The sequence below is a fragment of the Kitasatospora sp. NPDC088346 genome, assembly GCF_044740765.1.
Classification (GTDB): Bacteria; Actinomycetota; Actinomycetes; order Streptomycetales; family Streptomycetaceae; genus Kitasatospora.
In genome coordinates this window covers 1-113,668 of the sequence record NZ_JBIURH010000021.1, presented here as the reverse complement: position 1 = coordinate 113,668, position 113,668 = coordinate 1, and the positions used below count along the sequence as shown (strand labels likewise).

Annotated in this window: 102 protein-coding genes, 1 tRNA gene and 5 pseudogenes (1 of these 108 cut by a window edge); 52 read left to right on the top strand and 56 right to left on the bottom strand. The window is 71.9% G+C overall.

Going from position 1 to position 113,668, the window contains the following annotated elements:
* On the top strand, positions 1-324 hold the 3' portion of the coding sequence (locus tag ACIOFR_RS25055; RefSeq protein WP_401000981.1) for a hypothetical protein. The gene continues 291 nt to the left of window position 1, outside the view; 324 of the gene's 615 nt are visible here — the last part of the coding sequence; the start codon falls outside the window, past its left edge; the stop codon is at positions 322-324.
* Between the two features lie 21 nt (positions 325-345).
* On the opposite strand, the pseudogene ACIOFR_RS25050 reads toward ACIOFR_RS25055, so the two are convergent.
* From ACIOFR_RS25050 to ACIOFR_RS25035, 4 genes and pseudogenes are all read right to left on the bottom strand, one after another.
* Positions 346-645 (bottom strand): annotated as a pseudogene (locus ACIOFR_RS25050) (CBS domain-containing protein); the annotation flags it as partial.
* Positions 645-914 (bottom strand): CBS domain-containing protein, encoded by a 270-nt coding sequence (locus ACIOFR_RS25045; protein WP_401000963.1) that lies wholly within the window; start codon positions 912-914, stop codon positions 645-647. The pseudogene ACIOFR_RS25050 and the gene ACIOFR_RS25045, both read right to left, overlap by 1 nt.
* A 111-nt stretch (positions 915-1,025) precedes the next feature.
* Positions 1,026-1,430, bottom strand: coding sequence for a universal stress protein (locus tag ACIOFR_RS25040; RefSeq protein ID WP_401000960.1), 405 nt, complete (start codon positions 1,428-1,430; stop codon positions 1,026-1,028).
* Between the two features lie 95 nt (positions 1,431-1,525).
* Positions 1,526-1,972: an avidin/streptavidin family protein gene (locus ACIOFR_RS25035; RefSeq protein WP_401000958.1), complete on the bottom strand. Its 447-nt coding sequence runs from the start codon at positions 1,970-1,972 to the stop codon at positions 1,526-1,528.
* Positions 1,973-2,287: 315 nt separating this feature from the next.
* Here ACIOFR_RS25035 and ACIOFR_RS25030 point away from each other — a divergent pair, with 315 nt between their 5' ends.
* Positions 2,288-2,572, top strand: a complete 285-nt coding sequence (locus tag ACIOFR_RS25030; RefSeq protein ID WP_401000979.1) for a CBS domain-containing protein — start codon at positions 2,288-2,290, stop codon at positions 2,570-2,572.
* A 485-nt stretch (positions 2,573-3,057) separates the two neighbouring features.
* Here ACIOFR_RS25030 and ACIOFR_RS25025 read toward each other — a convergent pair whose 3' ends face one another.
* Complete coding sequence (locus ACIOFR_RS25025; protein ID WP_401000956.1) at positions 3,058-3,495, bottom strand: universal stress protein; 438 nt, start codon at positions 3,493-3,495, stop codon at positions 3,058-3,060.
* 223 nt (positions 3,496-3,718) lie between these two features.
* On the opposite strand from ACIOFR_RS25025, the gene ACIOFR_RS25020 reads away from it, so the two are divergent.
* Both ACIOFR_RS25020 and ACIOFR_RS25015 read left to right on the top strand, forming a co-directional pair.
* Positions 3,719-4,597, top strand: coding sequence for a universal stress protein (locus tag ACIOFR_RS25020; protein WP_401000954.1), 879 nt, complete (start codon positions 3,719-3,721; stop codon positions 4,595-4,597).
* Positions 4,594-7,593, top strand: a complete 3,000-nt coding sequence (locus ACIOFR_RS25015) for a cation-translocating P-type ATPase (RefSeq protein ID WP_401000951.1) — start codon at positions 4,594-4,596, stop codon at positions 7,591-7,593. Before ACIOFR_RS25020 ends, ACIOFR_RS25015 begins: the two co-directional genes overlap by 4 nt.
* Here ACIOFR_RS25015 and ACIOFR_RS25010 read toward each other — a convergent pair.
* Both ACIOFR_RS25010 and ACIOFR_RS25005 read right to left on the bottom strand, forming a co-directional pair.
* Positions 7,573-7,791 carry a hypothetical protein gene (locus ACIOFR_RS25010; protein ID WP_401000948.1) on the bottom strand — a complete coding sequence of 73 codons (219 nt, stop codon included), beginning with the start codon at positions 7,789-7,791 and terminating at the stop codon, positions 7,573-7,575. The genes ACIOFR_RS25015 and ACIOFR_RS25010 overlap by 21 nt on opposite strands.
* A gap of 124 nt (positions 7,792-7,915) precedes the next feature.
* Positions 7,916-8,842, bottom strand: a pseudogene (locus ACIOFR_RS25005) (4Fe-4S dicluster domain-containing protein); the annotation flags it as partial.
* Between the two features lie 420 nt (positions 8,843-9,262).
* On the opposite strand from ACIOFR_RS25005, the gene ACIOFR_RS25000 reads away from it, so the two are divergent.
* The 9 genes from ACIOFR_RS25000 to ACIOFR_RS24960 all read left to right on the top strand — a co-directional run bounded on the left by ACIOFR_RS25000 (position 9,263) and on the right by ACIOFR_RS24960 (position 14,553).
* Positions 9,263-9,490 (top strand): hypothetical protein, encoded by a 228-nt coding sequence (locus ACIOFR_RS25000; protein WP_401000946.1) that lies wholly within the window; start codon positions 9,263-9,265, stop codon positions 9,488-9,490.
* A gap of 111 nt (positions 9,491-9,601) precedes the next feature.
* Positions 9,602-10,312 carry a CBS domain-containing protein gene (locus ACIOFR_RS24995; RefSeq protein ID WP_401000944.1) on the top strand — a complete coding sequence of 237 codons (711 nt, stop codon included), beginning with the start codon at positions 9,602-9,604 and terminating at the stop codon, positions 10,310-10,312.
* Positions 10,313-10,394: 82 nt separating this feature from the next.
* A complete protein-coding gene (locus ACIOFR_RS24990) occupies positions 10,395-10,838 on the top strand; it encodes a universal stress protein (RefSeq protein WP_401000941.1) in 444 nt (147 codons plus the stop codon).
* A 224-nt stretch (positions 10,839-11,062) separates the two neighbouring features.
* The gene (locus ACIOFR_RS24985) at positions 11,063-11,344 is read left to right on the top strand and encodes a DUF1876 domain-containing protein (protein ID WP_401000938.1); all 282 of its coding nucleotides are present in this window, start codon (positions 11,063-11,065) and stop codon (positions 11,342-11,344) included.
* Between the two features lie 56 nt (positions 11,345-11,400).
* Entirely contained in the window at positions 11,401-12,417 is a 1,017-nt protein-coding gene (locus ACIOFR_RS24980) for an Acg family FMN-binding oxidoreductase (protein WP_401000936.1), read from the top strand.
* A complete protein-coding gene (locus ACIOFR_RS24975; RefSeq protein ID WP_401000933.1) occupies positions 12,411-12,602 on the top strand; it encodes a hypothetical protein in 192 nt (63 codons plus the stop codon). Before ACIOFR_RS24980 ends, ACIOFR_RS24975 begins: the two co-directional genes overlap by 7 nt.
* The gene (locus tag ACIOFR_RS24970) at positions 12,586-13,032 is read left to right on the top strand and encodes a universal stress protein (RefSeq protein ID WP_401000931.1); all 447 of its coding nucleotides are present in this window, start codon (positions 12,586-12,588) and stop codon (positions 13,030-13,032) included. Before ACIOFR_RS24975 ends, ACIOFR_RS24970 begins: the two co-directional genes overlap by 17 nt.
* Positions 13,033-13,045: 13 nt before the next feature.
* Positions 13,046-13,951, top strand: a complete 906-nt coding sequence (locus ACIOFR_RS24965) for a universal stress protein (RefSeq protein WP_401000929.1) — start codon at positions 13,046-13,048, stop codon at positions 13,949-13,951.
* Positions 13,952-14,019: 68 nt separating this feature from the next.
* The gene (locus tag ACIOFR_RS24960) at positions 14,020-14,553 is read left to right on the top strand and encodes a flavodoxin family protein (RefSeq protein ID WP_401000927.1); all 534 of its coding nucleotides are present in this window, start codon (positions 14,020-14,022) and stop codon (positions 14,551-14,553) included.
* Between the two features lie 59 nt (positions 14,554-14,612).
* Here the strand turns inward: ACIOFR_RS24960 and ACIOFR_RS24955 are convergent, their stop codons facing one another.
* The 5 genes from ACIOFR_RS24955 to ACIOFR_RS24935 form a co-directional block, all read right to left on the bottom strand.
* Positions 14,613-15,290 (bottom strand): CBS domain-containing protein, encoded by a 678-nt coding sequence (locus ACIOFR_RS24955; RefSeq protein WP_401000925.1) that lies wholly within the window; start codon positions 15,288-15,290, stop codon positions 14,613-14,615.
* Between the two features lie 526 nt (positions 15,291-15,816).
* A complete protein-coding gene (gene adhE, locus ACIOFR_RS24950) occupies positions 15,817-18,495 on the bottom strand; it encodes a bifunctional acetaldehyde-CoA/alcohol dehydrogenase (RefSeq protein WP_401000923.1) in 2,679 nt (892 codons plus the stop codon).
* 166 nt (positions 18,496-18,661) lie between these two features.
* The gene (locus ACIOFR_RS24945) at positions 18,662-19,513 is read right to left on the bottom strand and encodes a universal stress protein (protein WP_401000920.1); all 852 of its coding nucleotides are present in this window, start codon (positions 19,511-19,513) and stop codon (positions 18,662-18,664) included.
* Between the two features lie 133 nt (positions 19,514-19,646).
* On the bottom strand, positions 19,647-20,465 hold the full coding sequence (locus ACIOFR_RS24940) for a universal stress protein (protein ID WP_401000918.1): 819 nt from the start codon (positions 20,463-20,465) through the stop codon (positions 19,647-19,649).
* Between the two features lie 35 nt (positions 20,466-20,500).
* Complete coding sequence (locus ACIOFR_RS24935; RefSeq protein ID WP_401000916.1) at positions 20,501-22,885, bottom strand: phosphoketolase; 2,385 nt, start codon at positions 22,883-22,885, stop codon at positions 20,501-20,503.
* Positions 22,886-23,122: 237 nt separating this feature from the next.
* On the opposite strand from ACIOFR_RS24935, the gene ACIOFR_RS24930 reads away from it, so the two are divergent.
* A complete protein-coding gene (locus tag ACIOFR_RS24930; RefSeq protein ID WP_401000914.1) occupies positions 23,123-24,712 on the top strand; it encodes an oleate hydratase in 1,590 nt (529 codons plus the stop codon).
* A 108-nt stretch (positions 24,713-24,820) separates the two neighbouring features.
* On the top strand, positions 24,821-25,696 hold the full coding sequence (locus ACIOFR_RS24925) for a universal stress protein (protein ID WP_401000911.1): 876 nt from the start codon (positions 24,821-24,823) through the stop codon (positions 25,694-25,696).
* A 279-nt stretch (positions 25,697-25,975) separates the two neighbouring features.
* Here ACIOFR_RS24925 and pflA read toward each other — a convergent pair whose 3' ends face one another.
* From pflA to ACIOFR_RS24880, 9 genes are all read right to left on the bottom strand, one after another.
* Entirely contained in the window at positions 25,976-26,773 is a 798-nt protein-coding gene (gene pflA / locus ACIOFR_RS24920) for a pyruvate formate-lyase-activating protein (protein WP_401000908.1), read from the bottom strand.
* A gap of 74 nt (positions 26,774-26,847) precedes the next feature.
* On the bottom strand, positions 26,848-29,115 hold the full coding sequence (gene pflB, locus ACIOFR_RS24915; RefSeq protein WP_401000905.1) for a formate C-acetyltransferase: 2,268 nt from the start codon (positions 29,113-29,115) through the stop codon (positions 26,848-26,850).
* A gap of 98 nt (positions 29,116-29,213) precedes the next feature.
* Positions 29,214-30,026, bottom strand: coding sequence for an ABC transporter permease subunit (locus tag ACIOFR_RS24910; protein WP_401000902.1), 813 nt, complete (start codon positions 30,024-30,026; stop codon positions 29,214-29,216).
* The gene (locus tag ACIOFR_RS24905) at positions 30,023-30,970 is read right to left on the bottom strand and encodes an ABC transporter ATP-binding protein (RefSeq protein WP_401000899.1); all 948 of its coding nucleotides are present in this window, start codon (positions 30,968-30,970) and stop codon (positions 30,023-30,025) included. The genes ACIOFR_RS24910 and ACIOFR_RS24905 overlap by 4 nt, the downstream gene beginning before the upstream one ends.
* 624 nt (positions 30,971-31,594) lie before the next feature.
* Positions 31,595-32,380 carry an HPF/RaiA family ribosome-associated protein gene (locus ACIOFR_RS24900; RefSeq protein WP_401000896.1) on the bottom strand — a complete coding sequence of 262 codons (786 nt, stop codon included), beginning with the start codon at positions 32,378-32,380 and terminating at the stop codon, positions 31,595-31,597.
* 23 nt (positions 32,381-32,403) lie between these two features.
* Positions 32,404-33,399 (bottom strand): carbamate kinase, encoded by a 996-nt coding sequence (locus ACIOFR_RS24895; protein ID WP_401000893.1) that lies wholly within the window; start codon positions 33,397-33,399, stop codon positions 32,404-32,406.
* 2 nt (positions 33,400-33,401) lie between these two features.
* On the bottom strand, positions 33,402-34,406 hold the full coding sequence (gene argF / locus ACIOFR_RS24890; RefSeq protein ID WP_401000890.1) for an ornithine carbamoyltransferase: 1,005 nt from the start codon (positions 34,404-34,406) through the stop codon (positions 33,402-33,404).
* Positions 34,407-34,431: 25 nt separating this feature from the next.
* Positions 34,432-35,655: an arginine deiminase gene (locus ACIOFR_RS24885; protein ID WP_401000887.1), complete on the bottom strand. Its 1,224-nt coding sequence runs from the start codon at positions 35,653-35,655 to the stop codon at positions 34,432-34,434.
* Between the two features lie 21 nt (positions 35,656-35,676).
* Entirely contained in the window at positions 35,677-37,077 is a 1,401-nt protein-coding gene (locus ACIOFR_RS24880; protein ID WP_401000977.1) for an amino acid permease, read from the bottom strand.
* Between the two features lie 439 nt (positions 37,078-37,516).
* Here ACIOFR_RS24880 and ACIOFR_RS24875 point away from each other — a divergent pair, with 439 nt between their 5' ends.
* The 5 genes from ACIOFR_RS24875 (at position 37,517) to ACIOFR_RS24855 (ending at position 41,431) form a co-directional block, all read left to right on the top strand.
* The gene (locus tag ACIOFR_RS24875) at positions 37,517-38,401 is read left to right on the top strand and encodes a universal stress protein (RefSeq protein WP_401000884.1); all 885 of its coding nucleotides are present in this window, start codon (positions 37,517-37,519) and stop codon (positions 38,399-38,401) included.
* 53 nt (positions 38,402-38,454) lie between these two features.
* Positions 38,455-39,105 carry a hypothetical protein gene (locus ACIOFR_RS24870; protein ID WP_401000881.1) on the top strand — a complete coding sequence of 217 codons (651 nt, stop codon included), beginning with the start codon at positions 38,455-38,457 and terminating at the stop codon, positions 39,103-39,105.
* Between the two features lie 167 nt (positions 39,106-39,272).
* Entirely contained in the window at positions 39,273-39,899 is a 627-nt protein-coding gene (locus ACIOFR_RS24865; RefSeq protein ID WP_401000878.1) for a hypothetical protein, read from the top strand.
* Between the two features lie 296 nt (positions 39,900-40,195).
* A complete protein-coding gene (locus ACIOFR_RS24860; RefSeq protein WP_401000875.1) occupies positions 40,196-40,897 on the top strand; it encodes a response regulator in 702 nt (233 codons plus the stop codon).
* A 117-nt stretch (positions 40,898-41,014) separates the two neighbouring features.
* Positions 41,015-41,431 (top strand): pyridoxamine 5'-phosphate oxidase family protein, encoded by a 417-nt coding sequence (locus tag ACIOFR_RS24855; protein WP_401000872.1) that lies wholly within the window; start codon positions 41,015-41,017, stop codon positions 41,429-41,431.
* Between the two features lie 35 nt (positions 41,432-41,466).
* Here ACIOFR_RS24855 and ACIOFR_RS24850 read toward each other — a convergent pair whose 3' ends face one another.
* Positions 41,467-43,182 carry a GAF domain-containing protein gene (locus ACIOFR_RS24850; protein WP_401000869.1) on the bottom strand — a complete coding sequence of 572 codons (1,716 nt, stop codon included), beginning with the start codon at positions 43,180-43,182 and terminating at the stop codon, positions 41,467-41,469.
* Positions 43,183-43,874: 692 nt separating this feature from the next.
* Positions 43,875-44,873, bottom strand: a complete 999-nt coding sequence (locus ACIOFR_RS24845; protein ID WP_401000866.1) for an NADP-dependent oxidoreductase — start codon at positions 44,871-44,873, stop codon at positions 43,875-43,877.
* A 122-nt stretch (positions 44,874-44,995) separates the two neighbouring features.
* Between ACIOFR_RS24845 and ACIOFR_RS24840 the strand changes: the two genes are divergently transcribed.
* Positions 44,996-45,871 (top strand): LysR family transcriptional regulator, encoded by an 876-nt coding sequence (locus tag ACIOFR_RS24840; RefSeq protein ID WP_401000863.1) that lies wholly within the window; start codon positions 44,996-44,998, stop codon positions 45,869-45,871.
* A gap of 119 nt (positions 45,872-45,990) precedes the next feature.
* Here ACIOFR_RS24840 and ACIOFR_RS24835 read toward each other — a convergent pair whose 3' ends face one another.
* The 3 genes from ACIOFR_RS24835 to ACIOFR_RS24825 all read right to left on the bottom strand — a co-directional run bounded on the left by ACIOFR_RS24835 (position 45,991) and on the right by ACIOFR_RS24825 (position 49,944).
* The gene (locus ACIOFR_RS24835; RefSeq protein WP_401000860.1) at positions 45,991-48,339 is read right to left on the bottom strand and encodes an NACHT domain-containing protein; all 2,349 of its coding nucleotides are present in this window, start codon (positions 48,337-48,339) and stop codon (positions 45,991-45,993) included.
* A complete protein-coding gene (locus ACIOFR_RS24830; protein WP_401000857.1) occupies positions 48,336-48,782 on the bottom strand; it encodes a hypothetical protein in 447 nt (148 codons plus the stop codon). Before ACIOFR_RS24830 ends, ACIOFR_RS24835 begins: the two co-directional genes overlap by 4 nt.
* Before the next feature lie 532 nt (positions 48,783-49,314).
* Positions 49,315-49,944, bottom strand: coding sequence for an ISAs1 family transposase (locus tag ACIOFR_RS24825; RefSeq protein WP_401000976.1), 630 nt, complete (start codon positions 49,942-49,944; stop codon positions 49,315-49,317).
* Between the two features lie 420 nt (positions 49,945-50,364).
* On the opposite strand from ACIOFR_RS24825, the gene ACIOFR_RS24820 reads away from it, so the two are divergent.
* Complete coding sequence (locus ACIOFR_RS24820; protein ID WP_401000854.1) at positions 50,365-50,652, top strand: hypothetical protein; 288 nt, start codon at positions 50,365-50,367, stop codon at positions 50,650-50,652.
* 937 nt (positions 50,653-51,589) lie between these two features.
* The gene (locus ACIOFR_RS24815; RefSeq protein ID WP_401000851.1) at positions 51,590-52,720 is read left to right on the top strand and encodes a mechanosensitive ion channel family protein; all 1,131 of its coding nucleotides are present in this window, start codon (positions 51,590-51,592) and stop codon (positions 52,718-52,720) included.
* A gap of 175 nt (positions 52,721-52,895) precedes the next feature.
* On the opposite strand, the pseudogene ACIOFR_RS24810 reads toward ACIOFR_RS24815, so the two are convergent.
* From ACIOFR_RS24810 to ACIOFR_RS24800, 3 genes and pseudogenes are all read right to left on the bottom strand, one after another.
* Positions 52,896-53,105 (bottom strand): annotated as a pseudogene (locus ACIOFR_RS24810) (IS5/IS1182 family transposase); the annotation flags it as partial.
* Positions 53,106-53,316: 211 nt separating this feature from the next.
* Complete coding sequence (locus ACIOFR_RS24805) at positions 53,317-53,856, bottom strand: GNAT family N-acetyltransferase (protein WP_401000848.1); 540 nt, start codon at positions 53,854-53,856, stop codon at positions 53,317-53,319.
* 309 nt (positions 53,857-54,165) lie between these two features.
* On the bottom strand, positions 54,166-54,789 hold the full coding sequence (locus ACIOFR_RS24800) for a histidine phosphatase family protein (RefSeq protein ID WP_401000845.1): 624 nt from the start codon (positions 54,787-54,789) through the stop codon (positions 54,166-54,168).
* Positions 54,790-55,152: 363 nt separating this feature from the next.
* Between ACIOFR_RS24800 and ACIOFR_RS24795 the strand changes: the two genes are divergently transcribed.
* Positions 55,153-55,467: a hypothetical protein gene (locus ACIOFR_RS24795; RefSeq protein WP_401000842.1), complete on the top strand. Its 315-nt coding sequence runs from the start codon at positions 55,153-55,155 to the stop codon at positions 55,465-55,467.
* A 40-nt stretch (positions 55,468-55,507) separates the two neighbouring features.
* Here the strand turns inward: ACIOFR_RS24795 and ACIOFR_RS24790 are convergent, their stop codons facing one another.
* The 3 genes from ACIOFR_RS24790 to ACIOFR_RS24780 all read right to left on the bottom strand — a co-directional run bounded on the left by ACIOFR_RS24790 (position 55,508) and on the right by ACIOFR_RS24780 (position 56,651).
* On the bottom strand, positions 55,508-55,846 hold the full coding sequence (locus ACIOFR_RS24790; protein WP_401000839.1) for a transposase: 339 nt from the start codon (positions 55,844-55,846) through the stop codon (positions 55,508-55,510).
* Entirely contained in the window at positions 55,843-56,025 is a 183-nt protein-coding gene (locus tag ACIOFR_RS24785; RefSeq protein WP_401000836.1) for a transposase family protein, read from the bottom strand. The genes ACIOFR_RS24790 and ACIOFR_RS24785 overlap by 4 nt, the downstream gene beginning before the upstream one ends.
* A 113-nt stretch (positions 56,026-56,138) precedes the next feature.
* Positions 56,139-56,651 carry an NUDIX hydrolase gene (locus ACIOFR_RS24780; RefSeq protein ID WP_401000833.1) on the bottom strand — a complete coding sequence of 171 codons (513 nt, stop codon included), beginning with the start codon at positions 56,649-56,651 and terminating at the stop codon, positions 56,139-56,141.
* Positions 56,652-56,870: 219 nt separating this feature from the next.
* Here ACIOFR_RS24780 and ACIOFR_RS24775 point away from each other — a divergent pair.
* Positions 56,871-57,577 (top strand): annotated as a pseudogene (locus ACIOFR_RS24775) (transposase).
* Between the two features lie 29 nt (positions 57,578-57,606).
* On the opposite strand, the gene ACIOFR_RS24770 reads toward ACIOFR_RS24775, so the two are convergent.
* Positions 57,607-58,185 (bottom strand): 1,4-alpha-glucan branching protein, encoded by a 579-nt coding sequence (locus ACIOFR_RS24770; protein ID WP_401000830.1) that lies wholly within the window; start codon positions 58,183-58,185, stop codon positions 57,607-57,609.
* Between the two features lie 399 nt (positions 58,186-58,584).
* On the opposite strand from ACIOFR_RS24770, the gene ACIOFR_RS24765 reads away from it, so the two are divergent.
* Positions 58,585-58,932 carry a nuclear transport factor 2 family protein gene (locus tag ACIOFR_RS24765; protein WP_401000973.1) on the top strand — a complete coding sequence of 116 codons (348 nt, stop codon included), beginning with the start codon at positions 58,585-58,587 and terminating at the stop codon, positions 58,930-58,932.
* Positions 58,933-59,360: 428 nt separating this feature from the next.
* Positions 59,361-59,457 (top strand) — tRNA-Cys (locus ACIOFR_RS24760).
* Between the two features lie 333 nt (positions 59,458-59,790).
* On the opposite strand, the gene ACIOFR_RS24755 is transcribed toward ACIOFR_RS24760, so the two are convergent.
* Positions 59,791-60,168, bottom strand: a complete 378-nt coding sequence (locus tag ACIOFR_RS24755; RefSeq protein WP_401000827.1) for a winged helix-turn-helix transcriptional regulator — start codon at positions 60,166-60,168, stop codon at positions 59,791-59,793.
* A 141-nt stretch (positions 60,169-60,309) separates the two neighbouring features.
* Between ACIOFR_RS24755 and ACIOFR_RS24750 the strand changes: the two genes are divergently transcribed.
* The 3 genes from ACIOFR_RS24750 to ACIOFR_RS24740 all read left to right on the top strand — a co-directional run bounded on the left by ACIOFR_RS24750 (position 60,310) and on the right by ACIOFR_RS24740 (position 62,138).
* On the top strand, positions 60,310-61,278 hold the full coding sequence (locus ACIOFR_RS24750; RefSeq protein ID WP_401000824.1) for an NADP-dependent oxidoreductase: 969 nt from the start codon (positions 60,310-60,312) through the stop codon (positions 61,276-61,278).
* A gap of 90 nt (positions 61,279-61,368) precedes the next feature.
* The gene (locus tag ACIOFR_RS24745) at positions 61,369-61,626 is read left to right on the top strand and encodes an NIPSNAP family containing protein (RefSeq protein WP_401000970.1); all 258 of its coding nucleotides are present in this window, start codon (positions 61,369-61,371) and stop codon (positions 61,624-61,626) included.
* Positions 61,627-61,691: 65 nt separating this feature from the next.
* Entirely contained in the window at positions 61,692-62,138 is a 447-nt protein-coding gene (locus tag ACIOFR_RS24740) for a heme-binding protein (RefSeq protein ID WP_401000821.1), read from the top strand.
* A gap of 452 nt (positions 62,139-62,590) precedes the next feature.
* Here the strand turns inward: ACIOFR_RS24740 and ACIOFR_RS24735 are convergent, their stop codons facing one another.
* Positions 62,591-62,935 (bottom strand): alpha/beta fold hydrolase, encoded by a 345-nt coding sequence (locus tag ACIOFR_RS24735; RefSeq protein ID WP_401000818.1) that lies wholly within the window; start codon positions 62,933-62,935, stop codon positions 62,591-62,593.
* Positions 62,936-62,955: 20 nt separating this feature from the next.
* On the opposite strand from ACIOFR_RS24735, the gene ACIOFR_RS24730 reads away from it, so the two are divergent.
* Complete coding sequence (locus ACIOFR_RS24730; protein WP_401000815.1) at positions 62,956-63,450, top strand: hypothetical protein; 495 nt, start codon at positions 62,956-62,958, stop codon at positions 63,448-63,450.
* 278 nt (positions 63,451-63,728) lie between these two features.
* On the opposite strand, the gene ACIOFR_RS24725 is transcribed toward ACIOFR_RS24730, so the two are convergent.
* Entirely contained in the window at positions 63,729-64,475 is a 747-nt protein-coding gene (locus ACIOFR_RS24725) for a TetR/AcrR family transcriptional regulator (protein ID WP_401000812.1), read from the bottom strand.
* 98 nt (positions 64,476-64,573) lie between these two features.
* Between ACIOFR_RS24725 and ACIOFR_RS24720 the strand changes: the two genes are divergently transcribed.
* Complete coding sequence (locus ACIOFR_RS24720) at positions 64,574-65,437, top strand: NAD(P)H-binding protein (RefSeq protein WP_401000809.1); 864 nt, start codon at positions 64,574-64,576, stop codon at positions 65,435-65,437.
* Between the two features lie 224 nt (positions 65,438-65,661).
* Entirely contained in the window at positions 65,662-65,970 is a 309-nt protein-coding gene (locus ACIOFR_RS24715) for a hypothetical protein (RefSeq protein WP_401000806.1), read from the top strand.
* Positions 65,971-66,128: 158 nt separating this feature from the next.
* Here the strand turns inward: ACIOFR_RS24715 and ACIOFR_RS24710 are convergent, their stop codons facing one another.
* Positions 66,129-66,998 carry a helix-turn-helix transcriptional regulator gene (locus tag ACIOFR_RS24710; protein ID WP_401000803.1) on the bottom strand — a complete coding sequence of 290 codons (870 nt, stop codon included), beginning with the start codon at positions 66,996-66,998 and terminating at the stop codon, positions 66,129-66,131.
* Between the two features lie 185 nt (positions 66,999-67,183).
* Between ACIOFR_RS24710 and ACIOFR_RS24705 the strand changes: the two genes are divergently transcribed.
* Positions 67,184-68,041, top strand: coding sequence for an SDR family NAD(P)-dependent oxidoreductase (locus ACIOFR_RS24705; protein ID WP_401000800.1), 858 nt, complete (start codon positions 67,184-67,186; stop codon positions 68,039-68,041).
* 65 nt (positions 68,042-68,106) lie between these two features.
* On the opposite strand, the gene ACIOFR_RS24700 is transcribed toward ACIOFR_RS24705, so the two are convergent.
* A complete protein-coding gene (locus ACIOFR_RS24700) occupies positions 68,107-69,105 on the bottom strand; it encodes a helix-turn-helix transcriptional regulator (RefSeq protein ID WP_401000797.1) in 999 nt (332 codons plus the stop codon).
* Positions 69,106-69,270: 165 nt separating this feature from the next.
* Here ACIOFR_RS24700 and ACIOFR_RS24695 point away from each other — a divergent pair, with 165 nt between their 5' ends.
* Positions 69,271-69,693 carry a VOC family protein gene (locus tag ACIOFR_RS24695; RefSeq protein ID WP_401000795.1) on the top strand — a complete coding sequence of 141 codons (423 nt, stop codon included), beginning with the start codon at positions 69,271-69,273 and terminating at the stop codon, positions 69,691-69,693.
* A gap of 247 nt (positions 69,694-69,940) precedes the next feature.
* Positions 69,941-71,035 (top strand): winged helix DNA-binding domain-containing protein, encoded by a 1,095-nt coding sequence (locus ACIOFR_RS24690; protein ID WP_401000793.1) that lies wholly within the window; start codon positions 69,941-69,943, stop codon positions 71,033-71,035.
* 512 nt (positions 71,036-71,547) lie between these two features.
* Here the strand turns inward: ACIOFR_RS24690 and ACIOFR_RS24685 are convergent.
* Positions 71,548-72,108, bottom strand: a complete 561-nt coding sequence (locus ACIOFR_RS24685) for an FAD-binding oxidoreductase (RefSeq protein WP_401000792.1) — start codon at positions 72,106-72,108, stop codon at positions 71,548-71,550.
* An 81-nt stretch (positions 72,109-72,189) separates the two neighbouring features.
* Here ACIOFR_RS24685 and ACIOFR_RS24680 point away from each other — a divergent pair.
* A pseudogene (locus tag ACIOFR_RS24680) lies at positions 72,190-72,489 on the top strand (IS5/IS1182 family transposase); the annotation flags it as partial.
* A gap of 246 nt (positions 72,490-72,735) precedes the next feature.
* Here ACIOFR_RS24680 and ACIOFR_RS24675 read toward each other — a convergent pair.
* The 13 genes from ACIOFR_RS24675 to ACIOFR_RS24615 all read right to left on the bottom strand — a co-directional run bounded on the left by ACIOFR_RS24675 (position 72,736) and on the right by ACIOFR_RS24615 (position 90,175).
* The gene (locus ACIOFR_RS24675; RefSeq protein WP_401000791.1) at positions 72,736-74,193 is read right to left on the bottom strand and encodes a hypothetical protein; all 1,458 of its coding nucleotides are present in this window, start codon (positions 74,191-74,193) and stop codon (positions 72,736-72,738) included.
* 353 nt (positions 74,194-74,546) lie between these two features.
* Positions 74,547-75,221 (bottom strand): response regulator, encoded by a 675-nt coding sequence (locus tag ACIOFR_RS24670; protein ID WP_401000790.1) that lies wholly within the window; start codon positions 75,219-75,221, stop codon positions 74,547-74,549.
* Positions 75,218-77,809, bottom strand: coding sequence for an ATP-binding protein (locus tag ACIOFR_RS24665; RefSeq protein ID WP_401000789.1), 2,592 nt, complete (start codon positions 77,807-77,809; stop codon positions 75,218-75,220). Before ACIOFR_RS24665 ends, ACIOFR_RS24670 begins: the two co-directional genes overlap by 4 nt.
* Positions 77,810-77,933: 124 nt before the next feature.
* Complete coding sequence (gene kdpC, locus ACIOFR_RS24660) at positions 77,934-78,587, bottom strand: K(+)-transporting ATPase subunit C (RefSeq protein ID WP_401000788.1); 654 nt, start codon at positions 78,585-78,587, stop codon at positions 77,934-77,936.
* A 19-nt stretch (positions 78,588-78,606) separates the two neighbouring features.
* The gene (gene kdpB, locus ACIOFR_RS24655; protein ID WP_401000787.1) at positions 78,607-80,715 is read right to left on the bottom strand and encodes a potassium-transporting ATPase subunit KdpB; all 2,109 of its coding nucleotides are present in this window, start codon (positions 80,713-80,715) and stop codon (positions 78,607-78,609) included.
* Positions 80,715-82,376 carry a potassium-transporting ATPase subunit KdpA gene (kdpA, locus tag ACIOFR_RS24650; RefSeq protein WP_401000785.1) on the bottom strand — a complete coding sequence of 554 codons (1,662 nt, stop codon included), beginning with the start codon at positions 82,374-82,376 and terminating at the stop codon, positions 80,715-80,717. Before kdpA ends, kdpB begins: the two co-directional genes overlap by 1 nt.
* Position 82,377: 1 nt before the next feature.
* Positions 82,378-82,467: a K(+)-transporting ATPase subunit F gene (gene kdpF, locus ACIOFR_RS24645; protein WP_033822604.1), complete on the bottom strand. Its 90-nt coding sequence runs from the start codon at positions 82,465-82,467 to the stop codon at positions 82,378-82,380.
* A gap of 336 nt (positions 82,468-82,803) precedes the next feature.
* Positions 82,804-84,837, bottom strand: coding sequence for an APC family permease (locus tag ACIOFR_RS24640; RefSeq protein WP_401000783.1), 2,034 nt, complete (start codon positions 84,835-84,837; stop codon positions 82,804-82,806).
* Positions 84,838-85,056: 219 nt separating this feature from the next.
* The gene (locus ACIOFR_RS24635) at positions 85,057-86,922 is read right to left on the bottom strand and encodes an APC family permease (RefSeq protein WP_401000781.1); all 1,866 of its coding nucleotides are present in this window, start codon (positions 86,920-86,922) and stop codon (positions 85,057-85,059) included.
* Positions 86,923-87,287: 365 nt separating this feature from the next.
* The gene (locus ACIOFR_RS24630) at positions 87,288-88,031 is read right to left on the bottom strand and encodes an SDR family NAD(P)-dependent oxidoreductase (RefSeq protein ID WP_401000779.1); all 744 of its coding nucleotides are present in this window, start codon (positions 88,029-88,031) and stop codon (positions 87,288-87,290) included.
* Positions 88,032-88,112: 81 nt separating this feature from the next.
* Complete coding sequence (locus tag ACIOFR_RS24625) at positions 88,113-88,535, bottom strand: hypothetical protein (protein ID WP_401000777.1); 423 nt, start codon at positions 88,533-88,535, stop codon at positions 88,113-88,115.
* A 205-nt stretch (positions 88,536-88,740) separates the two neighbouring features.
* A complete protein-coding gene (locus ACIOFR_RS24620) occupies positions 88,741-88,962 on the bottom strand; it encodes a hypothetical protein (protein WP_401000775.1) in 222 nt (73 codons plus the stop codon).
* A gap of 283 nt (positions 88,963-89,245) precedes the next feature.
* Entirely contained in the window at positions 89,246-90,175 is a 930-nt protein-coding gene (locus ACIOFR_RS24615) for an alpha/beta hydrolase (protein WP_401000773.1), read from the bottom strand.
* A 109-nt stretch (positions 90,176-90,284) separates the two neighbouring features.
* Here ACIOFR_RS24615 and ACIOFR_RS24610 point away from each other — a divergent pair, with 109 nt between their 5' ends.
* Both ACIOFR_RS24610 and ACIOFR_RS24605 read left to right on the top strand, forming a co-directional pair.
* Positions 90,285-90,731 carry a MarR family winged helix-turn-helix transcriptional regulator gene (locus tag ACIOFR_RS24610; protein ID WP_401000771.1) on the top strand — a complete coding sequence of 149 codons (447 nt, stop codon included), beginning with the start codon at positions 90,285-90,287 and terminating at the stop codon, positions 90,729-90,731.
* 478 nt (positions 90,732-91,209) lie between these two features.
* On the top strand, positions 91,210-91,299 hold the full coding sequence (locus ACIOFR_RS24605) for a K(+)-transporting ATPase subunit F (RefSeq protein WP_401000769.1): 90 nt from the start codon (positions 91,210-91,212) through the stop codon (positions 91,297-91,299).
* Between the two features lie 147 nt (positions 91,300-91,446).
* On the opposite strand, the gene ACIOFR_RS24600 is transcribed toward ACIOFR_RS24605, so the two are convergent.
* Positions 91,447-91,950 (bottom strand): universal stress protein, encoded by a 504-nt coding sequence (locus ACIOFR_RS24600; protein WP_401000767.1) that lies wholly within the window; start codon positions 91,948-91,950, stop codon positions 91,447-91,449.
* A 574-nt stretch (positions 91,951-92,524) separates the two neighbouring features.
* Between ACIOFR_RS24600 and ACIOFR_RS24595 the strand changes: the two genes are divergently transcribed.
* The 4 genes from ACIOFR_RS24595 to ACIOFR_RS24580 all read left to right on the top strand — a co-directional run bounded on the left by ACIOFR_RS24595 (position 92,525) and on the right by ACIOFR_RS24580 (position 94,309).
* Entirely contained in the window at positions 92,525-92,704 is a 180-nt protein-coding gene (locus tag ACIOFR_RS24595) for a hypothetical protein (RefSeq protein WP_401000765.1), read from the top strand.
* 120 nt (positions 92,705-92,824) lie between these two features.
* Positions 92,825-93,097 carry a hypothetical protein gene (locus ACIOFR_RS24590; protein WP_401000763.1) on the top strand — a complete coding sequence of 91 codons (273 nt, stop codon included), beginning with the start codon at positions 92,825-92,827 and terminating at the stop codon, positions 93,095-93,097.
* Between the two features lie 86 nt (positions 93,098-93,183).
* Complete coding sequence (locus ACIOFR_RS24585; protein ID WP_401000761.1) at positions 93,184-93,603, top strand: winged helix-turn-helix domain-containing protein; 420 nt, start codon at positions 93,184-93,186, stop codon at positions 93,601-93,603.
* Positions 93,604-93,787: 184 nt separating this feature from the next.
* Complete coding sequence (locus tag ACIOFR_RS24580; protein WP_401000759.1) at positions 93,788-94,309, top strand: universal stress protein; 522 nt, start codon at positions 93,788-93,790, stop codon at positions 94,307-94,309.
* A gap of 174 nt (positions 94,310-94,483) precedes the next feature.
* Here ACIOFR_RS24580 and ACIOFR_RS24575 read toward each other — a convergent pair whose 3' ends face one another.
* Positions 94,484-96,451, bottom strand: a complete 1,968-nt coding sequence (locus ACIOFR_RS24575) for an amino acid transporter (protein WP_401000757.1) — start codon at positions 96,449-96,451, stop codon at positions 94,484-94,486.
* 267 nt (positions 96,452-96,718) lie between these two features.
* On the opposite strand from ACIOFR_RS24575, the gene dnaE reads away from it, so the two are divergent.
* The 4 genes from dnaE to ACIOFR_RS24555 all read left to right on the top strand — a co-directional run bounded on the left by dnaE (position 96,719) and on the right by ACIOFR_RS24555 (position 103,963).
* Complete coding sequence (gene dnaE / locus ACIOFR_RS24570; protein ID WP_401000755.1) at positions 96,719-100,270, top strand: DNA polymerase III subunit alpha; 3,552 nt, start codon at positions 96,719-96,721, stop codon at positions 100,268-100,270.
* A 278-nt stretch (positions 100,271-100,548) separates the two neighbouring features.
* Positions 100,549-101,949 (top strand): glucose-6-phosphate dehydrogenase, encoded by a 1,401-nt coding sequence (locus tag ACIOFR_RS24565; protein WP_401000753.1) that lies wholly within the window; start codon positions 100,549-100,551, stop codon positions 101,947-101,949.
* Entirely contained in the window at positions 101,936-102,970 is a 1,035-nt protein-coding gene (gnd, locus tag ACIOFR_RS24560; RefSeq protein WP_401000751.1) for a phosphogluconate dehydrogenase (NAD(+)-dependent, decarboxylating), read from the top strand. The genes ACIOFR_RS24565 and gnd overlap by 14 nt, the downstream gene beginning before the upstream one ends.
* Positions 102,971-103,231: 261 nt before the next feature.
* Complete coding sequence (locus ACIOFR_RS24555; RefSeq protein WP_401000749.1) at positions 103,232-103,963, top strand: alpha/beta hydrolase; 732 nt, start codon at positions 103,232-103,234, stop codon at positions 103,961-103,963.
* Positions 103,964-104,054: 91 nt separating this feature from the next.
* On the opposite strand, the gene ACIOFR_RS24550 is transcribed toward ACIOFR_RS24555, so the two are convergent.
* Positions 104,055-104,462, bottom strand: a complete 408-nt coding sequence (locus ACIOFR_RS24550; protein WP_401000968.1) for a winged helix-turn-helix transcriptional regulator — start codon at positions 104,460-104,462, stop codon at positions 104,055-104,057.
* Between the two features lie 93 nt (positions 104,463-104,555).
* On the opposite strand from ACIOFR_RS24550, the gene ACIOFR_RS24545 reads away from it, so the two are divergent.
* The 5 genes from ACIOFR_RS24545 (at position 104,556) to ACIOFR_RS24525 (ending at position 110,581) form a co-directional block, all read left to right on the top strand.
* Positions 104,556-105,305, top strand: coding sequence for an SDR family NAD(P)-dependent oxidoreductase (locus tag ACIOFR_RS24545; protein ID WP_401000747.1), 750 nt, complete (start codon positions 104,556-104,558; stop codon positions 105,303-105,305).
* Positions 105,306-105,639: 334 nt separating this feature from the next.
* Complete coding sequence (locus tag ACIOFR_RS24540; RefSeq protein ID WP_401000745.1) at positions 105,640-107,088, top strand: DUF4331 domain-containing protein; 1,449 nt, start codon at positions 105,640-105,642, stop codon at positions 107,086-107,088.
* A 121-nt stretch (positions 107,089-107,209) separates the two neighbouring features.
* Positions 107,210-108,535, top strand: a complete 1,326-nt coding sequence (locus ACIOFR_RS24535) for a tetratricopeptide repeat protein (RefSeq protein ID WP_401000743.1) — start codon at positions 107,210-107,212, stop codon at positions 108,533-108,535.
* Positions 108,536-108,558: 23 nt separating this feature from the next.
* Positions 108,559-110,220 (top strand): nickel/cobalt transporter, encoded by a 1,662-nt coding sequence (locus tag ACIOFR_RS24530; protein ID WP_401000741.1) that lies wholly within the window; start codon positions 108,559-108,561, stop codon positions 110,218-110,220.
* 16 nt (positions 110,221-110,236) lie between these two features.
* Positions 110,237-110,581, top strand: coding sequence for a hypothetical protein (locus tag ACIOFR_RS24525; RefSeq protein WP_401000739.1), 345 nt, complete (start codon positions 110,237-110,239; stop codon positions 110,579-110,581).
* Between the two features lie 227 nt (positions 110,582-110,808).
* Here the strand turns inward: ACIOFR_RS24525 and ACIOFR_RS24520 are convergent.
* On the bottom strand, positions 110,809-113,668 hold a 2,860-nt coding region (locus ACIOFR_RS24520), incomplete at its 5' end, for an AAA family ATPase (RefSeq protein WP_401000737.1).

The window sequence follows — 113,668 nt, the reverse complement described above, 5'->3', positions numbered from 1 at the left end:
CCGGAGATCGCTCGTGAAGCCGGCGAGCGCGTCCCACTCGTCCTCGCGGTCGAAAAGCGTCTTGGGCCGGTCGACGGTCGTGACGGCGGATCGCACGAGCGGGCCCGCCCATTCCTCGGCTGCAGCCTTCAGACCCAGTACCCGGCCGTGACGGTTGCTTCCCGAACGGCGGGGCCCGTTCCAGGACCGGTTGGCGTCGCTCAGTGGTGGGGCGCCGGATGTGGGCCGATCATGCCGCGCATCGCCGACTGCCCGGGGGGCGACGTGGCTGTCGTCGAATTCGTAGCTCAGGGTTTGGCGGACGGCGACTACACCGTCCAGTGAGCGGTACATTCCCTCAACGATGGGGATGAGGCCCTTGCGTTCGACCGTGCCAGTCAAGGTGACGACGCCGTCGTCGACCGAGATCCGGACGGCGTCGACCGGGAGCCACAGCGTGTTGAGCAGGACGGCGTGGGTGATCTCCGCGCGGATCGAGGCGTCGTCGCGGAGGACGGGCTGGAGCAGGTCGCTGCGGCTGACGGTGCCGATCAGCCGGCCTTCGTCGTCGACCACGGGTAGTCGCTTCAGCTTCTTGCGGTGCATCGCCCGGGCGGCCTCCACCAGGGTCCAGTCGGCGCGCGCGGTGATGACCGGGCTGGTCATCATGTCCTCGGCGAGCTCCGGCTCGGCGCGGTATCGCTGCTGCGGGGGACCCAGCGGGTGATCGAGTAGCCCTCCTCCAGGAGGCTGGCTTCCTTCCGCATCAGATCGGCCTCGGACACGATGCCGACCGGGTGGTTCTCGCTGTCGATGACCGGCACGGCGGTGATGTCGTTGCGGTGGAACATTCCGGCGATCTCCTTGAAGATGACCTCGGGGCGGGCGACGACGATGTCCTGGGTCATCACGGCCTGGACGGTGCTGTGCTGCATGGCCTCCCCTCCGGTGCGGGTTCGTGAGCGCGCCGGTTCACGCGGACGCGGCGTGGGGTTCGGGCGGCACGCCGACGGGGAGGTGGGCGTGGTGGATGACCTCGGTGCTGGTCAAGCCGAGCGCGAGCGGCCCCAGACGCCGGCACCACGGGTACCCAGCAGGAGCAGGCTCGCGTCCGACAGAACCTGGGCGGGGCGCCCACGCTCGCAGTGCACCTCGACCTCGACGAAGGGCTCGCCGACCTGCCGGCGCAGCTCTTCGACGGAGTCCGTGACCTCACGCGCCACGATGTCGTGCAGATGCGGTGGCAGCTCTCCGCTCGTGCGGGGCCAGGCGGATCTCTCCAGGCCTGACTGTACGGCGTGGCCGGAGCCGTAGGCGGACACGGCGCGCAGAGCGACGCCGCGCCGTTGTGCTTCTTGGAGGGCGAAGAGTATGGCCCGGCGGGCGGATTCCGAGCCGTCCGTGCCGACGACGACCGGGCCGGGGGATCCGTGTGCGGGACTGGTGCTCATGGAGGTCTCCGGCAAGGTCGGGTGCTCCGCCGTCAGCCGCCGGGCGGTCCAGGCCACTGGCGGATGACGGCGGTGAGAGTGCGCGCTGACCGCCGTCAGGTCTCCATCAGCCCACCCGCCCGGCTGCCCCGGGGCCGGAACGGTGCTGCGCGCGACTGGCCGGTCTGCGAGGCCTGACTGCGGGCGGGCGCCTGGCGGGTGAAAACGTCCTGCCCGACCGTAGTGGCCTCCCACATGTCGTTCGGGCTCGTGGAGGTCGTGAGCAGCCAGCTCGCGCAGATCCGCTCGCTGGCTTCGAAGTACTGTCCGCTCCAGCTGGTCACGCAGGCTGCGTCGCCCTGCTCGTTTTGCCACACGACGGTCCAGCCGACCGTCGCTCCGCACCCGGTCTTCGCGGGCGGGTCATAGCGCCCGACGAGCGGGTGCTGCCCAGACGCGTGGCCTGTCACCGACGTGTACGTCCCGCTGATGTCCGCGGACGGGCTTGCCACCAGCCGCATGTGCGACCCGAGTTCGTTGTACCAGTCTCCGGCGATAGTCATGGGCTTTCCTCCTGGGGCCATTCCCCCGCGTGTGGTCGGGGCGCGAACACGGTGCCGTGCGCTCCCACTCCTTGTCTCCAGGATCGGGGGCGGCGGCCGTGGCCGCACCGTGTGCTGTGTTCGGCGCGGGAACCGGGCGGCCTGATGAGGAACCGCGTCACAATGCACTGTTCCGCTATCTCAGCGCAGTCGCCTCCACCGCGGATTCGCAGCTTCAAGAGGGGCGCTCCGGTTTGACAGAGGTGGCACCTTCGCCGGAATCGGATGCTGAACTTCCCACCCGGAGGGTCAGGGTGAGAGAGGTCAAGAGCACCCCTGCCGTTCGTCGACCTCGTCAGGACTCTTTCACGAGAACACCTCAGTGCCGTACCCGTCGTCGACGCCGACGACCGCGTCCTCGGTGTGGTGTCGGCGTCCGACCTGCTGGCCAAGGCTGCAGTGGAAACCGCTTCAGGCCCGCACGGTCCGATCAACAGACTCCGCGAGCACCGCCTGTACGAGAGGAGCAGGGGCGAAACTGCAGCCACCCTGATGGCGTCCCCCGCGGTCACCGTCCTCCCCGGCTCGCCGGTGTCGGACGCAGCCTGGATCGCAGCCTGATCCCGTCTGAAGCGCCTGCCAGTGATCGATACCAGGGGCGAGGGATGAACCTGCTGACCGCTCTCGTACGTGACTTCGCGAGGAGATCCGGTCTCGCATCATCACCCTCGTCAAGGGCAACCCGGACAACTCTCGGGTCGCGAAACTTGTCCATGAGATCTGGGAACTCGAGGACGTGGTCGGTGTGGTCGACGACATCACCGCAACATGACTCCAAGCCGTCACCGTCTTCCAGCGCTTTCATCCGCCGTGAGCGCCGTCACGCGATTGTGGTCGGATGTCTGCGGCCTGATTAAAAGCCGCTCGGGCACCGGAACCAATGCCGTGGCGCGTGAGCACTGGCCGCTAACGGGTCACCTGGCGTTCCGAGTCATGGGCGGACGGTTCGGCGACCACCGGGATTGGGCGGACATCGACGGCCGGGCCGAACGGGTGACCTCGTCCCTCGTGCCACTCGCGGACGAGGGGCGGGCAGCTGAGCGCGGTCAGCTGGGCGGCCGGACGATCACCACGGGGCAGGAAGCGTGCATCGCGCATCGCGTGCTCACCGAGCCGAGCAGGGCACGGGCGAAGGTCCCGTGGCCGCGGCTGCCGACGACCAGGAGGTCGGCACCGGTGGCCGCTTCCAGCAGGACGTCGGCCGCATTGCCGCGCACCAGGCGTTCGCGTACTTCGACCGGCCGGTCGTCCCCGAGCGCACCGGCGATCTCCTGGTCGAACCGTCGGCGTGCCGTCTCCGCCTCGAGCGTGGGGTCGACCACGGTCGGGCCCGCGAAGAGCGGAGTGGCCTCCCACGCACCCACCACATCCACTGTCGCGCCCATCAGGGAGGCCTGTTGCACCGCCCACCGCAGCGCGGCCTGTGACGAGGGTGAGCCGTCGATGCCCACCACGACACGGGCGGTCGAATCGTTCCCGGTCACGCGCAACCACCTCACTTCGTTTCGGTCACCTCCCACGCTGCGCTCCTCCCACCCGGTCCGCCAGCGAAGCCCTCGGGAGGTCATGGGGGCGGGGTCGCCGGGCCACAGCACTCGGCCATCACCTTTGGGCCGCTCGGCCCTGCCACCCTCGTGCCGTGCGCGTCTACGGTACGAATAGAGCACGGCAATCAGTGGGCCACCCATGATCACCGGTGGAGGAGCCATGGCATCCGCCAGCAGACGCCGTCCGATCGTCCTCGGTGTCGACGCCCGAGGCCCCGGTCAGCTCGCGACACCCTGGGCCGCCGACGAGGCCGATCGGCGAAGACTGCCGTTGCTGTTGGTCCATGCCGTTCCCCAGCTGACCACAGACCTGCGCGGCTTCGAGAAGCGCTACCGCGAGGAACTCCACCACAACGGCGGCCAGATGCTCGACGAGGCCGCAGCCCTCGCGGGCGAGCGGCACCCCGGCCTGGAGGTCAGCAGCACCCTGGTGGACGGCAACCCGGGTCAGGTGCTGTGCAGGGAGTCGCGGCAGGCCGAGCTCGTGGTGCTCGGCTCGCGCCGGCTCTCCCGCGCAAAGGAGTTCCTCAGCGCCTACTCGGTGGCCGTCCCCGTCAGCGCCCAGGCTACCTGCCCGGTGATCGTCGTACGCGAACCCGAGCACATCACCCAGGAGCCGCCCTACATCGTGGTCGGAGTGGACGGCAGCCCGCCGTCGGCCGCCGCCACCGATGTCGCCTTCGACCTTGCGGCCCGGCGGGGAGCCACCCTGCAGGCCATCTGGGTGTGGCAGTCGCAACTGATCGCCCGCGTCGATGAGCACACGGCCGTCCAGACGCTGCGGCGGCTGCTGACCGAGACCACCGCCGGGCATGCCAGCAGGTACCCCGATGTCGAACTGACCCACGAGGTGATCCGCGGCCACCCCGTGGAGGAACTTACCAAGGCATCGAAACACGCCCTCGCCGTGGTGGTCGGGCGTCGCGGGCACGGCGGATTCACCGGCATGCGACTGGGCTCCGTGCCGCACGGCCTCCTGCAGCACGCCCCATGCCCGATCGTCACCGTGCCCCTGCCGGCCGGCCACCCGGGCGCATGAGGTCCGACGGTCCGGGCAGCCTGCGCCAGGCCGTGGCCGAGCAGTTCGACCACGATGCCCCTGACCCTCGCGAGCCGGTCGCCCTTCTCTTCCGGGACCTGCGCACCTCAAGCCAGGGTCTGCCGCAACGCGAAGCGGCCCGTCGCCAGGCCGTGTACGGCCCCAACACCCTGGCCCGGCGCGGCGGTCGGCGATGGCCGCGCGAGCTCGTACAGCAATTCACGCACCCGCTAGCCCTGCTCCTTTCGCTCGCGGCGGTCCTCGCCGCTGTCAGCGGGGCACCCGCGCTCGCCGTGGCGATCGTGGCCGTGATCCTGCTGAACGCCGCGCTCGCCTTCGCACAGGAGCAGCAGGCCGAGAGGGCGGTGGAGGCGCTTGCCGCATTCCTGCCGGAACAGGCGACCGTGATCCGCGAGGGGATACGACGGGAGGTGGCAGCCACCTCGCTGGTCCCCGGGGACGTGTTGGTGGTCGAGGAGGGCGAGCGGATCTCCGCCGACGCGCGGCTGCTGTCCGGCGGCGTGGAGGTGGACCTATCGGCACTGACGGGTGAGTCGGTGCCGGTGTTCCGCTCGGCAGAGCTCGTGGATGTCGAGGGATCCTTGCTGGACGCCCGCGACCTGCTGTTCTCGGGGACGGCCTGCACCGGTGGGCAGGCCCAGGCGGTGGTCACCGCCACCGGGATGCACACCGAGCTGGGCAGGATCGCGGCGCTGAGCCAGCGCACCCGGCGCGAGGAGAGCCCGCTGGAGCACCAGGTCAAGCGGGCTGCCCGGCTGATCGCGCTGGTGGCGGTCGGAGTGGGACTGGCCTTCCTGCCGATCGGCCTCGCCGCCGGGCTGTCGCTCGCCGCTGCGGTGAGCTTCGCGATCGGGCTGCTCGTCGCCAACGTGCCCGAGGGCCTGCTCCCGACCATCACCCTGTCGCTGGCCTCGGGTGTCCGCGACCTGGCCCGGCGCGGAGCCGTGGTCAAGCGCCTCTCCGCCGTCGAGACCCTCGGCTCCACCTCGGTCGTCTGCACCGACAAGACGGGAACCCTGACCGAGAACCGGATGCTCGCCACGGCCGTCTGGACGCCCCACGGCGAGAGCGCCGTCGACCGCCCGGCAGAACCACCGCCAGAGGTCCGGCTGCTCGCCGCGGCGGCAGCAGCCTGCACCACGGCCCACCCGGACGCCGGCCACGGCGACCCCACCGAACTTGCCCTGCTCGATCTCGCCGACCGGCTCGGCGTGCCGTGCCTGCCTGAACAGCGCGACCTCGACCGGCAGGCGCTGTTCCGGTTCGATCCCCGCATCAAACTGATGACGACCGCGGACGCCGAGGACGGCTCAGCCGTCCTGCACACCAAGGGTGCACCCGAGGAAGTCCTCGCCCGCACCGACCTGCTCCTCGACCACGGTTCGCAGCGGCCTCTCACGCCGACCGACCGGACAGAGGTGGTCAATGCCGTCGGTACTCTCGCCGCCCGGGGCCTGCGGGTGCTCGCCGTGGCTCTGCGGCCCCTCCCGCCTGACCAAGCGCCACCCGACCGGCGTGAGGAGGCCGAGCAGAACCTCTGCCTGATCGGCCTGATCGCGATGGCCGACCCCGCCCGGCCCGAGGTCGCCGGCGCGATCGCCCTCGCTCACCGCGCCGGGATCACCGTCCACGTCGTCACCGGCGACAACGGCCTGACCGCCGCGGCCATCGCCGCCAAGGTCGGCATCGGCAACCGCGGCTCCCGGATCGTCACCGGCACCGAACTGACGGCCATGGGCGATCGGGAACTGGACGTGCTGCTCGCCCGCGGTGAAGAGGTGATCTTCGCCCGTACCTCCCCCGAGGCCAAACTCCGGATCGCGGACGCCCTGCGCGCCGAGGGCCGCACCGTCGCGATGACCGGCGACGGCGTGAACGACGCACCCGCCCTGCGGCGAGCCGACATCGGCGTCGCCATGGGCCGCTCCGGCACCGATGTCGCCCGTGAGGCCGCCACCATGGTGCTCACGGACGACAACTTCGCCACGATCATCGCGGCCGTCGAGGCCGGCCGTCGGACCTATGACAACATCCGCAAGTTCATCGTCTACATCTTCGCCCACGCCGTCCCCGAGGTCGTCCCGTTCCTGATCTTCGCCCTCGCGGGCGGCGCCATCCCGCTCCCGCTCACTGTGATGCAGATCCTCGCCGTCGACCTCGGCACCGACACCCTCCCTGCGCTCGCGCTCGGCCGCGAACGCGCCGAACCCGGCCTGATGGACCGGCCGCCTCGCCCGCGCGACGAGAAAGTGATCCAGCGTTCGATGCTGGCCCGGGCCTGGGGCTTCCTCGGTCTGATCTCGGCCTGCCTCGTGATGGGCGGTTTCCTGCTCACCCTGACCCTCGGCGGCTGGCACCCCGGCGACCCGACCGGCCCCGGCACCGCCCTGCACCTGACGTACCAGCAAGCGACCACGGTCACCTGGCTCGGCATCGTCACCTGCCAGATCGGCACCGCCTTCGCCGCCCGCACCGAGCGCGCCTCGCTGCGCTCCGTCGGGGTCCTGAGCAACCGGCAGTTGCTCGTCGGCATCGGCTTCTCGCTCGCCTTCGCCGCCACAATCGTCTACGTCCCTCTGTTGCACCACGTGTTCGGCACCGCGGCGCTCGGCCCCGCTCAACTGGCTGTCGTGGCACCCTTCCCCTTCGTCGTCTGGGGCGCCGACGAACTGCGCAGGGCTCTGGTGCGTCGCCGCAGGGCCGCTCCCGCGAGGCCTGCGGGCATCGCACCCGCCCCGGCACATGGCCCCGTCACGCTTTCGGCGCACCATCCGGTCGCCGTCCTGCTGGCACGCCACGGCTGGAGCGCCCGCCAGCTCCACCACGCGCTCGGCGTCACCGAGCATGCCGCGGAGGAGATCGTCTCCCATGCCCACCGGGTGGCCGCCGAGCACGGGCGCCTGCCACCCTCACGAGGCCGGCAGGCCCCGGGAAGCGGAACGGTCAGCCGCTACTCACGGTCCGGTCGACGGTGAGGTCCAGGAGTGGGTGGAACAGGCGATGCACGGGTCGTGGTTTCGGATGGCCCGTTCGCACACCGTGGTCAGCTCGGCGTCGGTCGGCTCCCCCGCCCTCAGGTGGTCCTGCACCCTTCGGCGGAGGTCCTCCTCGATCGCGTCCTGGTTCTGGGCGGTCGGGGGGACCAGCACCGCCTCGCTGACGGTTCCGTGCACGTCGAGGGTGTAGCGGTGGTACAGCAGGCGGCGGGGTGCTTCGTCACCCCGTGGCGGGCGAGCGCGGCCAGCCGGTCGCGGTGGGCCGGTGCCAGGGCGGTGAGGAAGCCGTGCTGCGGTGCGGTCACGACGGGTCCGCCTCCCCGGCCGTCCGGGGCCCGCCGGCCCTCCCCCGGTCGAGCGCGTGGGCCTCCTCGGTGATGTCGATGCCGACGGGGCACCACACGATGCAGCGGCCGCAGCCGACGCATCCCGAGCTGCCGAACTGGTCGAACCAGGTGCCGAGCTTGTGGGTGGCCCACTGGCGGTAGCGACTGCGCGGCGACTGCCGGACCGGGCCGGGTGGCAGGTGGGTGAAGTCGAGGTCGAAGCAGGACTCCCAGCGCCGCCAGCGCTCGGCGTGGTCACCGGTCAGGTCCGTGACGTCCTCCGCCGAGGTGCAGAAGCAGGTCGGGCAGACCATGGTGCAGTTGCCGCAGGTCAGGCAGCGGGCGGCGACGTCGTCCCAGCGCTCGGCGGTGAGGGTCTCGCGCATCAGCGCCCGCAGGTCCACCGGTGGCATGCTGCGGCCCATCCGGTCCGCGGCGTCCGCGACCCGGTCGCGGGCGGCGGCCTCGGTCCCGGCATCGGCGGGGCGCCGCGGGAGCTCGGCCAGCACCGACGCGCCCTCCTCGCTCCCCGCGCGGACCAGGAAGCGATGGCCACCGGCGTCCACACCGGCGTCCACCACCTCGGTCAGCGCCAGGTCGTACCCCGGTCCCGCGGCCGGCCCGGTCCCCATGGACACGCAGAAGCAGGTGGCACCGGGGTCGGTGCACTCCACCGCCACCAGGAAGGCCCGTTCGCGGCGTCCCCGGTAGGACGGGTCGGTGTACCGGCCGCCGGTGAGCACCCGGTCCTGGATCGCGATGGCCCGCAGGTCGCAGGGGCGCACCCCGAGGAACGCGTACGACGGGGGCGTGCTGTCGTCCTCGGTCACCACCAGGTCACCGTCGGCGGTGCGGTCGGCGCTCCACTCCCGGACCCGGGGCGGGTGCAGGAAGGTCTTCCAGCGGCCCAGTATGGGGAGTGCGGCGGCGCCGGGTACGGACCGACCGTGCCGCTGTGGTCCAAGTGGCGCTGCCCGCTTCTCGTACGGGCACCTGCGGGACCTGGGGAACTTGGCGGCCCCGGCGGCCGCGAAGGGCCGGCCGGGTGAACACCACTGCGCGGATCACCGTGATCGGTGTCGGCAACGAGTACCGGCATGACGACGGCGTCGATTGGGCCGTCGTCACGCGGCTGTCGGAGCGCCTCCGTTTGGCCCCCTCGCCGGGCTGGGCCACCCTCATGACGCGTGCGACGGCGCCCCCGCCCGGCGCCTCTCCCACTGGGAGAGCACTGACCTCGCCATCGTCGTGAACGCAGCGCACCCCCACCCCGGGCGACCCGGCCGGGTGCCCGCCTGGAGCTGGACGGCGGGCGGCTCGCGGTGGCGGACGCCGCGACGAGCTCCCACGGGCTCGGCCTGGCCGACACCGTGGAGCTCGCCCGTGAGCTGGGCCGCCTGCCGGCCCTCCTGGTCGTCTACGCCGTGGACGGAGCCGACTGCTCCCGCGGCACGGGCCTGTCGGCGCCGGTGGAGGCCGCCGTGAATAGCCTCGCCGACGAGATCGCGGAGCAGATCGCGGACCGCCACGGCGCCATCGGCGGCGCGTGAGGCTCCGGGTGCGCCGACAGCCGTCCGGATGGGGCCCGCCCGGCCCTGTCCGAGCCACTGGGGCGGGTGGACAGTGGGAGCAGGACGAACTTCGGCGCAGGAGTGAGGACCATGCAGCACCCCACCGTCAGTGATGTGATGACCCGCGGGGTCGTCACATCACTGCCCGGCACCCCCTTCAAGGAGATCGCCGAGCTCTTCGAGCGAAACGGCATCACCGCCGTCCCGGTCGTGGACGACCGGGACCATCCACTCGGCGTGGTCTCGGAGGCGGACCTGCTCCGTAGGCAGGCGCGCCTCCCCGATCCCCAAGGCCACGCCGGCCCCCTGCAAGGGCAGCCTGACGACAGCAGTTCGACCGAGGCGGAGACCGCGGACAGCCTGATGACCAGCCCGGCCATCTGTGCGCGCCCCGGATGGAGCGTCGTCGAAGCCGCCCGGACGACGGACCGCGAGAGGATCAAGCGCCTCCCGGTCGTCGACGAGACCGAACGGCTCACCGGCATCGTCAGCCGCTCCGACCTCCTCCGGCTCTTTCTTCGAAATGACACGGCCATCCGCGAGAAGATCAGCCGTGAAATTCCGGACCGAACCCTGAACCTCGCCCCCGGCACGGTGCAGGTCACTGTCCAGGACGGTGTCGTCACCCTTTCCGGGAGAGTGGAACGGCAGGACCTGGTCCCCGTGATCGAACATCTCTGCGCCTCCATCGACGGTGTGGTCTGCGTCCACCGGATGATCGACCCGCTCCGCGACGACACCGGAGCCCGCCTGCAGCCCGGCGTCCACGAGGGCCTCGGCTCCCGTGCCCGCCACGGCTGACGGCGGTCCGGACGCCTCACACAATGTCGGCACGTGCGCATACGGCCGATGCCCCCGTGCTGGCCGAGAGAACGAGGCACGAATGGACCGCGTCGCCCCGCCAACACACTGGATCATCGTCGGCGTGGACGGCTCTCCGTCGTCCGAACAGGCACTGCGGTGGGCAGTCGCCCAGGCCGGCCTGACAGGTCACACAGTGGATGCTGTGATCCGCTGGCTTCTCCCGCCGATGTACGGCCGGGCTCCGATGTCAGTGGACCGGGAGCTCGGCCACGTCGCCGAGAAGGTACTGGACCAGGCGATCGCCCATGCCCTCGGGGATGTCCGGCCGGTCGAGGTGCGCCGGACGGCCGTGCTGGGCAACGCCGCCGAAGTGCTGGTGGAGCACTCGCAGGGAGCCGAGTTGCTCGTCGTGGGCAGCCGCGGTCACGGCGGGTTCGCCGGCGCTCTCCTGGGGTCGGTGAGCCACTACTGCGCGCAGCACGCGTCCTGCCCGGTCGTCGTGGTCCGCGACAACGCGGAGTGACCGGCCGGGCTCGGGGTGCCGATGTCACCTCCGGGGAGACGGCGGGCAGCCCCGGCGCGAGCGCGGAGACACCGCCGGGACGGACCGTCCGGCCTGCGAATGGGGCCAGTGGGCCCATGCCCGGCTGTCCGGTGCGGGGCAGCATGGAGACGGGATGGAACAACGGGACGGGGCCGACGCCTGCGCGGCGGTCCGGCGCGCCGACCGAGAGGGATGGACCGGCCATGACCGCCAGCGAAAGCACCGAGCAACGCCGGACCAAGCAGTGGACGCTGCACCTGCAACTGTTCGAGGAGGACGACATCACCACGGCGCACGTCGTCCTCGACACGGGTGACAACACCCTTCGCAGCCGGGGCTCCGCACGGCGCGGCCCGCACGACCCTGCCGTCCCCGAGATCGGGGACGAGTTCGCGGCCGGACGCGCCCTGGTCGACCTCGGCCACCAACTGCTGCGCGCGGGAACCACCGACGCCGCCGCATTCGACCCCGACTCGCACACGTGACACCGTGTCGGCCGTCCGCCCCTGGACGGGGGAATCGGAAGGGGGAGCTGTCCGCCATGTCCGAGCAAGCCCTGACCCTGGAACAGCTGCGGTTCCTGGCCGCCGCGGCGAGCGCGGCGCCCTCCCTGCACAACAGCCAGCCGTGGCGGTTCGCCCCGATGCCCGACTCCCCCGGCGTTCGGGTCCACAGCGACCCGGAGCGCGCCCTACCGCTGATCGATCCGGACGGCCGGGCGCTGCACATCTCGGTGGGCGCCGCCCTGTTCAACCTGCGAGTCGCCGGACTCCGGCTCGGCCGGGACCCGGAGGTGCGGCTGCTGCCCGACCCGGATGAGCCGAGGCTGGCGGCCACGGTCCGCCTCTCCGGCCCGACTCCCGCGCCGTCTCCGTACGGACGGGACCTCTACGAGGCGATCGGGCGGCGCCACTCCAGCCGCCAGCCCTTCGCCAATCGCGACGTGCCCGAGGCAGTCATCGGTGAGCTGACGGCGGCGGCTCTCGGCGAAGGCGCGGTGCTCGCATCGCTGGAGGAGGACGGGGTGCGCCGGGTGCTCGCCCTGACCGCCGACGCCGAACGCCGCACCGGAGCCGACCTGGCGCGGATGGCCGAGACCCGGAGCTGGCTGCGCCTGGACGAGCCGGCCGAGGACGGGATTCCGTTCGCCGCCCTCGGTCCGCAGGACCACGACGCCCGGGTGCCTGTGCGTGCCTTCACCCACGGGACGCCGACCACCACCCCGTCCCAGCGCTTCGAGGCGCTGCCCCAGCTGGCCACGCTCACCACCCACGGCGACGGGCCGGCGGACTGGCTCCGCGCCGGCCAGGCCCTGCAGCGCGTCTGGCTGACGGCGACGGCCGACGGCCTGCGCGTCTCCGTCCTGCACCAGGCCGTCGAGTGGCCCGACACGCGCTGGGGCCTGCGCGACCCGGACGACGGCATCGGCCACGTCCAGCTCGTCCTGCGTCTCGGCTACGGGCCGCCCGGACCCGCCACCCCGCGCCGGCCGGTCGAGGAGATCCTCGACCTGACCGGCTACCGGCAGCCCGCCGCGCGCGGAGAGTCCGCGTGCTGACGCACTTCACCGGCGAGGAGTTCTTCCGCGACGGCCCGGCGATCCTGCGGGACATCGCGGAGGAGGTCCCCGACCGGGTGCAGGGTGCGGGCCCGCCAGTGGTCGGGGTCGAGGTCGGGCACCGCTCCATGACCCACCCGGCGCAGCGCCGGAGCAAGGAGGTTCACCATGGCAGGCACGCCTGAGCGTGGACAGACCATCGTGGTCGGCGTCGACGGCTCGCCCTCCTCCCGGGCGGCGCTGCGCTGGGCCCTGGCGCAGGCGAGGCTCGAAGGTGCCGCGGTCGAGGCCGTGACCGCGTGGGACTTCCCGCCGCTGAGCGGCTGGGGGCTGACGATCCCGGGACCGCAGATCGAGGAGGCGGCCCGCCTGACGCTCGCCGACACCGTGAGGCAGGAGCAGGACGCGGCCACGTCGCCGGTCCCGGTCCGGCAGCGGACCGAGTACGGCCACCCGGCGGACGTCCTGCTGCGGGCCGCCCACGGGGCGCATCTGCTGGTGGTCGGGACCAGGGGCCTGGGCGGTTTCACCGGCACCCTGCTCGGATCGGTGAGCCGGCACTGCGTGGAACACGCGCCCTGTCCCGTGGTCGTCGTGCGCACCACTGGCACCTGACGGACGGAGCACCGTGGACGGACCGATCGTCGTCGGATTCGACGGATCACCGGAGAGCCTGGCCGCTGCCGACTGGGCGGCCCGCGAGGCCCTGCGGTGCCGGCTGCCCCTGGAATTGGTGCAGGCCTGGCCGTGGACGCAGCCCCACGTCCTCGGGAGCGAGGAGGCCGAGCGGTGGGGCCGGCAGCGGCTGGCCGAGCGGGAGACCGGACTCCGGGCGGCGCTGCCGGGGATCGAGGTGCGTGCCGTCCATGTTCCGGACGCCGCACCCGCCGTGCTGGAGGCCGCCGGGAGGGCGGCGACGATGCTGGTGCTCGGCTCGCGCGGCCTCGGCCCGTTCCGGGGGTTCCTGATCGGCTCGGTGAGCCAGGAGGTGCTCGGCCGGGCCGGCTGCCCGGTGGTGCTGGTGCGCGCGGACGACACCGCGCCGGCCGAGCACCTCCCGGCGGCCGGCGGGGAACCTTCGGCCGTTACCCCGCTTCGGGAGGTCGTCCTCGGACTGGACCTCCGCCACCGCTGCGACGAGCCGGTGGCGTTCGCCTTCCGGAGCGCCGCGCTGCGGTCGGCACCGCTGCGGGTCGTGCACGCCTGGGCTCCGCCGCACGGCAGCGAGCACCTGGCCGCGGTGGCGGCCCGCTCCCTGGCAAGGGATCTGTCTGCGGTAGAACGCCGGTCGCTCGCGGACGCGTTGGGGCCCGTACGGGAACGGTACCCGCAGGTGGAAGTGGTCGGGGAGGTGACGCCGGGCAGCGCCGCCCCCACGCTCCTGGCAGCGGCCGCGCAGGCCGGGTTGTTGGTGATCGGCCGCCGCACCCGGCGTGCGTCGGCCGGCCCGCGCCTCGGCCCGGTGGCGCACGCCGCGATCCACCACGCTCCCTGCCCCGTCGCCGTCGTCCCGTACCCGGCGGGACGACCCTGACGCCCCCGACCGACGGTGTCGTGGCGCAGTGGACGGACCGAATCCGGACCCCCGAGAGGTGAGTGGTCGTGCAGGCAGTGATCGTGTACGAGAGCGTGTACGGCAACACCCGTGCCGTCGCCGAGGCGGTCGCCGACGGCCTGCGGGGTGCCCGGCCCGACGCCGTGGTGAGCTGCGTTCCGGTGGCCGGGGCTGGGCCGGACGTCATCGCCGGCGCTGACCTCCTGGTGGTCGGCGGGCCCACCCATGTGTACGGCATGAGCTCGGGGCCGAGCCGCAGGTTGGCCCGGTTCGCCGCCGCCGGGGCACCTGTGGGCGACGAGCCCCGGGTGCACGGCCCGGGAGCCGACGCCGGCCCGGGGCTGCGCACCTGGTTCCGCTCGCTCCCGCAGGCCCCGCCGGGCACCCGCGCGGCGGCCTTCGACACCCGTGCGGACATGCTGGTCAGCGGCGGGGCCGCCCAGGGGATCGCCCGCAGGCTGACCCGCCACCGCTACGACCTGGTGACCGGTCCCGAAGGATTCGTCGTCGAGAGCACCGGCGGCCCGCTGCGCGCCGGCGAGCGAGAGCGGGCCGCTGTCTGGGGCGCGTCGCTGGCCTGAGCGCGCCCCCGGGCCTCGTGGGCCCAGCATGACCGGTGGCGCGGCCGGGTCTACCCCGGCTACGCGGCAGAACTGTTCCCGGCGGGGTGCCCGTCGGGGCGGTGGCCGAGGTGGCTGGTGACCGCGACCACGCCGTCCACGCCACGGCACAGCCGCTCCACGACCGGGAGCAGGTTCCGGTGTTCGACCGTTCCGGCGAGCGTCACCCGGCCCTCGTGCACCTCGACGTCGAGCGCGTCCGGGAAGAGGCCGAGCGTCCGGGCGAGGACGTCGCCCCGGATCTCCTCACGGATCGCCCGGTCCTGGCGCAGGAAGACGCGGAGCAGGTCGCTGCGGCTCACGATGCCGACCAGACGGCCCGCCTCGTCGGTCACCGGGAGCCGCTTGAGGTGCTTGCGCTGCATGAGGCGGGCGGCCTCCACCACGGTCCACTCGGGCCGGGCGCACACGGCCGGGCGGGTCATGAGCCCCTCGGCGGTCGTGGCCCTGCTCCTGGCCCGGTCCGCGGGCGTGAGCCGCGGGGTGAGCAGCAGACCGGAAGGGTCCTCCTCGGCCGCCTGGTTGACGAGCAGATCGGCCTCGGAGACCAGGCCCAGCGGCCGGTCCTGGTCGTCGAGGACCGGGACCGCGGAGATGTCGTGCTCGGCGAGGAGTGCGGCGATCTCCTTGAAGCCGGTGTCGGGCGTCACGTGGACGACGGCGGAGGTCATCAGTTCTCCCACGATCCGGTGTCGCATCGTCGGACTTCCTTTCGGGTGGTGGGTCGGGGCGCCCCGGCGCGGGGCCGCCCGGGGGCGGAGACTCCGGGCAGATCCGAGGTGCCGTCACACCGGGTGCGGCCCGGGCACGCATCACGGCGGTGACCTCGGCACGGCTCTCGCCGGCCCTGAACGGCACGGTCCGTCCGGTGGCGACGGGGCGCTGGTGGCAGACCACCGCCTGGACGGCGGTGCCTCGGGTTCCTGTCGTGTCGGTGCCTCAACCATCCCGGTCCGGCGCGTGGTGGCGAAGGGCCGAGGGGGCCACCGTCCCGGGACCTTCAGCCCGATATCAGGCCGCCGGTCCACGGGTTCGGTGTCGAGCAGCACCGGATCGGTGCCGGTGGGCCACCGGCGTCCGGCCGGGTGTCCCGGCTGAGGACGTCGACGTTCAGGTGGAAGCCGGGTGTTCCCGGGCACGTGCTCGGTGGTCATGGCCACCGTTGCTCTCGGTGCCCTGCGGCCCCTCCCTGCCGGGAGGGTCCCGGGCGGGGTCGCCGGGTTGTCAGATCCGGTGGCCGTAGTAGGCCTGGCGCATCAGCTGCCGCATGTCGTCGAGCATCGGCAGCCGGGGGTTGGCCGGGGCGCACTGGTCCTCGTAGGCGTTCATCACCTGTTGCGGCAGGGCCGCCAGGAAGGCCGCCTCGTCCACGCCGGCCTCCTTGAAGGAGCGCGGGATGCCGACCCGGTCGCGCAGTTCCTCGACGGCGGCCGCCAGCGACTCGACGCCCTGCTCGGGGGTACCGGCGGGCAGACCGAGCGTCCGGGCGATCGCCTGGTACCGCTCGGGCGCGACGTAGTGCCGGTACTTGGGCCAGCCGGTGACCTTGGCCGGCGCCGCGCCGTTGTAGCGGATCACGTGCGGCAGCAGCAGGGCGTTGGTGCGGCCGTGGGCGAGGTGGAAGGTGGCGCCGAGGGTGTGGGCCATCGCGTGCACGACGCCGAGGAAGGCGGAGCCGAAGGCCATTCCGGCGATGGTGCCGGCATTGTGCATCTTCTCCCGGGCCTCCGGGTCGTTCGGCCCGTCGGTCACGGCCCGTTCCAGGTTCTCGAAGACCAGCCGGATGCCCTGGAGCGCCAGGCCGTCGGTGAAGTCGTTGGCGTAGACCGAGACGTAGGTCTCGATGCAGTGGGTGAGGGCGTCGAAGCCGGTGTCGGCGGTGACGTCGGCCGGCAGGTGGGTGGTCAGCGCCGGGTCGCAGATGGCGATGCTCGGGGTGAGGGCGTAGTCGGCCAGCGGGTACTTCTGGCCGGTGGCGGTGTCGGTGATGACCGCGAACGGGGTGACCTCGCTGCCGGTGCCCGAGGTGGTCGGGATGCAGACCAGCTTGGCCTTCTCGCCGAGGTCGGGGAAGGTGAAGGCGCGCTTGCGGATGTCGAAGAACTTCTCCTTGAGGTCCGCGAAGTCCACCTCGGGGTGTTCGTACAGCAGCCACATCACCTTCGCGGCGTCCATCGGCGAGCCGCCGCCGAGCGCGATGATGGTGTCGGGCCGGAAGTCGCGCATCAGTTCGGCACCCTTGCGCACGGTGTCGATGCTCGGGTTCGGTTCGACGAAGTCGACCACCCGCACCTCGACCGGCTCGCGGCGGCGGTCCAGGATGCCGCGGATCCGTTCCAGGTGACCGACCTCGACCATGGTCCGGTCGGTGACGACGACGATCCGGTGGGCGCTCGGCATGCTCGCCAGGTACCTGACCGAGTTGCGCTCGAAGTAGATCTTCGGCGGGACCTTGAACCACTGCATGTTGGTGTTGCGCCGCCCGATCCGCTTGATGTTGACGAGGTTCAGCGCCGAGACGTTGCCGGCCACCGAGTTGTGGCCGTACGAGCCGCAGCCGAGTGTCAGCGAGGGGATGAAGGCGTTGTAGACGTCCCCGATCCCGCCCTGCGAGCTCGGGGCGTTCCAGATGATCCGGCAGGCCTTCACCGCGTGCCCGAACTCCTCGGCGAAGGCAGCATCCGTGGTGTGCACGGCCGCCGAGTGGCCGAGCCCGTTGAACTCAACCATGGCAGAAGCCAGTTCGATTCCGGCTCGGCGCGAGTCCGCGGTGAGCACGGCCAGTACCGGGCAGAGCTTCTCGCGGGTCAGCGGTTCGGACGGCCCGACCTCACCTGCTTCCACCAGGATCACCGAGGTGTCGGCGGGGACCGTGAAACCGGCGGCCGCGGCGATCTGCGGTGCGGAACGACCCACCACGGCAGCGTTCAGGCGGTCACCGGCGCACGTGGTCCCCTGTCCGGTACCGAACAGGTGGCGCTCCAGCAGGGCCTTCTCCTCGGCGGTGGCGAGGTGTGCCTTCAGCCGGCGGAACTCCTCGATCGCGGCGTCGCGGATCCCCGCGTCCAGGATGACGGCCTGCTCGGAGGCGCAGATCATGCCGTTGTCGAAGGACTTGGACAGCACGATGTCGTTGACCGCCTGCCGGAGGTCGGCACTCCGCTCGATGTACGCGGGCACGTTGCCCGCGCCGACTCCGAGGGCGGGTTTTCCGCACGAGTACGCGGCCCGGACCATCGCGTTGCCGCCGGTGGCGAGGATGGTGGCGACGTCCGGATGGTCCATCAGCGCCTCGGTCGCCGCCATCGACGGCTGCTCGATCCACTGGATGCAAGCCGCGGGTGCTCCGGCCGCCACCGCGGCGTCCCGCACGATCCGGGCGGCCTCCGCCGAGCAGCGCTGCGCCGCGGGGTGGAAGGCGAACACGATCGGGTTGCGGGTCTTCAGCGCCAGCAGGCACTTGAAGATGGTGGTGGAGGTGGGGTTGGTGACCGGGGTGATGCCGGCGACCACGCCGACCGGCTCGGCGATCTCCACGATCCCGTCGATCTCGTCCCGGCGCACCACCCCGACGGTCTTCGTGCGGGCCATGACGTGGGTGACGTTCTCGCAGGCGAAGACGTTCTTGACGGCCTTGTCCTCGAACAGGCCGCGCCCGGTCTCCTCGACCGCCAGCGCCGCCAGTGCGGTGTGCCGTGCCAGCGCCGCCAGGGACGCCTTCTTGACGATGTGGTCGACCTGCTCCTGGGTGAAGGAGGCGTACTGCTGAAGGGCGGTCAGCGCGTCGGCCACCAGCCGGTCCACGGCGGCGAGGGCCGGCTCGGCGGCGGACGGAGCGCCGGGCCCGGTGCGCGAGGTGTGCGCGGATTCGGTGCTGTGCGCGGTCTGCGGGCGGCGGGGCATGGTGGACCACCTTTCGGGTCGTCGTCCGGGATCGGGGCTTCTGCGGCTGTCCTTGTCGCCCCGTCACACAGCCTCCTCCGCCGTGTCGCGCCCGGGGCCCTGCCGGTCGGGGCAGGGCTTCGGGCCGAAGGTCCCCCGTTCGCAGGGTGGTTGGTCCCGGCGGGCGTCAGTCGTGCGGCACCACGGCGACCGGGCAGGCGGCGTGGTGCAGGACGGCATGGGCGACCGCACCCAGGCGGGGCGGGGACATCGGGTGCCTCGGTGCACGTCGTCCCAGCACGACCAGGGAAGCCGAGCCCGAGGCCGACAGGACCGCCTCGGCCGCGCCGCGGCCGACGACCTCCGCTCGGGTGCGGACCTCGGGGAACTTCTCCCGCCAGCGGCTCAGCGCGTCCTGGAGGTGCACCAGCCGGTCGGCGGCCAGTGATTCCTTGATCGCCGGCGGCTCCAGCGGAGCCTCCGTGGCGTACGGCCCTGCGGGCGGCGTCCAGGCCTCCACCGCCCACAGGACGGTCCCACGCCGGGCCGCCTGCTCGAAGGCGAAGGCGAGCGGCGCGTCGCAGGGCCGGTCGCCCTGCACGCCCAGCACGACCTCACCCACGGTCCCGTCGGCGCCGTCCGGGACGAGCACGACCGGGCACCGGGCGTGCCCGGCCGTGCGGAGCCCGACGGAGCCGACCAGCACGCCGGCGACCCCGCCGAGCCCTCGAGAGCCGAGGACGAGCAGGCCCGCCCGCTCCCCCGCGGCCGCCAGCGCGTAGGAGGGGCTTCCGGTGATCCGCTCACAGGTGATCTCCAGGTCCGGCAGCGCGGCCGCGATCCGGTCCCGGATCCCGGCCACGGCCTCGGGGAGGCGGGCCCCCGGTGCGCCCGGCGGTCCGGGTGCGACGCTGTCCTCGTCCACGACGTGGACCATCCGCAGGGCCCGGCCGCTCCGGCGGGCCTCCCTTGCGGCCCAGCGGGCGGCGGCCTCGCTCTGCGCCGATCCGTCCAGTCCCACCACTATGGCTTGGTTCATGGCTGTGACCTCCGTTGTTGTGACCGTTGTCGTGACCGGCCGCGGCGCGGGTGCGCGCGGCCGCTGTGCTGCGGGACCGTCCTCGGGTGCCCACCTGTGCGGCGGCCGTTCGGAAGGTCCAGGCACCGGGGAGTCAGGCGCCCGGCACCAGGGCGACCGGGCAGGCCGCGTGGTGCAGGACGGCATGGGCGACCGGGCCGAGGCGCCCGCCCGGGGCGGACGGGCGGCGCCCGAGGACCAGCAGCCGGGCCTTGGCCGAGGCCTCGACCAGCAGCAGCCCGGCGCCGGACGGCTCGGTGTCCGCGCGGACCTCGACATCGGGGTGCGCGGCCTGCCACGGTGCGAGGACCGCGGCGAGCAGTGCGGCCTCCCCCTCCCGTTCGCCGGTCCGCCCGGGCCGCCCGGCAGCCGGGAAGGCGTGCAGGACGCGCAGCGGCAGGTCGTGTCTGCGGGCTGCGTCGAAGGCGAAGTCGAGCGCCGCGCCGTGCGGACGGCGGGCATCGACGGCGACGGCGACCTGGTCCCGTAGGCCCGAGTCCGGCGCCTCGGTCGGGAGCAGCACTGTCGGGCAGGCCGCCCTCGCGGCGACGTGCAGGGCGGTCGATCCGATCCGCAGTCCGGGAAAGCCTCCGTCCCCGCGCGCTGCCAGGACCAGCACTTCGGCGTCCTCCCCGGCGGCCACCAGTGCGGTGGTGGCGATGTCGTGGACCTCCTCGGTGCGGGCGCGCACCAGTGGATACCGCACGGCGAGGACGTGCCGCACCTCCTGGAGGAGGGTGCTCCCGTCCAGTGGCGACCTGCTGGTCCCGGTGGGCAGCAGGTGCGGCATCAGGGGCAGCGCGTGCAGCACACGCAGGGGACGGTCGCGCAGGGCCGCCTCCGTGGCGGCCCAGTCGGCGGCCGCGAGACTGGCTGCGGAGGTGTCCACTCCGACGGCGACGGGCAGGTCCATGCTGCTCAGCTCCTCGTGGTGGGGCCGGTGCGGTGTCAGGCGTCCCAGGTCCAGTCGGTGACCTCGGGCAGGTCGGTGCCGTGCTCGCGGATCCAGGCGTGGTGCCGGGTGCGGATGTCGGCCATCTGCTGGCGAAGGGCGGCGGCGCGGACGGAGAGGCCGGGTGTGCGGTCGATGACGTCCATCACCAGGCGGTAGCGGTCGAGGTCGTTGCGGACCACCATGTCGAAGGGTGTGGTGGTGGTGCCGGACTCCTTGTAGCCGCGTACGTGCAGCTGCGGGTGGACGGTCCGGCGGTAGGCGAGGCGGTGGATCAGCCACGGGTAGCCGTGGTAGGCGAAGATCACCGGCTTGTCCCGGGTGAACAGGGCGTCGAACTCGTGGTCGGGCATGCCGTGCGGGTGCTCCTCGGTCGGCATCAGCCGGGCCAGGTCCACCACGTTGACCACCCGGACCGCGACCTCGGGCAGGTGACGGCGCAGCAGAGCGGCGGCTGCGAGCACCTCCTGGGTGGGGACGTCGCCGGCGCAGGCGAGAACCACATCCGGTTCGCGGCGGCCGTCGTCCGTGCCGGCCCACTCCCAGATGCCCGCACCTCGGGCGCAGTGGGCGCGGGCGTCGTCCAGGGAGAGCCAGTCGAAGCAGGGTTGCTTGCCGGCCACCACGACGTTGACGTAGTCCCGGCTGCGCAGGACGTGGTCGGCGACGGCGAGCAGGGTGTTGGCGTCCGGCGGGAGGTACACCCGCACGGCTTCGGGGCTCTTGCTGAGGACGTGGTCGACGAAGCCGGGGTCCTGGTGCGAGAAGCCGTTGTGGTCCTGGCGCCAGACATGCGAGGTCAGCAGGTAGTTGAGGGAGGCGATCGGGGCCCGCCACGGGATCTGCCGGGTGGTGCGCAGCCACTTGATGTGCTGGTTCACCATCGAGTCGACGATGTGGACGAAGGCCTCGTAGCAGGAGAACAGGCCGTGGCGGCCGGTCAACAGGTAGCCCTCCAGCCAGCCCTGGCAGGTGTGTTCGGAGAGGATCTCCATCACGCGGCCGTCGCGGGAGAGGTGTTCGTCGGTGGGCCGGGTGTCCGCCTGCCAGGCTTTGCCGGTGGCGTCGTACACCGCCTGCAGCCGGTTGGAGGCGGTCTCGTCCGGGCCGACCAGCCGGAAGTCCCGGCGCCCGGCGGTGTCGGCCATGACCTGCGCGAGCAGGTCGCCGAGCACCCGGGTGGGCTCGTGCAGGGTCAGACCGGGCTTGTCGACCGGCACGGCGTACCGTTCCAGGGCGGGCAACGGCAGGTCGCGCAGCAGCAGGCCACCGTTGGCGCGTGGGTTGGCGCCCAGTCGGCGGTGCCCGTCGGGGACGTGGGCGAGCACCTGCTCGGTGGGCCGGCCGTGCTCGTCGAAGAGCTCCTCGGGCCGGTAGGAGCGCAGCCAGGCCTCCAGCTGGGCGAGGTGCTCGGGGTTGTCGCGGACCGGGTCGAGCGGCACCTGGTGGGCGCGCCAGGTGCCCTCGACGGGCACTCCGTCCACCTGGGCCGGGCCGGTCCAGCCCTTGGGGGTGCGCAGCACGATCAGCGGCCAGGCCGGGCGGTCCCGGCGGCCCTCCTCCCGGGCTTCGCGCTGCGCGGCGGCGATCCGGTCCAGGGCGGTGTCGAGGGCGGCGGCCATCGCCCGGTGCACGGTCATCGGGTCATCGCCGCCGACGTACAGGGGCTCGTGGCCGTAGCCGCGCAGCAGGGCATCGAGCTCGGGTTCGGGCAGGCGTGCGAGCACCGTCGGGTTGGCGATCTTGTACCCGTTGAGGTGCAGGACCGGCAGCACGGCGCCGTCGTGCACCGGGTCGAGGAACTTGTTGCCGTGCCAGGAGGCCGCCAGCGGGCCGGTCTCCGCCTCGCCGTCGCCGATGACGCAGGCGACCAGCAGGCCGGGGTTGTCGAGCGCCGCGCCGTAGGCGTGCGAGAGGGAGTACCCGAGCTCGCCGCCCTCGTGGATCGAACCCGGCGTCTCGGGGGCGACGTGGCTGGGCACGCCACCGGGGAAGGAGAACTGCCGGAACAGCTTCGCCATACCGTCGGCGTCGCGGGTGACGTCCGGGTAGGTGTCGGTGTAGCTGCCCTCCAGCCAGGAGTTGGCGAGGACCGCGGGGCCGCCGTGGCCCGGGCCCCAGATGCAGATCGCGTCCAGGTCCCGGTGCTTGACGGCGCGGTTGAGGTGGGTGTGCACCAGGTTGAGGCCGGGTGAGGTGCCCCAGTGGCCGAGCAGCCTCGGCTTGATCTGGTCGGGCGTCAGTGGCTCCCTGAGCAACGGGTTGGCGAGCAGGTAGATCTGGCCGGCCGCCAGGTAGTTGGCAGCCCGCCAGTGGGCGTCGAGTGAGCGGAGCTCCTGATCGGACGGCTCTGTGGGGGCCGGAGACGGGGTGACGGTCATGACGGTGGTCTCCTCTGACGGCTGCGGCGGCTGGCTCCGCATCCATCGTCACGCTCCGGGTGCGGCCGCGCACAGGGCCGACCGGGCCACGGCGTGGCGCGCACTCCGGGACCTGCGGCCCTGCTGGGGAGACTGCCCGGCCCTTACCGGCCACCGCCTCGGCGGCGGAGGCTGGCGGGGCCTGCCGACGGGTGCAGGAGCGCCGCCCGGCGCGCACTCCGGACCTCTGGACGAAACATGATCGACAGTGCTCGCGAGAGCAAGGCCTACCTGGTCGGAGGCGGGATCGCCGCGCTCGCCGCCGCCGCCTTCCTGGTGCGGGACGGTGACTTCCCGGGCGAGAACATCCACATCCTGGAGGAGCTCCCGCTGGCCGGCGGCTCCCTGGACGGACGCGGCAATGTGGGCGGAGCCTACGTCGCCCGGGGCGGGCGGATGCTGGAGGACGAGGCCTACACCTGCCTGTGGGACCTGTTGGACACGGTTCCCGCGCTGGAGCGCGAGGGTCTGAGCGTCCGTCAGGAGATCCTGGACTTCAACGAGGAGATCCCGACCGCGGCCCGGGCCCGGCTGGTCGACCGGGAGCACCGGATCGTCGACGCCTCCCGGCTCGGCCTCGACGCCCACGACCGGGTCGAGCTGGCCAGGCTGCTGGCCACGCCGGAGTCGGTGATCGGTGCCCGCCGGATCGACGAGTTCTTCTCCGAGCACTTCTTCGCCACCAACTTCTGGGCCATGTGGCGTACCACCTTCGCCTTCCAGAACCGGCACAGCGCCATCGAGCTCAAGCGCTACTTCCTGCGCTTCGCCCAGGAGTTCCCGCGTATCCACACCCTCTCCGGCGTCCGCCGCACCCGGCTCGACCAGTACGACTCGATCGTCCGTCCGCTGACCGCCTGGCTGGCCGGGCACGGGGTCCGGATCGAGCACGGCGTCAAGGTGACGGACGTCGACTTCACCGAGGCCGACGGCATCCGCCGGGCCCGGCGCCTGCACCTGGAGCGCGGCGGCCGCCGGGAGACCGTCGAGCTGGACGAGCTCGACCTGGCGTTCATCACCCTCGGGTCGATGACCGCGGACGCGTCGTACGGCGGTGACGACACCGTGCCCGAGCTGGTGCGGGACAAGCGCGACGGCGGCTGGGCCCTGTGGGAGACGCTCTCCCGCAAGGCTCCCGACTTCGGCCGGCCGGACGTCTTCAACGGCGACCTGGCCGGATCCGCCTGGGAGTCCTTCACACTGACGATGCGCAGCCCCGCTCTGCTGGAGCGGATCGAGAGGTTCACCGGCAACGCCCCGGGCACCGGCGCGCTGATGACCTTCAAGGACTCCCCCTGGCTGCTGTCCGTCGTCGTTCCGCACCAGCCGCATTTCTCCGGCCAGCCCGAGGACGTGTTCACCCTGTGGGGCTACGGGCTGTTCATCGACGTCCCCGGCGACCACACCGACACGACGATGGCCGGGTCGACCGGCCGGGAGATCCTCGACGAGCTGCTCGGTCAGCTCGGCTTCGACGACATCGCCGCCGAGGTCCGTGCCACCAGCACCGTCACCACGGTGCTGATGCCGTACATCACCAGCCAGTTCGCCCCGCGGGCGCCGGGCGACCGCCCTCGGGTGATCCCGCACGGTGCCCGGAACTTCGCCTTCCTCGGCCAGTTCGTGGAGATCCCGCAGGACGTGGTCTTCACCGTCGAGTACTCGGTGCGCGGTGCGATGCACGCCGTCCACGAGCTGCTCGGCCTGGACATCCCGGTACCGCCCGTCCACCACGCGCTCTCGGACCCGCGGACCGCCCTCCGGGCGCTCAAGGCCTCGTTCGCCTGAGTCCGTCGAGTCCGCCCCCGCCGGACCGGACCACCGCACGACGGACCGGTCAGGCAACCGCCCACCGCCACGACCATCCGATCCATCACACCCTGGAGAACGATTCCCATGACCCAGTACCTGCTCGCCGGTATCGACGGCTCCCCGGAGAGCACCGCAGCCGCCCGGTGGGCCGCCGACGAAGCCGTCCGCCGCGGGCTCGGCCTGCGGCTGGTCCACGCACAGACCTGGCTCGACGACCTCCACGCGGACCGCACCCGGCCGGCGGACGTACGCGCCCTGACCCAGCGCATGCTCGCCGACGCGCAGCAGGAGGTCGGGCGTGCCCACCCCGGCCTGGAGGTCCTGGCCGAGGTCATCGGCGTCGGCGGCGAGCCGGCCGACGAACTGGCCGAGGCTGCCAACGCGGCGGACCTGCTGGTCCTCGGCTCCCGCGGCCACGGTGGGTTCGCGGGGCTGCTGGTCGGCTCGGTCGGCCTCGCCGTCGCCGCCCGCTGCGAGGTGCCCACGGTGCTCGTCCGTGCCGACGGGATCGCCCGCCCGGCGGGTCCCGGCGGCCGCGAGGTCGTGCTCGGCGTCGACACCCGCGCTCCCTCCGACGAGGTGATCGACTTCGCGTTCCGCCAGGCCTCCCGGGTCAACGCCGTACTGCGCGCCGTCCACGGCTGGACGCCGCCGCCGGTCTGGGGGTACGCCGGGTGGGTGCCCCCGCAGGTCGAGTCCGACCGGTTCCACGCGATCGAGGCCGAACTGCTGACGGAGGCGCTGACCGGATGGCGCGAGAAGTACCCGGACGTCGCGGTGGTCGAGGACTGCCGGCTCGGCACCGGCGCGTCGGCCCTGGTGGACGTGTCCGCCGATGCCGCCCTCGTGGTGGTCGGGCGTCGCCGGCGCCCGCACCGTGCCGGGATGCGACTCGGGCCGATCGCGCACGCCGTCCTCCACCATGCGAAGGCACCGGTCGCCGTCGTCCCGCACGACTGACGGAGCAGGCGGGCCGGGGCGCGGCAGGAGGTGGGTCCACCGCCTGCCGCGCCCGTCCGGCGTCTCGGCGTCCGCCTGCGCCAGGTGTCCGGCTTCGGGGCGTCCCGGCTCAGCCCCGCCACGGCACGCGGAACAGCGCGGAACCCGGGACGGGCCGCCCCCGTCCCGGCGTCGGTGAACGGACGGAAGTCGTGATCCGTCGCCTCCATCTCGAAGACCGCGGTGCGGGAGGCGGCCAGGGCAGATCATGGGACTGCGGCGGTCTCCCCTTCGGCACCGTCACACGACGTGCAGCCCGTGCGTCGCGAACACCGCACGGGCTGCGGCCGTCTGCTCGTGGGTGGGCACCGGGGTGTCCGCGAGCGTGAACTCCTGGCCGAGTGCGCGCCACTTCGCCGTGCCGAGCTTGTGGAAGGGCAGGACGTCTACCCGCGTGACGTTGCCGAGCGAGGCGGCGAAGGCCGCGACGCCCTCGACGTTGCCGACGGCGTCGGTCAGGCCGGGGACGAGGACGAAGCGCACCCAGACCTCCTTTCCGAGATCGGCCAGACGCCGGGCGAAGTCCAGGGTCGGAGCCGGATCCTGACGGGTCAGGTGCCGGTAGAGCGCCCGGTCCCAGGACTTGATGTCCAGCAGGACCAGGTCGGTGTCGGCGAGCAGCTCGTCGCTGGCTCGGGCACCGAGGAAGCCGGAGGTGTCCAGCGCGGTGTGAAGGCCGAGTTCGTGCCTGAAGCGGTGCAGCAGCTCACCGGCGAAACCCGGCTGGAGCAGCGGCTCGCCGCCGCTGATGGTGGCACCCCCGCCGGCGGCGTGGATGAACTCGACGTATTTGGCGGCCTCACCGACGACCTCGTCCGCCGGGGTGCGTCGGCCGTCTCTCATGTGCCAGGTGTCGGGGTTGTGGCAGTACAGGCAGCGAAGAGGGCAGCCGTCGAGGAACGCGACGAAGCGGGTGCCCGGGCCGTCGACGCCGGTGGAGAGGTCCCAGGAGTGGAGAATCCCACCGGCCTGCCGGAGGGGGGCGGCGGCCACGGCGGTGTGGCGCGATGTGCTTGCGGGAAGGGCGGGTTCAGCCATGGCGGTCTCCGGAAGAGCCGGATGCCGGCGCCCGGTGGTCGGGGAGGGCGCCGGCATCACGTGGGTGGTCGCGCCTACAGCGCGTCGTGGAAGGTGCGGTTGACCACGTCGAGCTGCTGCTCGCGGGTGAGGCGGACGAAGTTGACGGCGTAGCCGCTGACCCGGATGGTCAGCTGCGGGTACTTGTCGGGGTGCTCCATGGCGTCCAGGAGCGTCTCGCGGTCCAGGACGTTGACGTTCATGTGGAAGCCGTGGCACGTGAAGTAGCCGTCCAGCGCGCCCGTGAGGTTGGTGATCCGCTCCTGCGGGGTGCGCCCGAGCGCGTCGGGGGTCACGGTGTTGGTGAGCGAGATGCCGTCCTCCGCGAATTCGTACGGGAGTCTGGCCACCGACATGGCGCTGGCGACGTAGCCGTGCCGGTCCCGCCCGTTCATCGGGTTGGCCCCCGGCGAGAACGGCCGGCCCGCCTTGCGGCCGTCCGGGGTGGCACCGGTCTTCTTGCCGTAGACGACGTTGGAGGTGATGGTGAGCACGGACTGGGTGTGCTCGGCGTTCCGGTAGGCGGGGTGCCTGCGCACCTTGGTCATGAACGTCCGGACGAGCCGCACCGCGATCTCGTCGGCCCGCTCGTCGTTGTTGCCGTAGGCCGGGTACTCCCCCTCGACGGTGTAGTCGACGGCGAGGCCGCTCTCGTCGCGGACGGGCCTGACCTTCGCGTACCTGATGGCCGACAGCGAGTCCGCGGCGACCGCGAGGCCGGCGATGCCGCAGGCCAGGGTGCGCCGGACGTCCCGGTCGTGCAGGGCCATCTCCAGTCGCTCGTAGGCGTACTTGTCGTGCATGTAGTGGATGACGTTGAGGGCGTGGACGTACGTCCCGGCGAGCCAGTCCAGCTGCTGGTCGTAGCGGGCCAGCACCGTGTCGTGGTCGAGGACCTCGTCCGGGATCGCGCCGGTGTCGGGGCCCACCTGGGCACCGGTGAGTTCGTCACGGCCGCCGTTGATCGCGTAGAGCAGGGTCTTGGCGAGGTTGACCCGGGCGCCGAAGAACTGCATCTGCCGACCGACGGGCATCGCGGAGACGCAGCACGCGATGGCGGTGTCGTCGCCGAAGCGCGGGCGCATCAGTTCGTCGGACTCGTACTGGAGGCTGGAGGTGTCGATCGACGCCTTGGCGCAGAACTCCTTGAAGCCCTGGGGAAGTTGCGGGGACCAGAAGACGGTCATGTTGGGTTCGGGGGCCGGGCCGAGGTTGTAGAGGGTCTGCAGGTAGCGGAAGGAGGTGCGGGTGACCAGCGGACGGCTGTCCTCGCCGATGCCGCCGATCGACTCGGTGACCCAGGTCGGGTCGCCGGAGAACAGCTCGTCGTACTCGGGGGTGCGCAGGAAGCGCACGATCCGGAGCTTGATCACGAAGTCGTCGACCAGCTCCTGGGCCTGCTCCTCGGTCAGCAGCCCGGCTTCGAGGTCGCGCTGGAGGTAGACGTCGAGGAAGGTCGACGTGCGGCCGAGCGACATGGCCGCGCCGTTCTGCTCCTTCACGGCCGCAAGGTAGGCGAAGTAGAGCCACTGGACCGCCTCGTGGGCGGTCGAGGCCGGCCCGGAGATGTCGTGGCCGTAGCCGGCGGCCATCCGCTTGAGTTCGTCCAGTGCCCGGATCTGTTCGGCGAGTTCCTCCCGTTCGCGGATGAGCTCCTCCAGGCGGCCGGCCTCGCACGCCGGGGCGTCCAGTTCGGACTTCTCGGCACGCTTGGCCTGGATCAGCCGATCGACGCCGTAGAGCGGCACGCGGCGGTAGTCGCCGATGATCCGGCCGCGGCCGTAGGCGTCGGGCAGGCCGGTGATGACGCCGGCCTTGCGCGCGGCGAGGATCTCGGGGGTGTAGGCGTCGAAGACGCCCGCGTTGTGGGTCTTGCGGTACTCGGTGTAGACCCTTTCGAGCTCCGGCGAGACCGGGTAGCCGTAGGTCCGCAGCGCGCCGGCGACCATCCGCCAGCCGCCGTTGGGCATGATCGCCCGCTTCAGCGGGGCATCGGTCTGCAGCCCGACGATCAGCTCCCTCTCCCGGTCGATGTATCCGGGCGCGTGCGCGGTGATGCTCGACGGGACGTCGTACGCCACGTCGTACACGCCCTTGGCGCGCTCCTCGGGGAGGCGGTCGGTGATCTGCTGCCAGACCGCCAGCGTCCTGCTGGTGGGACCGGCCAGGAAGCTGCCGTCGCCCTCGTACGGGGTGTAGTTGTGCTGGATGAAGTCGCGCACGTCGACGGCGTCTCGCCACAGGCCGCCCTGGAAGCCGTCCCAGGCGTTGCGAGTGGTCGGCTCTGTCTGCTGGGCAGTCATCTCTCCCGCTCCCCTTTCGATGTCCTCGCCACCATGGTGGTCCGCCGGCCGTCTCGGTACTTGTCCGGAACGTCCCCGGTTGCAGGGCCGTTGGTCCCTCAGTCGCGCGCGCCGCCCTGCGCGATGTCCCGGCGGCTGAAGCCCCCGATACCGATCGTGGCGAAGATCAGGCCGACCCCGGCCAGCAGGGCGCAGTGGCTCCACCGGATGCCGTTGGCCAGCGGTTCGCCTCCCAGGTACCAGTGGAACGGGGAGAGGTACTGGCTCCAGTGCAGGCCGTTGATCTGCGGGAGAAAGGAGTCACCCAGGTAGGCGACGACGGTCAGGTAGCCCCCGCCGGCGGTCGCGTACGTGCGGCGGCCGGTCCAGGCACCGATGCCGAAGGCGATCGAGGCGAAGCAGCAGCCGAACAGGACGAGCTGGAAGGTCATCGCGGCCAGGTTCGCCGTGCTCAGGGCCGCGAACCCGGCCGGCACCCGGATGGCCAGCTCGACGACCAGGAGTACCGTTCCGGCCAGGAGGATGGCGGCCAGCACCGCGAGCCACCGGGACACGGCCAGCCGGACCCGGCCGACCGGGTGGGCCAGCACCAGTTCGAGCGTTCCGGCCTCCTCGTCTCCCGCGATCGCTCGGGCGCCGGCCGAGACTGCGAAGACGGCGAGCAGGATCGGGACGAGCAGCCCGTAGACCGTCGATCCGAAGTAGCCGGCCACGGTGCCGTAGTCCTGTAGGTGGAACGCGTCGCGCAGTGCCTCGGGGAACGAGTCGATCGCGCCGGCCAGGCCCGAGTTCTTGCCCATGACCGGCCACATCGAGGAGTACATGGCCGCGACCGCGGTGATCGACAGCGCCCAGCCCAGAAAACCGCGCCGGTTGTCCCTCAGGTACTTGCGCAGTACGGTGATGCTCACGATGCCGGGCCCTTCGTTCCGTTCCCGTGGGAACCGTGCTCGTAGAAGGTGAAGAAGATCTCCTCCAGCTCCGGCTCCTCGGCCAGCAGGCCGGTCACCTCGAACCGGGCAGCGGTCTTCACCAGGGCGTCGGGACTTCCGGTGAGGATCGCCCGCAGCACGCGGCCACCGTCGGCCGCCCCGGTCACGGTGACGTTCCGCAGCCCGGGCAGCCGGTCGAAGACCGCGGTGTCGATCTCCGAGGCGAAGGCGATCTCGATCGTGCGGTGGGCCGACCGGCGCAGCTTCTCGACGTCCGCGACGCTGACCAGTTCGCCGTCACGGATGATGCCGACACGCCGGCAGGTCTGCTGCACCTCGCTCAACACGTGCGAGGACATGAAGACGGTCTGGCCGTTGCCGGCCGCCTCCTGCACCATCTCGACGAACCGCTGCTGCAGGAACGGGTCCAGACCGCTGGTCGGCTCGTCCAGGATGAGCAGCTCCGGGCTGTGCATGAACGCCTGGACGACGCCGATCTTCTGCCGGTTGCCCTTCGACAGGGCGCCGATCCGGCGGCTCAGGTCCAGGTCCAGGCGCTCGGCGAGTTCGGTGATCCTGGCGGCCGGGACACCGCCGCGCAGGTCGCCGAGGTAGGTCAGCGCCTCGTGCCCGGTCTGTCGGCCGTCGATCCGGAAGTCCCCGGCCAGGTAGCCGACCCTGCCACGCGTTTTCGTGCTGTCGCGTGGATCGGCGCCCAGGACGCGCAGCGACCCGGCGGTGGGCCGGAGGAGGTCGAGCAGGAGACGGATCATCGTGGTCTTCCCGGCGCCGTTGGGGCCTAGGAAGCCGAACACCTGGCCGCGTTCCACGGCGAGGTCGAGGCCGGCCAGGGCGGTCCTGCCGGTGCGGGCGTTGCCGTACCGCTTGACCAGCCCGGTGGCTTCGATGGCGAGGTCGGTCATCGCCTCATCCCTCTCTTCTGTACTGCCGCGGGCCCCTGTCCCGCCCGGATCTCCGACGGGGCCGGGCGCCCGCCGGGCAGGACGGACGGCTGCCGGGTGCGCAGTCGAGTGGCACGGACGCGGGGGCGGGAGGTCCACGCGCTGCAGTCCCTGCGACGATGCCCCGGAAAGCGGTGCCGGGAACACCGGGCGGGTCGGCGGCCCGCTCGTGGCCGGCCCCGGCCCGGCGCGAACCTCCCGACGGGCCGGGGTGTCGGTCCTCGGTTGTGGCTGCCGCAGCAGGCCTGGCACATGACTTGCTGCAGGTCGGCGAGCAACGGCAGCCGGGGTTGGCCGATGCGCCGGCCTTCATCGCCTGCCGCGGCAGGACCGTCGGGAAGACCTCCTCCGTCGGCCCCTGTCCCCGGACGCAACGGGGCCGTCCACCCACTGCTCCTCGACCGCCGCGGTCATATCCTGCGTGCAGCCCCAGCAGGGCCGCGAGTACGAGCCCCGAGTGACGGCGCCACGCGGGACCCCTCGCGTCCGCGGAACGGCGGGAGCCGGGGACGGCCCCCACGCCGCCCCCGGCTCTCTGGTGCCCGGTCGCGCCCCCACAGCAGCCGGGCCCGGCGCCCGCGTCCTTTATGACACGGGAGTGATGAGGCCGTAGTGACCGTCGTAGCGGTGGTACAGCACGTTGCCGCGGCCGGTGGCGGCGTCGGTGAAGAACACGAACGGGAGGCCGCTCAGGTCGAGGCGCGCGACCGCGTCGGCCACGGCGAGCCGCGGCACGTCGAGCTTGCTCACCGGCAGGCCCGGCACCGGTTCGGCCTGCGGCTCGGTGGTGGCCAGCCGGTAGCGTTCGTCGGCCGGGTCGCGGTGGACCACACTGTCGCAGCCGCTCGCCGCGTCGGTGAACAGGTGGAAGTCGTAGTCCATGACTTCCAGTTCGAACACCGCCTCCCAGGCCGTCTGCCGGGCCAGACTGTAGGACTTGTGCCGCACGATCCGCCGCTCCTGCCCACTGCGGGAGTGGCGCTGCGGTCGGTGCTCGTGCCGGGCGCCGTCCGGCGGCCCGTCCGGTGCGCTCGCGTGCTGGCGGTGGTGGTCCCGGTGGTCGCGGACACGGGCGATCCGGGTGTTCAGGCGGTCCTGGAGGAGGTCGACGGCCTCCTGCATGGTGGCGGCGGCCACGTGGGCGCGCACCGGCCTGCCGTTCAGGTCGACGACGGCTTGGGCGAGCGACGGCTTGGCCATCGCGTGGTTGGGCTCCTGGGTGAGCTTCACCCGGGCGGCGAGGACCGGCCCGTCCAGGCGTCCCAGCACGGCGAGCATCTTCGTCCGGGCGTAGTCGGGCGCGGCCAGGGTGACCTCGCCGCGGGTCTCCACCAGGACCTCGGTGTCGGGCGCGGTGTGCAGACGGTTCATCACAGTTCCCTTTCCTGGTGGGTTCAGACTGCCGCGTGCGGTGCGGCCGGGCCGTGGGCCGAAGGTCCCGCCGGCAGAGCCGCAGGTCCCCGGTCACCCGGTGCGGGCAGTGCGCGGACGGTGGTGCCGGTGGTGCCGAGGAGCGCGCCGAGGGCGTCGTCCAGCGGGCCGATGGCGGCGAGGTTGCCGGTGCGTTCGGCGAACGCCGCGGCGGCCTCGGCCTTGGGGCGCATCGATCCCGCGGGCAGGTCCAGCTCGTGCAGCCGGCCGGGGGTGACGGTGGTGAGCGGGCCGGGGTGGGCCGCGCCGAAGCGGGTGAACACGTGGGTGACGTCGGTGAGGATCAGCAGCGCGTCGGCGTCGAGCTGTTCGGCGAGCAGGGCGGCGGTGCGGTCCTTGTCGACCACGGCCTCCACGCCCCGCACCTGGCCGGTGTCCGGGTTGTGGACGACCGGGATGCCGCCGCCGCCGGCGGCGATCACGACGGCTCCGGTCGCCAGCAGGGCGCGGATGGCGGGCACTTCGGTGATGGCCTTGGGCAGGGGCGAGGGGACCGTGCGGCGCAGGTGGTCGCCGTCGCGGCCGGTGGTCCAGCCGCGGTCGAGCTCCATCATCCTGGCCTGGTGGTCGGTGAGTTGGCCGCCGATGAACTTGTCGGGGTGGTGGAAGGCGGGGTCGTGGGGGTCGACCTCGGTGTGGGTGACCAGGGCGGTGACGGAGCGTCCGGGCAGGCGGCCGGTGAGTTCGCGGGCGAGCAGGGTGCCGATCATGCCCTGGGTCTGCGCGCCGAGGACGTCCAGCGGGTAGGGGACGGTCAGGGCCGGGTCGCTCTCGCTCTCGACGGCGAGCAGGCCGATCTGCGGCCCGTTGCCGTGGGTGATCACGAGTTCGTGTCCGGCGAGGACGAGTTCGGCCAGTGATCGGGCGGCGTCGTGGACGTGGTGCTGCTGGACGGCGGCGTCGGGGTGTTCGCCCCGCTGGAGCAGGGCGTTTCCGCCGAGTGCGGCGACGATGCGCATGGTCAGTCCCTCCCGAGGGTGGCGACGAGGATCGCCTTGATGGTGTGCATGCGGTTCTCGGCCTGGGTGAAGACCAGGGAGGCGGGCGACTCGAAGACCTCGTCGGTGACCTCCAGGCCTTCCAGGCCGTGTTCGGTGGCGAGTTCGGCGCCGAGGTCGGTGCGCCGGTCGTGCAGGGCCGGCAGGCAGTGCAGGAGGGCGGTGTCCGGGTTGCCGGTGGCGGCCATGGTCTTGGCGTTGATCTGGTAGGGGAGCAGCAGGTCGATGCGCTCCTTCCACCGGTCGTGGTCCTCGCCCATCGAGACCCAGACGTCGGTGTAGAGGTAGTCCGCGCCGCGCACGGCGTCCTCGACCTGGTCGGTGAGGGTGAACCGGGCGCCGCTCTCCTGCCCGAGCAGCAGGCACTCGGAGACCAGCAGCGGGTCGGGCCACAGCTCGCGCGGGGCGGCGATCCGCACGTCCATGCCGAGCAGGCTTCCCATCATCATGAGGGAGTTGGCGGTGTTGTTGCGGGCGTCGCCCAGGTAGCAGAAGGAGATCTGCTCCAGCGGCTTGCGGCTGTGCTCGCGCATGGTGAACACGTCGCACAGGCTCTGCGTGGGGTGGCACTCGTCGGTCAGGCCGTTGTAGACCGGCACCCCGGCGTGGGCGGCGAGTTCGGTCACGGTGTCTTGGGCGAAGCCGCGGTACTCGATGCCGTCGTACATCCGCCCGAGCACCCGGGCGGTGTCGGCCACCGACTCCTTGTGGCCGATGTGGGAGCTGTCCGGGCCGAGGTAGGTGGTGGTGGCGCCCTGGTCGGCGGCGGCGACCTCGAAGGCGCAGCGGGTGCGGGTGGAGTTCTTCTCGAAGATCAGCGCGAGGCGCCTGCCGGTGAGGTGCTGGCGCTCGGTGCCGGCGGCGCGGGCGGCCTTGAGGTCGGCGGCTAGGTCGAGCAGGTGGTGGATCTCGGTGGCGCTGAAGTCGAGTTCGCGCAGGTAGTGGCGGCCGTGCAGGGTGGCGGTCATGGCGGTGTTCCTCCTGGTGGGGTGGCTAGTTGGCGGGGTCGCGCTGGATGGGGCAGCTCATGCAGCGCGGGCCGCCGCGGCCGCGGCCCAGCTCGGAGCCGGCGATGGTGACGATCTCGATGCCCTGCTTGCGCAGGTAGGTGTTGGTGGTGGTGTTGCGCTCGTAGCCGACGACCACGCCCGGTTCCAGGGCGAGGAAGTTGGAGCCGTCGTCCCACTGCTCGCGTTCGGCGGCCCGTACGTCCTGCTCGGCGGACAGGAGGCGGACCTTGTCCAGGGCGAGCGCCTCGGCGAGGGAGGCGGCGAGGTCGGTGTCGGGGGTGACGTCGAAGCCGGCGGGGCGCTCGGGGGCGGGGGTGAGGGTCCAGGAGCGCAGCCGGTCGGCCAGGCCCGGGTAGACGGCGAAGGTGTCGCGGTCGATCATCGTCATGACGGTGTCCAGGTGCATGAACGCGCGGCTTTCCGGAAGCCGCACCGCGATCAGCCGGTGCGCGGTGTCGGTCAGGAACAGCTGCTGAGCGAGGGCTTCGACGGCCTGGGCGGTGGTCCGCTCCCCCATCCCGACCATGACCACCCCCGGGGCGAGGACGTGCACGTCGCCGCCCTCCAGGCTCAGGCCGGGGGCCGTGGTGGTGCCATCGAGCAGCGGGGGCGGGGCTTGCGCGAACAGCGGGTGGAAGCGGTAGATCGCGGCGGTGTGCAGGGTCTCGCGGCGGCGGGCGGGCTTCGCCATCGGGTTGAGGCTGTAGCGTCCGCCGATCCAACAGGAGTTGTCGCGGGGGAAGAGGTGGTTGGGCAGGGGCGGCAGCGCGAAGTCCTGCGCGCCGAGCGTGTGCCAGGCCAGGCTGTGCGGGTTGCGCAGCGGCAGGTCGGTCTTGAGGACGCCGCCGATCAGGTACTCGGCCAGGGTCTGGCTTTCGAGTTGCAGGCACAGCTCGTGGACCGGCTCCACCAGGGCGGGGCCGACGGTGGCCGGGGTGACGACCTGGCCGAGCAGCCAGGCCCGGGCCGGCGCCAGGTCGAGCGTCTCGGCGAGCAGGTCGGCGTAGTGGTGGACGCGCACGCCGTGGTCGCGCAGCACCTGGGCGAAGGCGTCGTGCTCCTCGCGGGCCCGCTTGGCCCACAGGATGTCGTCGAAGAGCAGTTCGTCGACGTTGCGCGGGGTCAGCCGGGAGAGCTCCAGGCCGGGGCGGTGCAGGATCACCTGGCGCAGGCGCCCGGCCTCGGAATCGACACGCAGGGTGGACATGGGTGGTGCTCCTTCGGAGGTTCAGTGCTGGTGACGCGCGGTCAGTGCGCGGCGCAGGATGGTCGGCAGGCTCACCGGGCGGGCGGTGCGGGCCGCCTTCGGCACGGGCGCGGCGGTGGGGACTGCGGGCTCGGCGGGTCCGGTCGAGGCTGCGGTCCGCGCCGCGGTGTTCGGGCGCTTCAACCAGATGTAGACGGGGATGCCGAGCAGGATGGTGAACAGGCCGTAGTAGACGGTCTGGTAGCCGCTGCCCTGGATCGACCAGTACGAGAAGACCAGGGCGAGCAGCGCGACGGTGACGTCGCGGGCGAAGCGCCGCCGCTCCAGCTCCTGACGGCCGCGCACCACCAGCCAGTACAGCTGCGCGGCGGCCGAGACCAGGTACGGGATGACGGCGGTGAGCACGCTCAGGAGCACGATCTCGGTGAAGACCTTGGTGAAGCTGGTGTAGCTGACGACGGTCAGCACCGAGGCCAGGAGGGTGGCCGAGACGATGCCGAAGGCCGGTACCTCGCTCCGGCCCCGGGTGCCGGTGAAGGCGGCCGGGAAGAGCCCGTCGCGGGCGGCTGCCATCGGCATCTCGGCACAGATGAGGGTCCAGCCGTTCAGTGCGCCGAGGCCGGAGATGATCGCCGCGGCGGCGACCAGGTTGCCGGCCCAGTGGCCACCCGCGATGTTGTTCATGGCGTCGGTGAACGGCGCGGTGGAGGAGCCGAGTCGGGCGTGCGGGACGGTGCCGAAGACCGCCAGGGTGCCGAGCAGATAGATCGCGGCACAGGCCAGCGTGCCGTACACGGTCGCCCGCGGCACGTTCCGCTTCGGCTCCCGGACCCGGCCGGCGGCCACCGAGGCGGTCTCCAGGCCGATGTAGCTGAACAGCGCGATCGCCCCGGCCGCCGACACGGCGCCGAGCGCGGAACCTCCGCTCGCGTTGAAGGCGCCGAAGTTCCCCGCCTTGATGAAGAGCAGGCCGGCGGTGGCCATGAACGCCAGCGGCAGGAACTTCAGCACCGTGGTGACCACCTGGAAGGCACCGATGTTGCGCACCCCGGTCAGGTTGACGATCGCCGGCACCCACAGGCCCGCCAGAGCGATCCCGACCGAACCCCAGGTGTGGTGCCCCTTGTTGACGAACACCTCGACGTAGCCGACCCAGGCGACCGCGATGGCCGCGTTCCCGGCCCAGGCGGTGATCCAGTACGACCAGGCGGTGAGGAACCCGGCGAACTCGCCGAACGCCTCCCGGGCGTAGACGTAGGGACCGCCGCTGCCCGGCACCCGCTCCGACAACCGTCCGAAGACCATGGCCAGTGCCAGCGCGCCGATCGTCACCAGGACGAACGCCACCAGTGCGATCGGCCCGTAGGGAGCGAGCGCGGAGGGCAGCGCGAACACTCCCGTGCCGATGATGCTGCCGACCACCAGAGCGGTCGCGGCGGGAAGCCCGAAGCCGCCACCGCGCCCTCGCGGGCCGTCGGACGCCAAGTGCTGCTGTGGACCTTCGCGGTCGGGTGCGGACATCGGGGCTCCTTCAGGATGCACTCGGGGAGGTCGACGGGACCGGTTCTCCCGTCGCTCACGGTGACGATCCTCGGCGCGCGGCCCGGCCCGGCCCCAGGGACCATCGGGCCCTGATCACGCGGCCACCGGTCCCCTCCCCCGCGCCCCGGTGGTCCCGACGAACCGGCTCGGCGGCTACGTCCCGCCCGCGCTCCCATGCCCTCCGGGACCAGTGGCCCCGTCCTCGGCCCGGTCGGTCCCTGTGCCCGCCCGCAGCACCGGGGACAGAGTTCTCCCGAACGCAAGGCCCGCCGGAGGTCCTGACCACGCATCCGGCCGACCCCCGTGAAGGAGAGCACCGATGACCAAGCACGTCCTGGTCGGGATCGACGGATCCGCGCACAGCGAGGCCGCTGCCCTCTGGGCTGCAAGGGAGGCGGTCCGCCGCAGCGTCCCGCTGCGGCTGCTGCACGCCCGGCCCTGGCTAGGCCCTCAGGATGCCGAGGACACCGGCGACCCCCGGCCCCGCGACCTGCGCCCGGCTGCTCTGCAGATGCTGGCGGGCATCACCGAGCGCATCCGCCGGGAGCACCCGGCGCTCGTGGTCGACACCACCGTGATCGGCGACGACCCGGTCGATGCGCTGGTCAAGGCCGCCGAACGGCAGGAACTCGTCGTCCTCGGCTCACGCGGCCTCGGCGGCTTCGCCGGGCTGCTGGCCGGGTCGGTCCCGCTCGCGGTGGCGGCGCGGGTCGGCACCCCGATGGTGCTTGTCCGGGCCGATCGTCAGACCTCCTCCCACGACGGCACGACGAACCCCGGAGAGATCGTGGTCGGGGTGGACCCCCGTCAACCCCCGGGTGCCGTGCTCGCCTTCGCGTTCGCCGAGGCCACGCGGCGCGGCGCGCACCTGCGGGCCGTTCACGGCTGGGACCCGGTACCGCTGTGGGCCGCCGCGAGCTGGATACCGCCCCGGTCGGAGATCGAGGCGCGCGAGACTGCGCTCCGGCGGCAGCTCGCCGAGACACTGGCCGCAGCGCGGACCGCGTACCCGGAAGTCCCGGTGGTCACCGAGATCCGGCGCGGCAGCTCGGCGCACGCCGTCGTCGCCGCGGGGGAACGGGCCGAGCTGGTCGTCGTCGGCCGCCATGATCGCCACCACTCCCTGGGTATGCGGCTCGGTCCCGTCGCGCACGCCGTGCTCCACCACTGCGCCGCCCCGGTCGCGGTGGTCCCGCACGCCTGAGCCCGTCCCGCCCCGTTCCGACCGCGCACCGACCGCAGAAGGGCCTCCCGATCATGACCGGTACTCCCCTCAGCCGTCCCACCAACCCCTGGCACCGAAGCCTGCGCCGGGCGCTCGGCGCCGAAAACAACGAGCTGGCCCGGCCTGAGGACCGGGCCCGTAGCCGCACCTGGCTCCTTGCCGCCGTCGCGACCGGACTTGCCGTCCTGCTCGGCGGCATGGCCGCCTGGAACGACTTCGCCTCCGCCCAGCCTCGCGCCGCCGCCGCAGCATCGCGCCTGCACCACCTCGAAGCCGTTCTGCTCACCCGCGCCGGTTCCGCGGCCGGCAACGCGGATGCGGCGGCCACCCGCTACCAGGCCACGGCCACCTGGACGTACCCCGCCGGACAGTCGCACACCGGAATCGTGGAGCTCAACCACCGGGCCGACGCGAACTCCACCGTCGGCGTCTGGGTCGGTGACACCGGCCGCCTCGCCACGGCCCCGCCCAGCACCGCCGACCTTGTCTCCGACGCCGTCTGCCTCGGCCTGTTCGTCCTCGGCCTCCTCCTCGTTCTCATCGCCTGCGGCCTGAGCCTGCGGCTGAGCTCCCTCGACCGCCGCTCCGACGCGGCCTGGCAGCGCGCCTGGGCCGAGACCGAGCCCGTGTGGACCGGACGCACCACCCACCGACCCGGCAGCGGCGGGCCCCGGCTCGGCTGAACCCGACGCCGCACACACCCACCCGGAAGGGTGGGTACCCCCTTGGAACCCACCATTCCCGACGGCGGCCTCGCCCGGGCCCTCAGCAGCACCTCGGCGGCGGCCACCGTGGCACACGCAGCGCACAACACCAGCCTCCCGCAACAGACTTGACCGAGGAGAGAACCATGGCCGCCCACCACCCCGCCGCTCCCCGCCTCACCCGCCGGATCGACCCCGAGCTTCGGCACCCGGTCGCCGACGCCCCTCGGGACGCCGCGGCCGGCACGGTCCTGAGCACCGCCGCGGTTCGCGCACTCGCCGTCGCCCGCGTCGGGCTCGGCCTCGTCTTCCTCTGGGCCTTCCTGGACAAGACCTTCGGTCTGGGCTACGCCACCCCCGGCGCGCGGTCATGGGTCAACGGCGCTTCGCCGGCCAAGGGCTTCCTCGGCCACGTGTCGGCCGGTCCGTTCCAGTCGGCCTTCCACCACCTGGCCGGTCAGGCCTGGGCCGACCGGCTGTTCATGATCGGCCTGCTCGGGGTCGGCCTGGCCCTTACCGCCGGTGTCGGCCTGCGCGTCGCCGCCGCCGGCGGCACCCTGCTGCTGGCCATGATGTGGGCCGCAGAGTGGCCGCCCGCCCGCCACCTCGCGAACGGAGCCGCCAGCGGATCCACCAACCCCGTCGCCGACTACCACCTCGTCTACGCCCTGCTGCTGATCGCCCTCGCAGCCACCAGCGCGGGCGACACCTGGGGGCTCGGCCGCCGCTGGGCCGTCCTGCCGATCGTCCGCGACCACGCCTGGCTCCGTTGAACCATCTCACCAGGCCGGCCGCGGTCACCACCGTCGCGGCCGGCCGTTCCGCTGTTCCCGGATCGCCCCTCCACCGGGAGCGCCCCGGATCGGTCGGCGCGCCAGCCCCGGCCACGCCGCCGCCACCACATCCGACGTATCGGGGCGAGCACCTGACGGCCCGACGAGGACCGACAATCCGGTCCCCGGGCTGGCATAGGGCCGTTCGGCCCTATGCCAGCCCTCGGGCGCCCGGCAAACTACGCTCAGGTCCGACGCGACCCGCCGCAGGGCGGATCCTTGAACATGGAGCGGTGATGACGGACAGCTCGGCAGCCGGTGTGAGCAGCCCGGTGAAGGTGTTCCTCCTCGACGACCACGAGGTGGTCCGCCGTGGCGTGCACGACCTGCTCGACGCCGAGTCCGACCTGACCGTGGTGGGCGAGGCCGGCACGGTCGAGCAGGCGATCGCACGTGTCCCCGCGCTACGCCCCGACGTCGCGATCCTGGACATGCGGCTCCCCGACGGCGACGGCGTGACGGTGTGCCGGGAACTGCGCTCGCGGATGCCCGACCTGGCCTGCCTGATCCTCACCTCCTTCGACGACGAGGAAGCCCTGCTCGACTCCATCATGGCCGGCGCCTCCGGGTACGTCCTCAAGCAGATCAGCGGGACCGATCTGGTCTCCGCCGTCCGCACGGTCGCCTCCGGACAGTCCATGCTGGATCCCGGCGCGACCACCCGACTGATGGCCAGGCTGCGCGGCGACGCCGCCGTTGCGCAGGCCCCGGCCTTTCCTGAACTCACGGACCGTGAGAGGGAGATCCTCGCCCTGATCGGCGAGGGCCTGACCAACCGTCAGATCGGCGAGCGGCTCTACCTCGCCGAGAAGACCGTCAAGAACCACATCTCCCGGCTGCTGGCCAAACTCGGGGTCGAGCGGCGCGTCCAGGCCGCCGTCATCGCCACCCAGGCCACGGCCGCCCGCGACCACGCCGCCGGCCACCCGGGCCGATGAGCAGGACGGTCCCCTGAAAGCCGCGAGGGCCACCGGTACGCACCGGAGCCTTTCGACAGCACTCGGGGGACCATCGGCCCCTCTCCCCGGAACCGGTTCGAGGCGACCATCGATGCCATGAAGTCAGATCAGATCCCGTCAGCCGATCACGCGCCGCTGGACGAGCAGCAGTGCCTGCGGCTCTTGGCCGCAACCCCGGTCGGCCGCGTCGTGTACACCATCGGCGCGCTTCCGGCCGTGCTCCCCACGCGCTATCGCCTCGGCGCCGACGGCAGCGTCCTCCTACGCGCCGCCGCGGGATCCGAACTGGTCCGGGCCGTGTCAGGCGCCTTGGTGGCCTTCGAGGCGGGGGACGTCGACGTGTCGGACGGCAGTGGCTGGAGTGTCACCGTGCTCGGCCACGCCGACGTCGACCACGGCCCGGCACCCCACGATCCCGCCCTGCCCCGGCACCTTGGTCAGGTGTCGATCCGGATCCGCGCGGAGCTGGTGACCGGGCGGACCCTGCCGGCTTCCCGGCCCTGCCGAAGCTGAGGGCCGAACCCGGCGGCCCCAGCCGGTGGTGACGCTCAGTCGCCCAGCGGCGCGGACCACACCAGTCGCGCTCCGCCCCCGGGCGGGCTCGACAACTCCAGGACCCCGCCGAGGGCCTTGGCCCGCTCCGCGAGGTTGCGCAGGCCGCTGCGCCGGCCCTGCGCCGGGATGCCCACACCGTCGTCCTGCACCGTCAGCACGACCTGCGTCCCCGTCGCCTGCAGCACCACCTCGACCCGCCCGGCCTTGGCGTGCCGCGCCGCGTTGCTCAACGCCTCGCCCAGGACGGCCACCACGTGGTCACCGACCGCGGCGGGGACGTCGGTGTCCAGCAGGCCCTCCATGCTCAGGCGCGGCGCGAAGCCCAGCACCGCCTGCGCCGTCTCGACAACCTTCACCGCCCGGGCCCGAAGCCCGCTGCCGGCCGTGTCGTCCCGGGCCTGGAGTCCGAAGATCGTCGACCGGATGATCTTGATCGTCTCGTCCAGGTCCCCCACCGCCCGCAGCACCCGGTCCGACGCCCCCGGATGCTCGATGAAGCGGGCGGCGCTCTGCAGCGTCATACCGGTGGCGAAAAGCCGCTGGATCGCCAGGTCGTGCAGGTCCCGGGCGATCCGGTCGCGGTCCTCCAGCATCGCCAACTGCTCCGCGTCCCGGCGCCGGTCGGCCAGCTCCAGTCCCAGCGCAGCCTGATCGGCGAACCCGAGCAGCGGTCCGATCTCCCGCTCGGTGAACAGTGCCTCCCCCGGACGACGGGCCAGCAACAGGACCGCGTCGATATGCCCCTCCGCCCGCCCCAGTGGCACCGCCACCGCCGGGCCCAGTTCCTCCGCCCGCCGCGGATCGCCCGTCAAGGCCGGGTCGGTGGCCAGGTCCACCGTGGTGACCGGCCTTCCCTGTGTGCAGGCCGCTCCCGAGAGGGTGCCCTCCCGCAGGACCACCAGGCCGGCGCGTTTCCGGGCGTCGCCACCGAGCGCGAGCTCGAGCCGCAACGTCCGGCCGTCGGCCTCCGGCACGACGATGTCCCCCAGTTCGGCGCCGGTGATGTCCCGCGCCCGCTGCGCGATCAGCTCGACCACCTGGGAACGCGAACTGCCCGACAGCAGGCTGCGGGTGATCTCCGCACTCGCACTCAACCAGCTCTGCTGGCGCTGCGCCTCCTCGTACAGCCGCGCGTTGTCGATCGCCACCCCGGCGGCCACCGCCAACGTCGAGATCACCGACTCGTCGTCGGCGTCGAAGTCCTCCCCACCGCGTTTGTCAGTCAGGTAGAGATTCCCGAACACCTCCTCGCGCACCCGCACGGGCACCCCGAGGAAGGTCCGCATCGGCGGATGGTTGGGCGGAAATCCGAAGGAAGCCCGGTGCTGCGACAGGTCCTCCAGCCGCAGCGCCTCCGGGTGGCTGATCAGCTCACCCAGCAGCCCCTTCCCGGTCGGGTAGGACCCGATCCCGGCGATCTCCTCAGCCGACATCCCCACCGTCAGGAATTCCGAGAGCGACTCCCCGTCCGGGCCGATCACCCCAAGCGCCGCGTAGCGGGCGTCCACCAGGTCCGCCGCCGCCTCCACGATCCGTCGCAGCACCTGCGTCAGATCCAGCTCCCGCCCGACCGACAGCACCGCTTCCAGAAGGCTGTGCACCCGGTCCCGCGTCCCACGGGCCGCGTCGATCCGCGCCTGCAGCTCCTCCAACAGCTCATCGAGCCGCAGCTGCGGAATCCGCGAGCGCGCCACATCATCCCCACCCACGACGGCCTCCTCCAGCCCCGGTACCCGCACGGCACCGGTACCCGCGACAGATTCTCGCAGACGAACCGAAGGACGGCAGGGGGCTCCGGTGCTGTCCGGGGCACCCCGAGCGTCCAAGGGGGGCGCGTGCCACCGCGAGGGCAGCAGGTCAGCGTCGCCCGACCCAGCAGTCCGAGGAGATTCGATCCGCGTCACACCTTGGGCGGCCCCTTCGCGGATCGGGCGCCGACCTGCCGCTCTTGCTGCGTCGCGGATGGGGCCGCCCGCTTGGGTGCGCGAGGCGTCAGTGGCCGGCGGCGGGCGTGCCGGTGGCGAGTTCCTCGGGGTCGGCGCCGGTGCGGGCATCGGCGGTGCGGCCACCCCGGACCTCCGGGAGGGGCCCTGCGGTCCGGCGTCGTAGGTGCCGGTACCGGTACCGCGGTGGGAGAGGCTCTCCACAGCGTCGCCGGGAACGTCCTGGTCCTCCTCCTTCGCGGCCCGGGCGGGGCGGGGAAGGACGGAACTCGGCTCACGGGCGCCCCGGCCCCTACCCGAAGTCGAGCACCGCCGCACGTCCGGCGACCGGGCCGAGAACCTGTCCGGGCATCGTGAAGGTCCAGGTGGTGCCTTCGTTCAGGACCGCTTCCGACTCGGGCGCAGCCATCCCGCCCAGGGCGGGGCGTGGTCCGCCACCCCCTGTCGGAGTTCGGCGTTCACGAAGCCACCGTCAGCACGACCTTGCCCTGGAGGTGGCCCTTCGCGGCCCGCGCGTGTGCGTTGGCCGCCTCGGACAGCGGGTAGGTGCTGTCCACCCCGACCTGGAGCTTCCCCTCGTCGAACAGGCGCCCGATCTCGGCGAGCTGAGGGCCGTTGGAACGCACCTGAATGTTCGAGACCGTGATGCCCAGACGGGCCGTCTCTTCGGGGTCGTACGGGGCGAAGAACACCGGAAGCATGGTGCCGCCGCGCCTGAGCACGGCCAGGAAGCGTGAGCTGTCCGGGCCACCGACGGTGTCGATCACCAGGTCGACACCGCTGACCACGTCCGCGGCCTGCGTCCTGGTGTAGTCGATGAACTCATCGGCGCCGAGCCCGCGCAGGAACTGCTCGTGCCGGCCCGAGGCCACCGCGATCACGTGTGCCCCCTTCCACTTCGCCAGCTGCACCGCGAAGTGGCCCACTCCGCCGGCGGCCCCGTTGACCAGCACGGTCATCCCCGGCGTGATCGGCACCGGCCGGTGCACCTGGCCGGTGAAGGGAGACGGCACGTCGTGGCCGAGGTCAACCAGGTACTGCCAGGCCGTGAGCACGGCCATCGGCGCCCCGGCCGCCCGCACGTGGTCGATGCCGGCCGGCTTGTGGGCCAGGTCCGAAGCCGGCGCGGCCACGTACTCGGCGTACGTCCGGCCGTCGAATCCGGGGAACCGCAGCATGCCGAAGACCTCGTCACCGACGGCGAACCCCCGCACGTCCGGAGCGACCGCCTCGACCACGCCCGACACGTCCGTCCCGGGGATCAGGGGGAACTCCAGCGCCGGCCTCATCTCCGCCGGCATGACCTTCAACCCCTCACGCAGGTACCAGTCGGGCGGGTTGATGCCCGCCGCGTGCACCCGCACGAGCACCTCGCCCGGGCCGATCCCGGGAACCGGCACCTCGTCATACTGCAGAACCTCCGGGCCGCCCGCTTCGTGGAACTGGATCGCCTTCATCGCACCTGTCTCTTTCTCGGGGATTCGTTGCTCCTTCAGTCAAGGCCCGGGACGGCACGACCGTCCAAGACCGGTTCGGCAACCCGATCATTCCGAAACAGCATGACGCGTACGCTGGAGGGGTGAACGACCTCGGACAGGACCTGGAACTGCGGCTGGTGCGCTACTTCACCGTGGTGGCGGCGCACCAGCACTTCGGCCGGGCCGCCGCCGACCTGCACGTGGCCCAGCCGGCGCTGAGCCGCCAGATCCAACGGCTCGAAAGGCATCTCGGCGCACGACTGCTGGACCGCGTACCCCAGGGCGCTCGGCTCACCCCGGCCGGCCAGCGGTTCCTCCCGCAGGCCCGAGCCCTGCTGCAGGCCGCCCGCCAGGCCGAACTGGCCGTACGTGAACAGGCCGAGACCGAAAGCATCGTCATCGGCTACGTCGAAGACCTGGTGATCACCGGCGCCGTACGGGAACTGCGCCGCCGATACCCGGCCGCCGAGATCACCACCCGGCACCTGAGCTGCCGCGACGTCGGGGCGCTGTCCGACAAGCGCGTCGACGCCCTGATCGCGCGGGCCCCACTGCCGTTCGCCGCCGACGAGGTGCTCACCGTCCCGCTGTACGAGGAGCCCCGGATGCTCGCGGTCCCGCGAGACCACCCCTTGGCCGACCGCGCGTCGGTGAGCGCGGAGGAACTGGCCGGCGAGGAGGCGGCGCCGTGCGCGTTCGAGACCGCGGACTGGACTTCCTACCGGCTCCTCGGGGCCGACGTGCCGCCGATCGAGAGCTACCAGGACAAGCTCGAACTCGTCGCGAATGGCAGGGCGATCGCCGTACTACCGGTCGGCGATCGGCGGAGCTCACTGCGTCCCGACCTCGTCACCGTCCCGATCGAGGGCGCTCCCCCCAGCCAGGTCGTCCTGGTCAGCCGCAAGGGCGACCCGAATCCGATGATCAGGAATCTCCGGCTGGCGGCCGAGGCCGTCCTGACCGCCCCGGCAGCCTGACAGTCCCCGGCTGAACAACTCGGCGCCGGCCGCGAGCCCTCGGGACTGCCGTCGTACGGTGTGATCGTGGGTCGGCCACGCGTAGGCGGTCCGCCGGCTGCCGGCCGCTGGTGCGGTGGCTACGCCGTGGTGAGAGCGGGGAACTGCGGTGGCTGCTCCGGTGACCGCTCGGTCAGGTACTTCTGAAGGTCGCGGTGGAGGAACATGTAGCCGCCGCCGACGCGCCGCAGGAGAACTCTGTCCTCGCCGCGCAGCATGAGCGCGTCCAGGTCCCTCGGCAGCAGCCTCGACTTGCGGGCTCCGTAGTGGGCCGCTCGGTGCCGCAACCAGGCCCGGCCGGGCCCGGCGGTGAGCATGAAGGCCATCGTGACGGGAAGCGCCGAGACCGGTGCGTGCCAGGATCCGTGCAGGAGCGCCAGGAGCACGGCGCCGACCGTGACGGCCCCCAGCAGGACCGACAGGAGGAGGAGCAGACGGCGCACGGAGGCGTCGAGTGCTCCGCCGGTGCCGGCCGGTGGCTTCGTGTGGTCCGGGACGGTGCCTCCGCTCAGCACGCCGCCCAGTCCGAGGACGCCGGCCACCGACAGGCCGGCCGGCGCAGACGCGCCGGCGAGGAGCAGCACGGATCCCACCAGGCCGCCGAACAGCAGCCAGGTGATCAGTCCATGACCGGCCCTGCGCGGTGACCACGTCCAACTGGAAGCCGCGTAGATGCCGTAGGTGTCGTGGCCCACGACCGGGGTGAAGAGCCGCTCCGCGAGGGCCGACTGGAACAGCACGCCGAACGAGAGTGCGACACCCCCGCCGAGCACCAGGGCCGCCACGGCGGCAGCGGCCAGGGCTCCACGGGAGCCGCCCACGAGTGCACCGAGCGGCGCGGAGGAGAGCGCTCCGACCAGGGCGGCCAGTCGTCCGCCGACCAAGCCGGTGCTGGTGTGGTCCCACCCCAGCCATCCGGCGATGCGGGAGACGGGCCCGCGCTGGCGGGTCAGCGGCCAGGCCGGATTGCGGTCGGGCAGCCACATCGGTGTCAGGAGGTCGGGGTAGAAGATCGTCTGACCCTGCCGGGTCATCAGCCGAGCGAGCCAGACGAGGTGGTAGTACGTGTCCTCGGGAGTGGGCGGAGTGGTGGCGCCCGAGCGGTCCGCAGAGCCACGCAGCGCTCGGACGCGGACGAGCATCCGGTGGACGTACAGACCGAAGAGGACGTCCCGGTGGTCGCCTGCCGGCATCCGCGTTCCGGGTGAGAGACGGGCGAAGGCGAGGACGGCCACGCCGAGCATCAGCGGCGTTCTCAACAGCGCGGCCAACTCGTCGTCCTCACGTACCGCCAGGGCCAGCGCGGCGGTGCTGTCACCGCCGCTGGACAGCACCTGACCCACCTGGGCCTCGCTGAGCGGCAGGACGCGTACCGCCCTGGACACCGAGACCCTCCGGCCGAGCTCCCGGAACTCATCCGTCCGGCAGGTGATCACCACGCCGCACGACGAGAACTGCGGATCGGTGCAGAACGTCTCGAGGTCGGCGAGACACTGATCGCGCTCCGCCTCACCCGTGACCTCGTCCAGCCCGTCGAGGAGGAGCAGCACCCGGCCCGTCCGCAGCCACGACGTCATGGTCGCCGTGTCGATCACGTACCGCTGCCGCGCCTCCGCACAGATCCAGTCCGCGAAGCGACTCTCCCGGTTCTCCTTCGCCCAGGTGGAGAGCAGGAGCACGACGGGAACCGCGGCCAGGTCGTCGCGCCGGGCCTGCTCGAGCTGGTCCTCCGCCAGCGAGAGGAGATGGGTGGTCTTCCCCGCGCCGGGATCGCCGATGACGAGCGACCGGCCCCGGCCCCGCTCACCGAGCAGCGAACTCAGCCGCGCCTCGGGCATCAGCTCACCGTCGGTCAGATCCTGCAGCCCCACCGACCCGTACGGATCCCTGACCGCGTCAGGTTGGTCGGCGAGGCCGATCTCCAGCCGGACGGACCGCTCGAGAGCGTTGTGCAGTGCCCCGCGCACCCAGAGCCGATCGGTCTCCCCGATCAGATGCTCCCGCGCGGTGACATCCCCGGCCGCATGCCCCATCCCTCGATCCTGACGAACACCGGCCCAGTGTGTCCAGATCACGAACAGGACAGCCGAAGCTGCCACGACGACGGTGACGAGCCACACATCGGTGACGTCCTCCCCGTTCGCCTGCGCGTACGCGGCCGCCCCGCAGAGCATCAGCACAAAGACGAACAGCATCGCGAGAGGGACCCGGACAGGACGGCGTGCCGGAGCCTGCCCGCCGTGGATGAAGACGCGCTGGTCGTAGACCTTGGCATACTTGCCCACTGCGTTGTGGTCGCTGCCTGCGCCGACCACCGAGTTCCCGTCCCCGTCGACCCGGACATCGCCGACGGTGTACGTCTCGCAGCTCTCCTCCCTGCCCGGATCTCCCTGGTCCGGGCGGGGCCCCCGGGCGTTGTCGCCCGTCAATCGTGATCGATTTCCGCGTCGTCCCCCATGGCATTGTGATGCGCATCGGAACCGGCGACGCTATTGCCGGATCCGCGCACTTCCAGACGGCTGTCAGCGGCAGGTCCGGACGCCGGAGGGATCGGCTGCCCGGGAACGCCGCGGATCGCCTCGTAGTGGGCGGTCACCGAGCCACGACCCAGCGCATTGTGATGTGCACCGGCTCCGGCCACCGTGTTGTTGTTGCCGCGTACGACCGTCGAGGCCGGGGAAGGCGCCGTACGCAGGAGGGAGATCAGCGCAGCCAGTGCCCCGGCCAGCGCCGCCACCGCTCCGCCCACCGCGATCCACCGGTCGGCGGTCGTCGCACTTGCCAAGGCGGCCACCAGGATCAGGCCGACAACAGCCGCACCACACACCCCGACAATCGCCCACATGACCACGCGCCGCATTGTCGTCGACATGCACCACTCCCCGAGATTGCGGGTCGTTCGGAACCGCCGGCGTCTGGCGTTTCCGACGAGGTTAGCGAAAGCGGTCCCGCGCCGGGAAGAATTCTTCAAATCCCGTCCCGCCGAGCATTGTTGGCGGGTTCTCGTCATGCATACCGCCACCTGCGGCTCACTGCCGCGGCATTGGCTCGCACACGCGAGCGATCGAGGTCGCCTTTACACCTGCTGGTTCCTGTGATCGGCTTTCCCGGCCACGACTCGGATCAGCTCAGCGGCACGCGGCGCCACGGACCTGGTAGGCCCCGGCGCCGGATCCACCACCCCGGCGAACCGCCAGGAGGCCGTCACGGGCCCCGCCGGGTCTGGCCTGAGGCCGGCCGCCGGCGGCGGGCCGAGTGGCGGCCACGCCTCACCCCTGCCGGAACGGACCAGTTGCCGGGCGGCGATCGTCCTGAACGCCTGCCCCCCTGGGGGGACCGGTCCCGCGCCGCTGCCGTCGCCGCAGGGGTGTTGCAAAAGTCCGGTGATCTTGTAGGTGTGAAGGTCAGATGCCCAGGAGGTCGAGCGGGCGAGTGAAGGGCTGGTAGGAGACATGGCGGAGGCCTGCAGCGATGTTGCGGTGCCCGGCGGCGCGGAGGGTGTTGATCGCCAGGTTGCGCAGGGTCGCCATGTTCTCGGGGCCGTGGCCAGTGCGGATCTTCGAGGCATCCTCGGCGAAGGTGGTGTCGCGGACGAAGTGGAGCCGGTTCTCGATGGTCCGCTGCGAGCGGACGAGTTGGCCGAGCCGCTGGGGTGAGGCTTGCCGCGAGGTCAGGTCCGTGATCGCGCAAACGGTCTGGCGGCTGACGGTGCCGGTCCTGAGGTCGGTCCGATGCCGCAGGATGCGCACGGCCTGGACCGCGTGGGGGAAGTCCAGGCCGAGGTAAGTGACGGTGAGGGCTCTGGTCACCCGTGTCTCCCTGCGACCGTGGCCCGTCTCGCGGTCGTAGCGGCGCGCGGTGACGTCGCTCCACGGCAGCGACCGCAGTCGGCGGTGCAGTCCGGGCTGGTTGCCCTTGACCACGAGCAGGTAGTGGGCCTTCTCCTCCTCGACCAGGAACCGCACATGGCCGCGCTGGGTGTGCAGGGCGTCGGCCGCGACCGTGACCTCGGTCAGGTCGAAGGGCGCCAGCAGCGAACGGGTGACGCACCCCTCGACGCCGACGCGGATCCGGCAGCAGCCGCAGCCGCTCCACCAGTGGCAATCCCGCCACGCCGTCCAGCGCGGGCGACTTGCTCAGGCAGACGGTGGCAGACTGGCGGCACATCGAAACTCCGGCTGGTGTGCGCGACTTGGCGGTCACCCAGGCAGTGGACAAGTCCTGCCGCCCGCCTGGAGACGGCACCTGAACAGAAGGTATTCGGTTGCAGGGACGACTCTCGGTAGTGAGAATCAGCGGTTGTCCAGGTCCTGATGAGGTCTTCTCGCTCCTGCGCGACAGCTCCCTCAACGAGGAAGCGTATCTGGACCACCATCTCGACATCGGCGTACCGAGCAGTAGTCGACTGCCAGGCCGTCACCCGACCGGCCAGGCGCCTTCCCGAGGAGACAGCTTTGCAGTTCCGCGCCGCCGATCTCACCCTTCACTGGACCGGCACCGACGACACCACCCCGCCCGGACACATCATCGCTGCCGGCCACGATCCCTTCGGCGACCTCCGTATCTTCCTGTGGGTCGGCAACACGCCCGATGACGACGCCTACCGCGGGTCCCTACTGATCAAGAACCATCAGGCTGTCGCTGCCTATGGCCCTGGCGGAAGCTACGTCACCGGCCGCGGCGACCAGGCCGCGCTCCTTGCCCGGCTCGCCGACAACGGCTCCCGTCGGACCAGCAACTGAGAATCGTACGACGCGCCTGCACTCCCCATGGGGGCGCGCATGCCAGAGGACGTCCCTGCTGGCTCCCACACGCCGGCGGACGCCCGCTACAACCGGCAGGTTCACGGGTTCCTGAAGGTGGCACAGCGATGACGGCCATTCCACTGACAGGGAGGCCACGGCGCGAGGCCGCCGGAGCGGACGGTGGCCGCTCAGGCGAAGAAACGGGCCCCGGTCAGGACCGCCGATCAGGCCACCAGCAGCAGCTCACGGACGGGTGACACCCGGGACTTTGCAACCGCCCTGGCCGTCGCCGTCGGGCGGGGTGGGCCGATGGCGGCTGCGGAGATCGCTGAGCACGGCCTCGGTCAGCTCGGCCATCTCGTATTCCCACCAGCCCCCTTGGTGAGACCACTCCAGGACGTGGCGGCGGGCGCTCTTCGAGCGCTGGGGCGCGAACGCGCGAGGGGCGGGACGGGAAGGCGCCCTTGGTGAGGCTGTCAGGGAGCAGTTGCCGGCCCTGCTCCATGCCCCGGCAGTAGGGGCGTTCAGCACTGACGCTGCGATGGAAGTCGAGGAGCGCCGCGGTGGCGAAGGCGGCCACGCGCTCCGGGGCGGCGCAAGGCCTGCCCCGAGCCGGCGGTCCAGCCCGTCGGTGCAGGACCAGCGGGCGCTGGCGGCCAGCCTGCGACAGGCAACCCCGCTGTCGCACGGACAAAGTGGTCCTTCCGTTCTCCCACCGTGCTTCCGCCGTCCGGCCGGGCGGCCCGGAACGCCGGGGTCCGGTTGCGGCGGCGGCCGGGCCATGCGGCAGGATGGCAGTCCGTTCGGAATGCGTACATCCGCTCCAATGCGGCTGCGCACAACACGACCTGACAGGCGACAAGGTGACGACACAGCACGTACGGCGGCCGGCGGCGGCCCGTTCCCTCACCCTCCACGCCGCGGGGGCGGGACGGTGACCCGGGACCTGGTCCTGCACGACTGGGTGGTGGCCGGCATCGCGCTGGCCTCCGGCTGTGTGGCCGGTCTGGTACTGCGGACTCTGATGAGGTGGCTGGGCAAGCACGCCAGCAGGACCAAGTGGAGCGGGGACGACATCATCGTCGACGCGCTGCGCACCATCGTCCCCTGGGCGGCCGTGATCGCCGGGGCCGCGGTGGCGGCTTCGGCCCTGCCGCTCACCGCGCGGGTCGGGGGGCTGGTCGACCAGTCGCTGACGGCCGTGTTGATCGTCATCGCGACGCTCAGCGCGGCCCGGGTGGTGGCGGGGCTGGTGCAGTCGGTGGCCGCGTCCCGGACGGGCGTGGCGGCGTCCGCGACCATCTTCGTCAACATCACCCGCATCGTGGTGCTGTCGATGGGCGTCCTCGTGGCCCTGGAGACCCTCGGGGTGTCCATCGCCCCGCTGGTCACCGCCCTCGGGGTGGGCGGTCTCGCGGTCGCGCTGGCGTTGCAGGACACCCTCGCCAACCTCTTCGCGGGGGTGCACATCCTCGCGTCGAAGACGGTCCAGCCGGGTGACTACATCCGGCTCACCAGTGGGGAGGAGGGGTACGTCGTCGACATCAACTGGCGCAACAGCGTGGTGCGCAACCTGTCGAACAACCTGGTGATCATCCCCAACGGCCGCCTGGCGCGGACGAACATGACGAACTACTCCCAGCCCGAGCAGAAGCTGTCGATCCTGGTGCAGGTCGGGGTCGGCTACGACAGCGACCTGGAGTACGTGGAGAAGGTCACCCTCGACGTCGTCGACAGCGTGATGGCCGACATCAGCGGCGGCGTGCCCGACCACGAGGCCGCCGTCCGGTTCCACACCTTCGCGGACTCCAGGATCAACTTCACCGTGATTCTGGGCGTCGGCGAGTTCAGCGACCAGTACCGGATCAAGCACGAGTTCATCAAGCGCCTGCACCAGCGGTACCGGACGGAGGGCATCTCGATCCCCGCGCCCACACGCACCGTCTCGCTCCAGCAGGACGGGACGGGCGCACCGTCGTCCCTCGCGCCGATGCCGCACCAGCGGCACGCCCCTGGCCGTGAACAGTCGGCCGACGTCAGCGGCCTCGCTCCCACGGCTCGGTGATCGCGCGGCTCCTCACCTCGCCGCTCGAGCGGCGCGGCTGGTGGCTCTGCCCGATAGGTCCGCCTGGAAACTGATCGGCCGCCGGTAGCCCATCAGGTGTCTCCGAGACCTGATCTCGGAGGTGGTCGTGGGGCGTCGTCCGGGAGTTTTCGTCCGGTCAGTCAGCGTGGAGGACGATCATCGCGGCCTTCTCGGCATTCTGCCTCCTCTTGCCCGACACGAACGCCCTACGGCCCGGCCTCCCCGCCTTCGGGCGGCGTACCTGCACCTCGGTACCGTCGATCCGCAGCCTGATGCCCTCGGCCTGGGCATAGGCGAACGCGTCCGCAAGGGTCCTGAGCCTGATACCGGGCCGATCCGGCTGCCCGCAACCGGCCATGGCCACGCCGTTTGACCAGCTCAGAGTCTCGGGCTGCGGTCCACGGCCCGGCCAACTCGGTGATCAGTGCGCCCAGGTGCTTCTTCGAGATCCCGCACAGGGCAGGATCAGAGCAGGCCGCGCGGGCCCAACCTGACTTCACACTCCAGATGATCCCGCGCGGCTCTTTGCCTCCGGCACCGGGGCGGCTGCCGGAGCCTGACCACCGATTCCCCGATCATTCAGGCCCGGGCCGGTGTGCCCATTCCTGGTCGAGGATGCTGAAGACCTCGGAGTCACGCCAGCCGTCCCGGATCCGCGCAGTGTGCCGGTGTCGGCCCTCGCGGGTCATGCCGAGCTTGCCCAGCACCCGGGCCGATGCGACGTTGCGAGGATCGCAGGTCGCATAGATCCGGTGCAGTGCTATCAGCCCGAACCCTCTGCCGAGAAGTTGCCCGCCGATGGCTGTGCCCACGCCTCGACCCCACACCCGAGGATGGACGAGATAGGAGATCTCGCCCTGACGGTGGGCCAGGCTACGGACCTTCAGCTCGCCGATACCGACGAGTTCACCGTCGAGGCAGGCCGCATACACGAATCTCGCCTGCGGGGACCGCAACCGGGCATCCACCGCGCCTTGGACGAAGTCCCGCGTCTGTTCCTCGGTGTTCGGCCCCCACGCCTGGTAGCGGCAAGCCTCCGGCAGGCTGGCGAAGGCATGTACAGCGTGGAAGTCACTGACAACGAGCTCACGCATGGTCACCGAGGTTTTGATCACGAGCCGATCCTGTCAGGCCGGCATCGCCGAATACCAGCACTCGAGTCGCGGGGCTCCTACGCGATCAGGATCGCGTCATTGTCGTGCGGCCACTCGTAGGAGATGGCGCGAGTTCCTCGGCCTGCGCTACTTCGCGCTCAACGGCACCGACCACCGCAGTCACAGCGAGCAGAACGCCGCCATCGGCGCCTACGTCCGCCGGCACAACGCCCGCGCCGAACCGGCGACCAACTTCGCCCCCGAATCACCCGTCCGCGCCTGGACCGAGTATCCGGGCAGGGCCGCGTAGCAAGCCACGGCTGATCGTGCTCAGATGTGCAATTCGGGCGGGAATCCGGTCCAGCGCAGCTCGGCAGGCAGATGCCGCATGTCGTTGCAGAAGAGGACGGAGGCCGGCCGGGCGGGCGCGTATCGGATGACCGTCAGGGCGGCGTTGCAGTGGTTGAGGCCGAGCCAGCGCCACGTCGGCGCGTCCATGGCATGCCGGACGAGCCAGCCGACCAGGAAGTTATGGGTGACGACCAGTTCGTGCCGAGCCTCGTCGCCGTCCACCGGCCCGGTAAACCGCTCCAGTGCCTGGCGGGCCAGCACCGGGCCGCGCTCACGCTCCTCGACCGTGAACTGGTCGACGAAGCGGAGCAGGAAGTCAGCGGAGTCCGCCGGTAGTTCGTCCCTTTCCGGCACGTCGGGGACGTAGTCCCCAGCGGCTTCCGAGACCTGAAGAGGGATGCCGTTCAGCTGTTCCCCGATCAGGCGTGCGGTCTGCGCTGCCCGGGGCAGTGGGCCGTGGTGAACGGCCGAGAAGGGGACATCGCGGAGTCGTCGGCCGAGCAGTACCGCCTGACGGCGGCCGTTCTCCGTCAGCCCGCCCTCGTCCGGCAAGGCCTCGCCGTGCCGGACGAGATAGAGGTAGCGGGTGGCTGTTCCGGTCATTCCAAACTCCTTCACGCCCATTAACGATCTTGTGTGTCGTCCTGAGATGGACGCTGCCCCCTCCAACCACGGTTCCTGGCAGTCACGGTCAGCACATCCCCTCGGACCTCCGGGACAGCCCGGCCGCCGACGGCCCAGACGACTACCTGGTCAACCATCTGTGCGGAGCCACTAGCGCGGACACATGGTGCATCTCAAGCAACCGCAGTCGCCCGGGCTGGGGCGGAACGCGGCCGCCCGGCGGACGTCCGGGCGCGCCTGGCCGCGCACCAGGCGGGCCGGCACGGGCCGGCGGTACGCCCGGGCCGGCTGCCGGACGCGGTGGCCGAGGCCCTGCTGACGCCCGGCGGCAGGGATTCGGCGGTGCTGCTGCACGGGGCCGGGTCTCCCCCGGCGATGCGCCGCCGGATCGCCGACCGTCCCGACCCGGCGATCGGCGACGCCTCCGCGGAGTTCGTCCGGACGATGGTGGAGTGCGGGGCACCGATGGGCATCGAGGGCCTGGTCGAGGCCTACGGGCGGCCGCCGGGAGAACTCGCGGCAGCCTCGGATCCCAAGCTGCGCGCGGGCGTCGCCGAGGCCTGGCGGGACCGGCCGATGGCCCTGCAACTGGCGCTGCTCACCGATCCGGACCCCACGGTGCGGGCTGCGGCCACGGACGACTCGCTCCGCGATTGAGGTTGGGACGTGCTGGCCTGGCGGGTCGGCCGGTGGTTGATCAGCAGGCGGTCTGCCGGGCGAGCGCCAGTTCGGTGCTCGGCTTGGGGCGGGTCGCCCGGCGGGCGGAACGGTCCGAGAGCAGCGAGGCGATCGCACGGTGCGCCTCGGCGTAGTGCTCGCGCCGACCGGTGTAGCGCTGGAGCGGGCGCCACTGCCTCAGCTCGGCGTTGGTGTGTTCGACGCAGATCCGGGCCGAGGACTGCCGTCGGCGCGCCTCCCGCGACGCGTACTGCTCGCCGAGGGGCGTGTCCTCCTTCGGCTTCTTCGGCGGGGCGCTGACCTGCTCGGGAAACTCGCTGGCCAGGCCCCGGTAGCCCTCGTCGACCTTGGCCTTCACCCGAACACGTCCGTCAGGGGCCGCAGTCGCACGCCGGGACGGTCGGGGACTGCGAAGCCGCGCGCCGCCAGCAGAGGGCGGATCCCGCCGATGGCACGGGAGATCGTGGAGCGGGCGGTGCCGTATAGCTCGGCCAGTGCGGCATGCGGGAGTCCGGTGCGCAGGTGGACCAGCGCCACCAGTACCCCTGCCGAGATGTGCACGGGACAGGCCGCAGAAGGCAGAATGGGACAAGGCCGCCCGGACCCAGGCTTGCGTCACAACTCGCCTGACCCGTAAGGCCCGTCTCGCGTCACGGCCCGATCCGGGGCAGGTCGTGGCGACGCGTGAGATAGCGATCGAACGCCTCCTGCCCGTCCGGAATGAAGCGCCACTGCTGCACGGCCCCCCGCAGCTCCATCTCCGTCAGCCAACCGTGCCAGGCAACCTCTCCCGGGTCAGGCGTCACCTCGCCCGTGATCACGGCCTCATGCACGCCGAGCCAGTACGGGCTGATCGCCCCCCGACACAGGAACTTGAACAAGAAGCGCACCGGCACATGAATGCCCAGCTCCTCAGCCAACTCCCTGGCCGCCGCCTGCTCATAGGACTCGCCGACATCAACAGCCCCGCCGAACATCACCTCGTGGTGGCCGGGGAACCGGGACAGGTTCTCGGGCCGCCGATAGACCAACACTCGCCCCTGCTGATCACGGCAGACCGTTGTCGCGATGCGGTGCAGCCAGCCTCGACGGATGGCCTCACTGCGGTCCACCACCGCCAGCACCTGATCCTGATCATCTACGCGCTCCACCGGTTCATCCACGGCACCCACGATCGCACGACCCCCCGTCAGTACTCGCGCCCTCGCCAGGACTCACGTTCTGACCGAGCCTCTACAAGCTGCCGAAAGCCACGGCCCCGCTATCGCGTACCAAGCCGCAAGAGGTTGCGCGGATAGGCGCGGTGGAGGACCTCGGCTGCGGAACGGGCACGGGTCATAGCGATCACGGAGTTGCGACGCTCTGTGATCACCGGCGGATCCGTGCCTATGCTGCCATCATGGCTGGCTGAACCACTCTGGGACCGATTCGCGGCGTTGCTGCCCGAGCGGCCGGCGTACCACCCGGACCATCCGCTCGGCTGCCATCGCCGACGCATCAGCGACCGGATCATCTTCGACAAGATGCTGCAGCTGCTGCGCTTCGGTTGTTCTTACGAGGCGATCGCCGACAGGATCTGCTCGGCCACCACAATCCGCAGCCGCCGCGACGAGTGGATACGACTGGGCGTCTTCGCCCGGCTCAAGCAGCTCGCACTGGAGTCCTGCGACCGGATCGTCGGCCTCGTCCTCGACCAGATTGCCGTCGACGGAGCGATCACCAAGGCACCTGGAGGTGGCGAGGCCGCCGGACGCTCACCGGTCGACCGTGCCAAACAGGGACTGAAGCGCTCGGGCATGACGGATGGATACGGGACTCCGCTGGGCCGTGTCCTGGCCGGTACCAACCGCCACGGCTCTCCGCTTCTCGCCCTGACCATGGACCGTCTGGAGAGCCTCGGCCCGTTGCCCGACACCATCACCGTGCACCTGGACGCCGGCTACGACTCGGATCCCGGTGCTACGAGCGTCGCGTCACCGTCATTGATGCCTTCTTCGACCTCGCCGACACCATCATCACCGTGCGCAGCCTGATCCGGCGGTCCTGGACAACTCACCGCTGGGACGAACGCCCGAACCGCCGACCATGACCACATGCCTTCCACATCCGCGCGACCCCTTACCGCGGCGCGACGGCCGCGAGTACACCCCGTACAGCCGTTCCGTCTGGCCAGGTCCACCCGGCGACGAGGCGTTCGGACGGCCACTGCGCGGACTCCGCCGGCCGTAGGACGCGGTTGACCTGAACGTCAAACCCGTCGTCAGGGCCGGTTCCGTGCACGGTGACGGTCGGGTCGGGGGTGTCGCTCTTGCTCTGGTGCTGCGACATCGCCTCGCCGCGCAGGAGGGCGTGAAACTGCGCCATCACCACCGGGTCGTGAACGCCATCGTAGATCCACCGGGTGCCGAGCACCCCATGCTCGGAGGTGCCGATCAGCGCCTCGCTGGGGACGCCCTCCAGCGCCGCACCGCGGTAGCCCATCGGCACCAGATACGCCACCGGCTCCTGCGCGGTGGCGTCCGCCACGATCATGAACTCGATCCCGACCGCGCCCTGCGGATCGTCCAGACGGAACCCACCGGCCTTGACCAGTTCCGGCGTTCCTGCGTCACCCACGTACCAGCTCTGCTTCGGCAGCCAGCCGGTGAGCAGCTCCAGCTTGGTGGGCGTCATGGTGGTGCGGTGGATGTCGGCCATGCGAGCTCCTCAAGGGTAGGTCTGGGCCCGCTCTCCAACGGGATGTGATCGAACCTATAGGAACGAAGCGGTGCTGCAACCCCTGGCCGGGAACCCTTACCTGACCGCCGACTTGGTCGCCCAACTGGAGGACAGCGAGGACCCAGCCGTGCGCGTCGCGGTGGCCTACACCGCCACGCCACCGCCGAAACCCGAAACCTGCTGCTCGCGCTGGTGGAGGCCGAGGACACGGCCGGCGGCGAGGATGCCGCTCTCGCCCTCCACCGGTCGCCCTACGAGCCGGGCCGGCTGCGGGACGCGCCGCTCGCCGAGCGGCTGACCTACCTCGACTGCCCGCACGCGGTGTTCCGGCAAGTCCTGGCAGCAGGCCGGGACCTGCCGGACGAGGCCTGGCAGCGGCTGGACGACGACCGGACGTGTCCATCCGCCGCGCCGCCGCCCGCCCCCGACTACCGCCAGCGCACCGACGGCGAATGGGCCGACCGCACCGAGTTCCTCGCACACATCGCCCACCTGCGCACCATCGTCGCCACCGGCACCGTCGAAGTCCACGACGAACTCACCGACGGCGACCACTACGCCGACCGCCACACCATGACCATCACCAAGAACGACAACACCACCGTCCGCATGGAGGTCTACCTCTTCGCCGAGTACGCCCCCGACGGCCGCTTCCGCCGCATCGAGGAAACCACCCTCATGCTCGAAGGCAACCACGCCGACCGCAACCTCGGCAGCGCCCGCTGACCACCGGCTCACGACGCCGGCCGGCGTCGGCGCCGAACCCCCGCTCCTGACCACCGGGACAGAGGCCGCCACCCCCACGGTGGCGGCCTCCCACTCCCGCACGGCCAGCGGCACCACACCGCCGACCGCAGCCACCCTGCCAACACCTCCGCGACGGCCGACCGCGCCGCCAGCACCATCGGGGCGGGCAACAACGCCTTCGCCGGACCCATCACCCGGCGGGACTGCTTCCAACCACGCCTGTCGACCCCGAGCCCGGCCCACCCGGACCCCGAATCCGGCGACGACCCGGCAGGCTTCACCCGCCCCAGCCGCTCCCCCGCGACGCGCCGCCCGGCCGACCGGTCAGCAGAGTGTCAGCACCTGGTCAGCCCGGTGGACCATGCTGAGGGCACGTCAGGGAGCGGGAAACACGGCTCCCGGTACAGGGAGAGGTGCCCGGAGCGGTTCATCGGGTGCCAGGCCGGCAACGGCCGAGCAGGGTCCCCCCGGGGGCCCGCGCAGGTTCGAATCCTGCCCTCTCCGCCCGTCAACCCGGCGCCTGCCACCACCGCCCTCGGCCCAGGTCGTGAATGCCGGTGTCCGTCGGTCCGGTCGTCGCAGCGGACATGCCGGGGGTCCCCCGCATTGGGGTCATCCCGCGCCATGCCACCGGCCAGGAAGCGCACCCGCAGCTACCACCACACCAAATCGGCGCCGCGGTGCTCCCGCAGCTCGACCACGTACGGCAGCCGGTGCGGACGCTGACCCCGAGGAACTGGCATCCCCCACCACGCTCAGCGACTGGACCGATCGACGGTCGACCAGGGCCACGCCTCGCCCCACTCGGTCCCGCTCTCAGCGGACTGGGCAGTGCGGTTACGGCGCGACCGGTTCGGGCCGGTGGGCGTGGTCGATGTTCTCCTCCACCCACGACCGAAGCGCGTTGAGCGGGATGGCGGCGCTCTGCCCGAGAGAAGTCAGGGCGTACTCGACGTGCAGGGGGACGGCGGGGTAGACGGTGCGGTCGAGGATGCCGAAGTCCTCAAGGCGGCGCAGCGTCTGGGTGAGCACCTTGGGGCTGACGCCCTGGAGCCTGCGCTGGAGTTCTCCGAAACGCTGGGGTCCGCCCTCCAGGGCGCCGATGGCCAGCGCGGACCACTTGTTGGCGAGCAGGTCCAGCAGCGCGCGGCACGGGCACTGGGCAGCGTAGACGTCATGGTGCGCGTGTTGGCCGCTGGGACATCTGGTCGTCATGATCACGTTCCTCACCAGGTTACTTCCCAACGGGAAGTACTAGACCTTGAAGGTAACCATATCCCCGGGGATAGCGTCGGCGACGTCGACGGGAGGGCCCGTCAAGGGCCTTCCGCAGAGTGCCTTTTCAGGAGATGACGCATGTCCACGAACACGATGCGCGCGGTGGTCCAGGACGGTTTCGGCGGTCCGGAGGTGCTGCGCAGCCAGCAGGTCCCACGCCCGGTACCGCTGCCCACCGAGGTGCTGGTGCGGGTGCACGCGGCCGGGGTCAACCCGGTCGACTGGAAGACCCGCGGAGGCTCCGGCATGGCCGGGCTGCTGGGTGAGCCGCCGTTCACCCTCGGCTGGGACGTGTCCGGAGTGGTGGAGGAGGTCGGCTTCGGTGTGACCACGTTGAAGGCCGGCGACGAGGTGTACGGCATGCCGTGGTTCCCGCGCGCCGCGAACGCCTACGCCGAGTACGTGACCGCCCCGGCCCGCCAGTTCGCCCTCAAGCCCACCACCCTCGACCACGTGCACGCCGCCGCCGTGCCGCTGGCCGCTCTGACCGGCTGGCAGGCCGTGGTCGACACCGCCCATGTACAGGCCGGCCAGCGGGTCCTGGTCACCGCCGCCGCCGGCGGGGTCGGGCACTTCGCGGTCCAGTTCGCCCGGCACCTCGGCGCCCACGTGATCGCCACCGCCAGCACCGCCCGCCACCCCTGGCTCAAGGAACTCGGCGCCGACGAGACCATCGACTACACCAGCACCCGCTTCGAGGACGCCGCCGACGACGTCGACGTCGTCATCGACCTGGTGGGCGATGCCCACGACCGGACCAGCACCCGCTCGCTCAAGGTCCTTCGCCCCGGCGGCCTGCTGGTCGCCATCCCGGCCGGCGTCTCACCGGAGCTGGCCCAGGCCGCCGAGGCGGCCGGCGTGCGGGTCACCCCGTTCCTGGTCGAGCCGGACGGAGCCGCGCTGACGACGATCGCCGTCCTGATCGACGCCGGCCATGTCGCCGTCGAGGTGGAGGACACCTTCCCGCTGGAGCAGGCGGGGGCGGCCCACACCCGCGGCGAGGCCGGCCGCACCCGCGGCAAGCTCGTCCTCACCGTCACCGACTGACCACCCCGGCAAGGACTTTGGAGTCACACGTGTACTACGATCCGCCGCTACCAGGCGCAGCCCGGACGCCGCGAGGAGTGGGTGCGCTACATGGAGGACGTGGTCATCCCGTTCCAGGCCTCCCTGGGCGTGGACGTGACCGCCTCCTTCGTCGACGACCAGGACGAGGCCGGTTACGTGTGGATCCGCCGGTTCGAGGACGAGGCCCAGAGCGAGGCCCTGTATGCAGCCGTCTACCAGCACGATCGCTGGAAGAACGAGATCGGCCCGGTCGTCTACGGGCTGCTGATCCCCTCGAAGACCGTCGTCACCCGCGTGGTCCCCACCCCCGCCTCACCACTGCGGTGACCCGACCGCACCACGTGCGCCCGCGACGGCGCCACCTGCGCAGCACAGCCGCAAAGGGACAACACATGAGCACGGACACACTCGCACTGTCGTTCCCCGCCTCCTCGATCACCCAGGTCGCAGCAGGCGCACTGATCGCAGCGGTACACACGGCCGCCGCCCGGATCGGTTTCACGGCGGCCGTCGCCGTCACCGACCCGGGCGGGCACCTCATGGCGTTCGACCGCGCCGATGCCGCGCCCTTCCTCACCGCCGAGGTCGCCGTCGACAAGGCCTGGACCGCAGCCTCCTTCCGCACCCCCACCCACGCGTGGAACGACTACCTCGCCGATCCGAGCATCGCGCCGCTGGGCGGCCACCCGCGCCTGATGGCGGTCGGCGGCGGCTACCCGATCATCGACAACGGCCAGTGCGTCGGAGGCCTCGGAATCTCCGGCGGCAGCTACGAGCAGGACCAGCAGGCCGCTGAAGAGGCCCTGGCCGCCCTCGGGTTCGAGGTGCCCACCCACTGACCGCCCGCCCAGCCCGTACGGTCCGCCCTCACAGCCATCGCAGCCATCGAGGGCGGACCGTACGACCGTCCACGCTCCCGGACCACCCCACTGTCCACCGTGCTTGCAATATCCGCTCGCTGGCCTGTCGGCTAGCGTGTGTTACATGCCAGCTGCCGATCAATCGCGTCAGCCGTCATCGCGCCTCTACTCGTCCAGTACTGGCCCTCCGGGAGGCTTTCTGCAGCCGCCTTTGCTATGTCCACCACGCCGCCGGATCCGGATCCGGAAGCGGTTTTGACATCGACCTCTATCCTCTCAGGAAGCCTGGAGAGCGTTACGCCGATCTGGGAGTCGACGAATCCACTGACGTCCCATCGGCTTTCCTGCCAGAGCGAAATCAGGCCTTTGGCCTCCACAGGTGACGAAGGTCCGTTGAACCTGATGAGCTCCTTAGGTGGGCTGGCAAGGGCCTACTCCGCTCCCAAAATACAGCACTGGAAATATGGCCTTGCGTGCGGGATGTGCGGCAGCAGGTGGTCCCGGAGCACGTCTGCCGGTTCCACCGCGTCGCTCTCACCGACCAGGACCGTCACCGGGACATCGATCGCCCGGGCGGCTTCCGTGATGTCGGTTGCCATCCCCCACAGCGGCCACTCCCGACGGGCCACGGGATGGGCGGCGAGGCTGTCGCGGACGACGGTGGCCCGCAGCGACTCGGGTGGCGGTGCGGCGGTCAGCACGTGGTCGAGCGCCCGGTCGACGGACTCCGGCGAGTCGTAGGCGTGGGAGAGCCCTTCCTGGAGCTCCGGGGTCACCCTGGCCGGTGGCTCCGGCGGTGCGGGCGCGACCAGCAGCACGCCCACGAGTCCCGCGGGCCGGCGCGAGGCGACGAGGGCCGACGCCCACGTGGGACCTCGCCGCGCCCGCCACCTGGCACCTGGACCCGGAGCTGCATCAGCTCGCCCTGCTGGCGGCCGACCATCTGCGCGGCGAGCACGAACTGGCGGTGCGGGTGCCTCAGCTGGCCTCCGGCGCACTGCCCTCCCACCTCCTGGCGGTGCTGGTGCTGCGCCTGCTGCCCACCGGGGCTGCCACCACCGGCGCGAGCACGGGGCGCCATCAGGACGTGTTCCTGCGCCACCGGGCGGCGGTCGAGGAGCACTTCACCGTGTGGCACCAGGTCGCCGACTACGCCCGGGTGACGGGCTGCGACCGGCGAACGCCGACCCGGGCCACCCGCGCCGCCATCGGAGTCGGCGCCAAGGAGTTTCTGGGCCAGCGGACCCTGTGGGAGGCAAGCGGCTCCTGGCCCACACCGACCTGCCGTTGAGCGGGGGTGCGCGCGCGGCGCCTCGGCTTCCGGGACGCCGCGAACTTCACCACCTTCTTCCAGCGCGGCACCGGACAGCCACCGAGCACCCGGCTACCACCGACGTCCGTGGCGCCCGCCCCTCGTGACCTGACCGGCACGGCCGTGCCCTCCCCCGGTGGCTCTCCATCCCACCGGGGGACACGGCGATTCAGAGACGCGGAGTGACGCCGGTCCTCCGCGGCCACCTCGCCCGCGCGATAACGCATGGACCGTCAGCAGTCATGAGCCGTCAGCAGTCATGCGCTGTCGGCGAGGCGGTTCAGCCACTCCGTCAGCAGCAGTTGCTCGGCGCTGCTGAGGTTCGTCTGCTCGGGCAGGGCGGCGCGCAGGGCGCGGGCGGCGCCGGCCGGGCCGGGGGCCTGGACGGCCGGCTGCCGGTTGGTGACGGCATCGACCATGGCTTCCCGCAGTGTGCTGAACAGGGCCGGGTCGCGGCGGTCCTGGGGCAGGGAGAGCCAGGTGAGCACCGCGCCGCGCGCCGTGGCGTGGATGATCTGGGCCGCGATTTCCTCGTCGACGCGGAGCCAGCCTCCTGCGGCCAGGCGGCGGACGCGGCCCATCAGGATCTGCATGCCGGCCTTGAAGGCGGCCGAGGTGCTCCGGGTGGGCTCGGTGTACATCAGCGTGAACAGTGCGGGATTGGCGAGGCCGAACTCGACCGCGACGTCCCAGCCGGCCCTCAGGTCCTCGATGAGGTCCGGGGGGTCGGGGTCGACGTGCTTGGTGGCGAGGAACGCGGCGAAACCGTGCTCGGCCACCGCGTCGAGCAGCCCGTCCTTGTCGCCGAACAGCCTGTAGATGGCCGGCGGCTGCAGGCCCGCCGCGTCGGCGACCGCGCGGGTGGTGACCGCGTCGCGGCCCCCGCGGGTCAGCAGGTCGATGGCGGCCTCGATGACCCGTTGCCGTGTCTGCTCCCGGCTCGGGGGGGCGGTGTCGGACGTGGCGGAGCCGGCGGTGTCGGTGCCGCGTGCAGGCGATGGCATGAACCGATGATACGGCACCGTTGATTCCATCGTTAGTATCGGTGATATCGTACAACTGTTTCCACCGAAACCACATCATCGCCACAGGGGAGCGCACCATGATCATCGTGACCGGAGCCACCGGACAGCTCGGGCGTCAGATCGTCGAGAGGCTGCTCACCCGCATGCCGGCCGACGGAATCGGCGTCAGCGTCCGCGACCCGCACAAGGCGCAGGCGCTCGCCGACCGAGGGGTACGGGTGCGACAGGGCAGCTTCACCGACCCGGCCGGTCTCGCCCACGCCTTCGAGGGCGCCTCGCAGGTGCTCATCGTCTCCGTCGACAAGATGGGCGAGGAGTGCCTCCAGCAGCACCTCACCGCGATCGAGGCGGCCGTCGCGGCCGGTGCTCGCCGCATCCTCTACACCAGCCAGATGGGGGCCAGCCCGACGTCGCACTTCCAGGCGTGCCGCGACCACGCCGCCACGGAGGAGGCGCTGCGCGCCTGCGGCGTGCCGTTCACCGCGCTGCGCAACGGCTTCTACGCCGCCAGCGCGGCGCACTTCGTCGGCCATGCGGCCACCTCCGGCGAGCTCGCACTCCCCGCGGACGGGCCGGTCGCCTGGACGGCGCACGCCGACCTCGCCGAGGCGACCGCCACCATCCTGACCGACGAAGGCCGCTTCGACGGCCCCACACCCCCGCTCACGGGAGGACGGGCGCTCACCTTCGACGACGTAGCCGCCGTCGCCACCGAGGTCACGGGCCGCGCCATCACGAGGATCACCGCCCCCGACGGCCAGTTCCTGAAGCAGCTGACGGGCCAAGGCGTCCCCACCGAGACGGCGGATCAGTTGCTCGGCATCTTCACCGCGAGTCGGGCCGGCGAGTTCGCCACCGTCGACCCGGCACTCGCCACTCTGCTCGGCCGCGAACCCATCACGCTGGGCACCGTGCTGCGCGAGCAGCTGTCCAACGAATGATCCACCGAGCGCGCCGGACGTCGATGCCCCTTCTCGCATGATCCCGCCGAGCAGCCGGACCGTCGCGGTACGGGGGCGACCTCGGTGCCGGCATCACCTCCCGGCTCGGCGAAGCTCATCCCGAGGCCGTGGCGGCCATCCATCTGACGGCGATCGCCAACCCGGTCGCCTACGACCCGGCTCAGGTCACCCCCGAGGAGCAGGAGTAACTCGACTCCGTCGCCGTGTGGTCCGCGCAGGAGGGCGGGCTGCTCGCCTGGATCCTGGAGAAGTACCGTGCGTGGAGCGACTGCGGCGGTGACCTGTCGTCCCGGTTCGACGACGACCTCCTCCTCACGCAGGCATCGCTCTCCTGGTTCACCGGCCTGGCCCTGTTCCCCGCCGACCCCGCCCAGCCACCCCGCGGCCGGGCCGAGCGCACGTACAACATCACCAGGTACACCCGCATGCCCCGTGGCGGACACTTCGCCGCCCACGAAAAACCCGAACTCCTCGCACACCACCTCACCGAGTTCTTCCGCTCCCACCGGTGAACGACGATGCCACGCACGACGAACCAGTCGATGCAAGGCCATCCGGCGTCGGCGGCACGACCGTGCCGGAGGCGGCGCGCGCCCGCCGGCGCGGTCCGGTCCGGTCCAACGCCGGACTCCAGGGCGCCGAGAAGGAGCGGCGCACCGAGCCCCCGCCGTCAGGTGTGTGCCGCGCGAGGGCCGGAGTCGGTGAGGGTCCAGCTCGCGAGGAGGTCCAGAGCCTGTCTCGACGGTGAGCCCGCTTCGGCGGTGTAGACGAACAGGGTCGTGTCGGGGTCCCCGGGCGGGGAGAGGGTTTCGTATTCGACGGTCAGTTCGCCGACCAGAGGGTGGCGCAGGCGTTTGGAGCCGTGGGTGCGTTGGTGGACGCGGTGCTGCTCCCACCAGTGGTCGAATTCGGGACTGTGTTCCCGCAGATCGGCGACGAGGGCGCTGGTGTGCCGGTCGTGGGGGTCGCGGCCGGCCTCCAACCGCAGACTCTCGACCGCGGCTCGTGCCTGCTCCTCCCAGTCGACGAACAGGGCGCGGGCGTCGTCGTCGAGAAACATCCAGCGGGCGTAGTTGCGGTGTCGCAGGGCCGGCTTCTCGAAGTCGGCGAACAGCGCCTTCGCCATCCGGTTGGCGGCGAGGACGTCAGCGCGCCGTCCCAGGACGAGGACGGGTTCGCCGTCGAGCGCGTCGAGGAGTTGGTGGAGGCCGGGGCGGACACGCTTGACACCGTGGGGGCTTCGTGGGGTCGGCGCCGTGGCGATGCCCATGAGGTCCCGCAGGTGGGCGTGGGCTGCGGTGTCCAGCCCCAGGGCACGGCCGATCGCCTCGACCACGGCTGGTGAGGGGGTGATCCGCCGGCCCTGTTCGAGGCGGGTGTAGTAGTCGGTCGACACGCCTGCCAGGAGGGCGACTTCCTCGCGGCGCAGCCCCGGCACCCGGCGCAGCCGGCCGTCCGGGGGCAGGCCCGCGCGTGACGGGTCGCCCTGGCTGCGGGCTCGTCTGAGGAAGTCGGCCAGTTCACGGTTGGTCTGCGCCACACGGACCAGTGTCGCCGACGCCGGGCGTTCCTGGCTGGCCCTGTGCGTCCCAGGTTGCCCCGTCCGCGGTCGTGCAGGGCGTGATATCGGCGTCCACGGCGCTGTGTGGTGAACCAGGCTGGGTGCATCCGGACCCCGCGAACCGCTCGGGGCCGTCCCAACACCCGTACGAGCGAAGGACGATCATGGCTCTTCCGACAGAACGACCCGCGACCTGGTTCGTGACCGGCACCTCCCGGGGCCTGGGCCTCGAACTGGTCGAGCAACTGCTGGAGCGCGGTGACGGCGTCGCCGCGACGACGCGCTCCCGCGAGCGGCTGCTTGCGGCGCTCGGCGACCGGGTCGACACCTCACGTCTGCTCCCGCTCACCGTCGACCTGCGGGACGAGGCAGCGGTCAGGCGGGCCGTGCTCAGGACCACCGAGCGTTTCGGCGGGCTGGACTGCGTCGTGAACAACGCGGGTTACGGCTTCCTGGCCGCGGTGGAGGAGACCTCCGACCGTGAGGTCCGCGACCTGCTCGATGTCCAGATCGTCGGCGTGTGGAACGTGCTCCGCGCCACGCTGCCCGTCCTTCGCGAGCAGCGCGGCGGCCACATCGTCAACGTGTCCTCGGTCCTGGGCCTGACCGCCGTCGCGGGCTGGGCGCTCTACTGCGCGGGGAAGTTCGCGCTGGAAGGACTGAGCGAGGCCCTCGCGGCCGAGGTGGCGGACTTCGGCGTCAACGTCACCATCGTCGAACCCGGCTACTTCCGCACCGAGTTCCTCACCCAGGACTCGATCGCCCTGCCCACCGGGACGACCGCGCACTACCCGGCCATCCGTGAGATGACCGCCACCCATCTGCAGCTCCAGGGCAGCCAGCTCGGAGACCCGGTCAAGGGCGCCGCCGCGATCATCGGCCGGGTCGTGGCCGGCGACGGCCCGCTGCGCCAACTGCTCGGCTCGGACGCCCATTCCTACGCCACCGCCAAGGTCGCGGCTCTCGGGGCGAACCTCGACGCCACCGCGCTCAGCGCACCCGCCACCGACTTCCCTGTCTGACGCGTCCGCACCGACGAGTTGGCCGGCGCTCCGGGTGGGGCGGGGTGAGCGACTGCTCATGGTCGTCACCGCGCAGGGTCGGTGTCCGGCCGGGCCCGGCGGGCGGCGTCGGCGCAGCGGGCGGCGAGTTCGGCGAACGCGACTGCCAGTTCGGGTGGGCCGATGACGTCGATGTCGGTGTCGAAGCGGCTGATGCCGGCGGCGAGTGCGGTCCATGACCAGGAGCCGAGGGTGAGTCGGCAACGGTCGCCGTCGAGATGTTCGACCGTTCCGTCCTGGGCGAACGGGGCGACGTCGGCGGCCGGCAGGTGGAGGACGACCTCGCCGCGGCACGGCCACTCAGTGGTGGCGTCGTGGCTGCCGCGGAAGCGGTTGGTGATGAAGTCGCAGACGCTGCCCCCGGGGATGTCGCGTGCGACGAAGCGGGGGCCCGTGGGGGTGCGGGGGCGGATGCGGTCCGCGCGGAAGGTGCGCCAGTCCCCGCGGTCGAGGTCCCAGGCGAGCAGGTACCAGCGGCCGTGCCGGGTGACCAGGTGGTGCGGCTCGACGCGTCGGCGCTGCGTGGCCGCGGTGTCCGGGGCGCCGACGTAGTCGAAGCGCAGTTCCTCGCAGGCACGGATGGCGCGGCCCAGGTCCATGAGGACCTGCCCATCGAGGGGGGCCGGGGCGCGGTCCTGGGGAGGGCGCAGGGCGGTGATGTGCAGCAGGTCGATGCGGCGGCGCAGGTGGGGCGGCATGACCTGGCGAACGGTGGCCAGGGCGCGCGCGGCGTCCTCGGCCACCACGGTGCCTGCGGCCGCGGTCTGCAGCGCCACCGCCAGGGCGAGGGCCTGGCCGTCGTCGAACAGCAGGGGTGGCATGCGGGTTCCGGCGTCGAGGCGGTAGCCGCCGGCCGGCCCCTTGAAGGTGCGGATCGGGTAGCCGAGTTCGCGCAGGCGGTCGATGTCGCGGCGCACGGTGCGCGGGGAGACGTCGAGGCGCTCGGCGAGGTCGTCACCGGACCAGTCACGGCGGGTCTGGAGCAGCGAGAGCAGCGAGAGCAGTCGCGAGGATGTCTTCTGCATGTCCCGCATTCTGCCCGCAGTACAGGACACACCCTGTCCGGTACCCCTGGCAACGTGGCCGTCGAGCCGCCCGGGAGAGCAACCAGCCCGGCCACGGCCGCCGCGCCGCGGGCTCCGGTCGTAAAGCGGCGCACCATTCCTCCCCACCACGGCAAGGAGCGGACCATGTCCGTCACGACCACCACCCACCTGAACTTCCGGGGCGCCGCACGCGAGGCGCTGGACTTCTACCGGTCCGTCTTCGGCGGACGCACCACCGCCGTCACCTACGGGCAAGCGGGCAACGTGCACGACGAGAACGAGGCGGACTGGGTGATGTGGGGCGAGGTGGTCGGCGACAGCGGGTTCCACGTCATGGCCTACGACGTGCCCGCCCAGCTGCCGTGGGACCAGGGCCGGAACCCCTTCTTCGTCTCCGTGCGCGGCGAGGACACCGAGGAGATCAGCGCCCTGTGGCAGAAGCTGTCGCAGGGCTCGACCGTGGTCCGGCCGCTGGAGGCCGCGCCGTGGGCACCGCTGTACGGCATGCTCACCGACCGGTTCGGCATCACCTGGGTGCTGGACTTCACCGCCCCGTACCACGGCTGATCCGGCCGGCCCGACCCGAAGGCGCATCCGGGCCGCCGCAGCCACCTGGCCGCGGCGGCCCGCACCGACCGGCGCCGCGCGGGCGGACCCACGACAGGAAGAGGATCACCATGCGGACACCGCGGCCGGGACCCACCGGCACCGACCACACCACCCCGTTCCCGGACAGCACCGTGTCCGGCATCATCAGCACCCCGGACCCCGACGACGGCCGGAGTCCACGAGCGAGCCGCAACCCGAGGACGCCATGACCGTCCTCGACGCACGTGCCCTCAACCGTGCGACCCTCGCCCGCCAGTCCCTGCTCGAACGCAGCACCGCGTCCGTCCCGCAGGCGGTGGCGCAGCTGTGCGGCTTGCAGGCGCAGGAACCCCAGGAACCGTTCATCGGCCTGTGGTCCCGCCTGGCCGGCTTCGAGCCCGGGCTGCTCGACGACGCGCTGACGGCTCGCCAGGTGGTGCGCACGCACCTGATGCGCCGCACCGTCCACCTCGTCACCGCCGCCGACGCACTCGCCTGGCGGCCCCGTCACGACGCCATGCTGCGCCAGCGGGTCCTCGGCACCTACCGGCGCGAACTCGCCGATGTCGATCCGGAGGAGGTCGCCGCGGCCGGCCGCGCGGTCTTGGCCGATCAGCAGGCCCGCACCATGAGCGAGCTGGTCCGCGCCGTCGAGGACCGCTGGCCCGGCCCACCGCGCCGCGCCCTGGGGGAACTGCTCGTCGCGGCGCTCATCCCCATGGCCCAGCTGCCACCCCGTGGCCTGTGGCAGCGCAAGGCCGGAGTACGCAATCTGCCACTGACCACCTGGCTGGGCCGGGACACCCACCCCGTACCCATCGCTGACAACGATCCGGTCGGGCAGCACCTGGTACGCCGCTACCTCGCCGCCCACGGACCCGCCGCGAGCGCGGACCTGCGCGCCTGGTGCGGCCTCGCCGGCCTCCCCACCGCCGTCAGAGCAGTGCGCGAGGAGCTCGTCGCCTTCCGCGACGAACGCGGCCGCGAACTCCTCGACCTGCCCGACGCCCCCCGTCCCCACCCCGACACACCCGCCCCCGTCCGCTTCCTGCCGGCCTTCGACAACGCGATCCTCGGCTACCACGACCGCAGCCGCATCATCGACCACGCCCACCTCGGCCTGTCCGTCGCGGGACACCGCGCCGTCCTCGTCGACGGCCGCGTCGCCGCCACCTGGACCGTGCACGACCGCCGGCTCCGCATCACCCCCCTGCGCCCCCTCGCCGCCGCCGAACAGGAGGCCACCCACGCCGAGGGCCGGGCCCTGGCCGCTTTCCTGGACGAGGGCATCGCGCACGTCCAGTTCGACACCGGAAGCTGACGGGCACACACCTCGGCCCCTCCCGGCGGGATCACCGGCGCTGCGACACCGAGGAGCCGGTCCTGCGCGCTCCACAGGCCCGACACCCGATCGCACGCGGCGGGCCCGATGAAGTTGAACAGGTCCGAGCTCGCACGCCACGGGGCCACCGGCGCTGTCTCCTCGGTCATCAGACCGACGGCCGACAGCGCGTAGGCGGCGCGCCGACCGGCCACCGCGTTGGGAACCGCCGCCTCGCGGGCCATCGCCCCGCCCTGCGGCCGCACCTCGACGACGGGGACCGGGATGTCCCGGTGGGGCCCGGCGACATCGAGGAGGGCGTCGACCGCAACCGACGGCAGGCCGGTCAGCCCCGCGCCGCCGTCCCAGAACGGCATGGGCTCGGTCGGGTCCTGGTGGATGGAGTCGACCGCGGCGTACGGGATCTCCCAGACGGTGTCGATGAGCGGCCCGGTGACGGCCCGCATCGGTGCCAGCAGCGCGGCGCCGGGCTCGGCGCCGTCGAGGTGGGCCTAGCGGAGCTGCACCACACACTGGCCGCGCAGCAGCGGTTCGGGGATCTCCGGCAGCGGCGGCAGCCTCAGCAGTGCCACCGACGTGGTCGACACCCGCTCGGGCAGGTCGGACGACCATGCGGCGAAAGCGTGCAGGACGTCGCGGGCCGCGGCGCCCGGATAGAAGACCGATCCTCCGTAGAGGCTGGTCACGGGCATGAGGCCGATACGCAAAGCCCAGAACAGTTCGGGATCGCTGGTGGCATCGACGTCGTGGACGACACCCAGGCCTTCGACGAGTCGGGCGCGCCGGACGTTGTCCGCGGCGAACCCGAACGCGCGTGACAGCGGGCCGCTCCCACCGCCCAGGGTGTACCCGACGACGCCCACGGCACTGGACGAGCCGTTGATCGGGGCCAGCCCGTGCGGTGCGGCGGCCTCGATGACCTGCGACCACCTGGCGCCCGCCTGGACGGTGGCGGTTCGGGTGGCGGGGTCGACCCGTACACCGGCCATGCGCTCGGTGGTGATCAGCACACCCGCCTCCACCGGGGCGGTGAGCCCGTGCCCGGTGGCCATCACCACCCCCCAGCCGGTGTCGCGCGGCCCACCGCACCGCGGCGACGACGTCCCCGGTGTGCTCGGCCGACACCAGCGCGGGTCGACCGCGGCAAACAGGGACTGAAGCGCTCGGGCATGACGGATGGATACGGGATTCCGCCGGGCCGTGTCCTGGCCGGTGCCAACCGCCCCGACTCTCCGCTTCTCGCCCCGACCCTGGACCGTCTGGAGGGCCTCGGCCCCTTGCCCCACACCATCACCGTGCACCTGGACGCCGGCTACGAATCGGACACCACCCGCGCTCTGCTCAGCGAACGCGGCCTGCACGGACGCATCGCGCACAAGGGGGAGAAGGCGCCCGTTCAGGCAAGTCGGCGTTGGCACGTCGAACACACCCATCGGGAAATGACGTGCCGTCCAGCATCACGCACCCGGCAGCAGCCGACCACCGGGAGACCGAGCTATGGACGAGACCACCTGGCCGAACCGGCGAACCCCTGTCCCGGACGCCCGCCACGAGCTCGCGGTCCGCCTGGTGGAGCGGTCGGCCGAGTCCTTCGCGACGGGCCACTCGATCACGCCGCCGCTCCCCGACGACCTCGACCCCGTGTGTTCCGTTCGAAATGGTCGACTGCGAGCCGAGGCTCAGCGGTACTCGCGCAGGCGCGGGCGGACCCCGAGCACGCTCAGGGCGAGCGCCAGGACGAGCGCGAGACCGCCCAGCGCCGCGGTGGCGGGACCCAGGTCGCCGTCGGCGTCGGCCACCGCCGCGTCGAAGGCCCGCTGGTTGACCGCCAGGACATCACCCAGAGCTGTGCCGAGGAGCTCGAAGTCCGCATTGGACTGGCCTGCCGCCGTACCGGTGTTGAAGGTCACCGCCGCTTTGAGCTGCCCCTGGTCGCGCAGGCCGCGCATCGCGCGGTCGTCCAGTTGGTAGCGCTGGAACGCCGTCAGGGCCCGTTCGGCTCCGTCCTGCTCGCCCGGGAAGGTGATGTTGCGCAGTTCCGTTCCGAGGAAGCCGTCGAACGGGACCACCCGGTGGTCGGCGCGGTGGGCGTCGGCCTGACGTGACAACTCGTTGTCGTAGCTGCCGAGGGTGGTGCCCGGGAGGTGGGCGACGGCCTGGGTCTTGTCGAGGAAGGACTGCTCGTACGCGGCGGCCCGGGCCGGGTCGGTGAGGTAGCGGCTCTCGTCCGCGTTCATGTCGTAGGCCACCGCGCGGGCGCGGCTGAGGGCGATGACGGAGTCGTAGGCGTTGCGCTTGGCGACGACCAGGTGGTCATCGGCGGCCGAGGCGAGCTGGAGAGCGGTCGCCAGTCCGAGGACGGTGAGGAGGGTCGCGGCGGCCAACGGGAGGCTGATCCTTCGGCGGAAGCGGGTGGTCAGGGCCCGTTGCAGCGCGGCCAGTGCGGCGAGGGCGGCTGTTCCGGTGGCCAGGATCCACCACCGGCCGGCCGAGAGGTCGTCGCGTTGGTCCGAGTAGATGCGATCGACGGTGGCGGAGTTTGCGGCGGCGACCTGGTCGGCGGCGGGCAGCAGCTTCTGCCGGAGCAGATCGGTGGCCTGGCGGTAGGTGTCCAGGGCGTCCGGGGAGGGCTTGCCGGCCGGGGCGTGGGCCTGCTCCTCCAGCAGCTGGGCCCGCGCCACCAGGGCTTCGTAGCCGCCGAGTTCGGCGATCACGGTCTGGACGGCGCGTTGCCCGTGCGGATCCCCGGCGGCGGCCTCGGCGGCGCGCTGGAGGTCGGTGCCGGCCTGGTTGCGGCGCTGCTCGTAGGTGTCCAGCGTCTGCCTGCGCAGCGCGGTGTAGTCCGGGTCGGCGCCGGTCAGCAGGAGGTTGGCGGCCTGGGCGTCCATGTCACTGAGTGCGAAGGACAGGTCGGCGGCCCGGGTGGCCTGCGGGGCGGCCCGGTGGCCGATGGTGTCGAGGCCGTCGCGGGCGCCGCCGAGGACCGAGGCGGTGGCCGCGGCGAGGCCGAGCAGGGTGGCCAGGCCGAGGGCGGTGAGTGCGCGGACCAGGCGGGGTGTGTTCCACCAGGGACCGCCCAGTACGAGGATCCGGGCGCCGACGCCCGATGTCCGGGCCGAGGTGCCCGTGGCTGCCACGTGGCCCTGTGCGGGGGTGGTGCGGGGGGCGCGCGGCCCGGGTGCCGGTCCTGCCGTACCCGGGTTCGCCACCCCTGGCGAGCCCGTCTTCCGCGGTACGGTCGTTCTGTCCGGTGCACCCGCTGTCATGGCCGCGCGTCCCCCTACCCTTTTCACCTGGCCGCCGGATGGTCATCTGTGGAGCCCACCTGGGGATGACAGCCACCGGCGTGGTCACGGCCCGCGTCCCCCACGGAGCGGGGCCGTTCCCTCGTCTCCGACGCTATGCCGCCGGAGATCGACTTCCGGGTTCCCTGACGCTTCCTTGGCGCCGCCGGCAGCGGTCTTGACGCCTCGTTGGCGCCCGTCCGGGTTCAGGGCCGGTACCGGTAACCGATGCCGGGTTCGGTGATCAGGTGACGGGGCCGGGCCGGGTCCGCTTCCAGCTTGCGGCGCATGGTGGCGAGGTAGACCCGCAGGTAGTTGCCGTTGTCCTGCTGGTCCGGTCCCCAGACCTCGCGCAGGATCTGCCGTCCCGGAACCAGCTTCCCCGGGTGGGCCAGCAGGATGGTGAGGATCTTCCACTCGGTCGGGGTGAGGCGAACGGGCCCGCCGGGGCCGGTCACGGTGCCCGCCACCACGTCGACCTCGTGGTCGCCGATCACGGCCCGGGGCGGCGGCGTCTCGGCCGGCGGGCGGCGCAGCACGGCGCGGAGACGGGCCAGGAGTTCGTCCATGACGAAGGGTTTGGTGAGGTAGTCGTCGGCGCCGGCGTCGAGCGCCCTGATCTTCTCGGTCGCGGTGTCGCGTCCGGACAGGACGATGATCGGTACGGCGCTCCAGGCGCGCAGGCCGCGGATGATGTCCATGCCGTCGAGGTCGGGCAGGCCGAGGTCGAGCAGGACCGCCCCCGGCATCTCCCGGCTCGCCAGGTCCAGGGCTTCGGCGCCGGTGGCGGCGGTGAGGACGGAGTAGTGGCGGGCGTGGAGGTTGATCTTCAGGGCACGCAGGAGCTGGGGTTCGTCGTCCACGACGAGGATGTGGCTCACGCCGTCACCTCGCCGGGGTCCGCGCCGGACACGGACACAGGATCGGTCCCGGGCTCGGGCCCGGCTGCGGGCTCGGGCTCGGCCGCGGGCAGGGTGAGCAGCATGGTGGTGCCGCCGCCCGGGGTGTCCTCGACGTCGAGGGTGCCGCCCATGGCCTCGGCGAGGCCGCGGGAGAGGGCGAGGCCGAGGCCGACGCCGGTGGTGTTGTCGGTGTCGCCGAGCCGTTGGAACGGTAGGAAGACCCGGTCGCGTTCCTCGGGGGCGATGCCGGGGCCGCGGTCGATGACGCGGATCTCGACGCGGTCCAGGTGCCCGCTGGCGGTGACCAGGACGGGTGCGCCGGGGGCGTTGTGGCGAAGGGCGTTGGTGATGACGTTGGCCAGGACGCGTTCCAGCAGCGGCGGGTCGGCGAGGACGGCCGGGGCGGTGTCGAGGCCGAGCGGCTGGACGGGGGCGTCGGGGTCGGCGAGCGAGTCCATCGCCCGGGGCAGGACCTCGTCGAGGTGGGTGGGGGCCAGGTGCAGGGTGAGGGCGCCGGCCTGGAGGCGGCTCATGTCGAGGAGGTTGTCGACCAGACGGGTGAGTTTGACGAGGGATGCGTCGGCGAGGTCGAGGAGTTCGGCCTGGTCCTCGTCGGAGAACTCGACGTCGGGGCTGCGCAGCGAGCCGATCGAGGCGAGCGCGGCGGCGAGCGGGGTGCGCAGGTCGTGGCTGACGGCGGCGAGCAGCGCGGTACGCATCCGGTCGGCGGCCTTGATCGGTTCGATCTCGGCGGCGACGGTGGCGAGCCGGTCGCGTTCGAGGGCGGCGGCGACGTGGGCGGCGAAGGCGGTGAGCACCCGCATGTCGGCGGCGGGCAGCCGGCGGCCGGTCAGGACGAGCAATGCGTCCGGGCCGACCGGGACTTCGGCGCTCTGGCGGTCGGGCATGGGTTCGCCGCCCGCGTCGCTGCGGGCGAGGGCCTCGCCGTCGGCGCGGTCGAGCAGGGCGACGGACTCCATGCCGAAGGCGGTCCGGGACTTCTCCAGCAGGGCCGGGATGGCGTCGGCGCCGCGCAGGACGCTGCCCGCGAGGGTGGAGAGGGTCTCGGCCTCGGCGGTGGCGCGGGCGGCCCGGCTGGTGAGGCGGCCGGCGTGGTCGACGACGGTGGAGACGGTGAGTGCGACCACGGCGAACACCACGAGGGCGATGACGTTGTTGGGCTCGGCGATGGTGAAGGTGTGGACGGGCGGGATGAAGTAGTAGTTGAGCAGCAGTGAGGCGATCAGCGAGGCCATCAGCGCGGAGAACGCCCCGCCGAGCAGGGCGACCGCGACCACGCCGAGCTGGAAGATCAGCGCGACGGTGGTCAGGTTCAGCGAGTGCGACTGGGAGAGCCCGGCGGTGAGCAGGAACGGCAGCACCAGGCCCGAGGTGAAGCCGGCGGCGGTGCGGCGCTTGGAGTGGCGACGGCCGAGGGTCGGCAGCCGGCCGCGGCCGGTGAACTCGTGGGTGACCATGTGGACGTCGATGTCCTCGGAGGCGTCCACGGTGGTCTCGCCGATGCCGGGGCCGGTGAGGAAGCGGTTGATCCGGCCGCGGCGGCTGGTGCCGAGCACGAGTTGGGTGGCGTCGTGGGCGCGGGCGAAGGCGAGCAGGGCGGTGGGGATGTCGTCGCCGACCACCACGTGGTAGCTGCCGCCGAGGGATTCGACGAGTCGGCGCTGTTCGGCGAGGTTGCCGGGTGAGGCGCCGGCGAGGCCGTCGCTGCGGGTGATGTGGACGGCGAGCAGGTCGCCGCCGGCGGTGCGGTCGGCGATGCGGGCGGCGCGGCGGATCAGGGTCTCGCCCTCGGGGCCGCCGGTGAGGGCGACCACGACGCGTTCCCGGGTCTCCCAGACCCGGTCGATGTGGTGGCTGGCGCGGTAGTCGCGCAGTCCTTCGTCGACCCGGCCGGCGACCCAGAGCAGGGCGAGTTCACGCAGGGCGGTCAGGTTGCCGACCCGGAAGTAGTTCGAGAGTGCGGCGTCCACTTTCTCCGCCTTGTAGACGTTGCCGTGCGCCATCCGGCGCCTGAGGGCCTGCGGGGCCATGTCGACCAGTTCGATCTGGTCGGCGCGGCGGACCACCTCGTCGGGGACGGTCTCGCGCTGCGGGATGCCGGTGATCTTCCGGACCACGTCGTTCAGCGACTCCAGGTGCTGGACGTTGACGGTGGTGATGACGTCCACGCCGGCGGCGAGCAGTTCCTCGACGTCCTGCCAGCGTTTGGCGTTGCGCCCGCCGGGGACGTTGGTGTGTGCGAGTTCGTCGACCAGGGCCACGGAGGGCTTCCGTGCCAGGACCGCGTCGACGTCCATCTCGGTGAACTCGCCGCCCCGGTGGGTGCGGGTGAGCCTCGGCACCACATCGAGGCCCTGGAGCATGTTCTCGGTGTGCCGGCGGCCGTGGCACTCGATGAAGCCGACCACCACGTCCGCTCCGCGTTCCTGTCTGCGCCTGGCCTCGTCGAGCATCCGGTACGTCTTGCCGACGCCCGGGGCCGAACCGAGGTAGACCCTCAACCGGCCGCGCCGTACGCGGGTGCCGGGGGTGAGGTCGCGAGACATGGGCGCTGCTCTTTCCTACGAGGGCGGCCTGGGGTGTGGTGGGTGGGGCACTGCGGTTCGGGCGGGCGGACATGCGGAGGACCGGCCCGGGGCGGGGGGCTCCCCCGCTCCCGCGCCGGTCCTCCTACCCGGCCGGTCGGCGTACGGTCACTTCCTCCTCGCTGAGTGCCTTGTTGAGCACGACGATGTTGACGCCGTCCTGGCCGAGGAAGCCGAGCGAGCGGCCCTCGGTGTACTTCGCGACCAGCTTGTCCACCGTGTCCACGGGCAGGTTGCGGGCCTTGGCGACCCGGTTGACCTGCTCCTTGGCGTAGGGGACCGAGATGTGCGGGTCGAGGGAGGACCCGGAGGCGGTGAGCGCGTCCGGCGGGACGGTGGCCGGGTCGACGCCGTCGAAGGCGGAGACGGCGGCGCGGCGGTCCTCGACGTTCTTCAGCAGGTCTTCGCTGTTGGGGCCGAGGTTGGAGGCGCCGGAGCTCTTGGGGTCGTAGGCGGAGGCCGCGGGGCGGGGCTGGAACCACCGGGGGTCCGGCTGGGCCTGCTCGTCCGCGTCGTCGGGGTTCTGCTTGGGCAGGTTGTAGTTCTGGCCGAGGAGGCTGGAACCGATCTCCTTGCCCTGCGAGCTGACGATCGAGCCGTTGGCCTTGTCGCTGAAGGCGACCTGGCTGATGCCGGTGACCAGCAGCGGGTAGGCGATGCCGAGGATGACGGTCATCACCAGGAGCATCCGCAGCGCGGTGAAGTGGGTGCGTACGGAGGTGGGCAGTGGCTTGGGCATGGTTGCTGTTTCCTCCGTCTCAGCTCAGGCCGGGGATGAACTGGATGATCAGGTCGATCGCCTTGATGCCGATGAACGGCACCACGAGACCGCCGAAGCCGTACACCCCGAGGTTGCGCCGGAGCAGCGAACTGGCGTCCGACGGGCGGTACTTGACGCCGCGCAGGGCGAGCGGGATCAGGCCGACGATGACCAGGGCGTTGAAGATGATCGCCGAGGTGATCGCCGAGGTGGGGCTGTGCAGGCCCATGATGTTGAGGTGGCGCAGGCCCGGGTACACACCGGCGAACATGGCCGGGATGATCGCGAAGTACTTGGCGACGTCGTTGGCGATCGAGAAGGTGGTCAACGCGCCGCGGGTGATGAGCAGTTGCTTGCCGATCTCGACGATCTCGATCAGCTTGGTGGGGTTGGAGTCCAGGTCCACCATGTTGCCGGCCTCCTTGGCCGCCATGGTGCCGGTGTTCATCGCCACGCCGACGTCGGCCTGGGCGAGGGCCGGGGCGTCGTTGGTGCCGTCGCCGGTCATCGCGACCAGCTTGCCGCCGGCCTGCTCCTTCCTGATCAGGGCCATCTTGTCCTCGGGGGTGGCCTCGGCGAGGAAGTCGTCCACACCGGCCTCGTCCGCGATCGCCTTGGCGGTCAGCGGGTTGTCACCCGTGATCATGATGGTCCTGATGCCCATCCGGCGCAGCTCGTCGAAGCGCTCCTTCATCCCCTCCTTGACGACGTCCTTGAGGTGGATGACGCCGAGGGCCTTCGGTGCTGCGGTGCCGACCCGGGAGGCGACCACGAGCGGGGTGCCACCGGCGGCGGAGATGCCGTCGACGAGAGTGGCGATGTCCTGGCCGACCGTGCCGCCGTGCTCGGTGACCCAGTTGGTCACCGAGCCGGCCGCGCCCTTGCGCACCGAGTGCACGCCGTCGGCCTCGTCGAGGTCGACGCCGGACATCCGGGTCTGGGCGGTGAACGGGACCCAGGTGGCGTGCGTGAGCTCGCCCTGGGCGCGGGCCCGCAGGCCGTACCCGGTCTTGGCGAGGACCACGATCGAGCGGCCCTCGGGGGTCTCGTCGGCCAGCGAGGAGAGCTGGGCGGCGTCCGCCAGTTCCTCGACGGTGACGCCCGTGGCGGGCTGGAACTCGGCGGCCTGGCGGTTGCCGAGGGTGATGGTGCCGGTCTTGTCGAGCAGCAGGGTGTTGACGTCGCCGGCGGCCTCGACGGCGCGGCCGGACATGGCGAGCACGTTGCGCTGCACCAGGCGGTCCATGCCGGCGATGCCGATCGCGGAGAGCAGCGCACCGATGGTGGTCGGGATCAGCGCGACGATCAGGGCGACCAGGACGATCATCGACTGCGGGGCGCCGGCGAAGGTCGCCATCGGCTGCAGGGTGACGACCGCGACCAGGAACACGATGGTCAGCGAGGCGAGCAGGATGTTGAGGGCGATCTCGTTCGGCGTCTTCTGCCGGGCGGCGCCCTCGACCAGGGCGATCATGCGGTCGATGAACGACTTGCCGGGCTCCGAGGCGATCTTGACGACGATCCGGTCGGAGAGCACCTTGGTGCCGCCGGTGACCGCGCTGCGGTCACCGCCCGACTCGCGGATCACCGGCGCGGACTCACCGGTGATCGCCGACTCGTCGACGGAGGCGACGCCCTCGACGACGTCGCCGTCGCCGGGGATGATCTGGCCGGCCTCGACGACCACGTGGTCGCCCAGCCGGAGGGCGGTACCGGAGACCTCCTCCTCGGTCTGCGAGGCGGGCCAGTTCACCAGGCGGCGGGCCATGGTGTCGGTCTTGGTCCGGCGCAGCGTGTCGGCCTGCGCCTTGCCGCGGCCCTCGGCGACGGCCTCGGCCAGGTTGGCGAAGACCGTGGTGAGCCAGAGCCAGACGGTGATCGCCCAGGCGAACACCGAGGGGTCGGCGATGGCGGAGACGGTGGTGACCACCGAGCCGACCTCGACGACGAACATGACCGGGTTCTTGATCATGACGCGCGGGTCGAGCTTCTTCACCGCGTCCGGGAGGGAGGAGATGATCAGCTTGGGATCGAGCAGACCGCCGGACGCTCTGTGCGGAGCCTGCCCCTGCTCCACGGGAGCGGGCGGGGTAACGGTGGACGACATCAGTGGAGACCTTCCGCGATCGGCCCGAGGGCCAGGGCCGGGAAGTAGGTGAGGCCGACGACGATCAGGACGACGCCCGACAGCAGGCCCACGAACAGCGGCTTGTGGGTGGGCAGGGTGCCCGGGGTGGCAGGGACGGGCTGCTGCTGCGCGAGCGAGCCGGCCAGCGCGAGCACGAACACCATCGGCAGGAACCGGCCGAGCGCCATGCACAGGCCGAGCGCGGTGTCGTACCAGGGCGTGTTCACCGTGATGCCGGCGAACGCCGAACCGTTGTTGTTGCTGGCGGAGGTGAACGCGTACAGCACCTCGGAGAACCCGTGCGGACCGGAGTTCAGCATCCCCGCCCGTTCACCCGGCAGCGCCATCGCGACACCGGTGCCGATCAGCACCAGGGCGGGCGTGGTCAGGATGTAGAGGGAGGCGAACTTCATCTCCCGGCCGCCGAGCTTCTTGCCCAGGTACTCGGGCGTGCGGCCGACCATCAGGCCCGCCACGAACACCGCGACGATGGCCAGGATCAGCATGCCGTAGAGGCCGGAACCGGTACCGCCGGGCGCGATCTCACCGAGCATCATGTTGAAGATCGTCAAGCCGCCGCCGAACGGCGTGAACGAGTCGTGGAAGGAGTTCACCGCGCCGGTCGAGGTCAGCGTCGTGGACGCCGCGAACAGGCCGGAGGCCGCCACGCCGAAGCGCTGCTCCTTGCCCTCCATCGCCGCACCGGCCGCCTGGAGCGCGGTGCCGGAGTGCTGGGACTCGGCGAAGGTGATCAGTGCGGCCGAGGCCACCCAGAAGATCCCCATGACCGCGACGATGGCGTAGCCCTGGCGGTTGTCGCCGACCATCCGGCCGAAGGTGCGGGGCAGCGAGAAGGAGATCACCAGCAGCAGGAAGATCTCCAGCCAGTTGGTGAAGCCGGTCGAGTTCTCGAACGGGTGGGCCGAGTTGGCGTTGAAGAAGCCGCCGCCGTTGGTGCCGAGCTCCTTGATGACCTCCTGCGAGGCCACCGGGCCACCGGGGATCGACTGGGTGTCGCCGCCCAGCGTCACGACGTCGTGGAAGCCGTGGAGGTTCTGGACGACGCCGTTGGCGACCAGGACCAGCGCGAACACGATCGAGATCGGCAGCAGCAGGCGCAGGCAGATCCGGGTGAGGTCCACCCAGAAGTTGCCGACCCGGTCGGTGCGGTTGCGGGTGAAGCCCCGGATCAGGGCGGCCACGATCGCGATGCCGACGGCGGCGGAGACGAAGTTCTGCACCGCCAGGCCCGCCATCTGCACCAGGTGGCCCATCGCGGACTCGCCGCTGTAGGACTGCCAGTTGGTGTTGGTCGCGAACGAGACCGCGGTGTTCCAGGCCTGGTGCGGCTCCATCACCGGGACGCCGAGGTTCAGCAGCAGGTGGTTCTGGAGCCGGATCAGGCCGTAGAGGAACAGGATCGACAGGGCCGAGAAGGCGAGTACGGAGCGCAGGTAGACCGGCCAGCGCTGGTCGGCGTCACCGTCGACGCCGACCACCTTGTACAGGCCACGCTCGACTCCGAGGTGCTTGGCGGAGGTGAGGAGCCTGGCGATGTAGTCGCCGAGGGGGCGGTAGCACAGGGCCAGCGCGCCCACCAGGGCGAGGGCCTGCAGCCAGCCCGCGAGAGTGGAGCTCATGTCAGAACTTCTCCGGGTAGATCAGCGCGACGACGAGGTAGCCCACCAGGGCGACGGCGACGATGAGACCTGCGATGTTCTCGACGCTCACAGCTTCTCCACCCCCCGCGCTACCAGGGCGATGACGGCGAACACGGCGACCGTGACACCGACGAAAACGAGATCGAGCATGGCTCCACCAACGTGGTTCAGGACTTGGCCGTGGACGGGCCCCGAGGGGCCCGCACGGCGCCGGTGGAAGACCGGCCAGGTCAGCAAACCAGCTGGTCACGGCGGTACCGGGAGTCCTGACGCCCTCCATACGGCCGGATGTGGAACGTTGACGCGGCCTTGATACCCGCTTCACACGGCCGAGACCTCACCTCGGCCGGAACGTGCCGGTGGCCCCGGACGGTTCGCCGTCCGGGGCCACGCGTCCGCGCTCGGATCACAGCCGTTCCGGCTCCGGCACCGCCGTGGAGCGGGTCGGCTCGCCGCGGCGGACGGCCCCGGGGGCGCGGCGCGCGGGGTGGTCGGCGCGGGGCGCGGAGGCGAGCTGCCAAGGAACGCTGATCACCATCACGCCGGGCGTGAACAGCAGCCGGCTCTTCAGCCACAGCGCGGACTGGTTGTGCAGCAGGTGCTCCCACCAGTGCCCCACCACGTACTCCGGGATGAACACGGCGACCGCGTCCCGGGGGCTGGCGCGGCGCACCGTCCGGACGTAGGAGACCACCGGCTTGGTGATCTCGCGGTACGGCGAGTCCAGTACCTTCAGCGGCACCTGGACGTCATAGGCGTCCCACTGGGTGCGCAGGTCGGCGGTGGCGTCCTTCTCGACCTCGACGGTGACGGCCTCCAGGGTGTCCGGGCGGAACGCCTCGGCGTAGCCCAGCGCCCGCAGGGTGGGCTTGTGCAGCTTGGAGACCAGCACGATGCCGTGCACCCGGGACGGACGGGCCGACTCGGCCTGCGGGTCCTCCACCGCCAACTCCGAGGCGACGGCGTCGTAGTGCCGCCGGATGCCGCGCATCATCACCCACAGCACGATCGCGGCGACCACCGCGAGCCAGGCGCCCTGGGTGAACTTGGTGGCCAGCACGATCACCAGCACCAGCGCCGTGGTGAGGGCGCCCAGGCCGTTGATGACCCGGGAGCGCTGCGCGGCGCCGCGCACCGCGCCGTCGCCCTCGCCGGCCAGCACGCGGTTCCAGTGCTTGACCATGCCGATCTGGGACAGCGTGAAGGAGGTGAAGACGCCGAGGATGTACAGGTGGATCAGGCTGGTGACATCGGCGTCGTAGAGCCACAGCAGGCCGCCGGCGACCACGGCGAGCGCGATGATGCCGTTGGAGAAGGCCAGCCGGTCGCCGCGGGTGTGCATCTGCCGGGGCAGGTACCGGTGTTCGGCCAGGATCGAGGCCAGCAGCGGGAAGCCGTTGAAGGCGGTGTTGGCGGCCAGGATCAGCACCAGCGCGGTGGCGGCCTGGACCACGTAGAACAGGATGCTGTCGCTGCCGCCGAAGACGGAGGCCGCGAGCTGGGCGATCACGGTCTGCTGGCTGTACGTCGCGCAGTCCCCGGCGAGGCCGGTCAGCTGGCAGGCGTCGTCGACGTAGTGGACCTTGGCGATCAGGGCGAGCGCGGTGACGCCGACGAACATCACCACCGCGGTGATGCCCATCACCGCCATCGTGGTCGCCGCGTTGCGCGACTTGGGCGCGCGGAACGCGGGCACCCCGTTGGAGATCGCCTCGACGCCGGTCAGCGCCGTGCAGCCCGACGCGAACGCCCGCAGGCCCAGGATCAGCAGACCGAGGCCGGCCAGCGTGTCGCCGCCGTGCTCGGGGGCGATCCCGAACGCCGCGCTCTCGGCCACGGGGGTGTCGCCGAACACCATCCGCACCAGCCCGGTGGCGATCATCAGCAGCATCGCGCCGATGAACAGGTAGGTGGGGGCCGCGAAGGTGTTGCCCGACTCCCGCACCCCGCGCAGGTTCATCGCCATCAGCAGGGCCACGAACCCGACCGCCATGGCCACCCGGTAGTCGGCCAGGCCGTTGAACGCCGAGATGATGTTGTCCACCCCGGAGGCGACCGACACCGCGACCGTCATCACGTAGTCGACGAGCAGCGAGGCGGCGACCACCAGGCCCGAGTTCGGGCCGAGGTTGCGGGACACCACCTCGTACGAGCCGCCGCCGCTCGGGTAGGCGTGCACCACCTGCCGGTACGAGGCGACGACGACCACCATCAGCGCCACCACGCCCGCCGCGACCCACGGGGTCAGGTAGAGGAAGGCGGTGCCTCCGACGGTGAGCACGAGCAGGATCTCCTGGGTGGCGTAGGCCACCGAGGACAGCGGGTCGGATGCGAAGATCGGCAGGGCCAGCCGCTTCGGGAGCAGGGTCTCGCCCAGCTCCTCGCTGCGCATGGCCCGGCCGATGACGAGGCGCTTCAGCGCCTGGGGCAGATTGAACACACGGGCGAGCGTAGGGCTCCCGAGCGCGGCGGCAAGGCCCCCCGAAACGCCCCCGGAACACCGACTGAGCTGGACGTCTCCGCAGGTCAGACGGGTTGACAAGGGCGCGCTACCGGAGCGTATCGGGGGCGTCAAGGGTGCCGTTAAGGGATCGTCAAGATATGCCGATCGGATCGGCCATATATCTCCAAATCGGTCAAATCACCCGGCCTGGCGACCCTACATCCGTAGCCGCAGCCGGCAGACCACCGCGTCGCTGTGCCGCCGCAGCGCGCGGTCGATCACCGCTCCGCGCTGGTTCTGCAGGGCCCGCTGCCACAGCCGGGCCGGCTCCACCTCGGGGATCAGCACGGTGATCCGGTCGTAGGCGTGCTCGGCGGCGAGCTCGTCGACGAACGCCGCGATCGGCCGGCCGAGCCGGCGGTGGGCGTCGGGGACCTCGACCAGCTGGACACCGGGCCCCCACAGCTCCCAGTCCCGGCGCAACGCCTCGGCGGCCCTGCGGTCCTCCGGGTCGGGCGCGGTGTGCACGACGGTGACGGCGAGCACCTCGTCGCCCAGCGAGACCGCGGCGCTCAGCGCATCGCGGGTCAGGCGGGTGATGGCGTGCACCGGCACCACGACCAGCGAACGCTGCCGGGTGACCGGGCCGGGCACCTGGCCGAGCTCCAGCCGGGCGCCGATCCGGACGTAGGTGCGGTGGATCAACTCGCACAGCAGGACCAGCAGCGGCAGCGCCAGGCAGATGCCCCAGGCGCCCTCGGCGAACTTGGTACCGGTGACCACCAGGGTGGCGATGCCGGTGAGCAGGGCGCCGAAGCCGTTCAGCACGGCCTTGCCCCGCCAGCCCGCGCCGCGTTCCCGACTCCAGTGCCGGACCATGCCGACCTGGCAGATGGTGAACCCGACGAACACCCCGATGGCGAACAGCGGGACGAGGCTGTTGACGTCACCGCCCGAGCCGACCAGCAGGGCGCCCGACACCACGGCGAGGAAGATCACCCCGTGCCGGTGCACCTGGTGGTCGGCGCGCAGGGCGAAGACGTGCGGCAGGTGGTTGTCCCGGGCGAGCAGCCGCATCAGCACCGGCAGGCCACCGAACGAGGTGTTGGCCGCCAGGCCGAGCAGGATCACGGTGGCGAACTGCACGAGGTAGAAGCCGAAGCCGTGGCCGAGCGAGGCATCGGCGAGCTGGGCCAGCACGGTGACGCCCTCGACCGGCTGCAGGTGGAAGCGCCCGATCAGGACGGCGAGGCCGATCAGCATCACACCGAGCAGCGCGCCGAGGGCGACCTCGGTGTGCTGGGCGCGCCTGACCCGCGGTGCCCGGAAGGACGGGACGGCGTTGGCCACCGCCTCCACCCCGGTCAGCGCGGAGCAGCCGGCGGCGAAGGCCTTGAGCAGCAGCAGCGCGCCGACGGTGGAGGCGCCGCCGGCCAGGGCGGAGGCGTGCCCGGCGGCGGCCTCGGTACTGGCGGGCGCGCTCCGGAACAGGCCGACGACGATGATCGCCAGGATCGAGAGCACGAAGACGGCCGTCGGCGCCATGAACCAGCGGGCCGATTCGGCGATCCCGCGCAGGTTGACGGCGGTGACCAGGGCGAGGACACCCAGGCAGAGCCAGACCCGGTCGCCGTAGAGGCCCGGCACGGCCGAGGTCAGGGCGGCCACGCCGGCGGTGACGGAGACCGCGACGTTCAGGATGTAGTCGATCACCAGCGAGGCGGCGGCCGTCAGCGCGGCCCGCCGGCCCAGGTGCGCCTTGGCGACCGCGTACGAGCCGCCGCCGTCCGGAAACGCCGCGATCACCTGCCGGTACGAGGCCACCAGGACCGCCAGCAGCACCGCGATCGCGGCGGTGACGGGGAGGGTGAAGCCGAGACCGTACCCGCCCGCGGCGGCCAGCACCAGGACGATCGACTCGGGACCGTAGGCGACGGAGGCCATCGCGTCGAGCGAGAGCGCCGCGAGGCCGCCCAGCGCGGTCAACCTGTAGCGCTGCTGCTCGGGCTGGTCGCCGGTATCAGGCGGTTCCTCCCCGCCGACGGCTATGGCCGACTGCTGCGCATCGGTGGCACCGAACATCGAATGAACCTCCGTGGATCGAATGTGCTCCACGGATGCTGTCCCACGAGGGACCTGGCCTCCATCGACCCATACACGACCCTGACGCCCGCGACCGGGCCCCTGACACGGTCTTGACACGCCCGGGTACGCCGCTGCCCCGGGGCGCCGTCGGCCTTGCGGCCGTGAACGGACGACGCCCCGGGGCAGCGACTTTCCCGGGCACCCGATGCCGGTGGCACACGGCATCGGGTGGATCATGGAACTGCTGGCAGGCTCCTGCGGTTTCAAGCCCGGGTGACGAGCTGGTCGGCGAGCTTGACCAGGCGGCGCAGCGAGCGCTCCGCGGTGGCGACCGAGGCGGTCGGGGCGATGTCGCCACCGTCTTAGTACGCGCCGTTGGTGAGGCGGAAGTCCGGCAGGCAGAGCTTCACCACGGCCGCCGCGCCCTCGGCCGCCGGGGCGCCGACCCGCCCGTACAGCGGCAGCAGGGCGGTGTCGCACAAGCCCGGGTTGACGCTGACGGCCGTGATGCCGGAGCCCTCCGGGGCCATCTCGCGAGTGCCCATGGTCAGCGCGAGCCGGGACTGCGCGTAGGCGGCGACCCGGGAGTACCTCTTGACCCGATTGGGGTCGTTCCAGTTCATCGACGCGGTGCGGTGCAGCGAGGAGGAGACGTTGACGATCCGCGCGCCGCCGGCCGCCGAGAGCGACCCCCGGAGCAGCTTGGCGAGCAGGTGCGCGGCCAGGAAGTTCACCTGGAGCGAGACCTCGTGGCCGTCCTCGGTGAGGGTGCAGCGCTCCGGCGCCATCACCGCGGCGTTGTTGACCAGCAGGTCCAGCGCGGGGAACGCGGTCGTGACGATACCGGCGAGCACGGCGACGTCCGCGAAGCGCGTGAAGTCGGCCGCGAGCATGACGAGTTGGGTGCGGGAGGCGCCGGCGTCGACCAGCCGGTCCAGGGCGTGCTCGCCCTCGTCGGCGGTGCGGGCGTGCACGACGACCGTGGCACCGTGGGCGGCGAGCAGCCGGGCGGTGTCCCAGCCGATGCCACTGGAGGCTCCGGTGACCAGGGCGACGGGGGCGCCCCCGGCCGGAGGCTGAGGGAGGGAGGAAAGGACTGCGGACATGACCCGTCCAAGGGGTGTGAGGCACCCCCGGACGCCGGGCGCGGACATGCGCCACCGGGGGCCGGGAGTGCGGGAGGTGTACTACGAAGAACTCGTCGGGCCCGCGGCGGGAAGCGGTGGTCCGACGGAAGCGGCGCGGGCGGGCAGCGAGGCGACCAGGGCGGCCGCGGCGAACAGGCCGAGGCGCGTGGCCTCGACGCCGGCGCCGGCCCACCCCAGCGTCGCGAAGCGGTGGACGACGAAGCCGTTGAAGAACAGCCAGCCCGCCCCCGCGATCAGCGGCGCCGCCACGGGGCGGGAGACCGCACCGAGGACGGCGCACAGGACGGCGAAGGCACCCAGCACAAACGCGGTGGGGTTCCTCTCCCCGAGCACGGACAGGGCGAGCGTCAGCAGGGCGCAGGCGACCAGCGCGACGGCGCCCGACATACCGACCGCCAGGCGGTCCACCACGGGCCGGAAGGTGCGGCCCGGGTGGGCCTGACAGAGCCTCATGACCGTCATGTCCGTTCCTCGTCCGGTCGACTGCGACCAGCCAAGCCGACGGGCAGGGGCGTGCCACCCTTCGTTGACGTTTCCCTGATGGCCGGGACCGGGATTCCGACGCGTCCCTGACGGCGCGGTGCGGCGGGGCTCGACGCCTGACAGGCCGGGGACGCTCGGCGATGCCCTCCGTGACGACGTCCCTGAGGTGGATCACGCCTACAGGTCAGTCCAGGTACCCCATGGACATCCGGCAGTGGCCTCCGGACGCGCGGCGCCCGTCCTCCTGGTCGGCTTCCGGGTCGTCGGTGCCTGCGGGCTGCGGTACGGAGAACACGGGCAGGCGCAGCAGGTCGCGCGGCCGCGTCGCCGGCGGCCTGTGCCCCGGCGCCGGGAGGCTGCCGGACGAGCCGTTGACCTCGACGGTGTCATGCGTGCCGATGCTCATGGTCATTCGCTTCCTTCAGAACGCGGTCCCGCACTCCGAGCCGCACCGGGCGGCCACGGCCCTGGTCCAGGACTGCGGGCGATCTCTGCCGCTTCCAGTGGAGTCCCGATCCTCCCTCGCCGCCAAGGGAATTGACGTGCGGGCTACGCCGTGTCCCCCTTCCTTGACGACTCCTTGACACGGCATTCGTCCGGGCCCGGCGGCACTGAAGGTGAGCCCGTGATGTCGGCGATGGTGGTCCTGTGGCCGTTGCCTGCATCACGGGGAGGCCGCCGGGTCGGTGTCAGTGGATCGGTTCGAGATGGTCGGCGCCCGGGCGGCCGGCGTTCAGGTGGGCGGTGAGGAAGCGGGCGGCGCGGTCGAGTGCGGCGTCCGCCTCGTCGAGGCGGCCGTAGTGGTGCTGGAAGACGTGGGGGAGGCCGGGGCCGACTTCGAGCGTGACCTCGACGCCGTCGGCGCCCGCACGGCCGGCCAGCCGGACCGCGTCGTCGAGGAGCACCTCGTTCGCGCCGACCTGCACGAGGAGCGGGGGCAGTCCGGTGAGGTCGGCGAACACCGGGCTGGCCAGGGGATGCGCCCGGTCGCCTGCGCCGGCGTAGAGATCGGCGCAGGCGCGCACGTCGGCCTCGGTGAAGATGGGGTCGGCGCTCTCCTTGGAGCGGATGCTTTCTCCGGCAAGGGTGAGGTCGGCCCAGGGGGAGAAGACGACCACGGCGGCTGGTTGCGGCAGCCCGGCCTCCCGGGCGGCGAGCAGCGTGGCGATGCTCAAGCCGCCACCGGCGGAGTCACCGGCCACGACGAGGTCCCGTGGGTCGGTGCCCGAAGCCAGCAGCTCGCGGTAGGCCGAGAGCCCGTCGTCGACCGCCGCGGGGAACGGGTGCTCGGGCGCCAGCCGGTAGTCCACCGACGTCGCGCGCAGCCCGGCGCGGCGGGCCAGTTCACCGACCAGCCCTGCGTGGGTGTCCGGTGAGCCGATGACGTAGCCACCGCCGTGCAGGTAGAGCAGCCGGCCGCGGCCCGAGGCTCCGGCCGGCTCCAGCTCCAGGGCCGGCCGCCCGCCCAGGACGGTCCTGCGGGTGACCACGCCCTCCGGCGCGGGGCGGGTGAGGGCCGCGGCGAAACCGCTGCGCTGCTCCTGGAGAGTGGGCTGCTTCTCGCTGCGAGGGGCGGAACGGAGTATGGCGTCCAGGGCGTCGCGCTGCTGTCGGGACATGTGGGGCCTCCATGGGTCGGGGTGCGAGAATGGATTCCTGGGAATCCACCTGCCTGCCTCAACCGGATTCCAAGGAAGATGATTCCCGGGAATCTATTGGAAGGCCAGTGTGAGCGACATCACCCCGATCTTCAGCGATCTGGTCCGGGTCGAGACCCGGCTCTACAACGCGGTCAACGCCCGGTTGCGCACCGAACAAGGGCTGGGACTGGGACAGTTCGAGTTTCTGGAGATCATCGACCGCGTGCCGGGGTGCCGCGTGCTCGACATCGCCGGCGAACTGGCGATCACCGTGGGGGCGGTCAGCAAGGCGGTCGACCGGCTGGTGGCTGCGGGCTGGTGCCTGCGCGTCGCGCACCCCCAGGACCGCCGCTCGTCCGTCCTCCGCCTCACGCCCGCGGGTGAGGAGCGGTTGTCCGCTTCCCGCCCCGTTGTCGAGAGCGAGCTCATCGCACTGACCGCGACGGTTCCCCCCGACGACCTGGCCCGCATCGCCTCAACCCTGGCCAGCCTTCGCGCAACCCTCGAGGCGGGCCCCCACGGCCGACCGGAATGAGGGGACACGACCCGCGGATGACAGTCGACCTCCCAGAGCTGAGTGACACTGCTTGGCCCGGCAAGGCCGACCGACATCACGCATTCAAGCTCGGTGGCGACCGGCTCGCCGTCGTCCGTGTCCCCCAGCCGGTGTCAACACCGCGTCAGAACCACACTCATCCGGGTCAGGAGAGCGTCAGGACGGCCTCGAGCCCCGGGGCGAGGGCATAGCGTCGCCGCGTGCCCGATCCAGCCGCTCCGGGTCGGCCGCTCCGCCGGGGACCCTCCCGCGGTTTCCCGAGGTCCGCCCGTGGGCTCCGGCCGTGCCCGCGCCGGGCCGGCGAACGGCCCGCTCCCGGTGAGCCACTCCCCTGCCGCCCGGCACAGGACCCGCCGCGGCGGCCGTCCGGGGCGCGGCCGAACTGCCACTGCACCAGCCCGCCCCATCGGTGCACGGGCGGCGACGCCGCCGCCCCGGTTTCGAGGAGAGCCCGAGATTGAGCGTCGACACCCTCGTCGGCCTGCTGGTCGCGTCGGCCCTGGTGGGCTACCTGGTGCTGGCCGCCGTGTACCCGAAGAAGTTCTGAGGCGCTGCGCGGGCGGGCCGGTGGGTCCGCGTGCCGGTCATGTTCGTCACGGGCGATCGGCACGGCGACAGGGACCCGCCCCTGGCGGCCTTACAGCCGGGGCGGGTCCCTGCGTCGATGTGGACGATGTGGGGGGGCAGGCCGGTGTCAGGCCGCCAGGGACGTCACCCGCGGCTGCTCGCTCACCACGGCCTTCAGGGCCGGCACCTCGGACGGCGGGACGGCGGTGACCGTGCAGGCGGCGCGCGCCACGCAGTGCCGGCCGACCGAGGCGTGCAGGAGCCGCCGCAGCCCGCCCCGGCGGCCGGTGCCGACCACCAGCAGGTCGTCGGGCCGGTCGGCGGTCTCCACGAGTGCCGGTCCGGCCTCGCCCCGGATCACCACCGGTTCGATCCGCAGGTGCGCCGGGTAGCCGCCGAAGGCCCGGGCGAAGGCGGCGTCGAGCCGGTCCGCGGCGGCCTGCTCCCACAGCTTCGCCAGCGGCGGGCAGGGCCGGGTCCGGTAGGCGGCCTCGCCGCCGGGCGGCGTCCAGGCGACGACCGGGACCAGGACGGCGTCGCGGCGCTCGGCCTCCGCCACCGCGCGGCGCAGGGCCGCCGCGTTGCCCAGCGATCCGCTGACCCCGACGATGACGCGCGTGTCCTCGGCCATGATGTTCGCTTCCCTCGGTCTTCGACGCAGGCCACAAGACCTGCGATTCGTTGGCTCGGACTTCGGATTTCCGATGGACCTATTGATCGGTCCGGTCCGTTCCCTCGGATCCAGTAGACGCCCGCAGTCGGCGAACGTCAGCGTCCTTAATGCCCCGGCTACGCGGCACCGGGTGTCCTTGACGTCCTCTTGACGCCCTCCCCGCCCGCTGCCCACAACCACCGCGCCGGCAAGCGCCCCCCGGGGCGGTCTCCTGGCCGGGTGAGCCGGGAAGCCTGGTCGACCCAGGCCACCGACCGGCCCCCGCCGGTACACACCCCCGGCGCGCAGCAGGGCTCCACCGCGCACCAGCCCGGCCGCCCGGGGCCGGCTCCCCCTTCCCGCCCGAGAGATTCCTGTCCGGTGACGCCCGTCGGGCAGCCGGTGTCAAGGCACCGTCAGGGGTCGTTCCGGGACAGTCAACGAGCCGTCAGGGCCGCTCCCCGCGCGCACGAACCGGCCTAGCCTCGGAGAGCCACCGACCGGGTCGACCACGACCGTCCACGCTTCTCCGTCGTCATCTGGAGCACCAGCCGTGACCTGCACAGACACCGCTCCCCAGGAGCCCGGGGAACCCCGGCCCGCGCTGGACGTCCCGGTCCGGGGCCCGAGCGGCGGGTTCGCGCTGCGGCCGGTCCAGCGGCGCGGCAGCAGCCGCTGCGCCGTTGCCGTCACCCGCGCCACCACGCTGACCACACCGCAGCACCAGCGGTGAGCGCCCATCAGGGCCACGGCGACGGCCGGGAGTTCCGTCGCCCGACCGGCACCGCCGTTCCCTCGCACCACCACGCACGGCACCACGACACCTGACGGCTCTTCACGGAGGGGGATTCCCATGGCAGTGCTCGGCGCCTCTCACACCCACGCGCCCAGGACCTCCACCACAGCGCGCGGCTCCGCGCTTGCCCTGCTCACCGCCGTCCTGCGCCGGCTCGCCGCCAGCCCGCTGGACAGTCCGGTGCTGCAGGCCATCGGCGGCCCTGTCGGAGGCGGCGGTGACGGTGGCGGCCCGACCCGCCCCACCGTCCGCATGCGCGCGGGCTGGCGGACCGTCACCACGGCGGACGGGACGCGCCGACTCGAAGCCCACTGGCGCCCCGACCACTGAGCTGCCCCGACCGCTGAGCTGCCCCGACCGCCGGGCGCACCGCCGGCACGTCGACCCCCCGTGGACGAAGCCGCAAGGAGGAAGAGATGTCCCTGTACTACCCCCGGGTCTCCCGCATTCACTCGACCTGGCCGGCCGTCACCGCCGCGGCGGCCACCGTCCTGCGGGTCGGCGGCGGTCCCGGGCCCGACGCTCCGCGTGCCGCGGTGGCCGGCGTCGTCATCGATCCCGTACGGCGCACCGCGGTCGCCGGCGGACGCCTGCTGAAGCTCACCTACATGGAGTTCGAACTCCTCGCCCACCTGGTGGCGCACCCCCTGCGGGTCTACAGCCGCCGGCAACTGCTGACCGGTGTCTGGGACCAGGAGCCGTTCGGCGACACCCGGACGGTCGACGTCCACGTGGCCCGGCTGCGCCGCAAGCTCGGGCCCGAGCTCCGGGACACCATCGCGACCGTCCGGCAGGTCGGCTACTGCTACGACCCGGGCAGGCCGGTCCGACCGTGACCGGTCGCCCGGCCGCCGCGTGCGCCGGGCGCCACGCCGCGCGTATCAAGGCCGCGTCAAGGAAGGCTCCCGGCGCGTAGTGCGTACGTCAAGGACCTCCGCCAGGGCCGGCCGGCAGGCGTCCAATGAGGTGTGGGCCGTCGGAGTCCCGCCGGCCGGAGAGCGGGAGAGGGAGCGGACTGTCATGGTCGAGGGCATTCGGGTCGTCGTCGGGGTCAACGGCTCGCTGAGCAGTCTCGCCGCCGTGTACCGGGCGGTGGAGGAGGCGGGCCGGCGCGATGCGGTGCTCGTTCCGGTGATCGCCTGGGCGGAGACGGACGGGGATCGTCTGCGGCCGCTCTCGGAGCTGGAGCACGCGGCGCGCAAGCGGCTGGACACCGTGTTCGAGCAGGCTTTCGGTAGTTACCCCAACGACGTCGTCATCCGTCCGCTGGTGGTCCGCTCCGAGCCCGGCCGCGCGCTGGTGGCGGCCGCCGACCGCCCCACCGACCTGCTGGTGCTCGGCAGCGGCCACCGCGGCCGCGTCCAGCATGCCCTGCGCGGCTCGGTGGCCCGTTACTGCCGCGCCCACGCGGTCTGTGACGTGCTGGTGGTCTCCCCGTCCGAGCTGCTGGAGAGCATGGAGCTCACGGCGCGCAGCGGGGCACCGCTGCCCTTCCTCGCCGGCCACCGCCGAGCTCCCCGGCACTCCGCCGTGCCCGCCTGAGCGCCCTCCCCGGCAACGCGGCACCGCGTGCGACGGACGAGAGGTGCAGCAAGACGCGTTCGCGTCCGCGGACCGCCAGGGCGGACCGCAGGGCCGGTGCGGCGTCCACGTCCGCCTGTTCACCACCCCTGCCGGTGGTCGGCGGCTGTCTCCGTCCTCGCCGACGGCGCGCGGTCAGCCGACGTGCACGCGAGGGCGGCGGCTGCGGTCGGGCTCGGCCTCCCGCAGGACCTCCCGGGTGACCGGGGCGACCTCGCCCTGGCCGAACAGGAAGAAGCGCAGGAACTGCGCGAACGGGTTGCCCTCGGTCCACTCGAAGTAGATGTGCGGCTGCTGCCCGGTCGCGTCCCGGGCGTGCAGCAGCAGTGCGGCCAGCGCGTTCGGGATGCTGGAGTGTTCCAGGGTGAGGACCCGGTAGCGGTCGTGCAGCACCTCGCCGTGGACCTTCAGCTCCGCCTCGAAGTCGGACGGGTCCCGGACGGTGACCTCGACGAAGACCAGGTCGTCCTCCGGCGGGATGTCGTTGTCGGTGCGGATCTGCTGGAGCTTCTCCCGGTACTCGGTGAGGTCGCGCCGGTCCGGCTGGTTGGCGATCAGCCGCAGGGTCCGGTTCGAGCAGTCCCGTACGAACCGCTCGGCGACCTGGTCGAGGACCACGTCGGTGACCCGGAGTTCGAAGGCGCGGGCCAGTCGGGAGGCGAGCGAGATCAGCACGATGGCGGCGATGAAGCAGGCACCGATCTTCACGCCGTCGGGCCGCTCGGCGATGTTGTCGCCGGTGGTGTAGACGAAGACCGCCGAGATGATCGCGAAGCCGATGGTCCAGCCGCGCTGGCCGGCCTTGTGCGCGGCGATGGTGACGGCGATGGCGGCCGAGGTGATCAGGACCAGGACGCCGGTGGCGTACGCGCCGCCCTGGGCGTCGACGCTGGCGTCGAAGATCCAGGTGATCAGGAAGGCGACCCCGGTGAGCACCAGCACCATCGGGCGCACGGCGCGCGCCCAGTGCGGCGCCATGCCGTAGCGCGGGAGGTAGCGGGGCAGCAGGTTGAGCAGGCCGGCCATCGCGGAGGCGCCGGCGAACCAGAGGATGGCGATGGTGGAGAGGTCGTAGACGGTGCCGAAGGCGCCGCCGAGGTACTCGTGGGCCAGGTAGGCCAGCGCCCGGCCGTTGGCCGCGCCGCCCGGCTCGAAGGCGGCGGGCGGGATCAGCAGCGTGGTGATGAAGCTGCTGGTGATCAGGAACACGCTCATGATCACGGCGGCGGTGGTGAGCAGCTTGCGGGTGCCGCGGATCCGCCCGGTCGGCTGCTCCTCGGTGTCGCTCTCATCGCCCTCGATGTGCGGCATCACGGCGACACCGGTCTCGAAGCCGGACAGGCCGAGGGCGAGCTTCGGGAAGACCAGCAGGGCCACCCCGACCATGGCCAGCACGTTGCCGTGCTCGGCGGTCAGCGCGTCGGTCCAGTCCGTGACCAGCCCCGGATCGCTGAGCACGTGCCCCAGTCCGACCGCGACCACCACCACGTTCAGTGCGAGGTAGACCGCCACCAACACCACGGCGACGCCGATCGCCTCGCTGAAGCCCTTGAGGAAGACCGCGCCGAGCAGGGCCACCAGGATCATCGTGATGAGCACCTGGCGGCCGTGCAGGGCGCTGCTCAGGTGCGGGTTCTCCACCAGGTGCGCGGTGGCGTCGGCGGCGGAGAGGGTGATGGTGATCACGAAGTCGGTGGCGGCGAAACCGAGCAGCGCCAGCACGAACAGCTTCCCCTGCCAGAACGACAGCAGCCGTTCCAGCATGGCGATCGAGCCCTGCCCGTGCGGGCTCTCCTGGGCCACCCGCCGGTACACCGGCAGCGCCCCGCACAGCGTGACCAGCACCAGCACGATGGTGGCCAGCGGGGAGACCAGGCCCGCCGCGAGTGCCGCGATGCCCGGCTGGTAGCCCAGGGTGGAGAAGTAGTCCAGGCCGGTCAGGCACATCACCCGCCACCAGCGCTGCCCGTGCTCCGTGGGAGCGTCGGCATGCGGGCCCGGGTGCTGCCTGACCCGGTCCGACGTGCCCTCCAGCAGCCACGCCCGAAACCGCTGCCGCGCCGACGGCGCGGAACCGCGGGCACCCGAAGCTGAGGTCACCACCCTGCACTCCCGTCGACGGCCGCAGGCGGCCCGGCCGACTGGGCGAGCGGCGACGTCAGGCTATGCGAGCCGTCCGCGCCGCCCGGGCAGGACACGGTGGCGCGCGGGGAGCGGAGTGCGGGTTCCACCCGTTCCGCCGCCGAGCGCGGCGTAGCGAGTACGTGAAGGACAGCCGCCGGTCGGCTCGCTTTCGGCGAGTCGCTCTCCTGCGCCCGTTAGGGTTGGGCACTTCCTCCGGTCGCCCGATCTGCAAGGAGCCCCAGCGCAGTGTCCGACACCTTCGCCCATCTGCACGTTCACACCGAGTACTCGATGCTGGACGGCGCGGCAAAGAACGGCAAGCTGTTCACGGAGGCCGAGAGACAGGGCATGCCCGCGATCGCGATGAGCGACCACGGCAACATGTTCGGCGCGTACGAGTTCTTCCACGCCGCCGCGAAGACCGGGGTGAAGCCGATCATCGGCATCGAGGCGTACGTCGCACCGGGGTCGCGCTTCGAGAAGAAGCAGGTCTTCTGGTCGCCCGGCGGCCAGCGCCCTTCCGGCGCGGACGGCGAGGGCGGCAAGGACGTCTCCGGCGGCGGCCGCTACACCCACATGACGATGTGGGCGCAGAACGCCACCGGCCTGCGCAACCTCTTCAAGCTCTCCTCCCTCGCGTCGATGGAGGGCTACTACATGAAGCCCCGGATGGACCGCGAGCTGATCGCCGCCAACGCGACCGGCATCATCGCCACCACCGGCTGTCCCTCGGGCGAGGTGCAGACCCGGCTGCGCCTCGGGCAGTACGAGGAGGCGGTCAAGGCGGCCGGCGCGTACCAGGACATCTTCGGCAGGGAGAACTACTTCCTGGAGCTGATGGACCATGACCTGTCCATCGAGAAGGACGTCCGGCAGGACCTGCTGCGCCTGGCCGGGCAGCTGAACATCCCGCTGCTGGCGACCAACGACTCCCACTACGTGACCGCCGACCAGGCGGACGCGCACGACAGCCTGCTCTGCGTCGGCGTGGGCAAGAACAAGGACGACCCGAACCGCTTCAAGTTCCAGGGCACCGGCTACTACATCAAGACCGCGGCCGAGATGCGCGAGCTGTTCCGCGAGCTGCCGGAGGCCTGCGACAACACCCTGCTGATCGCCGAGCGGATCGAGTCGTACGAGGAGGTCTTCACCTACGTCGACCGGATGCCGCAGTTCGACGTGCCCGAGGGCGAGACCCAGGCGTCGTACCTGCGCAAGAAGATCGCCACCGGGCTGAAGGTCCGTTACGGCGACAACCCGAGCCAGGAGGTGCTGGACCGGATCGAGCTGGAGATGGGCGTCATCTCCCCGATGGGGTTCGACGCGTACTTCCTCGTGGTCGCGGACATCTGCCAGTACGCCCGGGACAACGGCATCCCGGTCGGCCCGGGCCGCGGCTCGGCGGCCGGGTCGATGGTCGCGTACCTGACCCGGATCACCGAACTCGACCCGCTGGAGCACGACCTGCTGTTCGAGCGGTTCCTGAACCCCGAGCGCATCAACCCTCCGGACGTCGACATCGACTTCGACGACCGCCAGCGCGACCAGATGGTGCGCTACGTCACCGACAAGTACGGCTCGGCGTACACCGCGCAGGTGAACACCTTCGGCACCATCAAGGCCAAGGCCGCCGTCAAGGACGCCAACCGCATCCTCGGCTACCCGTTCGCGATGGGCGACCGGATCACCAAGGCGATGCCGCCGGACGTGATGGGCAAGGGCGTCCCGCTCGCGGACCTGTTCAACGAGAGCCACCCCCGCTACAACGAGGGCACCGAGATCCGGGCGCTCTACGACAACGAACCCGACGTCAAGAAGATCATCGACACCGGACGGGGCATCGAGGGCCTGATCCGGGGCACCGGCGTGCACGCCGCCGCCGTCATCCTCTCCTCGACCCCGCTGCTCGACCTGATCCCGCTGCACCGGCGGGACAAGGACGGCGTGATCATCACCGGCTTCGACTACCCGTCGTGCGAAGCCATGGGCCTGATCAAGATGGACTTCCTGGGCCTGCGGAACCTGGGCATCATCGACCACTGCATCAAGATCGTCAAAGCCAACCGCGGCACCGACATCGACATCGAGAAGATCCCGCTCGACGACCCCACCACCTACCAACTCCTGGCCCGCGGCGACACCTTGGGCGTCTTCCAGCTCGACGGCGGCCCGATGCGCGCCCTGCTGCGCCTGATGAAGCCCACCGAGTTCGCCGACATCTCCGCCGTGTCCGCGCTCTACCGGCCCGGCCCGATGGGCATGAACTCGCACACCAACTACGCGCTCCGCAAGAACGGCCAACAGGAGATCATCCCGATCCACCCCGAGCTGGAGACCCCGCTGAGCGAGGTCCTCGGCCCGACCTACGGCCTGATCGTCTACCAGGAGCAGGTGCAGCGAGCCGCGCAGGTGCTGGCCGGCTACAGCCTCGGCCAGGCGGACCTGCTCCGCCGTGCGATGGGCAAGAAGAAGAAGGAGGTGCTGGAGAAGGAGTTCATCCCGTTCCAGGCCGGCTGCCACGAACGCGGCTACTCCGACGAGGCGATCAAGGCGGTGTGGGACGTCCTGGTGCCGTTCGCCGGCTACGCCTTCAACAAGTCCCACTCGGCCGCCTACGGCCTGGTCTCCTACCAGACTGCCTACCTCAAGGCCAACTACCCGGCCGAGTACATGGCCGCGCTGCTCACCTCGGTGGCCGACGACAAGGACAAGATGGCGGTCTACCTGGCCGAGTGCCGCCAGATGGGCATCAAGATCCTCTCCCCCGACGTGAACGAGTCCGTGGTCGACTTCACCGCCGTCGGCAGTGACGTCCGGTTCGGCCTCAAGGCCGTCCGCAACGTCGGCGTCCCGGTGATCGAATCGCTGGTCGGGACCCGTGAGGAGAAGGGCAAGTACGCCTCCTTCGCCGACTTCCTGGACAAGGTCGAGCTGGTGGTGTGCAACAAGCGCACCGTCGACTCCCTCGTCAAGGCCGGCGCGTTCGACTCCCTCGGCCACACCCGGCTGTCCCTGAGCACCGTGCACGAGAGCGCGATCGACGCCGTCACCGGGGTGAAGAAGCAGCAGGCGATCGGGCAGGACGACCTGTTCGGCGCGCTCGGCGGCGACGACACCCCCACCATCGGCCTCGATTTCGAGCTCACCGAGCGGGAGTGGCCGCGAAAGCAACTGCTCAGCCTGGAACGGGAGATGCTCGGCCTGTACGTCTCCAGCCACCCGCTCGACGGCGCCGAGCACATCCTGTCCCGCAACCGCGACACCTCCATCGCCGAACTCATGGGCTCCGGCCGTACCGAGGGCGAGGTCAGGCTGGCCGGCCTGATCACGGCGGTGGACCGCCGGATCAACAAGGCGGGCAACGCCTGGGCCATCATCACGCTCGCCGACCGCGACGGCTCGGTCGAGGTGCTGTTCTTCCCGGCCACCTACAACCTGATGGCCGACCAGATGGTGGAGGACAACGTCATCTCGGCCCGGGGACGGCTCAACGAACGCGACGGCAGCCTGAGCATCTTCGGCCAGGAGATCACCACGCTCGACGTCTCCTCCGCCGAACTCGGCACCAAGCCCCCCGTCCAGATCACCCTCCCGACCAGGAGGATCACCCCCGAGCTGGTGGCCGAGCTCAAGCGGGTCCTCCAGGACCACCCGGGGGACGTACCGGTACGCCTGCTCACGACCAACTGGGACAAGAACACCCTGTACGAGCTCGGCCTGCGGGTGACCACGGACCACGGCCTCGCCTCGGACATCAAGACCACCCTCGGCACCCACGCCTGGATGGGGACGATGTAGCGGGCGGCCGCCCGGGCGGGCGCCTGGCCCCGCCCGGGCCCGGGCCCGTCCCGCCGATCGTCCACCGGCGGCGACGGCGCCGCTGCGGGCGAGACGACGACCTGTCAGAAATGTGACACTACGGGCTATATCGTCCCTGTCGTGAGCAACTATCTACCTGAGCAGGTTCGGGCAGACCTGCGCGATCTCGACGGTGAGACCGGAGGCACGGCCCGGGAGCGGTCGGGCCGGTCCCGCGGCCGCCCGGGCGTGCGTTCCGCACGGCGGGGGGTGCGGGGATGAGCGTCGATGCCCTGGTGATCTTCGGTATCACCGGCGACCTGGCCCGCAAGATGACCTTCCAGGCGCTCTACCGGCTGGAGGCGGCCGGGCTGCTGCACTGTCCGGTCATCGGAGTGGCGCTCGACGACTGGTCGCACGACCACCTGGTGGCCACGATGGGCGCGGCGCTGGACGGCGGCGGTGGGGCCGTCGAGTCGGAGGCGTTCGAGCGGCTGGCGCGGCGCATGTCCTACCTGCGGGGCGACTTCACCGACCCGGCCACCTACCGCGCGCTGGCGGACCGGCTGAAGGGCGCCGAACGGCCGCTGTTCTACCTGGAGATCCCGCCGTCGCTGTTCGCCCCGGTCGTGGAGGCCCTGGCCGCGGCGGAACTCACCACGGGTGCCACGGTCATGCTGGAGAAGCCGTTCGGACACGACCTGGCGTCCGCCCGGGCGCTCAACGCACGGCTCCACCGGGTGCTCGGCGAGGAGCAGATCCTGCGGATCGACCACTTCCTCGGCAAGCAGCCCGTGCTGGACATCCAGTTCCTGCGGTTCGCCAACGCGGTGCTGGAGCCGCTGTGGAACCGCGATCACGTGGCCGCGGTACAGATCACCATGGCCGAGGACTTCGGCGTCGAGGACCGCGGGGCGTTCTACGACCCGGTCGGCGCGCTGCGCGACGTGGTGCAGAACCACCTCCTCCAGGTCCTCGCCCTGATCGCGATGGAGGCGCCGGTCGGCCCCGGGTCCGACGCACTGTGGGACCGCAGGGTGGACGTCTTCCGGGCCATGGCCGACGTCGATCCGGCCCGCTGCCTGCGCGGCCAGTACGAGGGTTACCTGGACGTTCCCGGGGTGAAGGCCGGGTCGACGACCGAAACGTACGTCGAACTCGCGCTGGAGGTGGACAACTGGCGCTGGAGCGGGGTGCCGTTCACCATCAGGGCGGGCAAGGCGCTGGCCGCCAGGGCCACCGAGGTGCGCGTCGTCTTCAAGCGCCCGCCCCGGCTGGCGTTCCTGGACGAGCCCGAGCACCCCGCCCCCAACGAGCTGGTGCTGCGGATCGACCCGGACCCGGGTCTGCGGATCGGCCTGCTCTCCAAGAAGGCCTCCGGGCAGTCGGCCGACAGCGTCCACCTGGGCCTGTCCTTCGCCGCCGAGCTCGGCAAGCCCCCCGAGCCGTACGAGCGGCTCCTCAACGACGCGCTGACCGGCGACCGTTCGCTGTTCACCCGGCAGGACGTGGTGGAGGAGACCTGGCGGGTCATCCAGCCGCTGGTGGACCACCCGCCCGCACCCGTGTCCTACCAGCAGGGGTCCTGGGGCCCCACCCCTGGCCCGGGCCGCACCACCTGGCAGCTGCCCTGGCTCTCGACCCCGCACGACAGGAGTACAGACCATGGCGACCGGTGAACCGATGCAGCTCGGCGTGGTCGGGCTCGGCCGGATGGGCGCCAACATCGCCCGCCGGCTGATGCGCGACGGCCACACCTGCGTGGTGTACGACGTCAACCCCGCGGCCGTCGCCGCGCTGGAGCAGGACGGAGCGGTCGGCGCGACCTCACTGGCCGACCTGGCCGCGAAGCTGACCCCACCCCGGGCAGCCTGGGTGATGGTACCGGCGGGCGACATCACCGGCACCACCATCGAGGCCCTGGCCGCCGAACTCGCCCCGGGCGACACCGTCATCGACGGCGGCAACTCGTACTACCGCGACGACATCGCCCGCGCCGCGGCGCTGGCCGGCCGGGGTGTCCATCTGATCGACTGCGGGACCAGCGGCGGCGTCTGGGGACTCGACCGCGGCTACTGCCTCATGATCGGCGGCGAGAGCGAGGTCGTCGAGCGGCTGCGCCCGATCTTCGCGACCATCGCCCCCGGCACCGGCGACGCGCCGCGCACCACCGGACGCACCGGCACGCCGATCACGGCCGAGGAGGGGTTCCTGCACTGCGGTCCCAACGGTGCGGGCCACTTCGTCAAGATGGTCCACAACGGGATCGAGTACGGCATGATGGCCGCACTCGCCGAGGGCCTCAACATCCTGCACAACGCGGACGCCGGCAAGCGCCACACCGACGCGGACGCCGAGACGGCGCCGATGGAGCACCCCGAGTACTACCGGTACGACATCGACACCGCCGCGGTCGCCGAGGTCTGGCGGCGCGGCAGCGTGATCGGGTCCTGGCTGCTGGACCTGACCGCGGCCGCCCTCGTCGAGTCGCCCGGCTTCGAGGGCTTCGCGGGCCGCGTCTCGGACTCCGGCGAGGGACGGTGGACGTCGATCGCCGCGATCGAGGAGGGCGTGCCCGCCCCCGTGCTCACGACCGCCCTGTACTCCCGCTTCTCCTCGCGCCACCTCGACGACTTCGCCGACAAGGCCTTGTCCGCGATGCGCAAGGGCTTCGGCGGCCACGACGAGAAGGCCGGCTGACCGCACGAGCGCGTCGACGCCGGGGCTGGACGGTGGCCCGCTCCGTCTCGGCGTCGGTGGCCGCGAACGTGGTCGACCAGGTCGGCGAAAACGTGTTGGCGGACCCCCGCGCCCCCTGCTAACTTTCCGGAGGCCGTGCTGGAGAAAGAGGAGGTGGTACCCGTGAAGGCAGTATCGACATGGGCGCTCCCCTCCGGGGTCATGGTCGGGCGATAGGTCGTCCGGGAGCGCCGTTCAGGAGCACTCCCGAAAGGCACGACCGTGCGATTCACCTCCGAGCAGCGCCTCGACGACGGCGTCCTCGAACGCGAATTCACCCTCGGCGACATCCCCGGCATCCTGTGGACGTCCGGAACCGTCTCCGCACCGGCGCCACTGATCCTGCTCGGCCACCCCGGCGGACTGCGCAGGATGTACCCCCGACTGCTGGACCGGGCCCGGCAATCCACGGCCGACGGCTTCGCCGCGGCCACCATCGAGCTCCCCGGAAGCGGTGACCGGCCTCGTATCGCCGCCACCGAGCAGGCCCGCGCCGATCTGCGCCGGGCCATGGAGGCCGGCGAGCCGGTCGGCGCCGAGATCGTGGACCGGCTCGTCCTCCCGCTGGTCGAGACGTCCGTCCCGGAGTGGCAGGCCGCCTTGAACGCCCTTCTCTCACTGCCCGAGATCGGCGGCCCGGTCGGGTACTCGGGGGGAGTGATCGCCATCGGGACCCGGCTCGCGGCAGTCGAGCCGCGCATCTCGGCCGCCGTTCTGTTCGCCGGGAGCTTCGTCCCCGCCGCCACCTTCGAGGAGGCCCGCCAGGTCACCGTTCCGCTGCACGTCCTGCTGCAGTGGGACGACGAGGGGAACGACCGGCAGGCCGCCCTGGACCTGTTCGACGCCTTCGGCTCCCGGGAGAAGACGCTGCACGCCAATCTCGGCGGGCACACCGGTGTCCCGCCGTACGCGGGGGAGGCAGCAGCCCGGTTCTTCGCCCGGCACCTGACGTAGGGCCGGGCCGTCGGGCCGTCGGCAGACGAGGATCGACAAGCCGCCGGCGGCCCACCCCGCTTGCCCCGTCACCGACCGGGGGGACAGCTCGTCACCCGCCCGGTGACGCCTGCCGCCTGTCGTAGTGCTCCTGGGCGGCGAGGAGCTCGTCCCCGTGGTGGCCGAACCACTGGATGAGTTCGGTCAGCGGCCCGGCCAGGCTGACTCCGAGTTCCGTCAGGTTGTAGGTCACCTGGGGCGGGTTGGTGGGCGCGACGTGGCGGTCGACGAGCCCGGCCCTGGCCAGCGCCTTGAGGTTCTGCGACAGCATCTTCTGGCTGATGCCGCCGACACGTTGGTGCAGGTGCGCGAAGCGGTGCGGGCCGGCGACGAGGGCCGAGATGATCAGTGTCGCCCAGCGGCTTGTCGTCTGGTCCATGATCGGCCTGAGGACGCACCTGTTGTCGAAGGTGTCATGGGCCAGGAGTCGGGCGGCCGTCGCGACGTGCTGAGTTTCCATCACGTCACGAGCTTACAAAAAAGTAGGTACTTACCGTCAGAAACGAGCTCTCCTACGGTGACTTCTGCAAGCACCAACGTTCGAGGAGTCACTGTGAGCAGCAGCAACGCACGTACGGCGATCGTCACGGGCGCGTCGAAGGGCCTCGGTGCGGGGATCGCCAAGGCGCTGGCCGGGACCGGCGCGGCCGTGGTGGTGAACTACCGGGAGGATGCGAAGGGCGCCGAGCGGGTCGTCGCGGGCATCACCGCAGAGGGCGGCCGGGCGATCGCGGTCCGGGCCGACGTGGCCCGCCGCGACGACGTGCGCCATCTGTTCGAGCGCGCGCGTGAGGAGTACGGACCGGTCGACGTGCTCGTGAACAACGCGGCCGTCGCCACCTTCGCGCCGCTGTCGGGCATCACCGAGGAGGAGTTCCAGCGCGAGATGACCACCAACCTGCTGGGCACGATCCTCACCACGCAGGCCCTGGCCGCGCAGGACGACATCGACACCGCGTCGATCATCAACGTCTCGACGGCCGGCACGCTCACCCACCCCCTGTACGCCTCGCTCTACGTCGCGTCCAAGAGCGCCGTCAACGCGTTCACCGTCGTGGCGGCCAAGGAGCTGGGCCCGCGCGGCATCCGGGTCAACGCGATCATGCCCGGACCGTCGGACACCGAGGGCACCAGGGCCATGGGATTCCCCGGCTCGGCCCAGGAGGCCCAGGCGATCGCCGACACCCCGCTGGGCCGGACGGGCACCCCGGACGACTACGGCCCGCTGGTGGCCTTCCTGGCGTCCGACGACGCCCGCTGGATCACCGGGGACGTCATCCTCGCTTCCGGCGGCATGCGCTGACGCCCCGTCCGTGAGCTGAACCGGGTGCGGCCCGCAGCGCGCCCGGCGGAACAGCGCCGGTTGCGAGCGGGAGTCCGGGCAGCGGGTCAGCCGCACTCCACGGTTCACCCGGAACTCCGCCGACCTCGAATCGGTCGGCGCAACCATTCTTTCGCGCATACAGGGCCGTCCGGGTGGCGGGGCTGGGCCGCGCGGGTGACACGGGCCAGTCCACCACGCCTCCCGGACCGAAGGGCTTGAGGAGGGCGGTCATCGCCCTCACATGACCCGCCGTTCGAGGCGAGGCACGTACGACGCCCGGGCGGCCCCGCCGCCCCCACCGGAAGCGAGAGAGATGAACCCTGTGCTCGGACGCCCCCGACCGAAGTACACCGTCCGCACCGCCGCCACCTTCGGCGTGATGGCCCTGGCCCTGGCGAGCAGCATGCTGGCCGGCCCGGGCGCGGGAGTCGGCTCGGCGTCCAGCCACCGCGAGGCGCCGCTGATCGCCGCGGACCCGCAGGTCGACAACACCGACGTCTACGCGTTCACCAGCCCCGACAAGCAGGACACCGTCACCCTCGTCGCCAACTGGCTCCCGTTCCAGGAGCCCAACGGCGGACCGAACTTCTACCCCTGGGCCGACGGCGCCCACTACGACATCAACATCGACTCCCAGGGCACCGGCAGGCCCGACGTCACCTACCGCTGGACCTTCCACACCGAGGACCAGCGCGGCACCGACACCTTCCTCTACAACAACGGCGTCGTGAACAACCTCACCGACCCCACGCTGCTGTTCCACCAGTACTACACGCTCCAGGAGCTGCGCCCCGGCTGCGAGCCGAAGACCCTGGTCGAGCACGGCACCGCCACGCCGTCGGACACCGGCAGGGCCTCCATGCCGAACTACGCGCAGCTCCGCAGCCAGGCCGGCGTCCAACTGCCGAACGGCGGGCGGACCGTGGCGACCCAGGCCGCCGACCCGTTCTTCCTCGACCTGCGGGTCTTCGACCTGCTCTACGGCGGCAACCTCTCCGAGGTCGGCCAGAACACCCTGGCCGGATACAACGTCAACACCCTTTCCATCCAGGTGCCCAAGAGCGAACTCGCGTTCAAGGGCGACCCGGGCCGCAACCCGGTGATCGGCGTCTGGTCGAGCACCGAGAAGCAGACCATGAGGCTCAGCCCCGGCAAGCAGGAGCCGACCGGCAAGTACGTGCAGGTCTCACGGCTCGGCAACCCGCTGGTCAACGAGGTCGTGGTGCCCGCCGGGCTCAAGGACGCGTTCAACTCCCTGCCGCCGTCGGAGGACCACAACCAGCCCGCGCTGGTCAACAAGGTCCTCAACCCGGAGGTGCCGCAGCTCGTCCAGGCGATCTACGGCCTGCCGGCCCCTGCGACCCCCCGCACCGACCTCCAGGAGATCTTCCTGACCGGCATCGCCAAGGCCACCGGCGGCCCGTTCCAGGTCGACCTCAACTCCCAGCTGATGAACCAGGACATCAACCCGAAGAGGTTCGTGCCCGCGGAGGAACTGCGGCTGAACATGTCCACCCCGGTCACCGCGAACCCGAACCGGCTCGGCATCCTCAGCGGCGACTTCCAGGGCTTCCCCAACGGCCGCCGCCTGACCGACGACGTCGTCGACATCGCGCTCCAGGTGATGGAAGGCGCCACCCCCGGCCACCTCATTCCCGCCCTCGCCGCCGGCGACGGCGTCAACCAGGCCGACAAGCCGTTCTCCGGCTCCTTCCCGTACGTCGCCCTGCCGTACGCCAAGGCCGTCAACCAGCCCAACTGACCGTCGAGGCGGTGGGCGCGGTCCGGGCACTCCGGGCCGCGCCCACCGCCCGGACGTCGACCCGCCCGGAGCCGGCTCCCCGGCTCGGCCGCCTCGCCCCCGCCCGACCCGAAGGACCAGGATGCGCCGCTTGCCCCTGCTGCTCACCACCGCCACGCTGTGCGGCTGCCTGGCCGCGTTCGGAGCCCTCGGCCGGGAAGGGCCCGAGGCCGGCGCGCCGGCGGCGATCGGCAGTCCCGCAGCGGCCTCCGCGCCGAGAGCCGGCAGCCTGGGCCAGGCCATCCGCACCGACCAGCAACGGCTGCGCACCGTCCCGGGCGACGCCACCGGCTGGGCCCGGCTCGGGTCCGAGTACGTCGAGCAGGCACGGCTCACCGCCGACCCCTCCTACTACCCGAAGGCCGACGAGGCCCTGCACCGTTCGCTGAGCCTCCAGCCGGACGGCAACGCCGACGCCCTCACCGGCCTCGGAGCCCTCGCCAACGCCCGCCACCGCTTCGCGGACGCCCGCGACTTCGCCACCCGCGCGGTCACGACGGCCCCCCTGCACTGGTCGGCCTACGCCGTCCTCGCGGACGCCCGCACCCAGCTCGGGGACACCGTCGGCGCCACCGAATCCGTCCAACGACTCCTCGACCTGCGGCCCGGCACCGCCTCGTTCACCCGGGCCGCCTACGACCTCGAACAGCACGGCCGCACCGACGACGCCCACGCCGCCCTGCAACGCGCCCTCGACGACGCCTTCGACCCCTCCGACAAGGCCTTCTGCCGGCACCAGATCGCGGAACTCGACCGCAACAGCGGCCACCCCGAGCAAGCCCTGACCGGCTACCGCCAAGCCCTCGTCGACGACCCGTCCTACACCCCGGCGCTGGCCGGCCGGGCCCGCGCCGAGGCGGCCCTCGGCGACCCGGCCGCAGCCGTACGGGACTACGCCGCCGCCATCGCCCTGGTACCGCTCCCCCAGTACCTGCTGGAACTCGGCGAACTGCAGGAATCGCTCGGCCACCTTCCGGAGGCCCGCGAGCAGTACCGGCTGCTCGCCGCCGAGCAGCAGCTCGCCGCCGCCAACGGTGTCGTCGACGACCTGACGCTCGGCCAGTACCAGGCCGACCACGGCGACCCCGACCAGGCCGTCACCCTGCTGCGCGCCGAGTGGCAGCGCCGCCAGCACGTCCTGGTCGCGGACGCCCTCGCCTGGGCCCTGCACCGTCAGGGCAACGACCACGAAGCACTCCCGCTCGCCGAACAGGCGCAGCAGTACGGCTGGCACAGCGCCCTGTTCGCCTATCACCGCGGCGAGATCGAACGCGCCCTGGGCCGCACGGACGCGGCTCGCGAGCACCTGGCCGAAGCGCTGCGCACCGACCCGTCGTTCTCCCCGCTGCTGGCCCCGCGGGCCCGCACCGCCCTCGTCGCCCTCGTCGCCCTCGGAGGTGCGCCGTGACCCCTCGCCGACCCCTGATCCGCGTGGCAGCCACGGCAGCCGGCGCCCTGTGGCTGCTGTGTTCCGCCGCACCCGATGCCCGGGCCCACCCCCTCGGCAACTTCTCCGTCAACCACTACACCGGCCTGACCGTCCACGCCGACCGGCTCGACGCCCTCGCGGTCACCGACACCGCCGAGATCCCCACCCTGCAGGCAGCACCCGCCGTCGACATCGACGGCGACGGCACCCCGAGCGAGGCCGAACGCTCCGCCTGGGCCACCGCCCGCTGCGCCGAGACCGCCGGCCGCCTCGCCGTCACCGCGCCGCAGCGGCTCGCCTGGACGGTCGGATCCGCGGCGTTCGACTACCGGGACGGGCAGGCCGGACTGCGCACCAGCCGTCTCACCTGCCACCTGTCCGCGCCGCTGGACCTGGGGACCGGGCCGGTCACCTTGCGGGTGGACACCGGCGCGGACCCGGCCCGGGTCGGCTGGAACGAGATCACCGCCACGGGCGAGGGCGCCCACCTGGACCACTCCACCGTGCCCGCCGCCTCGTCCTCCGACGAACTCAGGAACTACCCGCGCGAACTCCTGGACACCCCTCGTGGCGACACCACGGCCGGCTTCACCGCCACCGCGGGCGACGGCCCGCCCAGCCTCACAGACACCGGCGTCGCAGGATCCGTGGGCCACGGCCTCACCGCCCGTATGGAGGCCCTGTCCCGCAAGCTGACCGTGCTGGCCGGCGCAGAGCGGCTGACCGTGCCGGTCGGCCTCCTCGCGGTCCTGCTGTCCGTCGTCCTCGGCGTGGGACACGCCCTGCTGCCGGGCCACGGAAAGACCGTGATGGCCGCCTACCTCGCCGGCCGGCGCGGCCGTCCCCGCGACGCGGTCACCGTCGGCGCAACCGTCACCGCCACCCACACCACCGGGGTCCTGGTCATCGGACTCGCCCTGACCACCTTCTCCTCCCTTGCCGGGGACACCGTCCTCGGCTGGCTCGGCGTGGTCAGCGGCGCCCTCGTCGCCCTCGTCGGCGCCGGTCTCCTCGCGGACGCCCTACGGCCACCCCGCGCTCATCGGCGCAGCCCCGAGCCGGCCCCCGAAGCAGCCCGCCGGCCCGCCCTGTTGGGAGCCGGCGCCCCGGCAGCGCACACCCACGACCACCCGCACCCGCACCCGCACCCGCACGGCGACCACCAGCACCACCGCCGCCCCACCGACCACCACCACGAGCACGCCCACGGGCACGGGCACGGGCACAGCCACGACGGCCACCGCCACGGGCACGACCACGGGCGGCCCCACCGGCACGGGCTTCTCGGTGGCCACCGCCACGCTCACGGGCCGGCGTCCGCCGAAGCCCGGCCGTTCACCACCCGCGGCCTGGTCGGCCTCGGCATCGCAGGGGGCCTCGTCCCCAGCCCGTCCGCGCTGGTCGTTCTCCTCGGCGCCGTCGCCCTCGGACGCACCCTGTTCGGTGCCGCCCTCGTGGTCGCCTACGGGATCGGGATGGCCGCCACCCTCACAGCCGTCGGACTGCTGCTGGTCCGCTTCGGCGACCGGCTCGGCCCGCTCGCCCACCGTCCGTCACTCGCCCTTCTGCGCCGCATCGCCCCGCACACGGCGGCCCTGACGGCCGCACTGGTCCTCATGGTCGGTGTCGGCCTGATGGTCCGCAGCCTCCCGCCCGTCCTGTGAACCCCGGAGTCCCCGCATGACACCGCACCGCACCGTGCCCCTCGCCGCCCTGCTCGCCGTCGCCGTCATCGTTCTCAGCGGGTGCGCGGGCCCGGACACCGGCAGCCTCGACGCCCAGCGCGCGACACCCTCCCCCACCTGCCTGGTCCACCAGACGAAGCAGCCAGGCGACCACTACACCAGCGGCACCGGCGCCGACACCCGTTCGATCCTGGAGATGATGCGCTACTACACCGCCAACGGCGGCAAGGCCTACTGCGACGGCAAGCCCCCGACCACCACCGACCGCCGCTGGACGGACCTCTACACCGACCTCGGCGGAGACCCCGGCCACGTACCCGGGCCCACCCGGAACAGCTGAGACCTCACGTGACGGCACCGCTCCGGAGGCGCCGTGGCCCACTGGGCCTCAGCGGGACGTGCAGCGGGCCGACGGCACAGCCTTGCAGCAGATCGTGGCGGACCGGCGCTGCGCACGCACCTGCCCGGCACGACCGTCCGACCGTTGGTGCGTGCGTGCGTGGAAATCGGGGAGCGGTACGTCGGTCCGGGGAGAGCGACCGATCACCCCGCCCGGGGTCACCCCGGTCAGTTCCTCCGGCTCCCGCTGCCGCTCAGCTCGACCGGCCCGTCCCCTATCGCGCCCATGTCGCGGACGATCCCCATCACCTGGGCGCGAGTGCTCACCCCGAGCTTGGCGAAGGCCTTGGTCAGATGGGCCTCGACGGTGCGCGGGCTGAGGAAGAGCCGCTCGCCGATCTGCCGGTTCGTCATCGCCCGGCCGACCAGCTCGACGATCTGCCGTTCACGGGCCGACAGCAGATCGAACGCGGCGCCCGCACGGCCGAGTCCGGCCGGCCGGGGCTGTTGGGCGCCCAGGCGGCGCTGCTGCTGGGTGACGGCGGCCGCGGCCCAGGTGGCGCCCCGGCTCTGCAGGCTCTGCTTCGCGATCCCCAGCTGTTCCTGGGCCTGCGGGACCTGGCCGCTCCGGGTGAACGCCGCGGCCAGGAGCCGACGGGCCTGGGCCTCCTCCAGGGGCAGGCCCGCGGTGACGCAGGCCCGGACCGCCCGGTCCGCCTCGGACAGCGCGGCCTGCGCTTCACCGGTCGCCAGGTACAGGGTGGCCCTGGCCAGGCGGGCCTGGGCGGTGGCGGACGGCAGGCCGAGCTCGGCCGCCGCCCTACTGCACCGCTCGGCCCAGAACGCGGCTCGGTCCGGCTCGCCCCGCGCGGTCTCGGCCTCGGTGAGCAGCAGGCACCAGGCCGGGACCGAAACCGCGTCGGGCGCCGAGAGTTCGCCGTCATCGCCGACCAGGAGGCCGAGGCAACCGTCCGGATCCTCCTGGAGGAGCCTGAGCCTGGCGAGGGTGCCGATGGCGCTCCCTCGCAACCAGGAGCACAGGGAAGCATCGCTGACCATTCCCTGCCCGGCGACTCGGGCGGCGGCCTCCGGGCCGTCCCGTAGGAGTACCGGGAGGGCGCTCAGGGCTGGGGACATCCGCTGGACGGTGGTGTCACCCGACAGCCCGCTGAGGTGCTGCGCCCGAGTGCCGTGGGTGAGGGCGGCGTCGAGTCCGCCGAGGCGAGCGTGCGCCTGGGAGGCGACGAGGTGGAGCGGTGGCAGCAGGTGGTGCCGGCCGGTGCGCCGTGCGACGTCCAGTCCGCGCTCCAGGTGTCGGACGGCATCGGTGCAGCGGTCCAGCATGATTTCGGTGCAGGACAACTGGACGACGGCGTCGATGAGTTGTGCGAGCCTTCCGTCGGGCAGGCTGTCGGCGAGCCAGCGGCTCCGCTCCTGAAGAGCGAGCGCCGTGGCGATGTCGCCGGCCAGGGTGGCACCCAGTCCCAATGCGGCCGATGTCCTCAACTCGGCTTCCTGGTCGCCACGTTCGCGAGCGGCCTGCCGGATCCTCTCGAAGCGGGGGGCGAGTTCTCCGAACCGGCCGCGCATGAGCTGGACACCGGCGAGCTCCGCCTGCAGCGGGACGGTGTCCAGCGGGTCGCTCTCGTCGGCTCCCGCCAGCTCCGCCTCCACCAGTGCGGCCGCTTCGTCCAGTCGGCCCAGCAGCCGGTCCACGCCGGCGCTGAACTCGACGAGGTCGGTGCGGCAGGCGGCCGCCGGGGTGTCGGTGTCGCGCTCGGCGAGCAGCTCGTGCAGCAGGTTGCGGCTCTCCAGCAGCCGGCCGCTCCTACCCAGTGCGCAGGCCAGTTCGAAGCGCAGGTCACCGCGGTCCGGGGCGTTCTCCGGAAGCAGCCGAAGCGCCACCCGCAGGAGGTGGATGGTGAACGGGGACGAGCCGGGCACACCGACGCGGGCCGCCCGGACGAGCAGCCGTGCCGCGGCCCGGTCGCCGGGCCGGGCGGAGCCCGCGATCTGGTGGGCCCGCAGCTCGACCGGCGCGTCGACCCGTTCCAGGTGGTGCGCGGCGCGCCGGTGCGCCGCGCGCCGCCAGGCGTGACCGGCCGCATGGTAGACCGTGGCGGCCAACAGGGGGTGTCGGAAACGCAGTTCGCAGCCTTCGGGGCGCAGCAGGTCGGCTGCGGCGAGGTGGTCGAGGGCGGCTTCCACCGCCGGCTCGGGGAGGCCCGTCACCTCGGCGAGCAGCGCGGTGTCGGCGCAGGGGCCGGTGACGGCCGCCGCCGTGGCGACGGCCCGGTCCGCTTCGGTCAGGGCGTCGAGTTCGGTGAGTACGGCGGCGCGGGCGTCGTGCGGTATCGCCTCGGGGTCGAGCAGGGCGGGCGAGATCGGCAGACCGGCCAGGTCGCTGTCCGACATGGCGGCAACGGCTTTGAGGTAGAACGGGTTTCCGGCCCCGGCCTCGGTGAGGAGTTCACACCGAGGGGTGCCGGCTTCGACGCCGAGGAGCCGGGCGGCCGCGTCGGCACCGAGATCGCCGAGGCGCAGCAGGGTGACGGAGGGGTTGTCGTCGGCGCCGAGGGCGGCGGCCAGTCGGTGGCAGATCTGCCGCGGACGGTAGGCCAGGACGATCACGAGCGGCACCGGTGGGGGGTTGCGGACGAGGTCGGCGAGCAGCCCCAGCGAGGCGTCGTCGGCGGCGTGGACGTCGTCGAGGAACAGGGTGGTTCCGGCCGGCGCGGCCACCTGCTCCAGCAGCCGGCGGAAGGAGCGGTGGACGGCGTGCCGGTCGAATGTGCCGGTCCGCGGCGTCGTCTCCCCGGCCTCGTCGAGGCCCGGGAACGCGGTGCGGAGCACGGCCCAGTCGGTGGCCGGGAGCCGGGCGCGGGTGGCGGGGGTGATCAGGTCGTCGAGAGCGTCGGCCAGCAGGCCGAACCGTACGGTGCGGGCGGTGGGCCTGCCGCGGGCCGATCGGACCCGCAGCCCCTGCCTGCGGACGGCGCGGGCGGCGTCGGCCAGCAGGAGGGTCTTGCCGGTGCCCGGGTCCCCGGCGATCGCCAGGACGCGGACCGTCGGATCGCCCGCTCGGTCC

Excerpts from the sequence above, each read along its gene's own strand:
- ACIOFR_RS25045 (WP_401000963.1), bottom strand. The coding sequence starts at position 914 with ATGCAGCACAGCACCGTCCAGGCCGTGATGACCCAGGACATCGTCGTC.
- ACIOFR_RS25040 (WP_401000960.1), bottom strand. The coding sequence starts at position 1,430 with ATGAGCACCAGTCCCGCACACGGATCCCCCGGCCCGGTCGTCGTCGGC.
- ACIOFR_RS25035 (WP_401000958.1), bottom strand. The coding sequence starts at position 1,972 with ATGACTATCGCCGGAGACTGGTACAACGAACTCGGGTCGCACATGCGG.
- ACIOFR_RS25020 (WP_401000954.1), top strand. The coding sequence starts at position 3,719 with ATGGCATCCGCCAGCAGACGCCGTCCGATCGTCCTCGGTGTCGACGCC.
- ACIOFR_RS25015 (WP_401000951.1), top strand. The coding sequence starts at position 4,594 with ATGAGGTCCGACGGTCCGGGCAGCCTGCGCCAGGCCGTGGCCGAGCAG.
- ACIOFR_RS24995 (WP_401000944.1), top strand. The coding sequence starts at position 9,602 with ATGCAGCACCCCACCGTCAGTGATGTGATGACCCGCGGGGTCGTCACA.
- ACIOFR_RS24990 (WP_401000941.1), top strand. The coding sequence starts at position 10,395 with ATGGACCGCGTCGCCCCGCCAACACACTGGATCATCGTCGGCGTGGAC.
- ACIOFR_RS24985 (WP_401000938.1), top strand. The coding sequence starts at position 11,063 with ATGACCGCCAGCGAAAGCACCGAGCAACGCCGGACCAAGCAGTGGACG.
- ACIOFR_RS24980 (WP_401000936.1), top strand. The coding sequence starts at position 11,401 with ATGTCCGAGCAAGCCCTGACCCTGGAACAGCTGCGGTTCCTGGCCGCC.
- ACIOFR_RS24970 (WP_401000931.1), top strand. The coding sequence starts at position 12,586 with ATGGCAGGCACGCCTGAGCGTGGACAGACCATCGTGGTCGGCGTCGAC.
- ACIOFR_RS24955 (WP_401000925.1), bottom strand. The coding sequence starts at position 15,290 with ATGCGACACCGGATCGTGGGAGAACTGATGACCTCCGCCGTCGTCCAC.
- adhE (WP_401000923.1), bottom strand. The coding sequence starts at position 18,495 with ATGCCCCGCCGCCCGCAGACCGCGCACAGCACCGAATCCGCGCACACC.
- ACIOFR_RS24945 (WP_401000920.1), bottom strand. The coding sequence starts at position 19,513 with ATGAACCAAGCCATAGTGGTGGGACTGGACGGATCGGCGCAGAGCGAG.
- ACIOFR_RS24940 (WP_401000918.1), bottom strand. The coding sequence starts at position 20,465 with ATGGACCTGCCCGTCGCCGTCGGAGTGGACACCTCCGCAGCCAGTCTC.
- ACIOFR_RS24935 (WP_401000916.1), bottom strand. The coding sequence starts at position 22,885 with ATGACCGTCACCCCGTCTCCGGCCCCCACAGAGCCGTCCGATCAGGAG.
- ACIOFR_RS24930 (WP_401000914.1), top strand. The coding sequence starts at position 23,123 with ATGATCGACAGTGCTCGCGAGAGCAAGGCCTACCTGGTCGGAGGCGGG.
- ACIOFR_RS24925 (WP_401000911.1), top strand. The coding sequence starts at position 24,821 with ATGACCCAGTACCTGCTCGCCGGTATCGACGGCTCCCCGGAGAGCACC.
- pflA (WP_401000908.1), bottom strand. The coding sequence starts at position 26,773 with ATGGCTGAACCCGCCCTTCCCGCAAGCACATCGCGCCACACCGCCGTG.
- pflB (WP_401000905.1), bottom strand. The coding sequence starts at position 29,115 with ATGACTGCCCAGCAGACAGAGCCGACCACTCGCAACGCCTGGGACGGC.
- ACIOFR_RS24905 (WP_401000899.1), bottom strand. The coding sequence starts at position 30,970 with ATGACCGACCTCGCCATCGAAGCCACCGGGCTGGTCAAGCGGTACGGC.
- ACIOFR_RS24900 (WP_401000896.1), bottom strand. The coding sequence starts at position 32,380 with ATGAACCGTCTGCACACCGCGCCCGACACCGAGGTCCTGGTGGAGACC.
- ACIOFR_RS24895 (WP_401000893.1), bottom strand. The coding sequence starts at position 33,399 with ATGCGCATCGTCGCCGCACTCGGCGGAAACGCCCTGCTCCAGCGGGGC.
- argF (WP_401000890.1), bottom strand. The coding sequence starts at position 34,406 with ATGACCGCCACCCTGCACGGCCGCCACTACCTGCGCGAACTCGACTTC.
- ACIOFR_RS24885 (WP_401000887.1), bottom strand. The coding sequence starts at position 35,655 with ATGTCCACCCTGCGTGTCGATTCCGAGGCCGGGCGCCTGCGCCAGGTG.
- ACIOFR_RS24875 (WP_401000884.1), top strand. The coding sequence starts at position 37,517 with ATGACCAAGCACGTCCTGGTCGGGATCGACGGATCCGCGCACAGCGAG.
- ACIOFR_RS24870 (WP_401000881.1), top strand. The coding sequence starts at position 38,455 with ATGACCGGTACTCCCCTCAGCCGTCCCACCAACCCCTGGCACCGAAGC.
- ACIOFR_RS24865 (WP_401000878.1), top strand. The coding sequence starts at position 39,273 with ATGGCCGCCCACCACCCCGCCGCTCCCCGCCTCACCCGCCGGATCGAC.
- ACIOFR_RS24860 (WP_401000875.1), top strand. The coding sequence starts at position 40,196 with ATGACGGACAGCTCGGCAGCCGGTGTGAGCAGCCCGGTGAAGGTGTTC.
- ACIOFR_RS24855 (WP_401000872.1), top strand. The coding sequence starts at position 41,015 with ATGAAGTCAGATCAGATCCCGTCAGCCGATCACGCGCCGCTGGACGAG.
- ACIOFR_RS24845 (WP_401000866.1), bottom strand. The coding sequence starts at position 44,873 with ATGAAGGCGATCCAGTTCCACGAAGCGGGCGGCCCGGAGGTTCTGCAG.
- ACIOFR_RS24830 (WP_401000857.1), bottom strand. The coding sequence starts at position 48,782 with ATGTCGACGACAATGCGGCGCGTGGTCATGTGGGCGATTGTCGGGGTG.
- ACIOFR_RS24800 (WP_401000845.1), bottom strand. The coding sequence starts at position 54,789 with ATGACCGGAACAGCCACCCGCTACCTCTATCTCGTCCGGCACGGCGAG.
- ACIOFR_RS24770 (WP_401000830.1), bottom strand. The coding sequence starts at position 58,185 with ATGGCCGACATCCACCGCACCACCATGACGCCCACCAAGCTGGAGCTG.
- ACIOFR_RS24755 (WP_401000827.1), bottom strand. The coding sequence starts at position 60,168 with ATGACGACCAGATGTCCCAGCGGCCAACACGCGCACCATGACGTCTAC.
- ACIOFR_RS24750 (WP_401000824.1), top strand. The coding sequence starts at position 60,310 with ATGTCCACGAACACGATGCGCGCGGTGGTCCAGGACGGTTTCGGCGGT.
- ACIOFR_RS24745 (WP_401000970.1), top strand. The coding sequence starts at position 61,369 with ATGGAGGACGTGGTCATCCCGTTCCAGGCCTCCCTGGGCGTGGACGTG.
- ACIOFR_RS24740 (WP_401000821.1), top strand. The coding sequence starts at position 61,692 with ATGAGCACGGACACACTCGCACTGTCGTTCCCCGCCTCCTCGATCACC.
- ACIOFR_RS24725 (WP_401000812.1), bottom strand. The coding sequence starts at position 64,475 with ATGCCATCGCCTGCACGCGGCACCGACACCGCCGGCTCCGCCACGTCC.
- ACIOFR_RS24720 (WP_401000809.1), top strand. The coding sequence starts at position 64,574 with ATGATCATCGTGACCGGAGCCACCGGACAGCTCGGGCGTCAGATCGTC.
- ACIOFR_RS24705 (WP_401000800.1), top strand. The coding sequence starts at position 67,184 with ATGGCTCTTCCGACAGAACGACCCGCGACCTGGTTCGTGACCGGCACC.
- ACIOFR_RS24700 (WP_401000797.1), bottom strand. The coding sequence starts at position 69,105 with ATGCAGAAGACATCCTCGCGACTGCTCTCGCTGCTCTCGCTGCTCCAG.
- ACIOFR_RS24695 (WP_401000795.1), top strand. The coding sequence starts at position 69,271 with ATGTCCGTCACGACCACCACCCACCTGAACTTCCGGGGCGCCGCACGC.
- ACIOFR_RS24690 (WP_401000793.1), top strand. The coding sequence starts at position 69,941 with ATGACCGTCCTCGACGCACGTGCCCTCAACCGTGCGACCCTCGCCCGC.
- ACIOFR_RS24685 (WP_401000792.1), bottom strand. The coding sequence starts at position 72,108 with ATGGCCACCGGGCACGGGCTCACCGCCCCGGTGGAGGCGGGTGTGCTG.
- ACIOFR_RS24665 (WP_401000789.1), bottom strand. The coding sequence starts at position 77,809 with ATGTCTCGCGACCTCACCCCCGGCACCCGCGTACGGCGCGGCCGGTTG.
- kdpC (WP_401000788.1), bottom strand. The coding sequence starts at position 78,587 with ATGCCCAAGCCACTGCCCACCTCCGTACGCACCCACTTCACCGCGCTG.
- kdpB (WP_401000787.1), bottom strand. The coding sequence starts at position 80,715 with ATGTCGTCCACCGTTACCCCGCCCGCTCCCGTGGAGCAGGGGCAGGCT.
- kdpA (WP_401000785.1), bottom strand. The coding sequence starts at position 82,376 with ATGAGCTCCACTCTCGCGGGCTGGCTGCAGGCCCTCGCCCTGGTGGGC.
- ACIOFR_RS24635 (WP_401000781.1), bottom strand. The coding sequence starts at position 86,922 with ATGTTCGGTGCCACCGATGCGCAGCAGTCGGCCATAGCCGTCGGCGGG.
- ACIOFR_RS24630 (WP_401000779.1), bottom strand. The coding sequence starts at position 88,031 with ATGTCCGCAGTCCTTTCCTCCCTCCCTCAGCCTCCGGCCGGGGGCGCC.
- ACIOFR_RS24625 (WP_401000777.1), bottom strand. The coding sequence starts at position 88,535 with ATGACGGTCATGAGGCTCTGTCAGGCCCACCCGGGCCGCACCTTCCGG.
- ACIOFR_RS24620 (WP_401000775.1), bottom strand. The coding sequence starts at position 88,962 with ATGAGCATCGGCACGCATGACACCGTCGAGGTCAACGGCTCGTCCGGC.
- ACIOFR_RS24615 (WP_401000773.1), bottom strand. The coding sequence starts at position 90,175 with ATGTCCCGACAGCAGCGCGACGCCCTGGACGCCATACTCCGTTCCGCC.
- ACIOFR_RS24600 (WP_401000767.1), bottom strand. The coding sequence starts at position 91,950 with ATGGCCGAGGACACGCGCGTCATCGTCGGGGTCAGCGGATCGCTGGGC.
- ACIOFR_RS24590 (WP_401000763.1), top strand. The coding sequence starts at position 92,825 with ATGGCAGTGCTCGGCGCCTCTCACACCCACGCGCCCAGGACCTCCACC.
- ACIOFR_RS24585 (WP_401000761.1), top strand. The coding sequence starts at position 93,184 with ATGTCCCTGTACTACCCCCGGGTCTCCCGCATTCACTCGACCTGGCCG.
- ACIOFR_RS24580 (WP_401000759.1), top strand. The coding sequence starts at position 93,788 with ATGGTCGAGGGCATTCGGGTCGTCGTCGGGGTCAACGGCTCGCTGAGC.
- ACIOFR_RS24565 (WP_401000753.1), top strand. The coding sequence starts at position 100,549 with ATGAGCGTCGATGCCCTGGTGATCTTCGGTATCACCGGCGACCTGGCC.
- gnd (WP_401000751.1), top strand. The coding sequence starts at position 101,936 with ATGGCGACCGGTGAACCGATGCAGCTCGGCGTGGTCGGGCTCGGCCGG.
- ACIOFR_RS24550 (WP_401000968.1), bottom strand. The coding sequence starts at position 104,462 with ATGGAAACTCAGCACGTCGCGACGGCCGCCCGACTCCTGGCCCATGAC.
- ACIOFR_RS24540 (WP_401000745.1), top strand. The coding sequence starts at position 105,640 with ATGAACCCTGTGCTCGGACGCCCCCGACCGAAGTACACCGTCCGCACC.
- ACIOFR_RS24535 (WP_401000743.1), top strand. The coding sequence starts at position 107,210 with ATGCGCCGCTTGCCCCTGCTGCTCACCACCGCCACGCTGTGCGGCTGC.
- ACIOFR_RS24525 (WP_401000739.1), top strand. The coding sequence starts at position 110,237 with ATGACACCGCACCGCACCGTGCCCCTCGCCGCCCTGCTCGCCGTCGCC.